This window comes from Streptomyces spinosisporus (assembly GCF_022698145.1).
Classification (GTDB): domain Bacteria; phylum Actinomycetota; class Actinomycetes; order Streptomycetales; family Streptomycetaceae; genus Streptomyces; species Streptomyces spinosisporus.
In genome coordinates this window covers 57,378-169,586 of sequence record NZ_JALDAX010000011.1, presented here as the reverse complement: position 1 = coordinate 169,586, position 112,209 = coordinate 57,378, and the positions used below count along the sequence as shown (strand labels likewise).

Genomic DNA, 112,209 nt, shown 5'->3' with positions numbered 1-112,209 from the left:
TGGAGAACGAGCTGGTGGCCATGCTCACCAGCTATCTGACGGCCCCGCCCGGGAGCAAGGAGTGAGCCCGGGCGGGAGGAGTGAAGCCGGAGGAGTGAGCCCGGGCGTGAGGGGCCGTGTGCTCACCGGTCCGCGGTGCGAAAGCCCCGCAGCCGCAGGCTGTTTCCCACGACGAAGACCGAGGAGAAGGCCATGGCCGCTCCCGCGATCATCGGGTTGAGCAGGCCTGCCGCGGCGAGCGGGAGCGCCGCTACGTTGTAGGCGAAGGCCCAGAAGAGGTTGGACCGGATCGTGCCCAGCGTCCTGCGGGCGAGCCGGATCGCGTCGGCGGCGACACGGAGGTCGCCTCGTACGAGGGTCAGATCGCCCGCCTCGATCGCCGCGTCCGTGCCCGTCCCCATCGCCAGTCCCAGGTCGGCCTGGGCCAGCGCCGCGGCGTCGTTGACGCCGTCGCCGACCATGGCGACCGAACGGCCCTCGCCCTGCAGCCGCTTGACGACGTCCACCTTGTCCTGCGGCAGCACCTCGGCGATCACCTGCTCGGGCTCGATGCCGACCTCGGCGGCCACGGCCTCGGCGGCGGCACGGTTGTCACCGGTCAGCAGGACGGGGGTCAGACCCAGCGCCCGCAGCCGGCGGACGGCCTCCGGGCTGGTCTCCTTCACCGCGTCGGCCACTTCGAGGACCGCGCGCGCCTCGCCGTCCCAGGCGACCACGATCGCCGTACGACCGGCGGACTCGGCGGCGTTCTTGGCGAGTTGGAGGTCGGACGGCAGCACCATGGCCCACTCCGTGAGGAGTTGCTCGCGGCCGACGAGAACGGCGTGTCCGTCGACGACTCCCTGGACACCGAGACCGGGGACGTTGGCGAAGTCCTCCGGAGCGGGCAGGGCGCCGATCCGGTCGGCGGCCGCGGCCGCGACGGCCTGGGCGACAGGGTGCTCGGAGGAGTGCTCCAGGGCGCCGGCCAGGCGCAGGACATCCGTCTCGTCCGTGGCCTCGGTCGTGTGCACGGCCAGCAGGGTCATCCGGCCGGTGGTCACGGTGCCGGTCTTGTCCAGGACGACGGTGTCGGCCTTGCGGGTGCTCTCCAGCACCTCGGGGCCCTTGATGAGGATGCCGAGCTGGGCACCGCGTCCGGTGCCGACCATCAGTGCGGTGGGGGTGGCGAGTCCGAGGGCGCACGGGCACGCGATGATCAGGACGGCGACGGCTGCGGTGAAGGCGGCGGTCAGTTCGGCGCCGTTGCCCAGCCAGAAGCCCAGGGTGGCGACGGCCAGCGCCAGCACGACGGGCACGAAGACCCCGGAGATCCGGTCGGCGAGCCGCTGGGCGGCGGCCTTGCCGTTCTGGGCGTCCTCCACCATCCGCGCCATACGGGCGAGTTGGGTGTCGGCGCCGACCCGGCTCGCCTCGACGATCAGCCGTCCGCCTGCGTTCAGTGTGGCGCCGGTGACCGGGTCTCCAACGGAGACCTCGACCGGGACGGACTCACCGGTGAGCATCGAGGCGTCCACGGCGGAGGATCCGTCGACGACCGTGCCATCGGTGGCGATCTTCTCGCCGGGACGGACGAGGAAGCGGTCGCCGACCTTCAACTCCGCTATGGGGACGAGCTGTTCACGACCACCGCGAAGGAGGGTGACCTCTTTGGCTCCGAGTTCCAGCAGGGCCTTGAGCGCCGCGCCCGCCTTGCGCTTGGCGCGCGCCTCGAAGTACCGGCCCGCCAGGATGAAGGCGGTCACTCCGGCGGCGGCCTCCAGGTAGATGTTCCCGGATCCGTCGCTGCGGGCGATGGTCAGCTCGAAGGGGTGCTTCATGCCGGGCATCCCGGCCGTTCCGCGGAACAGTGCCCACACGGACCACAGGAACGCGGCCGACGTACCGACCGATATCAGCGTGTCCATGGTGGCGGCGCCGTGCCGGGCGTTGGTCCAGGCGGCCCGGTGGAAGGGCCAGGCGGCGTAGGTCACCACGGGTGCCGCCAGCGTCAGGGACAACCACTGCCAGTAGTCGAACTGCAGGGCCGGCACCATCGCCATGAGGATCACCGGCACCGCGAGCACCACCGCAGTGGTCAACCGCTGTCGCAGCAACCGCAGTTCCTCGGGCTCGGGCGTCTCCTCGACGTCGCTCTCGGGTGCGGGCGGCGCGGGCTCCTGCGCGGTGTAGCCGGTGGCCTCGACGGTGGCGATCAGGTCGGCGACGGCGATTCCGTCACGGAAGGCGACCTTGGCCTTCTCGGTGGCGTAATTGACGGTGGCCTCGACGCCGTCCATGCGGTTGAGCTTCTTCTCGATGCGGGCGGCGCAGGAGGCGCAGGTCATCCCGCCGATGACGAGTTCGACCTCGGAGGCACCGGGTGCGGTGGTGATCATGTCTGCTCCTCGTATCCAAGGAGTACCCCCAGGGGGTATCCCGTCCAACGCTTCCATGTATACCCCCCACCCGTATTCAGAACAAGGGCGAACACCTCTTGACTTGATACCCCCTGGGGGTACCGTGAGGTGCATTCAGGCGCCCATCGGCAGTCGAGAGACGAGGAATGACCATGAACACCGGACTGCGGATCACCGTCTTCGCCGCGGCACTCGCCGCCACGTTCGGCACGGCCTACGGCGTCGGCAGCGGCGTCGGCGAGGTCTCGCCCGAGCCCAAGCCGGCGGCTGCGGCGCACGGCGGGCACGAGACCGGATCGCACGGCGGCCACGACGGAGGAGGCGGCGCGGCGGCGGCACCGCCCGGCGGACTCCAGATGTCCGAAGGGGGCTACACCCTCGCGCTGAAGACTCCGTCCGTCGAGACGGGCAGGAGCACGAACCTGCGGTTCACGGTCGTGAAGGACGCCACCGGCCGTCCGCTCACCACCTACCAGCGGGAGCACACCAAGGAGCTGCACCTGATCATCGCCTCGCGCGACCTGACGCAGTACCGCCACCTGCACCCGACGCGTGCCGCCGACGGCACCTGGTCCACGCCCGTGACCCTGCCCGAGGCCGGCGCCTACCGGGTCTTCGCCGACTTCACGCCGCGCGGCGGTGAGGGCCTCACCCTGGGCGCCGACCTGACCGCGTCGGGCACTTATCGTCCCGCACCCCTGCCCGCACCCGTCACCACGGTCGAGGCCGACGGATACGAGGTCAGCCTCAAGGGCCGTCCGGAACCCGCGCGGGGCAGCGAGCTGACCTTCACGGTGACCAGGAACGGCAGGCCGGTCCGTGACCTGCAGCCCTATCTCGGGGCGTACGGCCATCTCGTGGCGCTGCGCTCCGGCGACCTGGCTTATCTGCACGTGCACCCCAACGGCGAGCCCGGCGACGGAGCGACGCGACCGGGACCGCGGATCTCCTTCTCCGCCACTGCGCCCAGCACCGGCTCCTACCGGCTGTTCCTGGACTTCAAGCACGCCGGCAAGGTCCACACAGCCGCCTTCACCGTCACCACCACCGGCACCAGCACCGACGGCGCGGTGCAGCAGCCGGACGCCTCATCAACGCACACCGAGACCCCCGAGTCGTCCGAGCACACGCACTGACGGAGGCCGCAGGGGAACGACCCCGACCTCAGACCCTTCCACGCCGGGACGCAGCCATTATTGAACGCGTTCAATTCCGCGGTTAGGCTGGGCCCACCAGAGACGAGGGGGACTCGATGAAGGTAGTGCTGCCCGGGGGAACCGGGCAGGTGGGCACCCTCCTGGACCGTGCGCTGACGGCGGCCGGGCACGAGGTGGTGGTGCTCACCAGGCATCCGGAGCGGGAGCGTCAGATCCCCTGGGACGGGGCGACGCTCGGCGACTGGACCGGGGCCCTCGACGGAGCCGACGCCGTGATCAACCTGGCCGGGCGGAGCGTCTCGTGCCGCTACACCGCCGAGAACCTCCGGGCCATGATGGATTCCCGGGTCGACTCGGCGCGGATCGTCGGCAGGGCGATCGCCGCCGCCACGCGGCCTCCGCGGGTCTGGCTGCAGATGAGCACCGCCACGATCTACGCCCATCGCTTCGACGCGGCGCACGACGAGGCGACGGGCGTGATCGGCGGCTCGGAGACCGGGGTGCCGGACTACTGGGCGTACAGCGTCGAGATCGCGAGGAACTGGGAGCGCGCGCAGACCGAGGCTCCGACGCCGGCGACTCGCAAGGTGGCCCTGCGCTCGGCGATGGTCATGAGCCCGGACCGGGGTGGGGTCTTCGACGTGCTGCTGCGGATGACCCGGCTGGGGCTGGGCGGGCCGGTCGCCGGTGGTGCGCAGTACGTCTCCTGGATCCATGACGAGGACTTCGTACGCGCGGTGGAGTTCCTGATCGCGCGCGACGACCTCGAAGGACCGGTGAACCTCGCCTCGCCCGGCCCTCTCCCCCACCGGCGGTTCATGCGGACCCTGCGCTCGGCCGCGGGCGTTCCGTTCGGACTGCCCGCGACACGGTGGATGACCAAGCTGGGGGCGTTCGCGATGCGCTCGGACACGGAGCTGCTGCTCAAGAGCCGGCGGGTGGTTCCGGGCCGTCTTCACGCGGCCGGGTTCACCTTCACCCGACCCGACTGGGACGGGGCCGCCACCGACCTCGTACGAAGGTCCCGGGCAGCCGCTCGCGCGCGACGCCGGTTCCAACTCCCTTCCGCCTCGGGCAACATCACGTCCTCTTCAGGCAACATCACGACGCGAGTACGATGATCGAGTACTCGGCCCAGTCTGCTTCACCGGCGCGATGGAGTTCTCATGACGACCGGCTCACAGCCGTCCCCCCAGATCGACACCAGCAAGGCGCATCCCGCGCGGGTCTACGACTGGCTGCTCGGTGGTAAGGACAACTACCCGGTCGACGAGGCAGTGGGAGCACAACTGCCGCCCGAGGCCAGGGACGCGGCGCGGCAGAACCGGGAGTTCATGCACCGGGCGGCTGCCTGGCTCGCCGGACAGGGCATCGACCAGTTCCTGGACATCGGCACGGGAATTCCCACGGCGCCCAATCTCCATCAGATCGTGCAGCGCGTCGTGCCGACGGCGAAGGTCGTCTACGCCGACAACGACCCGATCGTGCTGCGCCACGCCGAGGCACTGCTCGTCAGCAGCCCCGAGGGTGCCACCGACTACATCCAGGCCGACGTACGGCAGCCGGACGCGATAGTCGAACATGCCCGCCACATCCTGGACTTCGACCGCCCCATCGCGCTGTCGCTGATCGCGCTGATGCACTTCATCACCGACGCCCAGGGAGCCCATGACATCGTCCGCGGCCTGGTCAACACACTGCCGAAGGGCAGTTACCTGGTGCTGTCGCACGCCGCCTCCGACCGGTTCGAGGAGCTCGTCGAGCAGGTCACCGCGGAGTACGCGAAGGGCGGTATCGAACTGGGCTTCCGCACGCGTCCGCAGGTCGAGCGCTTCTTCGACGGCCTGGACCTCGTACCGCCCGGCCTGGTGACGGCACCGGAGTGGGGGCCTCCCGGCCGGCTGCCCGAGCCCGAGGACAGCGGCATCTACGCGGGAGTGGCCCGGGTCGTCTGAACCCGCCCCGCGCAGGGCTCACCCGGCCAGGGTGGTGGCGAGTTCCCTGGTCGCGTGGACGAGTTCGCGGTCGCGCTCGGCCAGCAGCCGTGGCAGGACGCCGCGTTGGGCGCGTACGGCATGGCGGGCCGCCGATTCCCATTCGACGTAGTCGCCGTGATGGCGGCGGAGTTTGGGGTAGGCGGCGGCCGTGATCTCCCACTGGCGGGCGTCGGCGATGTTCCGCAGGAGCTGCAGGATCTGCACCCGGCAGGTCGTCTCGGGGCGCTGGGCGAGATCCCACAGGAAGGGCACCGTGACCGCGGTCGCCTGGCCGACGACGAAGCCGTACTGGCAGATGCGGTGCCGCAGCCGGTCGAGGGCGTCCAAAGCGGCGGCCTCGTCGCCCGAGGCGATGGCCGCGAGCAGATAGGGAATCGCAGCGGCTGATCCCGAGGCGTCCGCGATGTCGTGCCAGGACACGAGGCCGACATCCCGGAGAGTGGTGGCCGGCTTCTTGGGCCTCACGGGACGTGCCGCCGTGGGTCGGGGTCGTGGTGTCATCTCAGGCACCGGCCCCGGTGGGCAGCATGGCCCAGACGGTCTTGCCCTTGGGGGCGTACCGCGTCCAGCCCCAGTGCTGGGACAGGGCCTCGACGATGAACAGACCGCGGCCGCGCTCCTCCAGCGGGCCCGCGGCGTGCGCGGTGCCGGGGAAGGTGTCGCCCTGGTCGGTGACGGCGCACACCAGGTGAGCCCGACGACGGGTGAGCTTGAGCCACACCCCGGACCCGGAGCCTTCGCCCTCGTCAGGGCGCCCCGCGTGCAGCACGGCGTTGGCGGCCAGTTCGGACACGACGGTGACCGCGTCGTCGCGGCAGCTCGCCAACTCCCAGTCCTTCAGCACTCGTTCGGTGAACTCGCGCGCCTGGGCGCAGCCTGCGCGGTCGCCTGACAGACGCAGAGCGGCTGTGGGGTGCGCGAGGACGGACACGACAACTCCTGAAGTGACGTCAGGACAAGGCGCCGACGGAGGGCTCGGCGCCTTGGCTATTATCCACGTCGACCGCACGCTCGTGCAATTTCATGAGAAATTGCGCGCGCAGTTCGAGCCAGTCATGTGCAAGGAGACTGCAGTGCCATCAGTTCCGAATGGGGTACGAGCGAGTTCGCTGGGCGTCCGCTGGACCAAGAGCCGGCACAGCAACGCCGAGGGCAACTGCGTCGAGGTCGCGGCGCTGGCCGAGGGAGGAGTCGCGCTGCGCAACTCCCGTGACCCGCACGGTCCCGCGCTCATCTACACGTCGACGGAGCTGGCCGCGTTCCTGATCGGTGCGAAGGAGGGCGAGTTCGACGACCTGTTGTGAGGCGCGCGGGCCCATCGGACCGCTTGCTTTGGCCTGAGCATGCGGCGGCACCCGTCCGGATGCGATAATGCGGCCTGTTGCCCCCTGCCCACCGGGAGTCAGGATGTCCTCCGAGTCGCCGCGCGTCTCCCGTCTGGAACCGTATCTGCAACGCACGGAACCGGCGCCGACTTTGCTGAAGATGCTGGTCGGGGTGCAGCTCGCGGGCATCCGCGAGGACGCGGGGCTCGCCCAGGAACAGGCCGCCCGCGCCGTGGGGTTCAGCCCGGCGAAGCTGTCACGCATCGAGGCGGGCAAGGGGCGCAGGCCGCCGACCGAGGGCGATGTCCGCACACTCCTCGACCACTACAAGACCGAGGAATACGAGGCGTCGGTCCTGCTGCAACTGCTGCGGCGTGCCGGGGAGCCCGGTTGGTGGCAGCGGTTCGACAAACGCCTGATGCCGGAGTGGTTCGACCGGCTGGTCGGACTGCAGGAAGCGGCCAACTCCATCCGTACGTTCGAGATCCAGTACGTGCCCGGACTGCTGCAGACTCCCGCCTACGCCCGTGCCGTGGTGGAGCGCGGGCTGCCCTCGGCACCGGCCCGCGAGGTGAGCCGACGCGTCGAACTGCGCACCAGGCGCGGGGAGTTGCTGCAGCGCCCGGACGCCCCGCAACTGTGGGCGATCATCGACGAGTCGGTGCTGTTGCGTGTCCTGGGCAGCCGCGAGGTGATGCGTGAGCAACTGGACCATCTGGTCACCATGGCCCAACTGCCCCACGTGTCCCTGCAGATCGTCCCGCTGGACGTCACCAACGCCTCCGCACCGGCCATCCCCGTCACCTATCTGCGCTTCGGTGGGCTGGATCTGCCGGACATCGTCTACCTGGAGCACATCAGGAGCGCGACGTTCCTGGAGGACCGCGACGAGACGGAGCAGTACCGGGTCACGCTGGACCAACTGGCCGACGACGCCCTCAGCCCGCGCGAGTCGTTGACTCGCCTGAAGGAGACGATCGCGCAGCGGTACGGGGGCGCGTGACCCGGCCCGTCCCGGTACGACGCGGCCGAGCCGCTACGGCATGCGGCCCACGCCGCCGAACTCGATCCACTCCTGGGTGAGCTGACGCGGCGCCACCTCGTTGTCCGGGCGCCAGGTGGACACCTCCACCAGGCCCGGCTCCAGGATCTCCAGTCCGTCGAACAGCGCCGCGACGTCCTTCTCCTGACGCACCCGGCCCCAGTGCCCCTGCGTCGCCCGGTCCATGAAGCCGGTCACGAAGTCCCGTACCTCCTGGTCCTCGCTCACCAGCTGACACATCAGCAGACAACTGCCGGGCGCGAGCCGTTCGCGGACCCGTTCCACGACCGCGGGGGGCCCGTCGGTCTCGCTGTCCGGAATGCAGTGGAAGACCGAGTTGAACAACACGGCCACCGGCTCCGAGAAGTCGATCAGACGCTTGGTGTCGGGGTGGGAGAAGATCTCGTCGGTCTCGCGCATGTCCGCCTGGATGACGGCGGTGCGATCGTTCTGGTCCAGCAGGGCCCGGCCGTGCACCAGGACCATCGGGTCGTTGTCGACGTAGACCACGCGCGAGTCCGGGTCGATCTGCTGCGCCACCTGGTGCACGTTGTTCTGGGTGGGCAGGCCGGACCCGTGGTCGAGGAACTGCCTGATGCCGTATTCCTGCGCCAGCGTCCGAACCACTCGCTGGAGGAAGCGCCGGTTGTTCAGGGCCAGCGCGCGGGTGCTGGGCACCACCTTGTCCAGTTCCTCGCAGGCGGCCCGGTCCACGGCGTAGTTGTCCTTGCCGCCCAGGTAGTGGTCGTACATGCGCGCGGCTGTCGGAACCGTGGCATCGATCTTCGTGGACAGCCGCTTCCCGGACTCCATCGTCTCCCCCAGTTCAACACCGCATCGAGCGGACCGGTTCGCCAAGCAACACATCCTAGGGAAAAAGCACTGGGTGGAGCCACTCCTCTGGCAACCCCGATCAACTGATCAACTCAGGCGGCCGAGCAGCGATGTGACCACCCATTGGACGAGCGCGCCCAACGCGGCCGCCAGCGCCACCTTCCCCGCCTTCTTGCCCGCCCTGCGCGCGACTCGACGAGCCCTTCCGGATTCCTGCTCAGGTTCCCTCATGAGACCCACCATTCAGTGAACACATGGACACTGAAAAACAGGCTAGGGAGTCAGGACGGACCTGACTCCGGTCCGGATGCCACTCAACTCACCCGTGTTTGTTGGACAGTTCTCACAACCTCTTGACGGAGGTGGTTCAGACCTTTAAGTTCTCCCACACCCACCAGGTTCACAGACAAGCACTCTGTTCAGACTTGTGAACCTAGCGCTTCGGGCACGTGCTCACCCCCACCATCGAGAAAGCAGGGCACGCCATGAAACGTTCGAAAGTCATGGCCGGTGTCGGCGTCACGGCCGTCGTCGGTGTACTGGCGGTCATGAGCACCGGGAACGCCACCGCCGCCGATCCCGGCAAGGCGCCCGGCGGCAACTTCGACCTGTCGATATGGCAGCTTCAGGAGCCCGTCGGCTCTCCCGGCTCCCCCACCACGATCCCCTCCTCGCGCCTGCAGGGGGCGAACGGCTACCAGGACTCGTACTTCTACACCGACAAGCGCGACGGCGCGATGACGTTCTGGGCCCCGGAGAAGGGCGTCACCACGCCCAACTCCAACTACGCCCGCTCCGAGCTGCGGGAGATGAACCGCAGCGGCAGCGCGGCCAACTGGTCACTGAGCGGCAGCCACAAGCTGAGCGCCACCCTGCGGGTCGTGTCGGTCACGAAGAACGTGTGCGTCGGCCAGATCCACCTCGGCACCGGCGGCTCCTCCACCAAGCCGCTGGTGGAGCTCTACTACCGTTCGAGCGGCGACATCGTCCTCGGCACCGAGAACTCCCCCTCCGGCGGCCAGACGCTGCACACCGTCGGCCATGTCTCCGTCGGCAAGACGTGGACGTACACCATCGCGGTCTCCGGCGGCGACACCATCGACCTGACGGTCAACGGCAGCACCACGCACTACTCGATCCCGTCGTCGTTCTTCTCCTACAAGCAGTACTTCAAGGCCGGTTCCTACAACCAGTCGTCCTCCGACAGCACCACGAACGGCGCACGGGTCGCGTTCTACGGGCTGAACGTCTCCCACAGCAGCTGACCGCGGTCCCCGACGATCCCGGTGTCCCGCAGCCCGGCACCTCCCGGTGGGCTGCGGGACACCGGTCGTGGGTGCCGTGACCTCGTGGGTGCCGCGACCTCGTAGGCGCAATGGCCCTTGGCCGAGGCCTACTTGGCGGGTGCGAAGACGCGTTGCGCCGCCACCGCGGCCCCACCTCGCGCCCACTCCTCGAACGGCAGCGGGCGTACGACGAGATCGCAGTCCACGGCAGCGCCGAACGCGTGGTCGACGAAGCTCTGCCTGATGTGGTCGGCGAACAGGTCGTAAGAAGCCACGCCCTCACCGGAGATGATGATCCGCTCCGGGCCGATGAGGTTGGCGACGCAGGCCAACGCCAGGCCCACGGCACGTCCTGCGCCGGCGAAGACCGCCCGGACCGCGGGATCGCCGGCGTGTGCGAGACGCACCGCCTCGTCCATGGTCAACCGGGCGTTGCCGGTGGCCTGCCGGGCCTGCTCGGTGATCGCGTGGGTGGACGCGACCGCCTCCACACAGCCGGTGTTGCCGCAGGTGCAGACGCGTTCGACACCGCTCACCGGGAGATGTCCGACCTCGCCCGCCACTCCGTGCGCACCGGAGACCACACGACCGCCGATGGAGAGTCCCGCGCCGATGCCTGCGCCGACGGTGACCAGCGCGAAGGTCGACAGGCCCGCACCCGCCCCGAACCACTGCTCGGCCACGGTCAGCGCCCGTACGTCGTTCTCGATGACCGTCGGCGCCCCGGCGGCGGACTCGACGAGCTGGGCGAGCGGCACACGGCGCCAGTCGAGGAACGGTGAGTACTGGACGGTGCCCAGCCGGCTGTCCACGTCGCCCGAGATCGTGACGCCGATGCCGTGGAGGGCATCGGACTGCGCCATCCCGCCTGCCGTGCGCAGCTCGTCCACCAGCCCGGCGATCGCCAGGACCACGGTGCCCACGTCCCGTGAGTCGAGCAGGACGCGGCCGGTGGCCAGCGGACGGGCGGTCAAGTCGGCCAGTACGCCGATGAGTTCCTCGCCGGTGACCTTCACGCCGGCGAACAGGGCGCGTTCCGCGCGGACGGCGATGAGGGTCGCGGGACGTCCGCTGGCCCCCTCCGTGGCGGGACGGCCCACCTCGGTGATCCACCCGTCGGCCATCAGCGGGGTGGCCACCTTGGTGACCGCTCCCGGCGTCAGCCCGGTGCGCCGACCGATCTCGGCGCGGCTCAGCGGGCCGTGCTGGAGCAGGGTCTGGAAGACCAGAGCGGCCGCGGGGGGCTGATCGGCGAGGGTCATGGGGACGACCTTACCTTTCCTTTGGAAACTAAGACAAGCGCCCGATTCACCCTATGTCTTGGCCGGAAACTGCAGGTCACGTGCCGTTTTCTGACGGAAACCCAGCGCTCGACTCTCTAGACATCGGATATCTCCCTGCTCCGAGTATGTTGACGCTGGAAGGAAATCCCACCTACATTCGCCGCACTCCTCGTCGGTGCGGACGGGACGGTCCGGCGCCGCGAGGAGCGTGGCCCCCCACCCACGTGCCCGTTGCCTGCAGTCGCGCCCTGACGGAGTACACACATGGCTCGTCCAGCTCGACCCTCACGTCTGAGAACGCTGACCTGTGTCACCGCACTCGCGGTGGCGCTCGCCGTGCCCGCCGCCGCGCGGGCCGACGCCCCGGCCGACGCCCCCGGCGCCAAGGCGTCCGGGAACACGACCGCGCCCATGGTGGCGGCCAAGCCGTACATGGGCTACAGCACCTGGAGCCTCGAATCGACCAACTTTCCCGGCTACGGCGGGGAGAACTGGGTCACCGAGACCAACGTCCTCAAGCAGGCCGACATCCTGGCCTCCAAGCTGAAGTCCCACGGCTACGACTACGTGAACGTGGACGCCGGCTGGAACGTCGACAACGGCAAGAACGTCGGCGACGCCTACGCCCGGCCGGCCGCGGACCTCAAGAAGTTCCCGCACGGCATGAAGTACGTCGCCGACCAACTGCACCGCAAGGGCCTGAAGTTCGGCCTCTACCTCGCCGTGGGCCTCTACCAGGACTACTACAACGACGGCAAGACGCCGATATACGACGCCCCCGGCTGCACCACCAAGGACATCGTCTACCCGGACCTGCGCAAGACCAGCGGCTGGGACAACGTCTCCTACCAGCTGAACTTCGCCAGCCCCTGCACCACCAAGTACATCCAGTCCGTCGCCGACGAACTCGCCTCCTGGGGCGTGGACTTCCTCAAGATCGACGGCGTCGGCCCCGGTTCCAACCAGGGCGACGAGGCGCACAACAACGTCCCCGACATCAAGGCCTGGCACACCGCGCTGCAGAAGACCGGCCGGCCCATCCAGTTCGTCCTGTCCTGGTCGCTCAGCCACAACCAGGCCGACGTCTGGAAGGCCAACTCCAACGGCTGGCGGGTCGACACCGACGTCGAGTGCTACTGCGACACGCTGGTGACCTGGAACAACTCCGTGAAGGGGCGCTGGAACGACGTCGTGCCGTGGATCGACGACGCCGGACCCGGGCACTGGAACAACCTCGACTCCCTCGACGTCGGCTCCGGCGTGATGGACGGCATCAACAACGTCGAGCGGCAGAGCTACATGACGCTGTGGGCCATCGAGTCCGCACCGCTGTACATCGGTGACGACCTCACCAAGCTCGACCCCTACGGCCTCAAGCTGCTCACCAACGACGAGGTCATCGCCGTCGACCAGGCGGGCAACCCGGCCAGGCCGGTCAGCCAGAAGACACCCCAGCAGGTCTGGTACGCCCGTAACACGGACGGCAGTTACACCGTGGCCCTCTTCAACCTCGACAAGGGCTACTCCGATGTGACGGCCGACTTCGGCGACCTCGGCATCAGCGGCAAGGCCGCGGTCCGCGACCTGTGGAGCCACAAGAATTTCGGCTCGGTCCGTGGCCAGTTCACCGACAACCTGCCGCCGCACGGCTCCCGCCTGCTGCGGATCACCCCGCGCGACACCGGCAAGCACCCCGGCGTCCCGCTCGCGGTCCACGGCACCAAGTCGACGGCCACCAGCGTCTCGCTCGACTGGCTCCCGGTGAACTCCGGTACCAGGACCACCGGTTACGACGTCTACGCGAACGGTTCGAAGGCGGCCACCGTCACCGGTACCTCGGCCACCGTCGCCGGCCTCAAGGCCGGAACGGACTACTCGTTCACCGTCGTGGCCCATGACGCCAGGGGCCGGACGTCCGCACCCAGCAAGGCGGTCGACGTCACCACGCCGGCCGCGGGCGGACCGGTCTCCTACGAGGCCGAGGCCTCGGCGAACACCCTCGGCGGCAACGCGTCCGTCTCCGACTGCTCCGAGTGCTCGGGCGGCAAGAAGGTCGGCAACCTCGGTGGCGGCGGATCCGTGGCGATCAACCACGTCACCGCGCCCAAGGACGGCACGTACCTGATGAAGCTCGACTACACCGACGGCTCCTCCGGCCGCACGATCATCGTGACCACGGGCGACACGTCCTTCCAGGTGCCGCTGCCCGGCAGCAACGACAACAACTGGGGCAGCCCGCAGTCGATCACCGTACCCGTGCCGCTGAAGGCCGGCGAGAACACGATCGGCTTCGGCAACCCCTCGGACTACGCCTCCGACGTGGACCGGATCACTCTCTGACCGCCTCCCCGGTCCGACCGTTCCACCCGTCCGACAGCAGATCCGACACCTCGTCCGACATCTGATCCGACATCTGATCCGACACCTGAGGAGGTGCCGTGGTGGTCACATCACCGGGCAAGTTCACGACGCCGACCACACCGCCGTCCGCCGCGGTGACCACCACGGCCACCGCCTCCGGCCCAACCCTCCACGCCCGCAAGGCCCGTAGTGCCCGCACGCCGGGCCGCTCCACCCCGACCAGGTCCGCGGCGGCCCGCCGCCGCGACCTGCCGGCCGCTCTTGTGCTCATCCTGCCCGCCGTGGCCGGGTTCGCGGTCTTCTTCGCCTATCCGACCCTGCGCGGCATCTACCTCAGCTTCACCGACTTCCACGTCCTCAGCCCGCCGCAGTGGGTGGGACTGGCCAACTTCCACCAGATGTTCGGCGACGACGTCTTCTGGCACTCCCTCCTCGTCACCGTCTACTTCGTCGCCCTGTCGGTGTTCTTCGGCACCCTGATCTCCCTGGTGACGGCCGTGGTGCTGCACCGGGTGACCCGTTCCTCGCTCCTGCGCGGCGTCATCCTGCTGCCCTTCCTGATCTCCAATGTCATCGCCGCGCTGGTCTGGCAGTGGATGCTCGACCCCAGCCTCGGCATCGTCAACAGCGTCCTGAAGCACCTGACCGGGCACTCCATCCTCTTCTTCGGCAGCGGCGGTTGGGCGATCCCCTCCCTCGCCGCGATCAGCGTGTGGAAGTGGATGGGCTACTACGCCCTGCTGATCTTCGCCGGACTGCAGACCATCCCGCCCACGATCTACGAGGCCGGCCGGGTGGACGGCGCGAGCGAGATACAGATGTTCCGGCGGCTGACCGTGCCCCTGCTGCGCCCCATCCTCGTCATGGTGGTCGTCCTCACGGTGATCAACTCCTTCCAGGTGTTCGACATCGTGCAGGTCACCACCCGGGGCGGCCCGGCCAACGCCTCGAACGTGCTGCAGATGTACATCTACGACAAGGCCTTCCGGCAGTTCGACTTCGGCTACGCCGCCACCCTGTCGCTGGCCCTGTTCGCCCTGCTGATCACGGTCACCTTCACCCAGCTGCGGCTGGCCCGCGCCAACGAATCCGACCTGAACTGAAGGAGGCCGTCATGGCAGTCACCCTCGCGCCCGGCCGGGCGGCCACCGCGAAGCACCCCACCGGCAACACCTCCCGCCGTGTCCCGCTCGGCAGGGTCGCAGCCTGGATCTACCTCGGTGTCGTCGTCCTGGTCACGCTCTTCCCCTTCTACTGGATCCTGCGTACCGCGCTGTCCAACAACTACAAGCTGGCGACCAACCCGTCCTCGCCGCTGCCGGTGGGCTTCACCTGGGGCGCCTTCGAGCGGGTTCTCGGCATCGCCTCCACGGCGGACGCGCAGGCACAGGGCGGTTCGGGCGCCTCCATCGACATCGCGCTCTATCTGCGCAACTCGCTCGTCTACGCGTCCGTACAGACCGTGCTGATCGTCCTGTTCTCCGCGGCCGCCGCGTACGCCTTCTCCCGGCTCCACTGGCGCGGGCGCAATCTGGTCTTCAACATCCTCATCGCCGCGCTGATGGTGCCGAGCGTCTTCACGCTGCTGCCCAACTTCGTCCTCGTCAAAGACCTCGGGCTGTCCAACACCTTCGGTGGGCTGATCCTGCCGGGCGCCCTCTTCCAGGCCTTCACCCTGTTCTTCCTGCGGCAGTTCATGCTCGGTCTGAGCAGCGAGGTCGAGGAGGCCGCCATCATCGACGGCGCGGGTCCCTTCCGGATCTTCTTCCGGATCATCCTGCCGATGTCGTCCGCGCCGATCGCCACCGTGTCGCTGCTGATGTTCGTCAACGCGTGGAACGACTACTTCTGGCCGCTCCTGATCACCAACAGCGAGAACGTGCAGCCCCTCACGCTCGCGCTCGGCGTCTTCAAGCAGTCCTCCCCGCAGGCCGCCCCCGACTGGGCGGGCCTGATGGCCGCGGCCCTCGTCGCGGCCCTGCCGATGCTGCTGCTGTTCCTCGCCTTCGGGAAGCGCATCGTCAACTCCATCGGCTTCTCCGGTCTCAAGTGACCGCCCGTACACCGCGATTGGACGGCACAGCCATGTCCCCCAGCGACCTGGTGCTGAAGTGGCCCGCGCCCGCGGCCGCGTGGACCGAGGCCGCGCCTGTCGGCAACGGCCGGCTCGGCGCGATGGTCTTCGGCGGCTCCCATCGGTGCCGCGTCCAGATCAACGACTCGACCGTGTGGTCCGGCACGCCCGGCGGCCCGGCCGCCGCCCTCGCCGCTGTCCGCGCGTCCGGCGCGGGCCCGCAGCGGCTGGAAGAGGCCCGCTCCGCGCTCCGCGGCGGCGACCACGACCGCGCCGAGGCGTTGATGACGACCTTCGAGGGCCCCTACAGCCAGGAGTATCTGCCGTACGCCGACCTGTACTTGACGGTGACGGGCGGCGAGCGGGCCGCCTATCGCGGAAGAACCCTCAACCTCGACACGGCGGTGGCCGAGGACGGTTTCGCCCTCGGCGCCCTCGACACGGGCACGGTCCGCCGCCGCGTCTGGGCCGACGCCGTCACCGGCACCCTGTGCACCACGCTGGACACGGACGGCGGCACCGTCGACCTGTCCGTCGAACTGTCCACCCCCCTGCGCGAGGTCCACCGCTCGGCCGCGCCGAGCGGCCTCGCCCTCGGCGTCGAGATACCGGTGGACGGCGCACCCGCCCACGAGCCCCAGGTCTCCGAACCCCTGCGGTACGCCGACGGCCCCCTCGACGGCTACGAGCCGTTCGGCGCCCTCGCCCTGGCCCTGCACACCAATGGCACGGTCACCGTGCACGAGGGAAACCTGCACGTCACCGGCGCATCCCACGTCCTGATCACGCTCTCCTCGTCCACCAACGCGGCCCGGCACTGGCGCGGAGAGGACCACGCGGACCGCGCCGAGCATCTGGCAGTCGCGAGCGACATCGCCGCCCGGGCCGTCGCGCAGGGCGCCGACCGCCTGCTCGCGCACCATGTGACCGATGTGCGGGGCCTGCTCGGCGGCACCGCCCTGCGCGTCGGCCCGCGCCGCTCCGGCGTCCACGACGTCGCCCTCGACGTCCTCGGCGGGGACGACGAACTCCTCACCGCCACCGTCCTGTTCCAGTTCGGCCGCTACCTCCTGGCCACCGCCTCCCGCCCGCACGCCGGTCCCCCGGCCAACCTCCAGGGCATCTGGAACGCGGACCTGCGCCCCGCCTGGTCCTCCAACTACACAGTCAACATCAACACGCAGATGAACTACTGGGGCGCGGAGGCGGCCGGCCTGAGCGCCTGCCACGAGCCCCTGTTCGACCTGCTCGACCGGGTGGCCGCCCAAGGCGCCCAGGTGGCACGGCAGTTGTACGGCGCCCGGGGCTGGGTGGCGCACCACAACACCGACCTGTGGGGCTGGGCGCTACCGGTCGGCATGGGCCACGGCAACCCCTCCTGGGCGCTGTGGATGATGGGCGGCGCCTGGCTGTCCCAGCACCTGTGGGACCACTACGAGTTCACCCGCGACCTGGGCTTTCTGCGCGAGCGTGCCTGGCCGCTGCTCAGTGGATGCGCCGAGTTCCTGCTGGACTGGCTGGTGGACGACGGCACCGGATACCTGGACACCCTCCCGTCCACCTCTCCCGAGAACCTCTTCCTCGTCGACGGAACCCCGAGGTCGCTGACCTGGTCGGCCGCGATGGACATGGCGCTGACCCGGGCCACCTTCGAACGCACCCTCAAGGCTGCTGAGTTGCTCGGCCTCGACACGCCGCTCACCGACGAGATACGTGGCGCGCTGCCCCGCCTGCGCCCGCCCCGGATCTCGACGCAGGGCCGGTTGCAGGAGTGGTCCGAGGACCTGCCCGAGGCCGACCCGCACCACCGGCACCTGTCGCACCTCATCGCCGTACATCCACTGGGGCTCGTCGATCCGGACACCACGCCCGAACTGGCCGACGCGGCACGGAAGTCGATGGACCGCCGTGGCCCCGGTGCCATGGGGTGGTCATGGGCCTGGAAGACCGCTCTGCGGGCACGGTTGAGGGATGCGGCGACGGCACGCTCTCTGATGCTGGAAGCGAGCCGCCCGCTCGACGGGGACTGCGCGGTCGACGCCCCGGTCGACGGCTCCCGGTGGGGCGGACTGCTGCCCAACCTCTTCTCCACCCACCCGCCCTTCCAGATCGACGGCAACTACGGCTTCATGGCGGCCATCACGGAGATGGTGCTGCAGAGCCACACCGGCACCGTTCATCTGCTGCCCGCGCTGCCCGCGCAGTGGCCCGACGGCCGGGCCACGGACCTTCGCTGCCGCGGAGGGCTCGCCGTCGACTTCACCTGGGCCGACGGCGCTCCGAGCGCGGTGACCGTACGGCGGCTCGCCGGTGACGGCACCGAGCCGGTCCGCGTCCGGTACGGCACCCACGAGTGCGAGGTGCGCCTCCCGGTCGGCCATCAGGTCGAGCTGGATGCCGGTCTGCGGCCCCGAGGGGAGGCGGTCCCGTGCTGACCGAGCAGGACGTCCCCGAGCTGTTCGCCTACCGCAGCACCTACCGGGAGCCGGCCGACTTCGACACGTTCTGGAAGGACACCCTCGCGCAGGCGCGCGCGGAACGGGAGGCCTCACTGGAGCTGACGGAGGTGGCCACCGGTCTGGAGACGGTCGACGTCCATGACGCCGTCCTCCCCGGCTTCGGCGGCCACCCCGTCCGCGGCTGGCTCAGGCTTCCCCGCCACCGCGGCGGCCCACTGCCCGCCGTGGTGCAGTTCCATGGCTACGGCAGCGGTCGCGGCGCTCCCGTGGACGACCTGTTGTGGGCGTCCGCCGGGTACGCCCATCTGCTGGTGGACGCCCGCGGTCAGGGCGGCGCCTGGGCGGGTGGCGGCGGGACGCCCGACCCGGTGGGCAGCGGACCGGCGTATCCGGGCTTCCTCACCCGGGGCGTCGAGGACAAGGAGACGTATGTCTACCGCCGGGTCTTCACCGACGCCGTTCGCGCCGTCGAGGCCCTGCGCGGCCGTACCGACCTCGTGGATCCCGCGAGGGTCGGCGTCGTCGGCCCCAGCCAGGGCGGCGGCATCGCCCTCGCGGTCGCGGGGCTGATCCCCGATCTGTCCGCCGCCCACTTCCAGGCGCCGTTCCTGTGCGACATCCGGCAGGCCACCCGGCTCACCGACGCGGACCCCTACGCCGAGATCATCGGCTATCTGGGCGCCCGCCGGGACCGCGTGGAGCAGACGTTCGCCACGCTGAGCTACTTCGACGGGCTCGCCTTCGCCCGCCGTGCCACCGCCCCGGCCTGGTTCTCCGCCGGGCTGCGCGACGAGGTGTGTCCGCCGGTCACCACCATCGCCGCCTACCACGCCTACGCCGGCCCCAAGCAGCTGCGGCTGTGGGAGTTCAACGGCCACGACGCCGGCGGCCCCGAAGACCTGGCCATCGCGCTCGGCGCGTTCGCCGCGCTCCTCAAGACGTCGTCCCGTCCCCCGGTGGTGCCGTCCCCAGCACCTCCTGTGTCCCCCTGAAAGAAGGACCGATGAAAAGAATCAAGGGAGTTCGAAAGACCGTCGCGCTGGGCGCCACGCTCACGCTGGCGGCGGTGCTGTCCGCGTGCTCCAACGGCTCCTCCTCCGCCGGTGGTTCCAAGACCCTCAACTGGTGGACCTGGGACGACAAGCAGGCCGCCGCGTACAAGGTGTGCGCCACGGACTTCGAGAAGGCCAACCCCGGCGTCACCGTGAAGATCACCCAGTACAACGTGGCCGACTACTTCACCAAGCTGACCGCGGGATTCGTGGCGGGCAACGCACCCGACGCCTTCCAGAACAGCGTCCAGTACTTCCAGGCGTACGCCTCCCAGCACCAGTTGATGCCGCTCGACGACTTCATCTCCAAGGACAAGTTCGACCTGTCGCGCTTCTCGGTCGGCGTGGACGCGTGGAAGTTCACCGACGGCAAGCAGTACGCCCTGCCCCTGGACTGGGCAGCGACCGGCATCTACTACAACGAGGACGCCCTCAAGAAGGCGGGCTACACCGCGAAGGACGTCGACTCGATGACGTGGAACCCCGACGACGGCGGCACACTGGGCAGGATGATCGCCCATATGACCATCGACGACAAGGGACGCCGCGGTGACGAGAAGGGCTTCGACAAGTCCCACGTCAAGACGTACGGCTACGGCGAGGTCGCGGCCAAGGACTTCATCGGGCAGACCACCTGGAGCCCGCTGGTGGACACCACGGGCTGGCGCCTGGGTGACAAGGCGTCCTGGCCCACGGTGTTCAACTACGGCGATCCTCGGTTCGTGAAGACCATGGACTGGATCCGCTCCCTGACCGACAAGGGATTCGCGCCCAGGATCGGCCAGTTCACCGACAGCGTCAGCGACGTCGACCTGCTCTCCTCCGGCAAGGTCGCCATGGAGAGCGCCGGTTCGTGGGAGGCCGCGACGTTTGTGAAGGTCCCCGGCCTCAAGGTCGGTATCGCGCCCACCCCGTACGGTCCCGACGGCAGGACGCGGGCCGTGCTGAGCAACTCCAACGGCAACAACATCTGGGCCGGCACCAAGAACGCGGACCTGGCCTGGAAGTGGGTCTCGTACATGGGCAGCGAGGCCTGCCAGTCCAAGGCCTCGCAGACCGGCACCTTCTTCCCGTCGATCCCGGCGTCCATGGACTCCTCGGCCAAGGCGCTGGCCACGAAGGGCGTGGACCTGTCCGTCTTCACGGACATGATGAAGAACAAGGTCCTCTACCCGTCCCCGGTCTACGGCAACGGCGCCGCACTGCAGGACGCGCTGGAACCGCTGTTCCAGGCCTACTTCGCGGGACAGAAGGGCGACTCGGTGTTCACCGAGATGCAGTCCAAGAGCAAGCAGCTGCTCGCGAAGAACTGAACCCGTCACCCCGTTGAAAGGCAGGACTCTGCATGTCGGACACCACCGCGCGGATTCACACCCTGCGCGCGGCAGGCACCGCACTCGTCGTGCAGCTCACCGAGCCGGTGCCCAGAGTCCTGCACTGGGGGGCCGATCCGGGCGAGCTGTCCGCGGACGCCCTCGCGGCCCTCGCCCTGACGGCCGAGCCCGCCGTGCTCAACAACTCCATCGACATTCCGCGCCGGTTCACCGTCTGGCCCACGGAGGCGGACGGGTGGTCGGGCACACCGGCCCACGAGGGCCATCTGGCCGGCACGTTCACCGCACCGAGAATGGGTCTCGCCGATGCCTCGTACCGTCCGCGGGCCGAGGGCGGGGAGCTGGACCTGCACCTCACGGACCCCGGGGCCGGACTCGACGCCACCGTCACCTATGTGCTGGAGCCGTCCGGGGTGCTGTCCGTGCGGACCACGCTGACCCGCCGTGCGGACGCCGACCCGGCGCCGTACGACCTGGCGCAGGTCACGACGCTGCTGCCGCTGCCCCGACGGGCCGCGGAGATCCTGGACTTCACCGGCAAGTGGAGCCGGGAGCGCTCACCGCAGCGGCGGCCGGTGGGCTTCGGCACCCATGCCCGGGAGATACGGCGGGGCAAGCCCGGTCTGGACTCGCCGTATCTGATGACGGTCGGTGTGCCCGGGTTCGGTTTCCGTACCGGTGAGGTCTGGGCGGTGCATGTCGCCTGGAGCGGCGACCAGCGCTATCTGGTCGAGCAGTTGCCGGAGGGCGCGGGCACCCACGCCGCCGTCTTCGGCGGCGGCGAGCTGTTGCGGGCCGGGGAGATCCGGCTCGCTCCCGGGGAGTCGTACACCACGCCCGTGTGTCACTTCGCCTGGTCCGACCAGGGGCTCGACGGGCTTGCTGAACGCTTCCACAGCCTGGTGCGGGCCCGTCCCGTCCATCCGCGCTCCGCCCGCCCGGTGATCCTCAACAGCTGGGAGGCGGTGTACTTCGACCACGACCTGGACCGGCTGCTGCGGCTCGCCGACAAGGCGGCGGAGGTCGGCGTCGAGCGTTTCGTGCTGGACGACGGCTGGTTCCGCGGGCGCCGCTCGGACAATGCCGGGCTGGGCGACTGGACCGTCGACCCCGTGGTGTGGCCCGAGGGACTGACCCCGCTGGTGGACCATGTGCGGTCGCTCGGCATGGAGTTCGGGCTGTGGGTCGAACCGGAGATGGTGAACCTGGACTCCGATCTGGCCCGCGAGCACCCCGACTGGGTGCTGGGTCCGGCCGGCGGGGTCGGCCCGTCCGCCCGCAACCAGCACACACTCGATCTGTCCAACTCCGAGGTCTGGCAGCATCTGCTGGACTCGCTGGACGCCCTGGTGGAGAAGTACGGCATCGCCTACCTCAAGTGGGACCACAACCGGGAGCTGCACGAGAGCGTGCACACCGCGGCCGACCGGCCCGTGGCCCATGCCCAGGTGCTCGCCTTCTACCGGCTGGTCGACGCGCTCAAGGCGCGCCACCCCGGCCTCGAGATCGAGAGCTGCGCCGCCGGGGGTGGGCGGGTGGACCTGGGCGTCCTGGAGCACACCGACCGGATCTGGGCCTCGGACTGCAACGACCCCGTGGAACGCCAGGCCATCCAGCGCTGGACCGGGCAGCTGCTGCCGCCCGAGCTGATCGGCACGCATGTCGGCCCGGCCACGAGCCACACCACCGCCCGCGTCGGCTCCGACTCGCTGCGGCTGGCCACCGCCCTGTTCGGGCACGCCGGCATCGAACAGGACCTCACCCGCTGCTCCCCGGAGGAGCTCGCCCGCATCACCGCCTGGACGGCGCTCCACCGCGAGCTGCGTCCGCTGCTCCACGGCGGCCGCACGGTCCGCGCCGACCTCGCCGACGAGGCGACGCTGCTGCACGGAGTGGTCGCGCACGACGGCTCGGCCGCGCTCTACTGCTGGGCGCGGGTCGCGACCTCACCGGAGGGGCAGTACGGGCGGGTTCAACTGCCCGGGCTCGCCCCCGAGGCGACCTATCTCCTCCGTGTCCGCACCGAGCCGGGTCTACCGTCCTTCCACCAGGTGTCCGGTCCCGTCTGGCTGTCCGCCGCTCTCGACGGGGGGCTCACGCTGCCCGGCTCGGTCCTGACCGTGGCGGGGCTGCCCATGCCCAACCTCAACCCCGGTCAGGCGCTGCTGCTGGAACTGCGCAGGACCGCGGAGGCGGAAGTGTCCTGATCACCCGGTCCCGGAAGCGCAGTTGGCCCCTTCTACGCGGATCCGCTCAGCCGCAGTTCGGCCTTGACGGCCGCTTCGTCGTGGCTGAGCGGGCCGCTCCGGGTCAGTAGCCGGCCGGCCTCCTCCACGGCGAGGGCGCCCAGTTCGCGGGTGTCCAAAGCCACGGTGGACAGGGGCGGTTCGACGAGCGTGCCGAGTCGCAGGCCGTCGAAGCCGATCACGGCGAGGTCCTGGGGGACCTGCCGCCCGAGCCTGCGCGCGGCACGCAGGGCCCCGATGGCGATGATGTCGTTGAAGGTGAACACCGCGGTCACATCGGGGTGTTCGGCCAGGAGCCGCTCCAGTGCGTTCTCCCCGCCCTCGATGCTCTGGTCCGCGCGGCTCACCGTGCCGGAGTCCAGTCCGCAGGCGGACATGGCGGCGTCGAACCAGGTGTGGCGGATGCTCGGCTCGGACCGGGCCGCGTGGTCGAGCATGCCGATGTGCCGGTGTCCCGCGTCGACGAGGTGCCGGATGGCGGCGTGCACGCCGGCCTCGCCGTCGATGCGGATCGCGCTGAACCGCTCGGCGCGCTGCTCGCGGTCGATGAGCACCACGGGGAGCCCGCGGGTCAGCTTGTCGATCTCGTCCTCGGGCAGGGTCAGATACCCCACGACGGCGTCCACCTGTGAGGCGATGACCTCCAGTGTGCCGCGCTCCTCCTCCACGCGGTCGCCGGTGTCGTAGACGACGACATGCCAGCCCCGGGCGCGCGCCGCCTCCAGCGCGGCGGCGGCGACCTCGGTGAAGAACGGGTTGAGCAGATCGGGTATCACCAGACCGACACTGGTCGTGTCCTGCCGTACGAGTCCCCTGGCGAACCGGCTGGGGCGGTAGCCGAGTTCGAGGGCCGCGTCGAGGACGCGCTGCTTGGTGGAGGCTTCGATCTCGCCCTTGTCATTGAGCGCCCGCGACACGGTCTGCCGGGACACCCCGACGGCACGCGCCACATCGTCGATCGTCACCCGGCGCGGGCCGGTCCCCGACGACGCCATCATTCACCTCCGTCTGTGTGACTCCGGAGCCTTGACACTTGTCCGTACATCAGCGCAGACTCCCAATCACTTCGCTCCCGTGAGCGCTCACGTTACCGCTCACGGCCTGTTGTTCCAACCCACTCAGCACCCGCCACCAGTCGTTCTCCGGGAACGGAAGACATGAGCAACACAGCCAGGCGCACTCGCCTCGCCGCCCTCGCCGCGGCCACCGGTATCGCCGTCCTCGCCGGATGTTCCTCGTCCGACTCCTCGGACAAGGCCTCCGCGCCCTCCTGCAGCCCCGCGAAGGGGAAGGTCACCCTGCAGTACTGGAACACCGTTCCGGGCATGGACAAGGTCGTCGACCTCTGGAACAAGAAGAACCCCGACATCCAGGTCGAGACCAAGAACATCTCCAACGACCAGTACGGCATCCTCGGCAACGCTCTCAAGGCGGGCAAGGCTCCGGACCTCGCCCAGGTCGGCTACGACGAGCTGCCCAACCTGCGCACCCAGAACGCCTTCGTGGACGCCTCGGCCTGCTCGGCGGCCGGCGCGGCCAAGTCGAAGTTCGTGCCGTGGACCTGGTCGCAGACCAGCTTCGACGGCACCGGCGTGTTCGCCCTCCCGCAGGACACCGGCCCCATGGCCCTCTTCGTGCGCAGTGACCTCTTCAAGAAGTACGACATCGCCGTCCCGAAGACATGGGACGAGTACGCGGCCGCCGCGCAGAAGCTGCACAAGGCGAACCCCAAGCTCACGATCACGTTCTTCGACCCGAACAACGCCGAGTGGTTCAACGGGCTCCTGTGGCAGAACAGCGCCAAGATGTACGGCTATGCGGACGACAAGTGGCAGGTCACCGTCGAGTCGGAGCAGAGCAGGCAGGTCGCGGACTACTGGCAGAAGCTGATCTCCGACAAGCTCGTGCGCACCGACCTGGCCAACGGCTCGACGCAGATGTACGCGGCGTACCAGAAGGACCAGATCGCCAGCTACGTCGGGGCCGCGTGGGGCTACAGCATGTTCCGCGACAACCTTCCCAAGCAGGCCGGGAAGTGGAGCGTCGTGCCGATGCCGACGTGGGGCGCGAACGGCTCGTCCGGTGACTGGGGCGGTTCGACGGTCGCGTTCATGAAGGGCGGCAAGCACCTGTACGAGTCGGTGAAGTTCAACACCTGGCTGAACACCGACCCCGAGGCGCTCGCGCTGGAGAACAAGCTCGGCGGCCTCTACCCCGCGGCCAACGCCGGTCTCCAACTGCCCGCGCTGTCCAAGGGTGTTCCGTACTACAACAGTGAGAAGATCTTCGACGTCTTCGCCGCGTCGTCCAAGAAGATCGACACCAGCTTCGCCTGGGGCCCCACCCAGAAGACGGTGAACCTGGCGCTGCAGGACGCGATGGCCAAGGCGGCCGCCGGTGACGGCACGTTGGACGACGCGCTCGCCAAGGCGCAGGCGGCCGCGCTGAAGTCCATGAAGGACCAGGCCATCCCGGCCACGGCGGGCAAGTGACCGCAGCATGACGGACATCGCCACCCGCACCACCCGCACGCCTTGTGCGGTCGAGCCGCCCAGGGGTCGTCGCCGTCCGAGCGGCGGCGGCCCCCGGGCCGGTACCGTCCTCGCGTTCGTCACCCCGTTCTTCCTGCCGTTCGTGCTCTTCTATCTGGTGCCGGTCGGCTACGCCCTGTGGCAGAGCTTCCGCGTGGTGCGGCGCTCCGGCGGGCAGTACGGCACCTCGTACACGACGTTCGGCGGCTTCGAGCAGTACGTGCAGGTCTTCCAGAACACCGAGTTCTGGGCGAGCATCGGGCGCATCGGTCTGTTCGGCATCGTGCAGGTGCCGGTCATGCTGTTCGTCGCCCTGGTCATGGCGCTGCTGCTGGACACTCCGCTGCTCAGGCTCAAGGCGTTCTTCCGCATCACCGCGTTCATGCCGTACGCCGTGCCCGGAGTCATCGCCGCGATCATGTGGTCGTATCTCTACTCGCCCCAACTCAGCCCGGTCGTCGACCTGTTGGACGGCATCGGGCTCGAGCCCGACTTCCTCGGTCCGGGCGCCGTCCTGTGGTCGGCGGCGAACGTCTCCACCTGGCTGTGGACCGGCTACAACATGCTGATCATGTACTCGGCGCTGCAGTCGATCCCGCAGGAACTCTACGAGGCCGCGCGGATCGACGGTGCGAGCAACTGGACGATCGCCTGGCGGATCAAGGTCCCGATCATCGCCCCGTCGATCGTGCTGACCACGGTCTTCTCGATCATCGGCACGCTCCAGCTCTACGCCGAACCGGCCGTGCTGCGCCAGATCTCCTCGAACATCTCCAGCACGTTCACGCCCAACATGCTCGCGTACGCGGTGGCTTCCGGGAACAACTACCAGCAGGCCGCGGCGATTTCCGTGGTCATCGCCGTCATCACCTTCGTCCTGAGCTTCGGGTTCATGCGACTGACCGCCAAGAGGGCCGGACTGTGAGCACGCCATCCACGATCCGTGAAAGCCGCGTCAGCCGTACGGCCGTCATGGCGCTGATGTTCCTGCTGGCCGTGTACTTCCTGCTGCCGGTCTACTTCCTGATCGTCGCGGCGACCAAGCCGCAGGGCGATCTCGCCTCCACGAACGGCCTCGCGTTCTCGCACTTCAACCTGTTCGAGAACCTGCGCATCCTGTTCACCCGCAGCGACGGCGTCTTCGGCCGGTGGGCGGTCAACACCGTCATCTACGCGGTGCTGGGCGCGGCCGTGGGCACGCTGATCTCCGCGCTGTGCGGATACGCCCTCGCCAAGTTCCCGTTCCGCGGGCGTGAGTTCCTCTTCTCCGTCATCCTCGGCGGCGTCCTCGTACCCACCACCGCGCTGGCCCTGCCGCTGTTCCTGCTGTTCTCGGCGACCGGGCTCGTCAACACCTACCTCGCGGTCTTCCTGCCGAGCATCGTCAGCCCGTTCGGGGTCTATCTGGCGCGGATCTTCGCGAACGCCGCGGTTCCGCAGGAGCTGATCGAGTCGGCGCGGCTGGACGGCGCGGGCGAGTTCCGCACGTTCTTCTCGGTGGCGTTCAAGCTGATGACACCGGCCCTGGTGACCGTCTTCCTGTTTCAGTTCGTCGCCATCTGGAACAATTTCTTCCTGCCCATGGTGATGCTGCAGAAGGAGTCGCTGTTCCCGATCACACTCGGCCTGTACGAGTGGAACGGCCAGACCGCGCGGGCGCCGCTGCTCCAGGAGTCGGTGATCACCGGTTCGCTGGTGTCGATCGTGCCCGTGATCATCGTGTTCATCCTGCTCCAGCGGTTCTGGCGCTCGGGGCTCGCCGCCGGCTCCCTCAAGTGACGCCCGCCCCCGCACAGAAGGTGTCCGACACCATGCCCGACTCCGCCGTGTTCGTACCCCACTTCCACTGGGACCGGGAGTGGTACGAGCCGTTCCAGGTCTTCCGACACCGGCTCGTCACCGCACTCGACACCGTGCTGGAGACGGCCGAGGCGGACCCGGACTTCCGGTTCACCGTCGACGGACAGATGGCCGCGATCGAGGACTACCTGGAGATGCGCCCCGAGAACCGCGAGCGGGTGGTGGCCCTGGTCCGCGAGGGCCGGCTCGCCATCGGGCCCTGGCTGATCCTGCTCGACGAGTTCCTCTGCTCCGGCGAGACCATCGTGCGCAATCTGCAGATGGGCCGGGCGGCCGCCGAGCGGCTCGGCGGCGCGATGTCCGTCGGCTATCTCCCGGACATGTTCGGCCACATCGCACAGATGCCGCAGATCCTGGCCCGCGCGGGCGTCGAGCACACAGCGCTGTGGCGCGGTGTGCCCGGCTCGGTCGACGGCCATGCCTTCCGCTGGCGCGCGCCGGACGGATCGGAGGTGCGCGCCGAGTTCCTCTTCGACGGCTACGACAACGGCCTCGACGTCCTGCTGGTGCCCGACCGGATCGGCAGCGCGCTGGACGAGTACGCCCGGATGACGGCCCAACGGTGGGGCAAGGACCCGGTGTTGGCGATGGCGGGCACGGACCACAACGCGCCGGACCCGCGGTTGGCCGAGTGGCTCAGGCGCGCGTCGAGCAAGGAGCGGCCGATCACTCTCGCGTCGCTCGACGAGTACGTCCACCGGCACGTGCGCGACGAGACGGCCACGGTCGTCACCGGTGAGCTGCGCAGCCATGTGCGCGGCAACATCCTGCCAGGTGTGCTGTCCGTGCGGCTCGGGCTCAAGCAGCGGATGGCCGTCGCCGAGCGCACCGTCGACCACGCGGAACGCATGAACGCCCTGTGGTCCGCACGCGACGACTCACCGTTCCTCGCCCTGGCCTGGCACAAGATCATCGAGTCGACGGCCCATGACTCCGTGGTCGGTTCGGGTACCGACGAGACCTGCGACCAGGTCGCGGCACGACTCGCCGAGGCCGCGCAGACGGCCCGCGCCGTGCGCGACGCCGCGGTGGCGGAACCCGCGGCCCGGGTCCCGAGCGACGGCCATCTGGTCGCCAACCCGCTGCCGTCGGCGCGTACGGCACTGGTCGAGGTCGATGTCGTGGCGCCTGCGCACGGCTCGGACCTGGTCGCGGCGGCCGCCGACGGCTCGGCACACCCCGTACAACTGGTGTCCCAGGCCCCGACCGTGCTCAGCGACGAGCGGATGGACGCCTCGCACCTCGAACGGGTGCTGCGCCGCATCCATCGCAGAGAGCTGTTCGGGCTGCTGATCGACCACTACGAACTCACCCCGAACTCCCTGGTGTTCCATCTCGCCGAAGTGCCGACGAGTGGACCGTTCGATCTGATGGTCCTGCGCCGCGAGGTCGCCGACGCGGCAGCGGCGCATCCGGGCGAGTGGCGGGTGCGGACGCTGGCGCAGGCCCGGGCGGCCGCACTGGTACCCGTGCACGTCCCGGCCTCCGGACTGGCCGCCTTCCGGGTCGAGGCGAGCGACCGTCCCGCCGCCCCGGCCATGGGGTTCGCGCCCGCGACCGCGCGTTCACGCGCGCTGTCCAACGGACTGGTCGAGGTCGAGGTCGCCGACGACGGCACCCTGGACGTGACCGGGGAGGACGGCACCGTCCTGTACGGAGTCGGCCGCCTGGTCGACGGAGGCGACCGCGGCGACAGTTACAACTACGCTCCCCCGGCGGCGGATTCACTCGTGTCCGAGCCGGTGCACATCGCCGTCGACGTCCTCGAAAGCGGGCCGCTGCGTTCCAGGTTGCGTGTCACACGCGTCTACGAGTGGCCCGCCGCGCTCTCCGCCGACCGTGACGTGCGCGCCGACCAGGCCGTGCGGACGCCGGTGGAGATGCTGGTGGAGGTCCGCGCAGGCGAGCCCTACGTCCGTGTCTCCACCTCGTTCCTCAACCGGTGCGCGGATCACCGGCTGCGCTTCCATGTGCCGTTGCCCGAACCGGTGACCGGTTCCGCGTCGGCAGGGCAGTTCGCCGTCACAGAGCGAGGTCTCACCGCGGAGGGCGGTTGGGGCGAGTACCCGCTGCCGACCTACCCGGCGAGCACCTTCGTGTCGGCCGGTCCGGCCACGGTGCTGCTCGACCACTGCGGCGAGTACGAGGTAGTCGACGACGGCTCCGCGCTCGCCCTCACCCTGCTGCGCGCCATCGGCTCGATCAGCGTCAACATCCATCCGCTGCGTGACGAGCCGGCCGCGAGCGAGATCCCGGTGCCGGGAGCGCAGGAGTTGGGCATGCGGATCGAGCACCGGTTCGCCGTCGTGCCGTGTGCCGCCGGCTGGCAGGGCGCCGACGCCGTCGCCCTCGCCGAGGAGTTCCGCAACGACGTGCTCGTCGCCCGCGGGACCGGGCCCGCGGGCGGCCCCCTGCCCGAGGACGCCACCGGCTTCCGGGTCGACGGCCGGGGCGTCCATGTCTCCGGCATCCGCCGTGTCGACGACGACGCGCACGGCACCGGCACCGGCACCGAAGCCGGCACTGAGATGCGGCTCGTCGCGATGAGCGACACCGGCTCGACCGTTCGCGTGACCGGACCGTTCACCGAGGCCACCACGGTCGATCTGCTCGGCCGGCCGATCTCCCCGGAGCAGGTGCGGGACGGGCTCGAACTCGCCCTCGGCCCCTGGGAGATCAGGACCGTCGTGTTCAGATGACCGCCCTCCTCAGATGACCGCCCTCCTCAGATGACCGCCGTGCTCAGATGACGTTCAGCTCCCCCACCGACAACACCTGTTGCCACCAAGAAAGTTGTGACCTCTTGCCTTCCGAGCTCTCCGCACTTGTTTCGGACACCGCACCGGGGCGCGGCGCACTGCGCCCCGCGCGCTCGTGGCTGCACTCCGACGCTCCCTCCCTCTCCCTCAACGGGTCCTGGCGGTTCCGTCTGTCTCCCACGGCATCGGCGGCGGAGGACTTCGCGGCCGACGCATTCGACGACGAGGGCTGGGACAACATCCCCGTGCCCTCGCACTGGGTGCTCCAGGGCGACGGCGCCTATGGCCGGCCGATCTACACCAACGTCCAGTTCCCGTTCCCGATCGACCCGCCGTACGTCCCGGACGAGAACCCCACCGGCGACTACCGCCGCCACTTCGCCCTGCCCACCGACTGGTCGGACGCCGAGCGTATGGTGCTGCGCTTCGACGGGGTCGAGTCGCTGTTCCGGGTGTGGGTGAACGGCGTCGCGATCGGCAGCGCCAGTGGCAGCAGGCTGGCCCATGAGTTCGACGTCACCTCGGCCGTGCGCCCCGGCGACAACGTCGTCGCCGTCCGCGTGCACCAGTGGTCCGCGGCCAGTTACGTCGAGGACCAGGACCAGTGGTGGCTGCCGGGCATCTTCCGCGATGTCACCCTGCTCGCCCGGCCCGCGGGAGGCATCGAGGACGTCTGGCTGCGCACCGGCTTCGACAACGGACGCGGGCGCATCGACCCGGAGGTCGTCGCCGACGAGTCCGCCTTCCCCGTCACCCTGCGCGTCCCCGAACTCGGCGTCGAGCAGGTCTGGGCCACGCCCGCCGACGTGGCACCGGTCGAGCTCGCCGACGTCGAGCCCTGGTCGGCCGAACAGCCGCGCCTGTACGAGGCGACCGTGTCCTCGGCCGCGGAGAGCATCGCCCTGCGGGTGGGTTTCCGCACGGTCGAGATCCGCGGCGACCGGTTCCTGGTCAACGGCCGACGCGTGGTGTTCCACGGGGTCAACCGCCACGAGACCCACCCCGAGCGCGGCCGCGTCTTCGACGAGGAGCACGCCCGCGAGGACCTGGCCCTGATGAAGCGGTTCAACGTCAACGCCATCCGCACCAGCCACTATCCGCCGCATCCCCGGCTGCTCGACCTGGCCGACGAACTCGGCTTCTGGGTCGTCCTCGAATGCGACCTGGAGACACACGGCTTCGGCACGGTCGACTGGGTGGGCAATCCGAGCGACGACCCCACCTGGCGCCCCGCGCTGCTGGACCGCATCGAGCGCACGGTGGAGCGGGACAAGAACCACCCCAGCATCGTGATCTGGTCGCTCGGCAACGAGGCGGGCACCGGCAGCAACCTCGCCGCCATGTCGGCCTGGGTCCACGCCCGCGACGCCGAGCGCCCCGTGCACTACGAGGGCGACCACGCCGGCGAGTACACGGACGTCTACTCACGCATGTACTCGACGGTGCCGGAGACCGAGCAGATCGGCACCGACGGCTCAACTGCGCCCCTGCTCAACTGCACGCCCGCGCAAGGCGCCCGGCAGCGCACCAAGCCGTTCCTGCTGTGCGAGTACGCGCATGCGATGGGCAACGGACCGGGTGGGTTCGACCAGTACGAGGCGCTGGTGCACAGGCATCCGCGGCTGCACGGCGGCTTCGTCTGGGAGTGGCGCGATCACGGCATCCTGACGACGACCCCGGACGGGACCCCGTTCTACGGCTACGGCGGTGACTTCGGAGAGGTCGTGCACGACGGCAACTTCGTGATGGACGGCATGGTGTTGAGCAACGATGTGCCGACGCCGAGCCTGTACGAGTTCAAGGCGGTCGTGCAGCCGGTCGGATTCACCTTCGAGGCCGACAAGTTGGCCGTCACCAACCACCGGCATTCGGCCGACACGTCGGATCTGCGCTTCCGTTGGCGTGTCGAGCATGATGGAAGGCTCGTGGAATCCGGCGACCTGGACGTCCCCGTCGTCGCGGCGGGCGGCTCGGAGTGGGTTCCCCTGCCGCCGGTCGCGGTGGCCCCGGACGCCGAGACATGGCTCACGATCGACGCGGTGCTGGCATCGCCGACCGCTTGGGCACCCGAAGGTCATGTGATCGCAACTGCCCAGCTGGACCGGACGGTTCGCCGCCCCGCCGTGCCCGCGGCCCGAGTCCGCGGCGACTGGCGGCCGAGTGACGGAACGGTGGCCCTCGGCATCGCGGAGTTCGTCGGCGGTTCCCTCGTCCGCCTCGCCGGCCGGGCCGTCTCGGGCCCGCGGCTGGAGCTGTTCCGCGCGCCGACGGACAACGACGAGAGCGGGGCCGGCACCGTCGTGGGCAGTGACGACAGCACGGCCGGGGTGTCCAGCGCCGACCTGTGGCGAGGCGAGGGTCTCGACCGGCTGACCACGCGACGGCTGTCCGTGGAAGGTGCGGAGGACGCCCTGCGCACCGTGGACAAGGTCTCCGCGGCGAACTCCGCGCTGTCGGTGCTGGTGGAGTCCGTCTGGTCACTGGAGGACGGTGAACTGGAACTGCGGGTGGAGATCGAGCCGTCGCGCGGCTGGCGGACGGTCTGGCCACGGATCGGGGTCCGCTTCGAGCTGCCCGACGGCACGGCCCCCGTCGACGGGGCCGAGTGGTTCGGGCTGGGCCCGCTGGAGTCCTACGCCGACAGCCTGCGCGCCGCGTACACGGGCCGCTTCTCCTCCACCATCCGCGATCTCTCGGTCGACTACGCACGCCCTCAGGAGACCGGACACCGCTCACACCTGCGTCAACTATCACTGAAGTGCGGTGACTTGGAGACGCTGCGCATCGTGGCCGTGCCGGACACCCAGGGCCGCCGACCCGGCTTCACGCTGAGCCGTCACACCCCGCAGCAGATCGCACGGGCCGAGCACCCCTTCGAACTGCCCGACTCGACGACCAGTCACCTGATCATCGACGCGGCCCAGCACGGGCTCGGTTCACGGGCCTGCGGACCGGACGTATGGCCCGAGTTCGCACTGCGACCGGAGGCCCGCACGATCAGGCTCCGTATCACCGCTCCCAGGTGATCGAGGGCGGTGTCGGCCGCAAGGCGGGCGACGTCTCCATGGCGGGCGGCATTCAGCTGCCTGCCGTGGGGCGCGCCCGCCACAGGTCCCGCAGGAGCGCGATCTCGGCCATGTGGTGGATGAATTCGAGGTTCATGCCCGACAGCACGCAGATGTACGGCTCGTCGGGGTTGGAGCCGTACGGGTACTGCGAGAACCCGACCGTGTCCAGTTGCCCCTCGGTGACGGTGGCGACGCTCTCGCGCCAGCGGTCGACCGTCGCCCAGAACCGCTGCAGTGCCAGGGCGGAATCGGGGGTGAAGTCGACCAACTCGTGCGGGTCGCGCCGCCGTTCGCCGAAGGTCCACTCCCAGTCGCCCGCGAAGTTGGAGTGCAGATGCCCGAGCCGCCACGCGATCGTGGTGACCGGAGCGGCGTCCGGCTGCACCGGGCCGGTGTGGGCGAGGACCTCCTCGACCCGCTGCGTGCTCACGCTCCAGTCCTTCGCGATCTTCTCGATCGTCATGCCGCCCGCGACGTCCCGGGCGATCTCGGCGTACTCGCTCGCCGGGATGTCGGGGGCACCCTTGTCGAGCACCCACTCGCCCGGCCCGAACGCCCTGGGCGTCGTCGCCTCGCTCCGGCGCCGGATCGACCAGGATCCGGGCACCGGCTCCCACAGGTACTCCTCGTCACCGAGACCCGTGAGCCGTACCTGTGCCATCTCCCTGGCCATGTCGAACTGGTCGAGCAGAATGCCGAAACGGTCGGTCCGTTCGCCGCTGGTCTCCATGCCCACTCCCCCATCGTGGTCAACTGCCCGGCTCCGCCAGCCGGAGGCTAACGGCTCCGCCGTCTCGGGCGCGACGGATTTCCGCGACCGCGGTGCGCCTCGCGAACCCGTGACGGATGCTCAACTCCCCTCTCTCAGCTATTACTTCACATCTTGACGAAAGTGGTCCGGACCTTTAGTTTCACCGGGCGAACCCCACCGCGTGCGCGCGCTCGTCGGTTCACACGGTGACCAGCCACCCGTAGGAGTCGACATGCGCAATCCCCTCACGCGGGTCGCAAGGACCCGCAGGACGGCGATCGCCGCCGTCCTCGGCGCGATGGCCCTGGTCGTGGCGCTCCCGGCGCAGGCCGACGCCAATGTGCTGACGCTGCTGCCGCAGAACGCCGACGGCCTGGAGCAGAGCTTCTCCCCCGCCTACGACTACGACGGCGACGGCGACGGCTGCTACGCCACCGCGGCCATCGGCGCGGACGGCACCATCAACCCGGGCCTGAAGCTCGGCGGCGACGTCAACGGCCACTGCCACGACTACGCCCAGCTCGCCAACGCCAACACCTACTCGCGCGAGAAGTGCAACAACGGCTGGTGCGCCGTGATGTACGCCAGCTACTTCGAGAAGGATCAGGCCACACTCGGACCGGCGGCCATCGGCCATACGCACGACTGGGAGCACGTCGTCGTGTGGATCAACGACAACCAGGTCCAGTACGTGTCGGTGTCCCAGCACAGCGGCTACCAGGTGGCGGCCGCCTCGGCCATCCGCTTCGACGGCACCCACCCGAAGATCGTCTACCACAAGGACGGTGTGTCCACCCACGACTTCCGTTTCGCCAACTCCAACGACGACCCTCCGGAGAACGTGACCGGCGGCTGGTTCTACCCGCGGCTGGTGGGCTGGAACGGCTATCCGGCCGGCTACCGCGACAAGCTCCTGAGCGCGGACTTCGGTGCGGCCACCATCAAGATCAAGGACGGCGACTTCGAGTACGGCCTCGCCCACTCGATGCCGTCGGGCATTCCGTTCGACCCGAATGCCTGAGGCACGACACCCACTGGCTGATCAACTACCCACTGGCTGACGGCAACTGCCCACTGGCTGGTGGCAACCACCCACCGGCTGACGGCAACTACCCGATGTGGCGCAGCAGTTCGGCCACCGCGGGCGGTAGGTCCCCCTTCGGGTGAACGACCCTCATCCGCCAGGTCGGTGCGTGCGCTGTGAAGCGGCGCACCGACAGGTCGGGGAAGCGGGCGGCCAGCGAGGCGGGCAGGATGCAGACGCCGAGGCCGTGCCGCACCAGGTCGGTGGCGCCGAGGACGTCGTTCACCTCGAAGGCGGTGGTGCGTTCGACGGCGGCCGACCGCAGGGCCCGGTCGACCGAGGTGCGGATCGCCCAGCCCAGCGGGAAGTCCACCAGCGGCAGCGCGACGGCCTCGGCCGGCGTCACCGGCCCCTCCGGCAGCCGGGCCTCCGCCGGAGCGGTCACCAGGACCATCTCCTCCTGCGCGAGCGCCCTGGTGGCGAGTCCGCGGAGCCGGGCGGAGTCGAGGGCCACGACGGCCAGGTCGACGAGGCCCTCCCGCAGGTCGCGTGGAATGTCGTCCGCCGGGGCCTGCCGCAGTCTCACCGCCACGCCCGGGTGTTCCCGGTGGAAGGCGGCGAGCCCCGGGGCCAGACCGGCGTAGAGCCCCTGCATCACACCGACGGTGACCTCTCCGCTCAGCTCCTCCTGGGCCAGGGTCACCGCCGCGCGTGCCTCCTCCGCCGCCTGGAGGGCCGTACGCGCGGAGGACAGGAAGGCCCGCCCCGCCGGGGTCAGCGTCACCCGGTGCGTGGTGCGCTGGAAGAGCCTCGCCCCCAGTTCGTGCTCCAGTGCGCGTACCGTCCCGGAGACCGCGGACTGCACCACGTGCAGCCTGCGTGCCGCCGCGGTGAAGCCGCCCTCCTCGGCGACCGCGACGACGACCGCCATCTGCCGTAGCTCCATGCGTCCGCCTTCCCCGCGCTCATCGCTTGGAGAGATTACCGTTATCTACGATCATCTCGACCGAAGGGGAAGCGAGCACACCGGACACCTGTTGTGAGCGTCAGGCGGCTGTCGCGCCGCCTGATGAACCGTTCAGGGATCGGAGTGCTCAGATGTCGATGTCCTCGGCCACCCGCCGCGCGCGAGGCGACGCCGGCCAGGAGCCGGAGGCTCGCCGCTTCGGCCGCCGCTCGTACGGCGTCGGGTTCTGGACGATCGCGGCGGTGTTCGTGACGGCCATGGCGTTCTCCACGGTGCCGACGCCTCTGTATCCGCTCTACCAGGCGCACGACGGCTTCTCGACGTTCACGGTGACGGTCGTGTTCGCGGTCTACGCCGTCGGCGTCCTGGTGAGTCTGGTGCTCGCCGGGCACGTCTCGGACTGGGTCGGCCGCAAGAAGGTCCTCGCCGCGGCGCTGCTGCTGGAACTCGTCGCCGCCGCCCTGTTCCTCGCCGTGCCGTCGCTGCCGGTCCTGCTCGTCGCGCGACTCGTCACCGGGCTCGGTGTCGGCATGCTCACCGCGACCGCCACGGCCCATCTGCACGAACTGCACAGCGCGCACCGGCCGGGCGGCTCGCCGCAGCGCTTCGAGATCGTGTCGACGGCGGCGAACATCGGTGGCCTGGGCGTCGGCCCGCTGGTGGCGGGTCTGCTGGCCCAGTACCTCGGCGCACCGCTGCGTCTGCCCTACGCCGTCGTCGGCGTCGCCCTGCTGGTCGGCGTGGCCGCCGTCGCGCTCACCCCGGAGACGGTGGAGAAGCCGGCGACCAGACCCGTCTACCGGCCGCAGCGGGTGAGCGCCGACCACGGCGACCGGGCCGGCTACATCGCCGCGGTCGCCGCGGGCTTCGCGTCGCTGGCCGTCTTCGGACTCTTCACCTCCCTGGTCCCGGGCTTCGTCGGCGGCACCCTGCACCATCCGTCCCGCGCACTGGCCGGGCTCATCGTGTTCGTGGTCTTCGGCGCGGCGGCCGCGGCACAGGTGCTGACAGGCCGGCTCTCCCCGAGGGCCCGCCGCAATGCCGGACTGCTCGCCCAGGCGGTCGGGGTGGCCGTGCTCGCCGTGGGGGTGCACATCGCGAGCCTCACCGTGTTCGTCCTCGCCGGCATCGTCGCCGGCGCCGGGGCCGGGATGCTCTTCAAGTCCGCCGTGGGCTCCGTCGCCGCGATGGCGGCCCCAGCCCGGCGAGGCGAGGCGCTCGCCGGGCTGTTCCTGGTCTCCTACGTCGGCCTGGCGCTGCTGCCCGTCGGCCTCGGCGTCGCCGGCCGCTACACCTCGACGTCCGGCGCGATGACCTGGTTCGCCGTCGTGGTCCTCGCCCTGCTCGCCGGTGTGGCGCTCCTCGCGAGGCGCGCCCGGGCAAGCTGAGCGAGGCCGCCCGGGGCGCTCACGAGTCGAGCGCGTCCGCCATGTTCTGCTGCCAGTAGGTGACCGTCAGGGAGCTGTCGTAGTAGACCCCCTTGGCGGGCAGCGTGGGCACGGCGGACGCACCGCCGCTGCTGTTCGGCGTCAGGCCCTGGAACGCGACCGTCAGCCGGTGCCCCGTCTGCCCGCCCTCACCGCTGCCGTCGGCGGCCGAGAGCAGGGCGCCCGCGTAGCCCGACTCACCGGGCGCGAGGGTCACCACCGCCTGCGGCTGGGTGTCCTTCATCGCGGTCGGCGCCCACTGCATCTCGTCGAAGCGGAGCACCGGGTAGTACGTCAGGTCGCAGGTCTTCGAGCCGGTGTTCTCGACCGTGATCAGCATGTGGTTGAGCGGGCGGGAGACCGTCTGCACGGTGACCTTGGTGTTGGAGCCGTTGCACAGGGCGCGCTTGTCCGAGGCCGACGTGCCCGAGGCGCCCTTCCCGCTTCCGGAGCCGGTGCCGCTCCCGCTCTTGCCCCCGCCGCTCTGTGCGCCGCCGCCGTTGCTCCCGCCGGTCTTTCCCCCGGTGGTCTGCCCGCCGGTCGCGGAGCTCTGGTCCTGTGCCTTTCCGGTCCCGCCGGCCGAGAGGTCGGCCGTGACGGACGCCGAAGTCGTCGCCGCGCCCTCGTCCTTGGTGCCCGTTCCGTTCTGGCAGGCCGTCAGGGCGAGTGCGGTGAGCGTGACTGCTGCTGCGCTCACGAGCAACCGGGGCGTGCGGGCGGGGCGGTTGGTGGCAGAGGCGCCGTTGTTGGGGGCGGTGTTGGTGTCGGTGCTGGTGCGAGAGGCGTGCATGGCTGGATCCATCTCCTGATGACAAGGCCGGGGCCACCGCTGAGACGGTTCCCGGGATCGGCGTGCTTGGATGACCTCAGCCTGTACGGTGATCCGTTCCAGATGCCACGTCCACCGGGGGATCAGGGACGCTGGAACGCCGAAATGGGCTCTGAACTGCTGAAACAACCTGTTCCTGGAACGCCGGAACGGGACATGGGGTGGGAGGAACGGTGTCGCGGGACACTGCCGAGGCCGGGTTCGCCGGGCTGCTGCGGGAGTTGAAGGACCGGTCCGGGCTCAGCTACGGGACGCTCTCCAAGCGACTGCACATGAGTACGTCGACGCTGCACCGGTACTGCAACGGCGATGCCGTGCCCACGGACTACGCACCGGTCGAACGGCTGGCCCGCCTGTGCAAGGCGTCGCCCGAGGAACTCGTCGAGCTGCACCGGCGCTGGGTGCTGGCGGACGCGAACCGCAGCCGGAAGGGCACGACAGCGGGCGACCTCGCTGCGGCGGACGAGGCGGCTGCCGATGCCGCGAGCGCGGACGAACCGACAGCCGATGCCGCGGTCGCGGACGAACCGTCGGGCCGTCTCGCTGTCACGGACGAGCCCGCTGCCGCGCCCGGCGCTGTGGCGTCCGGCGGCCCCGCGCCCAGGAAGCCGCGCCCCACCCGGCGGGCCGTTTTCGCCGGGATCGCGGTGGTCGCCGTAGTCGGTGCGGCAGCGCTCACCGCGAACCTGCCGTCGCGGGATGCCGACGACGGCCGGGCCCGCTCCGCCGGTGCCGCCTCCGCGACGAACGACGCGGAGCGGAAGGCGAAGGGGAGCACCGGGTCGCCGTCACCGTCCCATGCGTCGCCCTCGGCGTCCTCCTCGGCCAAGAGCCGGGCGAAGGAGCCGGCCAAGGACCCGGGAGCGGCCGGGGCCTCCCCCTCCACGACCGTCGACCACCCCGCCTCCGGTACGCCGCTGACGGTGACCACCCAGCCGTACAGCTGGGAGGACCCCTGCAGTCAGCACTACTTGATCGACAAGCCGCCCGCCCAGGTGGGTCCGCCGCCCGTGGAGGAGGACGCGACCGCCTGGCTGGCGGCGGCCGGCGGGGTCTCGGCGGGAGAGCAGTACGTCACGCTCACCGTGCAGGGCTCGGGCAAGGAGACCGTCGTCCTCAACAGCCTTGCCGTCCGCTCGGCCGGCAGGAGCGCGCCTCTGCCCTGGAACGACTACGCCATGGGCGTCGGCTGCGGCGGCGGTGTGCAGACCCGTTCCTTCCGCGTCGACCTCGACTCGGCCCGCCCGGTCGCCGTACCGAAGTCGGGGCAGCGCAACTTCCCCTTCAAGGTGAGCGAGTCCGACCCGGAGGTCTTCTACATCAAGGCCGACACCTCGGCGTACGACGCGAGGTGGTATCTGGAACTGAACTGGTCCAGCGGCACCCGGCACGGAACGGTGCGGATCGACAACCACGGGCGGCCGTTCCGCACCAGCGCCAACGCCGGGCGTCCCGCCTACGAGTTCATCCCCGGCGGGAACGCCTGGACCAAGGCGCAGACGTCCTCCTGATGTCCCGGCGCCGGCCGGCGGTCACGACCTTCTATCCCTCCGAGGGCTGCGACTCGTCCTGTCCGCCGGACGCGGCGGCGGGCCGCGCACGGAACAGCAGGTTGGCGGGGACCGCCAGCAGCCACCAGTACTTGGCCAGCGTCGGCGAGAAGAACGCGACCGGGACGGACGTGGCGAAGACCAGCGCCACGACCAGGCTGCGGCGGAACACCTCGGTCAGGTTCGACGGCGTGGCGTGTGGCGCTGTCAGCCCCGGCTTGGCGATCAGGCGGAGATACATCGCGCAGTAGAGCACGACCGTCAGGAAGATCGACGCGGCGTAGAAGGCGGTTCCCGTGGTCGTGTCGCCGTACTCACTGATCAGCTTGGTCGGGAACGGCAGTGCGGCGACGATCGCGAGGAGCGCGAAGTAGCAGAAGAGCAGCCAGCGGTCGACGGTGGCGATCAGGCGGAACAGCGCGTGCTGGGCCAGCCAGAGCGCGCCGATGACGAGGAAGCTGAGCAGATAGGCGCCGATCGCCGGCACCGCCTCGCGTACGGCGTGGGCGACGTCCGAGTCGGGCAGGTCCTCCGGGACGCTGATGTCGAGTGCGAGCAGCGTGATCGCGATCGCGAACACGGCGTCGCCGAAGAACGCCAGTCGTTCCGGTCCCACGAGGACTTCACGACGGAAGGGGACGTAGAGGCGGTTGGGCATGTGTGTGGCACCTGGGATTCGTGGAGGGGAGAGTGCCATATCTATCACGCGGGTGCCGTGATGGCGTGAACGCCCTGTGAGGGAAGGGTACTTGGGATTTACTAACAATTGGTTGAACAGTTGCAACTGATAAAACTAGACTGAGTACCCATGAAGGTGAACACCGGTGCGGGTCGCGGCGAGACGCGCGACCCCAGCGACACCGCACAGCTCGCGTACGACCTGCGGCTCGCGATGGGAAGGGTGACCCGGCGGCTGCGCCAGGCCCATGCCGTGGGGGACGTCAACCTCTCCGGTGTCTCGGTGCTCTCGCGGCTCTCCAACGACGGCCCGGACACACCGACCGCGCTCGCCGAGATGGAGCGGGTCCGCCCGCAGGCGATGGCGAGCACCCTCACGCTGCTGGAGCAGCGCGGGCTGATCGGCCGTAGCCCCGACCCGGCGGACGGGCGGCGCAGCATCGTGGCGATCACCGACGAGGGGCGCACCATGCTGGCCGAGCGCCGCTCGGAGTCCGTGCACCGGCTCGGGGCGGTCCTGGAGGAGTTCACCGCGGACGAGCGGGCCGCGCTCGCGGCGGCGCTTCCGCTCCTGGACCGGCTGGCGGAACAGCTGTGAACGGGCCCTTCACCTTCGGCGCCCTGCGCTCGGCACGCGGGAAGGACACCCCCGTCGGGCCCGGCTACAAGTGGGTCGCGCTGTCGAACACCACGCTCGGCGTGCTCATCGCCACGATGGACGCCTCCATCGTGATCATCTCCCTGCCCGCGATCTTCCGCGGCATCGGCCTCGACCCGCTCGCGCCGGGCAACATCGGCTATCTGCTCTGGATGATCCTCGGCTATCTGCTGGTCTCGGCCGTCCTCGTGGTCGTCCTCGGCCGGCTCGGCGACATGTTCGGCCGGGTGCGGATCTACAACCTCGGCTTCCTGATCTTCGCGTGCGCGTCCGTCGCCCTGTCCCTGGACCCGTTCCGCGCGGGGGCGGGCGCCCTGTGGCTGATCATCTGGCGCATCGTGCAGGCCTTCGGCGGCTCGATGCTCACCGCCAACTCGGCGGCCATCCTCACCGACGCCTTCCCCACCCGGCAGCGCGGCATGGCCCTCGGCATCAACCAGATCACCGCCCTCGCCGGCCAGTTCCTCGGCCTTCTCGCGGGCGGTCTGCTCGCCGCCGTCGACTGGCGTGCGGTCTTCTGGGTCAGCGTCCCGATCAGCATCACCGGCACGATCTGGTCCTACCTCAGCCTCCGCGAGACGGCGTCGGGCCGGCCCGGCCGCGTCGACTGGATGGGCAACCTCACCTTCGCGGTCGGCGCGGGCATCCTGCTGGCGGGCATCACCTACGGCATCCAGCCCTACGGCGGCAGCGCCACCGGCTGGGCCAACCCCTGGGTCCTGACGGGCCTGATCGGCGGCGCCGCCCTCCTGCTGCTCTTCTGCTACGTCGAGACGCGCGTCGCCGAGCCCATGTTCAACCTGGCCCTGTTCAAGGTGCGCGCCTTCGCCGCGGGCAATCTGGCCGCGCTGCTGACCGCGATCGCGCGCGGTGGCCTGCAGTTCATGCTCATCATCTGGCTGCAGGGCATCTGGCTGCCCCTGCACGGCTACGACTTCGAGGACACGCCGCTGTGGGCGGGCGTCTTCATGCTGCCGCTCACCGTCGGCTTCCTGATCGCGGGGCCCGTGTCCGGCTTCCTGTCGGACCGCTTCGGCGCGCGGCTGTTCTCCACCGCCGGCCTGCTGGTGGTCGCCGCGTCCTTCCTCGGCCTGCTCGCCCTGCCGGTGAACTTCGACTACGGCCTGTTCGCGGCGCTGCTGCTGCTCAACGGGCTGGGACAGGGCATGTTCTCCGCACCGAACACGTCCTCGATCATGGGGAGTGTGCGGCCCGAGTACCGGGGCGTCGCCTCCGGCATGCGCTCGACGTTCCAGAACTCCGGCACGGCCCTGTCCATCGGGGTGTTCTTCTCCCTGATGGTCTCCGGGCTCGCGTCCTCCCTGCCCGGGACGCTGAGCAGCGGGCTGCAGGCGCACGGCGTACCGGCCGGCGCGGCCGAGCACGCCGCCTCGCTGCCGCCGGTGAGCACGCTGTTCGCCACCTTCCTCGGCAACAACCCGATCCAGCACCTCCTCGCGTCCGACGGGTCCCTCGACCATGTCTCCGCGGCCCAGCGCGCGGCCCTGACCGGCCACAGCTTCTTCCCGCAGCTGGTCTCCGGTCCCTTCCACCACGGCCTGACGATCGTCTTCAGCGTCGCGGCGGGCATGGCGCTGGTCTCCGCGGTCGCCTCCGCTCTGCGCGGCAGCCATCGTCCCGCTCCCGGAGGTCCGCACAAGGACCGGCCCGCCGCCACCGGCAAGGCCCCTACGGCGTCGCAGACCCCGCACAACTCGGCGTCGTAGGCGCGGCTCTCAGCTCAGGGGCAGCCGCATGATCGTCAGGTCGAGCCAGCGGCCGAACTTGGTGCCCACCTCCCGCACCGTGCCGGCGTGGTGGAAGCCGAACCGTTCGTGCAGCCGGATCGACCCGCTGTTCCCGGCCTCGATGCCGGCGATCATGACGTGACGGCCGGCCTCGCGGGCCGAGGCGATCAGAGCGGTCAGCAGGGCTGATCCGATGCCCAGGCCCTGCCGGTCCTCGCGTACGTAGACGGAGTCCTCGACGGTGTGGCGGTAGCCGTCGAGCTCGCGCCAGGGGCCGTAGACCGCGAACCCGGCCACCTCGCCCTCCAGTTCGGCGACGAACGCCGAACCGCGCTCCAGATGGGCGGCGAGCCAGGCTTCCCCCTGCGCCGGGGACTGGACGGTCTGCGTCCACAGGGCCGTCGAGTGCTCGACGGCGTGGTTGCGGATGGCCCGGACGGCCTCCCCGTCGCCGGAGCGGGCCGGGCGCACCGTGACCGTCCGGCGGCTCCTCTCGTATATTGGATTCATGTCCAACATAGTAGATCCGCTCGTGGGACGGATCGCCGCACGGGTGCGCACCGAACGGGAGCGCCGCCGCTGGACCCTGGCCCAGCTCGCGGACGCCTCCGGTGTCTCCCAGGCGATGATCAGCCGGATCGAACGCGGCGAGAGCAGCCCCACGGCCGTCGTGCTCGGCAAGCTGTCCGCCGCCTTCCAGCTGAGCGTCGCCTCCCTGCTCGCCCTCGCCGAGGGCACCGAGGACGACACGGACCGCAGTGCGGGAGTCAGGCGCAGGGCCGAGGCGGCCGAGTGGCGCGACCCCGGCACCGGCTACCGGCGCCGGCAGATCACCGGCCCCGGGTTCCCGGCCGAGATCGCCGAGATCGTTCTCCCCGCCGGAGCCCGCGTGCCGTACCCGGCGGCCGCCTTCGCCTTCGTACGGCAGGTGGTCTGGGTCCTCGACGGCCGGCTGACCTTCCACGACGGCGACACCGTCCATGACCTCGAGCCGGGCGACACCATCGAACTCGGCGCACCCACCGACCGTGTCTTCGCCAACACCACCGGGACCGAGTGCCGCTACGTCGTCGTCCTCACCCGCGACACCCGGCCGTGACCCGGCCGCTCCCCCGCGGCGGCACCCTCCTGCTCGCCGCTACAGCGGGCACGGCGATCGCGAACAACTACGCCGTCCAGCCCGCGCTCGGCGTCGTCGCCGCCGATCTGCGGGTCTCCACGGCCGTCATCGGCCTCGTACCGACCGCCGCCCTCGTCGGCTGCACGATCGGCTTCGCCCTCCTGCTGCCGCTCACCGACCGGGTGGCCCCCGGCCGACTGGTCCCCGCGCAGCTCGGCGCCCTGGCCGCCGCTCTGGTCGCCGCGGCCACCGCACCCGGGCCGGTCGTCCTGCTGGCCGCCTACGTCCTCGTCGGGGCGTCCGCGAGCGTCGCCGCCCAGGCCGGCACCATCGCGGGACGGCACGCCGCGCCCGGACGCCGCGGTGCCGGCGTGGCCCTGGTGGCCGCCGGCATGTCGGCCGGCATCCTGCTCAGCCGCCTCGCGGGAGGTGCGCTCACCGACGCGCTCGGCTGGCGGCGGATGCTCCTCGTCTTCGCCGCCCTCGCGCTGCTCGGCGCATGGGCCACGGCCCTGGTGCTGCCCCGGGAGCGGCCGCGCTCCGACCGCGGTTACCGGTCGGCCCTCGCCTCGCTTCCCCCGCTGCTGCGCGATGTGCCGCAGCTGCGCACCGCGGTGGTGGCAGGCGGCCTCTGGTACTTCGCCTTCACCCTGGTCTGGGTCGCCCTCGCGCTCGCTCTCGCCCGGCCGCCCCACTCGCTCGCCCCGACCGCCATCGGCCTCTACAGCCTGGCCGGACTTCTCGGCTTCGTCGCGCTGCCCCTGACCGGACGCCTCACCGACCGGTACAGCCCGCGCACCGTGATCACCGCCTCCATGGCGGCCGCCGCGATCGGCGTCGCAGCGCTGACCGCCGGACTGGGCATGCCGCCGGTCACCGCTGCCGGACTCGCGCTCTTCGACGCCGGATGCTTCGCGGCACAGGCCGCCAACCAGAGCCGGATCATCGCCCTCGACCCGCAGCGCTCCGGCAGTCTCAGCAGCGTCTATCTGGTGCTGTACTTCACGATCGGCGCCCTCGGCACCGCCCTCGCCGCTCCCCTGCTCGACGCCTTCGGCTGGCGCGGCACCGCCCTCACCGCGCTCGCCGCGCTGCTCCTCGCAGCGGCCGTCGGCGGCCGGCTCGCCCCGGGTGTCACCGCGCGCCGAGCCCCTGCAGAAACGTGTCGACGACCAGGTCGGCGGCCTGAGCCGCGGTGAGCTGAGACATCTGCTGCGAGGCCAGATGCATCAGCTGCGGCAGCAGCGAACCCGTCCATGCGGCGGGAAGGTCCGCACGCAGCAGCCCCTCTGAGACGGCACGCTCCAAGAACGCGTCCAGCTCCCCGATCAACGCGTCGCGCCGCCCACGGATCTCCTCGTCGGCCTTCAGCCGGGTGAGTTCCACGGGCCACGTGCGATTGACGCCGATGATCCCCTCGACGTAGCGGTGCAGGGCCACGGCGACGGGGGCCTCACGCAGCCTCGCGTCCTCGACGACCCGCTCGACGGCCTCGTAGCGGGCTTCGTAGATGGCTGCCAGCAGTTCCTCGCGGGAGGGGAAGCGCCGGTAGACGGTGCGCCGGTCGACACCCGCCTCGGCCGCGATGGCGGCGATGCTCGCGCCGGGGTCGTCGGCGAGCATGCGCGCCCCGGTCGTCAGAACGGCTTCCAGGTTGCGTGCTGCGTCTGCTCTCACAGCTCAACAACGGCGAGGCATGCATCGCACAGACCCGCATCCTCGCCCCGCGCAGCCGCTACGAGGAGGTTGTCGCCGCGCTCAAGGAGCTGGTGGAGTCGCTCAAGGTCGGCGACCCGAACGACCCCGACACCTTCATCGGCCCGATGGTCCGGCCGGACCAGCAGCAGCGCGTGCGGGACTACATCGAACTCGGCATCAAGGAGGGCGCCCGGCTCGTCACCGGCGGTCCGCACGTGCCCCCGGGGCTGGAGGGCGGCAACTACGTGACGCCGACCGTGTTCGCCGACGTCGACAACTCGATGCGGATCGCCCAGGAGGAGATCTTCGGCCCGGTGCTCGACGTCATCGCCTACGACGACGAGGACGACGCCGTACGGATCGCCAACGACTCCGAGTACGGGCTCTCGGGCGGGGTGTGGTCCGCCGACCGGGCCCATGCACTCGCGGTCGCCCGCCGGCTGAGGACCGGCACGGTCACGGTCAACGGTGCGCCCATCGCCTTCGACGGACCGTTCGGCGGCTACAAGGCCGGCGGGATCGGCCGCGAGTACGGCGCGGTCGGGCTCTCCCAGTACGTCGAGTACAAGACCGTCACGCTCTGACCGGGGCCGCACGAACGGGCGTTGACCATGAAGGGCCCGCGTCGTCACGGCCGCCTCACCCGATCGGTCCGCCCGGCGCGAAATCGGCCGTCGGGGCAGGCACGGTGACTGCATGAACACTGCAGAACGCAACCACAGCGAACCCCTCCGTCACTCCGAGAAGGCCGGCCCCCGCATTCCGCGAATACTCGCGGTGGGAGCCGCACTGGGCCTCGCCTGTGCGGCCCTGGCGGGAGCGGCCTCACCCGCCATGGCCGCGGCGCCCCGCCCGGACGGTCCCGCCAAGGCCACGGCCGACCACCGCCACGACGACCGCGGCGCCCACCGCGGTCACGACGACTGGGACGACGACGGCGACGACTGCGACGGTCTCATCGTCCTCCTCTGCCACGGATGACCCACCCCCGAGCTCCGCATCCCGCACATCGCCAGGTGTACGGGACTCGGAGCTCGGTCGCGTTCCCGGTGTTGCGGCGCGGCGCGGAGATCGGCGGTGCCGGGAATGCCGTCGACCGCCGTCTTGTCGTACTGGACATCGATCGGTCCCGCATCCCCTGAGTCGTGCGGGCGCCGCAGAGCGAACGGAGCGGGTGACGTGAGCGACCTGAAGGCCGGCGGTCCGCAAGGGGCCGCTCCCGTCGCGTCGCCCGAACTGCTCGAACGGAGTCGCCGGCACCGGCGGCACACCCTGGAACTGCTGACGGTGTGCGCCGTCGCGCTCGTCCCGTGGACCGTGCTGCTGGCGCTGACGCTGCCGTCCGGCTACAAGGTGCACCACTGGCGTGTCGCCTGGGTCGGGTTCGACGTCCTGCTCCTGATCGCGATGGCCGCGACCGTGCTGCTCGGCTGGCTGCGGCACCGCGCCGTGATCGTGGCGGGACTGGCGACGGCGGTGCTGCTGATCGGCGACGCGTGGTTCGACGTGTCGCTCTCCTTCGGCACCTCCGAGGTGTGGCCGGCGGCGGCGCTCGCGGTCTTCGGCGAACTGCCGCTGGCGGGCTACCTCTTGCACCGGGTGATGCGGATGATCTCGCTCGCACAGTGGCCGCACCCCGGCGGAACGCTCACCGGCGAACAGCAGGACGGGTCCCGCGACTGCTGAGCGGGCTCATGAGCCGCCCGTGTCGAGGAACTGCTCCGCCAGGCGTTTCGGGGCCTGGACGAGCCATGCCTCCGTGATCACTTCTTGGAGCTCGGCGGAGCCGATCCGGTCGAGGCGGACCAGAACCGCCGGATAGCCGTCGAAGTGCGGGGTGGTGAAGTAGACGCCGGGGTCGGAGGCCACAAGCGCCTCTTTCACACCGACGTCCGCGACCCGGACGCCGAGGATCGGCCCGTCCGGCGCGGCGTCGCCGAGCGCCTCGCGGTCCGTGCCCCGCAGCGGCCGTTCCCAGACGAACAGCTTGTCCTTGACACGCCATTGCGGCAGTTCACGCGAGATCCGTTCGCTGGTCTCGGGGAGGCCGAGTGCGAGGTTCCGGACGTCGTCCCACGTTGCCATCCGTCGACCGTAGTCCATGGGGACATCTCCCGCGATGCCGTCGCGGATGAGTTGCCTTCGCGGATCGGACGTCCTCGCGGACGAAGGGCGCACCGCTGTGCCGAGTGCCGTGGCACCGTGATTGGCTGGTGCCCGCACCGCCGCCGACGCACAGGAGGACACCACAGCCATGAGTCACGCCTACAGCTATGAGTACAAGGTCGTCTCCTTCAGGGAGTCCCTGATCGGTGACGCGCTGGACAGCGGCAAGCTGGAGAAGGTCCTCAACAAGCATGCCGAGGACGGCTGGGCACTGAAGGCGATCACCTCGGCCGACGTCAAGGGCCGCATAGGGCCCGGAGCGGTCGAGGGCCTGCTCCTCACCTTCGAGCGGCCGCGCGCCTGACACGGCGCACCGCTCATGGCACAGGGTCCGTGCGTGCCGCGCGGACCCTGCTTCATGCCGCCGGGCCCGCCGTTTCGGCGTCGAGGGCGGACGCGCGGAGGGCGGCTGCCACGCGCACGACCGGTTCGCTCGGCGGGTGCGGCAGCCGGGCCAGCAGCAGGCGCCGCTGTTCCTGGGGCCCGCCGCGGACCGGCAGGATGCATACGCCCGGCGGTGCGGCCCCGGCGAGAGAGGCGGGCACGGTGGTGAGCCCGCAACCGGCGCCGACGAGGCGGAGTTTGGCCAGCCAGTCGCGCGCGGTGTGGGCGATCTCGGGCCGCTCGTCCAGGCCCGGCCACACACCCATCAGCCGGTCCTCGCCGGAGCCGGTGCTCGCGATCCAGCGCTGTCCGCGCAGGTCGGCCACGTCGACGTAGGCGCCGCGGGCGAGGGGGTGGGTGGCGGGCACCGCGAGACACAGGGCCCGTTCGGTGAGCGTCTGCACTGCGAGCGGAGGCGATTCCGTGTCCGGCGGCCGAAAGGGCGGCACCGAGGCCAGCAGCGCCAGATCCAGGCTGCCGGCGCGCAGGGCGCGCACCAGTGCCGGAGTGGTGCCCTCCCGTGTGACGACGTCGAGGCCGGGGTCGGTGCGGCGCAGCGCGGCCAGGGCCGTGGGCACGAGGACGGCTCCGGCGCTGGGGAACCATCCCAGGCGGACCGTGCCGGCCTGTTCCGGAAGGCCGGACAGCTCGCGCGCGGTGGCCTCGATCTCGTCGAGCACGACCGTCGCCCGGCGCATCACGACGCGGCCCGCCGCGGTCAGCCGTACGCCGTCACGCCGCCGTTCCAGCAGTTGCGCGCCGGCCGCCCGCTCGATCGCGGCGATCTGCCGTGACACCGCCGACTGGGTGTAGCCCAGCGACGCCGCTGCCGCGGTGAACGTGCCCTGTTCGGCCACCGCACGCAGCACGCGCAGCGCGGTCAGCGAGACATCCGTGAAGTCCATGACGGGAACGCATACTAGTCGCGCCCGACTTTCGCCTGCCGCATGAGCTCGTACGGAAGCGGGCCGTGCCCATGCCCTTGCCCATGACTGACGGGGCCCGAGCCGGAGCGTGGGCGTTAGCGCTCGACCATCGGGAGGTCGAGGACCTCTTCGGCCGCATCGAGGCGCTGCCGCCCGGTGACAAGGACCGCAAGGTGTACGCCGACCGGGCCACGATCGAACTGGTCCGGCACTCCGTGGCCGAGGAGGAGTACCTGTACCCGGCGGTGCGGGAGCATCTGCCCGACGGCGACGCCCTGGCGGACCGGGAGATCGAGGATCACTCGACGGCCGAGCAGATCATGAAGGATCTGGAGAGCTGTGAGGCCGGTGACGCCGAATTCGACCGGCTCGTCGGGCAGTTGATGAGCGACGTCCGCGCGCACATCGCCGACGAGGAAGGAAACCTCTTTCCGCGGCTACGCACCGCCTGCACGCCCGAGGCCCTCGACGAACTGGGCGACAAGGTCCGCCGGGCCAAGAAGACGGCGCCGACCCGTCCGCACCCCTCCGCGCCGGACACCCCTCCGGCGAACAAGCTGATGGCACCGGGTGCGGGACTGGTCGACCGGATGCGTGACGCACTGAGCGGTCGCGGCATGGGGGCGTGAAAGGGCTCGCGCGTCAGGCGGTGAGTGCCTGTCCCGGCTTGAGCAGGTCCAGGAGTTGGTCCTGGTGGAGTGCGCTCACGGGCGCGAGCAGATCCGGGTGGCGCAGCAGAGCGGCCGCACGCCGGTCGGTCTCGTCGGGTGCGACAAGGCGCCGGAACCTGCCGGGATCACCGGCGTCGCGGCTGCCCTCGGCGAGGGCGTCCACCGCGAGACGGGCCAGATCCGGATCGGTCAGCAGACAGGCCGCCCAGCTGGCCACTACCTCGTCGACCCAGGTGCGCCAGGCGTGGGCGTCCGGGTCGTGGCCGAGGGTGTGGTCCGCGCCCGAGATCCAGTCCAGGCGGGCCGAGCCGCCGGGGCCCGCGATGCCGACGAGTGCCGCGTCCGCCGGGGTGGGGTAGCGCAGCCATGCCGCGACCGTGACGGCTTGGCGGGCCTGCACTTCGCACAGGGTCGCGGCCCGCGCACCGCCCGCCGAGGGGTAGGCGCAGGTCAGCCACTGGGCGGTCGCCGCGATGAGCGGGGAGAGGTCTGCGAGCACTGCGGGCCGTCCGTATTGCATGAGCGAGAACTGGAACCGTGAAAAAACGGTAGCGGCCGACTCCCTATGGCGACATGCCCGTGCCGCCACCGGTGACGTGGCATCGACCACAGCCCGTCGGGAACCCGGAGGGTCCCTGCACATCCCCACACTCCGAGGAGAGGCTCATGAGTCTCCTGCGTCTGGTCGGCCGGCCCATGCTCGCCTCCATGTTCGTCGCGGGCGGTATGGACTCGCTGCGCGCTCCCGAACAGGTCGCTCCCGCCGCGGAGCCCGTCGTCCAGCCGGTCACCGAGCGGGTGCCCCAGCTGCCCGACCGCACCGAACAGGTCGTACGGCTCAACGGCGCCGTACAGCTGGTGGCGGGTCTGCTGCTGGGCAGCGGGCGGCTGCCCCGGCCGGCGGCGCTGGCCATCGCGGCCACGCTGGTGCCGACCACCCTGGCGGGGCACCGTTTCTGGGAGGCCAAGGATCCCGACGAGCGCGCTCAGCAGCGGATCCACTTCCTGAAGAACCTGTCGATGCTCGGCGGTCTGCTGATCGCTGCCGACGACACCGCCGGTGCCCCCTCGCTGGCCTGGCGCGGCCGCCATGCCGCTCACGACCTGCGCCGGGAGGCCAACCTGGTGGGCCGGTCGGTGCGCGCCACGGCACGGCCCGCCGCGACGGTCGGCGGCATGAAGGCCAAGCTGAGCCGCTGATCGCCCCGGGCGCGCTCGGGGTTCGCCCTACTTCTCGGCGGAGGTCAGGAATTGGTCGAGGGCCGTGGTCAGTTCGGCGGGTTTCTCCACCGGCAGTTCATGTCCTGCGTCGATGATGCGGACCACCGCGTCCGGGTAGGCCTTGGCCATGCGCAGCATCTGCCGCAGCGGCAGCTGGATGTCGTGATAGCCGTGCACCATGAGGGTGGGTACGCGGATGTCGCCGACCCGGTCCAGTACGTCGAAGGCGCGCATGGCGCCGTAGAGCGGCATGACGACGTCGCGGGGCGTGTCCGCGGAGGCCTTGATGTAGGCGCGGACCTGCTCGCGGGGGAAGCCGGGCGCGAAGGCGCGCCGGATGTTGGCGGCGATGAACAGCTTGAAGGGGACGAGTGTCGAGGCGCCCATCAGCAGGCCGCGTCCGCGGCTGTAGGTCATGCGGCTGATGGAGTCGACCAGGACGAGGCGCTCCACCCGCTCGGGCTGGTCGAGCGTGATCGTCTGCGCGATCATGCCGCCCATCGAGTGGCCCACCAGCACCGCCCGTTCGACGTCGAGGTGATCGAGGAGGGCGGTCACGTCCTCGGCCAGCTCCGCGATGGTGCGCACGCCCTTTCCGCCGCTGTCGCCGTGGCCGCGCAGATCGAGGCGGATCACGCGCCTGGTCCGGGCGAAGTGCGTCATCTGGTGGTCCCAGCGGTGCCGGTTCGCCGTCCAGCCGTGGATGAACACCAGGGGCACGCCGTCGCCTTCGCGCGGGCCCTCGTCGTCATAGGTCAGCGCTGCGCCGTGGACTTCGAGCTGCGGCATCGGTACCCCCCTGGTTACATCCGGTTACTGGCGGGTAGCGTAGCGGGCGCGGGGGTTCGCGTCACCGGCCCGCGCCCACGCGAGTGCCGGCCCGGCGGGCCGCGGACTCGGCCCGTTCCACCCCACCTCCGGGAGATCCGCCGTGACCGTCACCGACCGCATCGACCGCTTCGTCATCGACCCGTTCGGCGCCGACATCCCCGCGGAGAGCGCCCGGTTGCGCGCCCTCGGCCCGATCGTCCCCGTCGACCTTCCGGGCGGCATTCCCGCCTGGGCGCCGACCGACTACGACACCCTGAAGAACCTGATCCTCGATCCCCGGGTCAGCAAGGACCCGCGCCTGCACTGGAGGTTGTGGCCGGAGGTCGGCCAACACCCCTCCTGGGGCTGGGTACTGGGCTGGGTGGGCGTGGTGAACATGCTCTCCACCTACGGCGCGGACCACGCGCGCCTGCGCAAGCTGGTGGCGCCGAGCTTCACCCGCCGGCGCACCGAGGCGATGCGCGTGCGCGTGGAGGCGATCACCGCGGAGCTGCTCGACGCGCTGGAGGCGGCCGGCGCCGACGGCCGGGTGGTCGACGTCAAGTCGGCGCTCGCGCATCCGCTGCCGCTGCGGATCATCTGCGAACTGTTCGGTGTGCCGGACGAGTTGGTGGACGACACGGCGCGGATGGTCGCGGCCATCATGGACACCTCCGACCCCAGTTCGGAACACGCCGCATCGGTGCAGCAGCAGATCGGGACGGTCCTGCCCGCGCTGATCGCCCACCGCGGCGAGCACCCCGGGGACGATCTCACCACCGAGCTGATCCGGGTCCGGGACGAGGACGGCGACCGGCTCAGCGACGAGGAACTGCTGTACACCCTGCTGCTGGTGATCGGCGCCGGGTTCGAGACGACCGTCAACCTCATCGGCAACGCGGTCGTCGCCCTGCTCCGGCACCCCGAGCAACTCGCCGCCGTACGGGCCGGGAAGATCAGCTGGGACGCGGTCGTCGACGAGACCCTGCGGCTGCATCCGTCGATCGCCGCGCTGCCGCTGCGGTTCGCCGTCAGCGACATCGAGGCCGACGGCGTCACGATCCCGGCGGGCGACGCCATCATCACGACGTACGCCGCCGCGGGAGTGGACCCCGCGCACTACGGGCCGGACGCGGACCTCTTCGACGCGGCGCGCGGGGCCGACGACCACCTGTCGTTCGGCATCGGCGTGCACCGGTGCATCGGTGCTCCGCTCGCCCGGGTGGAGGCGCTGACCGCACTGCCCGCCCTCTTCGGGCGCTTCCCCGGGATGCGCCTGGCCGTCGACGAGGACGAACTGCGGCAGGTGCCGTCGTTCATCGCGTTCGGCTGGCAGGAGGTGCCGGTGCGGCTACGGGCGTAGAACGCCGAGGGGGGCCCGACCGGTCCCCCGTTCCGGTCGTGCCCCCGCGGCTCGTCGAAACTACGTGGCGAGTGGACATGTTGTGAACCGCGTCCGTGCCCGCTGAGAAGTCCGCGGGACTCACCCGTGCACAGTTGAGTCCGGAAGGTCCTGGTTCGTCGGGTGCAGTTCGGGCTGGGCGAGTTCGCCCAGGGCCAGGTGGGCGAGCACGACCTCGTAGAGATCGCTGCCCGAGGCGAGCAGCTGGCGTTCGAGAACGGGCTCCGCGCTGCGCACATGGTCGCGCACCGTCTGCGGGTGGACACCGAGGATGTTGGCGGCGCGTTCGGCGTTGCCCCCGGCCGCGATCCAGGTGCGCAGCGTACGTCGCAGATCGCGGGCGTCGCCCTCCAGACGGCCGAGCAGGCCCTGTGCCCAGGTACGCAGTGCGGGACCGGCGAGCAGGTCGGCGAGCCGTGCCCGGGCCGTCCCGGCGGGGCCGGCCTCGGGCGCTTCCTCGGACAGACCGACCCGGGTGTTGAGCGCGAGGTGGACGACGGCGCGCGCGACGAGGTCGGAGAAGTCCGTGTGCAGCAGGGCCTCCACCCGGTCCATGCGGGCGCGGACGGTGTTGCGGCTGACGCCGAGGACCTTGGCCGCGTTCACCGCGGTGAACTCCAGGCCGAGCCTGGTGGTGGCGAGGAGTTCGGCCCTGGTGTGGTACGCCAGGGTGTCGAGCGGACGCAGGACGTTCACCGTCCAGTCGAGCAGCACCGCCGGATCCATCAGGCGCTCGGGGTGGGTGCGCTCGGCGTACACGGCCTGCTGGTCGGGCCGGAAGCGGGCGACGGCCAGCGCGCTGACGGCCTGGCCGTAGGCGGTGGCGGTGCGCACCAGGCTCTGCGGGGCGCTGCCGCCGAGGTAGGTGCCGGGCCGGCGCCCGACCAGCAGCCGCAGGTCTCCGGCGCCGGCGTCATGGGGAGCGACGACGATGACATGGGCATCGACGGCGGGGCAGCGTACGACCAGGGCCCGCTCGTCCGTCGCGGTCAGACACTCTTCCGCGATGTGGTCGCGTTCCTGGGCGCTGCTCTCGAGGACGTAGACGCAGGCGGTGTCGGTGTCGAGCAGACCGGGCCACAGGCCGGCGGCGACGCGGCGGGCCGAGACGGTGTCCTCGACCATCAGCAGTTGCAGGATGGCGAGGCGCAGATCGGAGGTCGCGCGCCGCAGCCGCCGTCCGGCCTCGCTCGACTCACGTACCCTCAGCAGGAGTTCGACGACCTGGGCGGTGTGGGTGACGATGTCGGCGGCCCGCCGGTCGAAGGGGGCGGTCCGGGAGACCGCCAGCACACCGGCCGCGGCGAGCTGCGGCTGCCGCACTCCGACGAGCCGCAGATGGCGCCCCTCGTCGTCCCAGGCGGCGGAGGCGACACGGCCGGAGACAAGGTCCGCGACGAGGTGCTCGTCCAGCGGTGTCGGCGTTCCGGCGAGGACGTGTCCGGTGTCGTCCTGCAGACAGGCCGTCCCGCCCACGATGTCGGCGAGCCAGCCCACCAGCCGGCGGATGTCGCGGCTGGTCGGCCGGAGATGGTCGAGCAGTTCCCGCGCCCACCTCGCGCTCTCGGCATCCGTCACCTGCGCACGGCCGGCCCCGTCCTTTCCGGCACCCATTTCGGCCTTCTCCTCGTCCATCACATCGACCTCGGCATATCGGTCGGGGACGTTACCTCACGTGTGCCCGGTGGTGACACGAGTACGGCGTCCGGACCGCACGGAGGAGGCGAGGTGGCGGCGAGGAGGTGGACGTCTCAGACGCGCCGGTCGGCGAAGACCCCGCCCGCGCTGAACACCTGCCGGGCGAACCGCTCGCCCATCCGCACATGGGTGGCGGCGTCCGGGTGGAGCTGGTCGGGCAGCGGCAGTTCCACGGCGTCGCCCTCCCCGTACAGGTCACGGCCGTCGAGGTAGTGCAGGTGCGGGTCCTCGGCCGCCCGCTGCGTCACTATGCGGGACAGCTCGTCCCGGATGACGCCCAGGGTCAGCTTCCCGTCGGCACGCTCCGCGGGATCACCCATGGCGTGGAACCGGAGCCTGCCGTCGCCCAGGGTGCTGAAGTCCAGGACGGTCGGGCCGGGCGTCTCCTCGTGCATGGGGCACAGGATGGGCGAGACGACCAGCAGGGGTGCCGTGGGGTGACCCTCCCGGACGGTGTCGAGGAAGCCGTGGACGGCGGAGGTGAAGGCGCGCAGCCGCATCAGATCGGTGTTGACGAGGTTGATGCCGATCTTGACGCTGATGAGGTCGGCGGGTGTGTCGCGCATCGTGCGGGCGGTGAACGGGTCGAGCAGGGCGCTGCCGCCGAGCCCGAGGTTGATCAGTTCCAGGCCGCCGAGCGAGGCGGCGAAGGCGGGCCAGGTGGTGGTGGGGCCCGCGGCGTCGGAGCCGTGGCTGATCGAACTGCCGTGATGCAGCCACACCTTGCGCCCGGACGCAGGGGCCGGCTTCACCGGGGCGTCGGTGCGCAGGGCGACCAGTTCGGTGGTCTCGTTGTGCGGCAGCCAGATCTCCACGTTCTTGGCCTCGTCGGACAGGCCGGTGAAGCGCAGCGTGCCCACGGCGCCGGATCGGACCTCGGCGGTTCCCGCGGTCATGTCGATGGTGACGGTGTCACCGCCCTTGACGCTGCCCCGGCCGGCCGGGCGGCCGTCCACGAGGAGCTCGTACACGCCGTCGGGACGGGACGGGGCGCCGACGTAGAGGCGCTTGGTGGGCACGGTGTCCAGTTCGATCGCCGTCGCGCGGGTGCGGAAGGCCAGCCGTACGCCGGAGGGCTGGGACTCGGCCATGGCCAGCTGCGGATCGGTGCACTGGGCGCGCGCCCACGCGGGGAGCCGGTGCGGGAGCAGACCGCGCTCGGTCCGCTCCACGTCGATGGCGCCGCGCAGCAGGCTCGCGGTGAGGGGCGTGGTGATCCAGTCGTACGTGGTGTGCATGGGTGTCCTCGGCCTCACGGTCAGCGGGCGGGGTCGGTGGGCCAGTTGCGCAGCAGTGCGTCGAGCGCGTCGAGGACGCGTGCCCAGCTCACCTCCGGGTCGGGGGCGCTGTGGCTGAAGCTGCCGCTCATTTCGAGGCTGACGTAGCCCTGGAAGACGCCGCCCAGCAGCCGGACGGCGTGGGTCTGCTCCGGTTCGGCCAGGTCGTAGCCGCGCAGGATCGCGCGCGTCATCTCGGAGTGCCGGACGCCCGCACTGGCGAGCGCGGTCTCGTGGTCCAGTCGCGTCCGGGCGGCGTCCGCTCGGCCGGGGTGCTGCCTGGCGTAGTCGCGGTAGGCGTTGGCGTAGGCGGCCAGGGCGTCCTTTCCGGACCGGCCGGCGAGGGCGTCGGCGACCCGCTCGGCGAGCTCTTCCAGGGCGAACAGGGCGATACGGATCTTGAGATCCTGGGAGCTCTTCACATGCGAGTACAGGCTCGCGACCTTGACGTCGAACCGCCGCGCGACCTCGGAGACGGTCACCCGGTCGAAGCCGACCTCGTCCGCCAGCTCCGCACCCGCCCGCACCACACGCTCCGTGGTCAGCCCTGCGCGCATCCGCCTCACCTCTCTCCGGCCACGACCTCGACCAGAACCCATTATGCGTTTGCCTAAACTCTTTAGGCAAATTACCTTGGGGTTATGGAACCGCTGACCGAGCGCGAGATCCGCGCGGCCTTCATCAACTGCACCAAGGGCGAGGCGAAGCGCCTGTCCGTCCCGCGCGACCTGACCGAGCAGCCGTGGGAGGACCTGGACTTCCTCGGCTGGCGCGACCCCCAGGCGCCCGGCCGCGCCTACCTCGTCACCACGGGGGACGACGGCCGGGCGAGGGCCGTCGCCCTGCGCGCCGCGAGCTCCGCCGTCGGACAGCAGCGGCGCAGCATGTGCTCGATGTGCCTGACCACCCACTCCGGCGGCGTCTCCCTGATGGTGGCGCCGAAGGCGGGGAAGGCCGGGCAGCAGGGCAACTCGGTGGGCGCCTACATCTGCAGCGATCTCGCCTGCTCCCTGTATGTGCGGGGCAAGAGGGACGCGGGAGTCGGTGCACGGCTGCACGAGACGATCACGCTGGAGGAGAAGATCCGGCGGACCGTGGCGAACGTCGCCGCGTTCGTCGCCAAGGTCGGTACGGCATAAGCTCGCCGAATGGCGAAGTACTTCGACGTGCACCCCGACAACCCCCAACCGCGTGCCATCTCCCAGATCGCCCAGAGCATCCGCGACGACGCCCTTATCGCGTACCCGACAGACTCCTGTTATGCGCTGGGCTGCCGGCTGGGCAGTCGTGACGGCATCGACCGGATCCGGTCCATCCGCCACCTGGACAGCCGGCACCACTTCACCCTCGTCTGCCAGGACTTCGCACAGCTCGGCCAGTTCGTGCGCGTCGACAACGACGTGTTCCGCGCCATCAAGGCGTCGACGCCCGGCAGTTACACCTTCATCCTGCCGGCGACGAGGGAGGTGCCGCGGATGCTGCAGCACCCCAAGAAGAAGACGGTCGGCGTGCGCATCCCCGACCACGTCGTCACCCACGCCCTGCTCACCGAGCTCGGCGAGCCGCTGCTGTCCAGCACGCTGCTCCTGCCCGACGAGGACGAGCCGATGACCCAGGGCTGGGAGATCAAGGACCGTCTCGACCATGTGCTGGACGCGGTCGTCGACTCCGGGGACTGCGGCACCGAACCGACGACGGTCATCGACTTCTCGGACGGCGAGGCCGAGATCGTACGGCGCGGGGCCGGGGACACCACGCGCTTCGAATAGGCCGTTCCGGTTGGGCGGGGGTCCTTTCCGGCGGGTCGATGGTACGTGCAACGATGTTCGCACCCGGCCCGTCGGGCCGCACAGCACGTCGGCGCCGCGCGCGCAGAGAGGCAGCCCCCATGACCTCCGTACAGGGAACAGCCGTTGACATCACCACCGCGGACGGCGTCGCCGACGCCTATCTCGCGCATCCCGATGACGGCCTCGCCCACCCCGCCGTACTGCTCTACCAGGACGCCTTCGGACTGCGTCCGCATCTGAGGTCGATGGCTGACCGGCTGGCCGGATCCGGCTACGCGGTCCTGGTGCCGAACGTCTTCTACCGGCACGGCCGCACGCCGGTCTTCGACCTCCCGGAGTTCATCGACGTGTCCGCGCGGCCGGAGATCTTCCAGAAGATCGGCCCGGTGATGCAGGCGCTCACCCCGGACCTCGCCAAGCGGGACGCGGGCGCGTACCTCCAGTGGCTGGCGGACTCGCCCCTGGCCGCCGACGGCCCGGTCGCGCTGACCGGTTATTGCATGGGTGCTCGTCTCGCGCTGCTGACGGCCGGTTCCTACCCGGACCGGGTCGCCGCCGCGGCCGGTTTCCACGGCGGCCGGCTCGCCACCGACGCACCGGACAGCCCGCACCTGGTGGCAGGCAACGTCACCGCCGAGCTCTACTTCGCCCACGCCGACGAGGACGGCTCCATGCCACCGGAGCAGCAGCAGCTCCTGGAGGACACCCTCACGAAGGCGGGTGTACGGCACCGCTGCGAGGTCTACTCCGGCGCGCACCACGGGTACACGCAGGCGGACACGGCCGAATACAACAAGGAGGCCGACGAGCGGCATTGGGCGGCTCTGCTCGACCTCCTCGACCGGACCTTCTGAACCGCACGTTTCCGGCCGGGCCTGCTCGGCCCGTCTTTTCAACGCGTCTTTCTGACGGACAAACAGGCTCCTACGCCCGCGGGTCGGACCCGCGGGCGTCGCCATTCACCTCGCTCATCGTTCAACTTATTGACATGCTCGCGCCTCAGTGTCAGTTTGAGAGCGCTCTCAAAGGTGGTCCGGACCACCTTCGAGGGCCATCCCCCCACAAGTGTTGAACCCCCCACGGAGGTGCGCGTGCACGCAAGGAAAGTCAAGTACCGGCTTCTGGTCCCGGCAGCGGCAGCAGCGCTGATCGCCGGGGCGCTGGCGCTCCACTCGCCCTCGTCCGCGGACGCCGCGGTGCCCGACACCATCCCCCTGGAACTCACCAACAACTCCGGTCGCAGCGAGCCGGTCTACGTCTACACCCTCGGCACCCAGCTGTCGTCGGGCAAACAGGGCTGGGCGGACGCCGACGGCACGTTCCACGCATGGCCCGCGGGCGGCAATCCGCCGACTCCCGCGCCCGACGCGTCGATCGCCGGGCCGGCGTCCGGGCAGTCGAAGACGATCCAGATCCCCAAGTTCTCCGGCCGCATCTACTTCTCGTACGGCAAGAAGCTCGACTTCCGGCTGGCCGAGGGCGGTCTGGTGCAGCCGGCCGTGCAGAACCCCAGCGACCCCAACCGCGACACGCTGTTCAACTGGTCCGAGTACACGCTGAACGACTCCGGCCTGTGGCTCAACAGCACCCAGGTGGACATGTTCTCCGCGCCCTACGCGGTCGGCCTGCAGCGCTCCGACGGCAGCACGGCCACCACCGGTCACCTCAAATCGGGCGGCTACAACGGCTTCTTCAACGCGCTGAAGAGCCAGGGCGGCGGCTGGGACAAGCTCATCCAGACCGGGTCCGACGGCTCGGTGCTGCGTGCGCTGGCGCCCGGGTACGGCATGGAGACCGGCGCCCTGCCGAAGACCGTGATGGACGACTACGTCAACCGCGTCTGGCAGAAGTACGCGTCGGAGACGCTGACCGTGACGCCGTTCACCGACCAGCCCGACACCAAGTACTTCGGCAAGGTCTCGGGCGACGTCATGAACTTCACGGACGGCTCGGGCTCGGTCGTCACCACCTTCCAGAAGCCCGACGCGGACAGCATCTTCGGGTGCCACAAGCTGCTCGACGCCCCCAACGACCAGGTGCGCGGGCCGATTTCGCGGACCCTGTGCGCGGCCTTCAACCGCTCCACCCTCCTGACCAACCCCAACCAGCCGGACTCCTCGGACGCGGACTTCTACAAGGACTCCGTGACCAACCAGTACGCCAAGAACATCCACGCGCAGATGGCCGACGGCAAGGCCTACGCGTTCGCCTTCGACGACGTCGGCAACCACGAGTCCCTCGTCCACGACGGCAACCCGCAGAAGGCCTCTCTGACGCTCGACCCGCTGAACTGACAGACGCCGAACCGGCAGATGCCGGCCCTCACCCCGCTCCGGTGCGGGGTGAGGGCCGTTTCATGTGGGGAATGCCGCGTGCCGGATCAGCTGGTCGTCAGGGCCGTGTCGTCGATGACGAAGCTGGTCTGCAGCGAGGAGTCCTCCGTGCCGCTGAACTTCAGGGTGGCGGTGGTGCCTGCGAGTGAGGACAGGTCGAAGGACTTCTGGGCGTAGCCCGAGGCGGCGTTGAGGTTCGAGTACGTCGCCAGTGTCCTGGACCCGGCGGTGACCGTCAGCTTGTCGTAGGCGGTGCTGCCGGTCGTCTCCGACGTGTCGATGTGCAGATAGAAGGTGAGCGTCGCCTTGCAGCCGGCCGGGACGGTCACCGACTGGGAGAGCGAGTCGGTGTGCGTGGTGCCGTAGCCGTCCAGCCAGGCGTAGTACGAACCGCCGTGCGGCGCCTGACCGTTGTCGTCGGTGATGACACCGCTGGTCGCGGTCCAGCCGGTGTTGCCCGACTCGAAGCCCTGGTTGCCGAGGAGCTGGGACGAGGTGCAGCCGCCACCGCTGGTACTGACCGTCCAGCTGAAGGAGGCGGTGCCCTTGGCGCCGGTGCTGTCGGTCACCGTGACGGTGGTGCTGTAGGTACCGGCCGTCGTCGGCGTACCGGAGATCACACCGGTGGAGCTGTTGATCGACAGACCCGCGGGCAGTCCGCTCGCGGCGTACGACAGCGAACCGCCGTTGGTGCTGCTGGCCGAGATCTGCAGGCTCACCGCCGTGCCGACGGTGGAGGACTGGCTGCCCGGGTTGGTGACCGTGACACCGTTGGCCGGCACGGTGATGTGGCTGCCGACGTTGATGCCGGCGAAGGCGTTGCCGACCCCGGCGTACTGGACGGAGTTGGTGCCGTACAGCGCGGCGGCCGCGTTGAGGGCGGCGGTGCGGGCTCCGGCGTAGTTGGTGCTGGACGTCATGTACGTCGTCAGCGCCTTGTACCAGATCTGCAGGGCCGCGGCCCGTCCGATGCCGGCGACCGCGACGCCGTCGGACGTCGGGCTGTCGTAGGTGACGCCGTTGATGGTCTTGGTGCCGCTGCCCTCGGAGAGCAGATAGAACATGTGGTTCGCCGGACCCGAGGAGTAGTGCACGTCGAGGTTGCCGACGCCCGAGTACCAACTGTCCGCGGAGCCGCCGTCCTTGCTCGGCTCGTCCATGTAACGCAGCGGCGAACCGTCGCCGTTGATGTCGATCTTCTCGCCGATGAGGTAGTCGCCGACATCACTGCTGTTGTTGGCGTAGAACTCCACACCGGTGCCGAAGATGTCGGAGGTCGCCTCGTTCAACCCACCCGATTCCCCGGTGTAGTTGAGGCCCGCGGTGTTGGAGGTGACGCCGTGGCTCATCTCGTGCCCGGCCACGTCCAGCGAGGTCAGCGCGTGGGTGTTGCCGGAGCCGTCGCCGTAGGTCATGCAGAAGCAGCTGTCGTCCCAGAAGGCGTTGACGTAGCCGCTGCTGTAGTGGACCCGGGAGTAGGCCGCGGCGCCGTCGTTCTTGATGCCGCTGCGGCCGAAGGTGTTCTTGTAGAAGTCCCAGGTCTCCTGGGCGCCGTAGGCCGCGTCCGCGCCGGCGGTCTGCGTGTTGGACCCCGAACCGGTGCCCCAGACGTCGTCGGAGTCGGTCATCAGGGTGCCGGTGCCCGAGGTGGCCCGGTTGAGGTTGTACGTTTTGTGGCCGCCGCGCGTGGTGTCGTACAGCTGGTAAGTGGAGCCGGACAGCGTGGTGTTCAGCGTGACGGCACCGCTGTACTGGGTGTTGCCGGTGCCCGTCTTGATGTCCTGGTACCGGCCGAGTTCCTTGCCGGTGGTGGCGTCGGTGACGACGTGCAGCCGGCTCGGTGTGCCGTCGTCCTGCAGCCCGCCGACCACCGTCTCCCAGGCGAGCTCCGGGGTGCCGTCGCCCGCCCAGATCACCTTGCGGGCGCTGTCGGCGGAGGGCTGCTCGGCGTCGAGGGCCCTGGCCGTCTTGAGGGCCTTGGTCCGGGCATCCGACTTGCTGAAGGTCGCGGTGGTCGAGGCGACCTTGATGGTGCGCCTGTTGTTGAAGGTCGTGCTCACCGTGCCCTTGGCCAGGGAGGCGGGCGGAGTGTGCACGACCAGGTCGCCGCCGAGGACGGGCAGACCGGCGTAGGTCCGCTCGTAACGGGTGTGCACGGTGCCGTCGTTGTCCTTGACGACGTCCTTGACGATCAGCTTCTCCTTGGCGCCGAGCCCGATCGAGCGGGCGGTCGCCGAGGTCTTCTCCTGCGCGCTCTTGAGCAGCGCGCTGTGCTGCGCCGCGGTCAGCTTCATCTCCAGGCCGCCGGTGCGCAGCGGGCTGGGATGGGATGCCGCGGGTTCGGCGTTCGCCGGCACGGACTGGATGCCGAGGGCGAGGAAGGCCGCGGTGGAGACCAGGGCTCCGACCGCGGTCCGGATGCGGGGGTTGCGTCTCACTCGTTCTCCTACTGCTGTGGCCGTGTGGGGGCGGCCATGACAGACCGGGCAGACGGGTGTACTGACCGGGACAAGCAGAGCTGTGCGAGACCGGCACAGCTTGGTGAGAACGTGGGGGGTGGGTGCGGCGGTTGAACGGAGAATGACAGCTTTGACCAGGTCATGTCAGCCGCCTGCAGGGCACTCTAGGGTTATCCCTGCATGCGGCGGCAAGACCTAGGGTCGGTGGCCCAAGCAACCCTGGATGCCTGGGACTTGAGGGCAGGTCGGATCGGGTCAGGCGGGCTTGACGGCGCGGACGACGGCGGAGTGCATGCCGTCGGCGACCGGCTGGGTCGGTGTGATCTCGATGTCCGTGAAGCCGGCGGCCTCCAGGCCCTGGCGGTACTCCGAGAAGGACAGGGCGCCGGCGATGCAGCCGACGTAGTCGCCGCGCTCGGCCCGCTGGTCGGGGGTGAGCGTGTCGTCGGCGACGATGTCGGACACGCCGAGCCTGCCGCCGGGCCTGAGCACCCGGAAGGTCTCGGCGAAGACGGCCGGCTTGTCGGTGGACAGATTGATCACGCAGTTGGAGATGACGACGTCGATCGTGTTCGCGGGCAGCGGGACGGCCTCGATGGTGCCCTTGAGGAACTCCACGTTCGTCACGCCCGCCTTCGCCGCGTTGGCGAGGGCCAGGGCGAGCATCTCCTCCGTCATGTCCAGTCCGTACGCCTTGCCGGTGGGGCCGACGCGGCGGGCGGACAGCAGGACGTCGATCCCGCCGCCCGAGCCGAGATCCAGAACGCGCTCGCCCGTGCGCAGTTCGGCGACGGCGGTGGGGTTGCCGCAGCCGAGGGAGGCCGCGAGGGCCTCCGCGGGCAGTGCCTCGCGCTCGTCCGCGGCGTACAGGGTCGAGCCGAAGTTCTCGTCGGTCTCGACCGGCTCGGGACCGCAGCAGGCGGTGCCGCCGACGGTGACCTTCATGGCTGCCGCCGCGTACCTCTGGCGGACGGTTTCCCTCAGGTCGGTGCTCTGATCGGTCATGACGCACTCCTGGATGAAGGGGCGCACTGCGCCCCAAGACGGCCTGTATTGACGTTCATCAATGCAAGCTTGCGCCTTGGATCGATGAACGTCAATATAGAGTTCATGACGAACGAAGAGCTGGTGGTGATCGGCCAGGACGGCGCCTGCTGCCCGGGGCTGTCCGCCGCGCCGCTGGACGAGGACCGGGCGGTCGAGCTGGCCAGGGTGTTCAAGGCCCTGGGCGACCCGATCCGGCTGCGGCTGATGTCGATGATCGCCTCGCGGGGAGAGGGCGGCGAGGTCTGCGTGTGCGAGCTGACCCCGGCCTTCGACCTGTCCCAGCCGACCGTCTCCCACCACCTCAAGCTCCTGAGGCAGGCCGGACTCATCGACTGCGAGCGCCGTGGGACCTGGGTCTACTACTGGGTGCTGCCGGGTGTCCTGGACCGGCTCGCGGGGTTCCTCACCACCGCGCGGACCGCGGCCGGCGCTCCACCGGAAGGGCTTCCCTCGTGAACGACCGGCCTTCGCGCCCCTCCGTGCTGTTCGTCTGCGTCCACAACGCGGGCCGGTCCCAGATGGCCGCGGCCTTCCTCGAACACCTCGTGGGCGGCCGCGTCGACGTCCGCTCCGCCGGCTCCGCCCCCGCCGCAACCGTCAACCCGGCCGTGGTCGACGCGATGCGCGAGATCGGCATCGACATCTCCGCCGGCACCCCGAAGATCCTCACCGCACAAGCCGTCCAGGCCTCCGACGTCGTGATCACCATGGGGTGCGGCGACGCCTGCCCGGTCTTCCCCGGCAAGCGGTACCTCGACTGGCAGCTCGACGACCCCGCAGGACAGGGCATCGACGCGGTACGCACGATCCGCGACGCGATCGAAGCGCTGGTGCGAGCACTGATCTCGGAGATCGCACCGGGCTGAGGAGACGGCTTGTGTGCATCGTGAGGTCGGTCCCGGCTGGGCGCCGCACCTGCGGGCCAGGGCGAGGCTCCTCGTACCAGCGGCCCCAGGCTGCTGACGAGTCATCACGTGTCCCACGGGGAACACACATGGGGAAGGCACGATCGTCGACTCCGGGGGATTCGTGATGTCTCGCAGTGCAGCGGCACCACCGCCGGGTCAGGACGACACCGTCCTGGCCCGGCTCGGCATCAAGGCCGAACTCGCCCGCAGAATGGGCGTGTTCGGGAACTTCGCGATCAGCTTCTCCGTCATCTGCATCCTGGCCGGCGGCATGAGCCTGTTCGGCTACGGCCTCGACCACGGCGGTCCCGCGGTCATGCTCGGCAGCTGGGTCGTCATCGGCTTCATGACGCTGCTCGTCGGGATGTCCCTGGCAGATGTGGTCTCCGCCTACCCCACGAGCGGCGGACCGTACTTCATGGCCGACAAGCTCGGCGGCCCCCGCTGGGGCTGGACCACCGGCTGGCTCAATCTGCTGGGCCTGCTGGGCGCGATCGCGGGGATCGACTACGGTGCGGCGACCTTCATCGGCGCCTTCGCGCAACTGCAGTGGGACGTGACGCCGACCGTCACCACCACCCTCGTCGTCTTCGGGTGCATCCTGCTGCTGCACGGTCTGCTGAACCTGCGCGGCGTGCGTCTGGTCACCGTGCTCAACTCGATCTCGGTCTGGTGGCAGTTGGCCGGCGTCGCCGTCATCGTCGGCGCCCTCGCTCTCGCCCCCGACCAGCACCGTTCGGCGCGGTTCGTCCTCACCCACTTCAACAACGACACCGGCTTCACCAGCCCGTTGTACGTCTGCCTGATCGGCGCCCTGCTCGCGGGCTACACCTTCTGCGGCTACGACGCCAGCGCCCACGTCGCCGAGGAGACGACCGAGGCGCAGACGTCCGCCCCCAGGGGCATCGTCCACGCCGTCACCGTCTCCTGGATCGCGGGCTTCGTCCTGCTCGCCGGGATGCTCGCCGCCATCCAGGACTACGACGCCACCCGGAACACCGCGACCGGCGTGCCGCCCGCGCAGATCTTCCTCGACGTCCTCGGCACCGGCGGCGCCAAGTCCCTGCTGCTGGTCGTGATCGTGGCCATGTTGTTCTGCGGCAACGCCGAGGTCGCCGCCGCGAGCCGCATGATCTACGCCTTCTCCCGCAGCCGCGCCCTCCCGGGCTGGCGGACCTGGCGGCGGGTCAGCGGCCGGACCAGGACCCCCGTACCGGCCGTATGGCTGGCGATCTGCGTCCCGTTCGTGCTCGCCCTGCCCGCCCTGTGGTCGCCCGCCGCCTACGGCGCCATCACCGCGATCAACGCGGTCGGCATGATCCCCGCTTACGGCATCCCCGTCTTCCTCGCCCTGCGCAAGGGCGATCGGTACCGACCGGGGCCGTGGAGTCTCGGACGCTGGCGACGGCCGATCGGTGTCGTCGCCGTCGCCTACGTCGTCGTCATCACGGTGGTCTTCTGTCTGCCCCAGTCGGCCCCGATCACCGCCGAGTCCTTCAACTACGCCGGTGTCACCCTCGCCCTGGCGCTGCTGCTGGCCTGGCTGACCTGGATCACCCGGGGTCGCCGCGCCTACCGGCTGACGGCGGCCGGTGGCAGCGCCAGTGACAGTCCCTCACCGGTGGTGGGGTGAGGTCAGGTAGTGCTGCCGCAGGAGTTCCTTTCCGTAGTCGTTGCCGTTCGGGGTGCGGATGACGGAGTGGACGTGCATCTGCGTCGGACCGCTGCCCTGGGTGGCGCCGTAGGCGCCGGCGAGCGGGCCCGGTGCCTGGCAGTCCACCTCGACCCACACCACGGGGCTGTGCACCCGGACGTAGAAGGCGGCGTCGTCCGCGGTGCCGCCCGACCAGGTGGCGAAGGTGTCGTCGAGATGCTTGCGGACCTCGGCCAACCGCACCTGCGCGGCGTCGGCCCTCGCCCGCCCCACGAAGGCCTCGACGATGCCGAGGAGCTTCGCCTTCTGGGCGCCGGTGAGGGCGCTGCCCTGTATGCCTTCGTACGCCTGGACCGCGTTGTCGGCGAAGGCGCCGGCCTTCATGGACTCGTTGGACTTGGTCGAGGAGGCGATGGCGACCTTCTGCTGCGCCTCGGTCAGGGAGTTGATGAAGGCGAGGCTCGCGAGGACCTCCTCGTGGCAGACGGTGACCGTCTCGCCGTCGATCTTCATGGACGTGGGTTCCGAGCCCCAGAAGCAGGGGCTCATCACGACCTGGTCGCCGAGGACGAAGTAGTTGAGGACCAGGTGGTGGCCGTCGAACTGGAAGCCCCACGGCTCGCTGTCCGACGGTGTGCCCATCACGGTCCAGTAGTAGGCGTCCTCGTTGAAGGAGTCGGTGTTGCCGATCGCCTCGCCCGCCGCCTGGTTGATCCTGCGGATCTTCTCCGTGGTCTCCAGACCGTCCGCGCTCAGCGCCGCCTTCAACAGAGCGGTGCCCAGCGCCTTCTGATCGTCGCTCAGGTCGGCGAGGGAGACGCCCTGGCGCTCGTAGGAGTCGACGTTGCTCCACAGCCGCCACTCGGTGGAGTGGACCGTGAACTGGGTCGAGGACCTCTGGGTGTCGGAGAGCCCGGCGAGGAACGCCTCGGCCGCGGAGATCACCGGGGCGGTGTCGACCTTGGTGGAGTGGATGGTGAACAGGTCGTCGATCCGCTTGCCGTCGGTCGTCAGCCCGAAGAACTCCTCGGTGATCGACTGGTTCCCGGGTCCGCCCGCACCGCCGCCCGGGCCGCCGCTGGGGACGCCGCTCGGCACGGGAGTGGCCGATGCGTCGGCCGTGCCCGTGGTGTCGTCGGCCATCGCGGCCCAGGCGCCGGCTCCGCCCATCGTGACCACCGCCGTGGCGCCGCTCGCGAAGAAGACCTTGCGCATGAAGGTGCGGCGGCTCGCGTGGGCGCTGCGGCCGGCGTCGGAGTGCGGCTCCCGGTCGGTCGGCTCTGCGGCGTCGAGCTCGGTCATCGTCGCGCTTCCCTTCGTCGTGGCGTGTCCCTGCCGGACCGCCGTGGTGTCACGACTGTCGCGGACCGAGCTGAGGCACACCTGAAGTCGGAGCCCGGACGTGGTGCGAAAACAGGCGCATCGAACCGTCGGCGCCGCCCTGAACTGGGCTTCTGTGCAGACACTTAGAGTTCGGGGGCCGGCGCCACGGACGTGTGCCCAGCGGCCGGCAGACGTACGGCGAACTCGGTGTGTCCCGGCCCGCTGCTCGTCTCGATGCGCCCGCCGTGGGCCTGGGTGATGGCCGCGGCGATGGCAAGGCCCAGGCCGGAGCCGCCGGTTGCACGGTTGCGGGAGATGTCGCCCCGGGTGAAGCGCTCGAAGACCGACGGGAGGAGGTCCGCGGGAATGCCGGGTCCGTCGTCCTGGACGCGGATCACACAGTCCGCGACCGTCGCCTCGACGACGACCGTGACCCTGGTGCCCGCCGGAGTGTGCAGACGGGCGTTGGCCAGCAGATTGGCCACCACCTGATGCAGCCGCGCCGCATCGCCGACCACCGTTGCCGGGCCGCCGTCGAGGCGCAGCGCCAGCTGCCACTCGTGATCGCTGCCCGCGGCCCGCGCATCCCATACGGCCTCGGCGACGAGGGTCGCCAGGTTCACCTCCGCCCTTTGCAGGGGCCGTCCCTCGTCGAGGCGGGCGAGCAGCAGCAGGTCCTCCACCAGTCCCGACATGCGCGCCGACTGGGCGGAGACCCGCCGCCAGGCCAGTTCGGGGTCGATCCGCTCGCTGCCGCGGTCCATCAGCTCGGCGTACCCGGCGATCGACGCGAGCGGTGTGCGCAGTTCGTGACTGGCGTCGGCCAGGAACCGACGCATGCCTTCCTCTCCCTGCTGACGTGCGGCGATCGCGTGCTCGACGTGGTCGATCAGTCGGTTGAGTGCGGCGCCGACCTGCCCGGCCTCGGTGCCGGGGTCGGTGTCCCCGGCCGGGACCCGCGTGAGTGCGCCGACCTCGCCCCGGTCCAGCGGTACGCGTGCGACCTCGACGGCGGTGGCCGCCACCCGTGCCAGCGGCCGCAGTTGACGCCGGACGACCACCGCGGACACCCCGCCGGCGACGGCGAGTCCGAGCGCGGTGATCACGGCTTCCAGCACGACGAGGTCGTCGATGATGCGCTGGACGTCGTCCATGGGCAGCCCGGCCAGCACGGGAACGCCGTCGCCCGCGAGGGCGGTGAGCCGATACGTGCCCAGGTCCGGGACGGTGCGCGTGTGCAGCGAGCCGTCCGGGGCGATCCCGGCGAGGGCGGCACGCTGGGAGGCGGAGAGGACCTTCCGGCGTCCGTCGCCGGTGACCACCTCGGCGGCGATGACCCGTCCGTCGTCGTCGAAGCGGGCGGCGAGCGTTCCGACCGGTTGTCCGCGCTCGTCGAGGAACCCCAGGTCGGTCGCGCCGCCCGTCCTGTACTGCAGACCGCCCTGGCTGCGCTCGGCCGCGTCGGTGACTCGCTGGTCCAGGTCCGCCAGCAGATGGGCGCGCTGGACGACCACCGTGGTCAGGGCCATGGCCCCGCAGACGACGACCATCGTCACGGAGATGAAGAACACCAGTCGGGCCCGCAGCGAGCGCCCCGGCCGACCGGTGCGGTCGTAGGCCTCGATCTCAGTCCTCCGCGGCCCTGATCACATAGCCGACGCCACGCACCGTGCGGATCATCGACGGCCGTCCTTTGTCGATCTTGGCGCGCAGGCTGTACACGTAGACCTCGACGAGATTGCCCTCCCCGTCGAACGAGGCGTTCCAGACGTGGTCGAGGATCTGCGCCTTGCTCAGCACCTGGTGGGGGTGGCCGAGCAGGAACCAGAGCAGGTCGAACTCCTTGGCGGTGAGCGGGACCGGGGTCCCGCCGCGGTGCACCTCCCGCGTCCGCTCGGCGGCCACGAGGTCGCCCAGCACCCGTACGGGTCCGTCGTCGTACGCCTCCTCGCCCGCCCCGGCGCGGCGCAGCAGCCCGCGCAGCCGGAGCATGACCTCCTCCAGCGAGAACGGCTTGGTCACATAGTCGTCCGCGCCCGCCGACAGGCCCGCGATCCGGTCCTCCAGCGCGTCCCGCGCGGTGAGCATGAGCACCGGCACCTTCGCGTTCTCGCCCCGCAGGCGGCGCAGCACCTCCACCCCGTCCACGTCGGGGAGCATGCCGTCGAGCACGACGACGTGCGGCGCGCAGGCCCGTGTCACCCGCAGCGCGCCCCGGCCGTCCTCCGCCGTGAACGGCCGCCACCCCGCCTCGGCGACGGCCGCCGACAACAGCTCGGTGAGCTCGGGCTCGTCATCGACGATGAGCACACGAACCCCGGCCTTACGGGCCACAGCACTTGCGGACATGGGGCGACGATGCCATGCCGAACTGTGCGGGGCCTGTGCCCCGAGTCAGAGCGCCCGGTCGGCCGCGTCCGGCAGCGGCACACCCAACTGCCCGGCACGTTCGGTCAGTTCGCGCCACAGCTTCGGGGTTACGGGGATGCCCCGCGCCCCACGCTCGTCGGCCACCAGGGCGCTGCGTTCGCCGGGGTAGAAGACGCCGTCGGCGCCGTCGGCCACCGGCAGGTCCTTGAGGGTGGCGAGGGTGGTGTCGACGTCCGTGGTGAAGGCGTCCGCGTCCCCGAAGGCGGCCGGGTCGAGGGCCATCAGCAGGGCGTTCTGGCGGTGCTTGCGCCCGGCCGGGTCGTCGGAGTGGAACGCGGAGAAGATGGGCGCGCCGACCAGCACGCTGGTGAGCAGCTCGAAGGCGAGTGACATGCCGGAACCCTTGGCGCCGCCCAGCGGGAGCGGCAGGACCGCCTTGTCCGGGTCGGTGGTCGGGGTGCCGTCCTCGGTGGCGGCCGCACCTTCGGGCAGCGGGGTGCCGCTCGCCTTCGCCTGGCGGATCCTGCCCAGGGCGATGGTGGCGGTGGCCATGTCGAGGAGCAGCGGCGCGTGGTCGCGCGCCGGTACGGCGACGGCGAGGGGGCTGGTGGCCACGGCGGCGCCCTTGACGCCGGTGTAGGCCATGTTGGGCATGCCGGCCACGAAGCCGATGCCGATCAGGCCCTGCTCGGCGATCTTCGAGACGTAGTAGCCGATGGCACCGGTGTGCACGGTGCGCCGGACGCCCACGGTGGCGGTGCCGGTCTGTCGCGCCCGCCGTACCGCTTCGTCAGCGGCCGCGCTCAGGGCGACCGGGCCGGGGGCACGGTCGGCGTCGAGGACGGCGGCGGCGGGGGTCGTCGACGCAATCGCCATTTCGGGCCGGGCGTTGGCGACGCCTTTGGCGAGCAGGTCCAGATAGGCGGGGACGCGGGCGATGCCGTGGGAGTCGACGCCGCGCTGCGCGGCCCAGACGAAGACGTCGGCGGTGGTGCGGGCGTGCTCGGCGCTGAGGCCTCCCTTCTCCAGAAGCGCGGCGGAGAAGGTGCGCAACTCCGCTGCGGGGACCAGGACTTGGGACGGGTTCTCGGACATGGTGGCGGGTTGCTCCAGGGTCAGCGGGTGACGAGGACGTCGACGACAGCGGTGGTGCCTTCGGTCACGGCCTTGAGGGCGCGCTCCAGGGCGGGCGCGAGCGCGTCCGGGGTGTCGACGGTCTCGGTGTGCAGGCCGAACGGCTCGGCGAAGGCGGCGAGCCGGGGCAGCCGGTGCAGATCGGTGCCGAGCCACTCCCCCGTCTCGGCGGCCGCCCCGTCGGGGTAGAAGCGGCGGTGGTTGAGATTCATCGACTGGTAGACACGGTTGTTGAACACCACGATCAGCAGCGGCAGTTCGTACGCCTTGGAGGCGTCGTACGACGGGATGACCGGGTTGTAGGTGAAGGCGCCGTCGCCGATGGTGAGCGCCACCGGGCGCTCGGGGGCGGCGAGTTTGACGCCGAGGGCGACCGCGATGCCCTGGCCGAGGCCGCCCTGCACATAGAAGTACGAGTCGGGCTCGGACGTCTGCAGATGGCGCTTGACGACACGGCTGTGGGTGATCGTCTCGTCGACCACGATGCCGTTCCTGCCGTCGAGCAGCCTGCGCAGACTCGCGGCGACCAGTACCGGGTCGATGCCCTCGGCGTCCGTCGCCCTGGCCTCGGCGGCCGCGACGGCGGCCTGTTCGGCGGCGTGCCGCTCTTCCTGGGCCGCGCGGCGTGCGCTCACCACGGTCTCGTCGAGTTCCTTGGCCCGCTTGGTCAGCTGGCGCAGGGTGTTGGCGACGTCGCCTTCCAAGTAGCGGTCCGCGAAGAGCACTTGGTGGACCACATGCGGGCGTTGCGGCACTTCATCGATCACCACGACCTTTGCCTCGGCGGGACGGCGGGACGGCGGGTAGAAGGGGGCACGGCAGTTCACGAGCAGGATCAGGTCGGCCTCGTCCATCCAGGGGCCGATGTCGCTGCCGGCGTGCAGCGGGTGGGTGCGCGGGAAGTTGGCGCACACCGCCGAGTCGGGCTCGACGACCGGGATGCTCCATGCCTCGGCGAAGGCCACGAGGGCCTCGAAGCCGCCCGTCTCACGCCCGGCCGTCTCCGTGACGATCACGGGGTTCACCGCCCCGCGCATCAACCGGGCGACGAGATCGACCTCTTCGGGCGAGCTGTGCGTGGAGCCGGGGGCGACCACGGGTCCGGACTCGCGGCCGTCCCACTCCTCCAGCAGGATCTCCAGCGGGATGTTCAGATACGCCGGTCCCGCGGGCGCCCGCCAGGACAGCTCCGCCGCCCGCGTGATCATCGCGGGCAGGGTGTGCACGCTCGCGGCCTCGTTGGACCACTTGGTGAACGGCCGGGCGACGCCGTGCGGGCCGCCCACGATGGACAGGTTGCGGTACCACTGACCGCCAGGGTCCGGGCCGGGCCCGTCGCCGTAGGTGGTCGACTCGGAGGAGGCGACCACCATCGGGACCCCGGCGAGCAGCGCGCCGTGCACGGCCATGGAGCCCTGCAGCAGGCCGGGGGCCGCGTGCAGGAGCACGCCCTGCGGGCGCCGCGCGAGGAGCCCGTACCCGGTGGCCATGCCGACGGCGACGGTCTCGTGCGTGAGGTCCAGATAGTCGGGGCAGGGGATTCCGTCCCGGTGGTGCCGGGCCAGGGACTCCCACACCGGGGCCCACTCGGACCCCGAGGAGCAGAAGATGTGGTCGGCGCCGACGGCGTTGAAGGCGGACACGACGGCGTCGCCGCCGTCGGTGCCCGACGTGTGCTGGGTGTCCGTCATCTCGTGTGGTTCCTCAGCCCTCGATCGGCCAGTCGAGGACCTCGGAGATACCCCGGCCCATGATCCATTCCAGCTCTTCCGGGGTGAAGTCCCAGTGCTTGGTGAACTGCTCGATCGTGTCGGTGTAGGTGATGCCGTGGCCGAGCAGCCGGGTGATGTCGGTGCCGTAGAAGCAGCGCTGCGGGCCCATCTTGTCGACCATCTCGCGCACGTACTTCTGGATGTTGTGGTTGGGGAAGGGCTGCGTGGAGTAGCCGGGCAGCGCGGAGACCTTGACGTAGATGTTGGGGTGGACGTGCAGGTCGGCGGTCTCCTGCACCCAGTAGCCGATGGCGTCGTCGACGCAGCGCGCCATGATGCCCATGTGGTCGATGATGATCTTCAGCTCGGGGTGCTTCTCGGCGATCTCGCCGAGCTCCCGCTTCCAGATGGGGGCGTGCACCATCGTCGGGATGCCCAGTTCCTCGGCGACGGGCCAGTACCAGTCGTTGGTGCCGTCGATCATCCAGTTGCGGTCGATCGGCCGGTGGAAGGTCAGGCGCGTGCCCTTGACGTGCGGGTTCTGCGCGAAGTCCTTGAGCATCGCCTTGCCCTCTTCGGGCTTGTTCTGCGGGATGCGGGCCATGATGCCGAAGCGGTCGGGGTGTGCCTCGCACGCCTCCAGGGCGTAGTCGATACGGTCGCCCTCCCAGGACGGCGGCAGGATCAGCGCGCGGTTGACGCCTGCCTCGTCCATCAGCTCCAGGGCCTCCTCGTAGGAGAAGGGGTCCTCGCGGTGTCCGTTGAGGCGGATGCGCTCCCGCGCCCCGGGGACCCAGGGGCGGTCCGGGGTCTCTTCCTTCCAGATGTGGATCTGGGTGTCGACGACGAACATGTCTCAACTCTCTTCGCAGCAGGGGGTGGTGGGATGATCGGGCGTTCTCAGGGTGGGGAACCGGTACTGAAGACGGCGTCGACGATGTGCTCGGCGATCGCCATGGAGGCGGTGGCGGCGGGCGAGGGTGCGTTGCGCACGGCGGTGATCCGGCCGGACCGGTGGATGCGGAAGTCGTCCACGAGCGTGCCGTCGCGGTCCAGTGCCTGCGCGCGCACGCCCGCGCCGCCGCGTACGACGTCGTCGGCGCCGACGGCGGGGACGTAGAGCCCGGCGTCCTTCATGAAGGCGGCCGTGGACAGGGAGCCGCGGTACTCCTTGAGGCCGGTGCGCCAGTGCCGGGCGGCCATCCGCCAGGTGCCGGGGTAGGCGGCGAGCCCGAGGAGGTCCCTCGGGGAGATGTGGGTGAGCCGGTAGCCCTCCCTCGCCAGGGCCAGGACGGCGTTGGGTCCGATCTCGACGGAGCCGTCCACGCGCGGAGTGAAGTGCACGCCGAGGAAGGGGTAACGCGGGTCGGGCACCGGGTAGACGAGGCCTCGTACGAGATGGGTCCGGTCCGGCTTGAGGAGCATGTACTCGCCCCGGAAGGGCACGATCCGCGGCTCCCGACGGTCCTGGGCGAGCCGGGCCACGGAGTCCGCGTGCAGACCCGCGCACAGGATCAACCGGTCGACCCTGACCCGGTCCTGTCCCGACGCCACCTCGATGCCGCCGGGCACGCCGGTGAGGGACGTGACGGGGAAGCCGAGCCTGATCTCGCCGCCGGAGTTCTCGATGTCCTTGGCGAACTCCCTTGCCAGCGCCGGGTAGTCGGTGATGGCGGTGCGCGGGGAGTGCAGGGCGGCGAGGCCGGCGGCGTGCGGTTCGATCTCCCCGATCTCCTCCTTGGAGACCTTCCGCAGATCGGGCACGTGGTTGTTCCGGGCTCGCTCGTAGAGGTTCTCCAACCGGCCCAGTTCGTCCGGACGTACGGCCGTCACGAGCTTGCCGATCTCCTCGTACGGCACCGAGCGTTCCTGGCAGTACTCCCGCAGCAGGGACACCCCGCGCACGCACAGGGCGGCCTTGAGGCTGCCGGGCGCGTAGTAGATACCGGCGTGCACGACACCGGAGTTGTGTCCGGTCTGGTGGACGGCGACCCGGTGCTCCTTCTCCAGCACCACGACGCGGGTACCGGGGCGGCGCAGGGCGATCTCACGGCCCGTGGCCAGGCCCACGATTCCCGCGCCGACGATGCCGATCGTCTCGTCGGCCATCGGTGTCCTCCTCTCCGCTCGCTCTGCTCTCTCCGATGCGTGCTTCAGGCGCCGTAGTTGACGGCCACCGTCTTGACGCGTGTCGAGAACCGCAGGACCTCCTCGCCCTGCTCCTTGTAGGCCGTGCCGGAGTCGTGGAACCCGCCGAAGGGCAGATGGACGTCCCAGCCGGTGGTGGTCGTGTTGACGGCGACCTGTCCGCACTCGGCCTCGTCCGCGAAGCGATGTGCGCTGCCCAGGTCGCGGGTGAAGACGGCGGCGGCGAGGCCGAAGTCCGAGTCGTTGACGGCCTCGACCGCGGAGGCGAAGTCGTCGACCGCGCGGAGCGCGAGGACGGGGCCGAAGACCTCCTCGCGCCAGACGGCGCTCTCGGGGCGCACGTCCGCGAGGACGGTCGGCTGGACGTAGCAGCCGTGGACGCGCTCGCCCTCGCTGTCCGCGCGGCCGCCGGTCAAGACGGTGGCGCCCTGTTCCACCGCCCGGTCCAGGTCGGCGAGGACGGAGTCGCGCTGCTGCGGGCTCGACAGCGGGCACAGGGTGGTCGCCGGGTCCCTGCCGGGGCCGACCGTCAGCGTCTCGACCTCGGCGACCAGGAGACGGGTGAACTCCTCGTACACCGGCCGCTCGACGATCACGCGGCTGGTCGCAGTGCAGCGCTGTCCCGCCTGGCCGAAGGAGGCCGCCACCACCGCCTTCGCGGCGGCCGGCAGATCGGCGTCGCGGAGCACCACCGAGGCGTTCTTGCCGCCCAGTTCGCCCTGGAAGCGGACGTTGCGGTCGGCGAGGCGCCGGCGGATCCGGTTTCCGACAGCATTGGAGCCCGTGAAGGTGATGCCGACGATGCGCGGGTCGTCGAGGAGGGCTTCCTCGATCTCGGCCGTACGTCCCGTGACGACGTTGAGCACGCCGGCGGGCAGCCCCGCGTCGTGCAGGGCACGCGCGAAGTGCAGACCCGACAGCGGTGTCTCGGTGGCGGGCTTGAACACGGCCGCGTTTCCGGTGGCCAGCAGCGGGGCGAGCTTGCGGGCCGGCGTGATCAGCGGGTCGTTCCAGGGGCTGATCACAAGGATCACCCCGATCGGCTCGCGCTGTGTGTGCGTACGGTGGTTCGGGCGTACGTCGTGCAGGAGCGTGCCGTACCCCTGGCGGGCCAGCCCGGCGTAGTAGTCGAGGAAGTCGGCGGCCTTGAGGGTCTCGCCGGTGGCCTCGGCGAGCGTCTTGCCGTTCTCCGAGGTGACGTCGGCGGCGATCTCCTCGATGCGCTCGCGGATCAGCCGGGCCGCGTCGGTGAGGACCCGGGCCCGCTCGAAGGGGCTGGTCCGCCTCCATACGGCGAAGCCACGTTCGGCGTGGTCGTAGGCCCGGGTGACGTCCTTGGCGGCGAGGGCGGGGACGCGGGCGATCGGGGCGCGGACGTCGGCCGGGTCGTGGACGTCGATCCACTCCCCGGTGGAGACCCACTCCCCGCCCGACAGGGTTTCCAGTGTGCGCATGGAGATCACTTCCTTGGTCGTCCGCGGTGCGGATCGTGCGGGCCGGATGCGACAACACACCATGTGGCGATGGGTCCACCAGCCCTGTCGGGGCAGGCAATGCTTGCGCCGGGTGCAGGTCGGCGGGCCGGAGATCCGTGCTGGAATCGGTCCGCCGGACCGATGGTCGAGGAGAGAACAGATGGCATTTGCAGTCGTCGCCCACTACCGCTGTGCGCCCGCTGATGCGGCGACGGCGCGGGATGCGTTGCTCAAGGCCCGTGCCGGCTCGCGCGGCGAGCCGGCGAACCTTGCGTACGAGGTGCACGAGGTGGTGGGCGAGCCCGGCGGGTTTGTGCTCTACGAGCAGTACGTGGATGAGGGTGGGTTCGAGGCGCACAAGGCGGCCCCGCACTTTCAGGAGCTCGTCGTGGGGGTGGTGTGGCCGTTGCTGATCGAGCGGACGGTTACTTTCGCCGAGGTGCTTTAGCGTCTGCCCGGTTTGTGTTTGTTCTTGAGCGCGGGTTGTGTGTGGCTTGTCGCGCAGTTCCCCGCGCCCCTTTGGGGCGCTTCAGAACTCGTTGCCCCAGCAGTAGCGGGCGATTGTTTCCACGAGGACCAGCTTGTTGCGTTGGGCCTCGGCGGTGAGCAAAGGGCGGTTCGCCGAGTCCGCGAAGCCTCGGGACGGGGATACGGCGCCGTCCTCGAGGTCCTTGAACTCGGCTACCGCGTCGATGCGTTGCATGACCGTGTCGATGTCCTCAAGGGACGGCACGGTGGCGTCGACCACGCCCAGGCAGAAGTCGCGGTCCTCCGGGAGTGCCTGGATCAGGGCGAGTTCGGCCGGGGTGCCCTGGTCGAAGGGGAGAATCCAGCGGTCGGCGGGTATCGCGGCGTACAGCTGCTCGGCGCGGGACCGGTCGAGTGCCGCGGGGGCGGACCAACCGGGGGCCATGCCGATGCGTACGCCCTCGGGTCGCTCGTCCAGCCGTGCCGCGAGTCCGTCGACGGCGAGTGCGTCCTCGAAGGACAGGGCGCCGGGGTCGGCCGGGTCGGTGGCCAACTGGCTTGTGAGCAGTGGGTTGTTGAGCTGGATCAGGCGTACGCCTCTGGAGACCAGCAGCTCGATCTCGGCCCGGATGATCTCCGCGAGGGCCTCGCCCAGTTCACGGGCCGACGTGATGCCCGAGCCGGGCTCGAAGGTCGTCGCGGCGAGGTAGGCCGGTGAGGGCAGCGAGGCCTTGGGCGCTATCACGGTCAGGTCGGCGAGGCGGGCGGCCTGGTCCGCGAGCAGGGGGCCGCCGGCCTTGGGGAGGGACTCGGCTACCCAGCGCACCAGGCCGTCGGGATCCGTCTGGTCCGTACGGCGGAATCCCGAGACTCCGTCGAGGACCGCGCTGCGGAAGTCCTCGCGGGGGAAGTCACCGTCGGTGACGACGGTGGAGCGCAGCTTGCGCTGGTAGGCGACGGCTTCCCGGACCGCCTGAGTCACCGAGTCGGGGTCGTCGGTGGACAGGCCCACGGGGCGCACCAGGCTGCCGTGGTGGTCGATGCGGTAGTTGAAGGTGTCGGCCATGGCTCACACGTCCTTTCCGGCGGGCTGCCCCGCGACGCCCCAGGCCGCGAACTCCAGCTCGTAGCCGAGGGATTGGAGGACGTCGTCGGCGATCTGCTGATCCTCGTCCGCGGTGCCGCCGGCGATGCCGAGGCCACCGATGATCTCGCCGTCCTTCTTGATGGTGACGCTGCCGTCGGTGGCCATGATCGGCAGGGCGGCGCCCGGGAGTTGGGAGAGCTGGCCGAAGAAGACGGGCTGGCTCTCCTGCCACTTCTTCAGCATCTTCCCGGGCCGTTGCATGATCGCGGCGGTGTAGGCCTTGGCGCGGGCGATGTCCGGGGTGAGCGGGCGGGCGCCGTCGGCGCGACGGATGGCGATCGGGAAGCCACCGGCGTCCACGACGGCCACACTCACCGCCTTCCCCACGGTCCGGGCGCGCTCGTGGGCAGCGGCGACGATCTTCTCGGCGGCGTCCAGGGTCAGGGTGCTCATGCGGCGTCCTTGTCGGCGGTGAGGGTGCGGCGCAGACGGGCGACGGCCGCGTTGTACTTCTCGGGCGTCTCCCAGTACATGGAGTGCGGGGCGCCCTGGACGATCTCCAGACGGGAGCCGGGCAGCAGTTCGTGGGCGCGGGTGACGGTCTTCACGCCGATCACCGCGTCCTGCTCGCCGGCCAGGAAGGCGACCTTGACGCCGGAGGCCCGGATCTCGTCCAGGGTCGGGCCGTTGGTGTCGAGATTGCGCAGGTCCTGCATGGTGGCGGCGTTGAAGGTGCCCATCTGCCGGAAGAGGAAGGTGAGGTCGGCCCGCTCCTGCTGGAACTGCCGGGTGAGCAGGCGGTCGAGGACCGGCAGCTTGACGGCCTCGGCGCGGTCGGCGGCGGCCAGTTCCCTGAGTTCGGGGTGGCTGATGCCGCCGAGGGAGTGGCCGAGGACGACCGCGCCGACCCGCTCGGGGCGCATCAGCGCGGCACGCAGGGCGGCGACGGAGCCGATGGACTGGCCGACCAGCATGGTGTCGGTCAGGTCCTCCCGGTCGAGGACGGCGGCGACGTCGCCGGGGAAGTCCTGGGCGTCGAACCCGTCCTGCCCCGCGTGTGCGGGTGCGGGCGTGCCGGACCTGCCGAAGCCGCGCAGGTCCATGGTGATGACGGTGAACTCCTCGCGCAGGGCGGCCACTTGCTGCCACCAGGCGGCATGGTGGCCACCGCTGCCGTGCACGAACAGGATCGCCGGGCCGCTGCCGTGGCGCTCGTAGTAGATGGCGGTGCCGTCGGAGTCGGCGATGGGCATGAGTGTGAACTCCCGTAGAGCCAGGGTCAGTTGGGGCGGCGGCCGTGGTAAACGAGCTCGATCATGGTGTGGTCGGGGTCGTGGATGTAGCAGAACTTCGACTGGTTCTCGGGGCGTTCGATCGGCCGGGTGTGTCGGATGCCCAGCTCCTTGAGGTGGCCGAGGAACTCGTCCCAGTCGTCGACCTCGACGGCGAAGTGGTAGGGCGCCATGCGCTCCATCTCCTCCACCGGAGTGAAGTGCAGGTCGAAGTTGCCCCGGGTCATCAGCACCACACGGGTGTTGGACTTGGGCATGATCCGCTTCATCCCGAAGACCTTGGTGTACCACTCGGCGGTCCGGTCGGGGTCGGTGGTGGGAAAGTTGACGTGGTGGATGTAGCGGGGTTCCTTGCTCATCTTCAGGTCCCTTCGAGGTGTACGGGGTTGGACAGCACGCCGATGCCGCTGATCTCGACGTCCACGGTGTCCCCGGGCGCGATCCGGCAGGTGGACTCGGCGCCCATCCACAGCACGTCGCCCGGGTGCACGGTGAGGTGCCTGGTCATCTCGACGACGTGGTCGAAGGGATCGAACACCATGTCCCCGGTGGGGAAGTGGGCCCGGACCTCGCCGTTGACCCGCAGGGTGGTCCGCTGGGCCAGGGCATCGACGTCGGTCTCGATCCAGGGCCCCATCGGCTTGAACGTGTCGCTGTTCTTGCTGCGCCAGAAGCTGCGGTCCTGGTGCTGCCAGGTGCGGGCGCTGACGTCGTTGCCGATGGTCCAGCCGAACACCGACGTGCGGGCTTCCTCGTATGTCGCGCGGCGCAGCCTGCGGCCGATGACGGCGACGAGTTCGGGCTCCGCCTCGAACCGGCCCTCGACGTCGGCCGGCTTGACGATCGGCGACCCGTGCCCGGTGAGCGCGTTGTTGGCGCGGTAGCCGACTTCGGGGCGGTCGGGGGTCCGGGCCCCCGCGTGGGCGATGTGGCGGGGGTAGTTCATGCCGACCGCGTAGAAGACGAGGGGCACAACGGGCGGTAGCCACACGGCAGTTGCGCGCGGTACCGCGCCGATGACGCTCGGTTCGCCGTCGATGGGCGACTCGGACAGCAGCTCGATGTCCGACTCCCCCACCCGGCCCCACACCGCCCGGCCCTCGACCGAGATGCGCGCGTACCTCATGGCGCCAGCAGATGGGAGACGCGCTTGGTGACGAGATAGGAGTCCAGGGCCTCTGGCCCGCCCTCCCGGCCGTGGCCGCTCTCCTTCACACCGCCGGACGGTGCTTCGTGGACCGAGCCGCCGCAGTGGTTGATGGAGAGGATCCCGGCCTCCAGCTCCGCGGCGAGCCGTTCGGCGGTGGCGGCGGAACGGGTGAAGCCGTAGGCGGCGAGGCCGTAGGGCAGCTCGTTCGCGGTGCGCAGGGCCTCGTCGAGTTCGGTGAACGGCACGATCGGCGCAAGCGGGCCGAAGGGTTCCTCGTGCAGGAGGGCGGCGTCCGCCGGTACGTCGGTCAGGACGGTCGGAGCGAAGAAGTACCCTGCGCGGTCGAGGCGTTCACCGCCGGTGAGCACCTTGGCTCCCCGCTGTGTGGCGTCGGCGGTCAGTCGCTGCATGGCGACGAGTCGGCGCTCGTTGGCCAGCGGCCCCATCGTCGTGCCCGGGGCCAGGCCGTCGCCGACGACGACGGACTCGGCGGCCTTCACGAACTCCGCGGTGAAGTCCTCGACGAGGCTTTCGTGGACCAGGAACCGGCTCGGCGAGGTGCACACCTGGCCGGCGTTGACGAACTTGGCCCGGGCCGCGCGGCGGGCTGCCGTCCCCGCATCGGCGTCCGCGCACACGATCACCGGCGCGTGCCCACCCAGTTCCATCAGCGTCGGCTTCATGACCTCGCCCGCGGCGGCGGCCAGCAGCTTGCCGACGGGGACCGAGCCCGTGAAGGCGACCAGACGGGTGACCGGGGAGGCGATGAGACGGGCGGAGACCTCGGCCGGTTCGCCGAAGACGAGGTTGAGGACACCGGCCGGCAGTCCCGCGTCCGCGAAGCACGCGACGAGCGCCGCGGCGGTGGCGGGGGTCTCCTCCGACGCCTTGATGACGATGGAGCAGCCGGCCGTCAACGCGGAGGAGATCTTGCGCATGGGTCCGCCGGCCGGGAAGTTCCACGGCACGAACGCGGCGACGGGGCCCACCGGTTCACGGCGTACGGAGAGCACGGTGCCGGGGGCGGACGGGATGATGCGGCCGTAGGCGCGGCGGGCGTCCTCGATGTGCCAGCGCAGGGTGTCGGCGACGCGGCGGGCCTCGCCGGTGGCCTCGGCGAGGGGCTTGCCCTGCTCCCTGGTCATGATCCGGCCCACCTCGGCGGCGCGCTCGGTGAGCAGGTCGGCGGCGGTGTGCAGGATCCGGCTCCGCTCGGCGATCGAGGTGCCGCGCCAGACGCGGAAGCCGCGGTCGGCGGCTTCGAGGGCGCGGTCGAGGTCGGCGATGGTGGCCAGGGGCACGTCGCCGATCGCCTCCTCGGTGGCCGGGTTGACGATCGGGGCGGTGCGTCCGCTGCCGCCCTCGCACCACTCGCCCGCTATGTACATGCGGACGGCGGGGTGGCCGTGGTCGGTGGTCATGGGTGGGTGCCCTCTCAGGGTCAGGACTGGGCGGGGGCTTCCTGCTGGTCGCGGTTGGTGCGCAGGGCCCAGATGTGGTGCGGCGGGGTGGTCTCGTGGACGCGGGTCTCATAGCTGTCGTCGACCCGGTCCATGTCGGCGGCGTACTCGACGCGGCCGCCGCAGGGGGCGTGCAGGAAGCGGAAGACATTGGAGCCGATGGTGTGGCGGCCGAGTCTGCGGGTCTCGCGCCAGCCGTGGTCGATCATGTGGTTGCCGCCCTCGACGACGTCGTCGAAGCCGGGGACCTCGTAGGCGATGTGGTTGATCCCGGCTTTGTCGGGGCGGTGGCACAGCAGCATGGTGTGCTGGTCCTCGTCGCCCGGGGCCTGCATGAACACGCCCATCGGCTCGACGACATCGGTGGGCCGGAAGCCGAGGAGGTCCGTGTAGAAGGCGACCGCCTCGTCCTTGCCGGACTTGGGGATGTTCAGGGCCACATGGCACATGCGCAGCGGGCGGACACGCTCGATGGGCCCCAGTGCGGTGTTCCAGCGGTTGACGTGGCCGAGCGCGTTCGCCGGGCGCGGTGTGACGGGGGCCGGGCGCGGGCGGGCGAGGGCCAGGCCGACGCCGAAGCCGGTTGCGTCGACGGTGTGGTGGACGCCGTCGGCGCTCGGGCGGACCTCGCGGTGCTCGGTCACGCCGGCCACCAGCCGCTGAAGTTCCCCGGGGGTGTCGACGCCCCACACCACTTCGCGCAGGGTGGGTCCGGACTCCACCGGGGGCGGGAGCAACAGGCCGGGGAGGGTGTCCAGATGAAGGGTCTGTCCGGTGAGCGTTTCGAAGACGGCGTGCTCGTCGGTCCGTTCCACCAGGAACAGACCGAAGTCGTCGAAGAAACGGACGCATTCGTCGAGGTCGTCGATCGAGTAGGTGACCGACTCGATCCTCTGGATTCCCATGGATTCCTCTTTTCGCGGGTCGCCTGTGAGCGTAGATATCCGCAGACGGCGGCCTCAATGGAGCGTGCTCGACGAAATACGCAATCGTTTCTTGCAGCCGATGTCCCGCTGCCGGTGCCGTGCGCCCGAGGTCCTGCGGCTAATGCCCGATCGCGGGGATGGGGTTGCGTGAGAACCAGTCGGTGAGGAAGTCGAGGAAGACGCTGATCTTGCGCGGGGTGTTCTGTCCGGGACCGTAGATCGCGAACAACGGCCGGTCGGGGACCGTCAGTTCGGGCAGCAGCACCTGGAGTGCTCCCGAGACGAGGTCGTCGTAGGCCGGGCGCTGGGGCAGCAGGGCGATGCCGCGCCCGTGGACGGCCGCTTTCTGCAGCGCGAGATAGGAGTTGGACGAGAACGCGATGTTGCGGATCTTGTGCAGGGTGGAGGCGTGTCCGTGGCCCAGGCGCCACACCGGGTCGTTCACATGCACCAGGCAGTCGTGGTGGGCGAGCCCGTTGGGCTCCGTGAGCGGCCCTTCGCGGTCCAGGTACTCCTTCGAGGCGCACAGGACGAAGGGCAGCGAGGCGATCTTCTTCAGTCGGACGCTGGAGTCCCTCAGATCACGGGTGTGGAAGGCGATGTCGAATCCGCTGTCCAGGAAATCGTAGGTACGGTCGGACATTCCGCCGAGTTCAAAACGGACCTGTATTTTCGGATGGGCCACGGAAAAGGCGGCGATGGCGTCACCGAGATCGAGGCTGCCTATCCATTTCGGGCAGATGATGCTGAGCGTCCCCTCGGCCCGGTCGTGGAGATGTGCGATACCGGCGTCCTCGGCCTCGATCTCGTCCAGGATGCGCGCGGCGAACTCCGCGTACCTCCGGCCGGGTTGGGTGAGGCTGACCGAGCGTGCCGTGCGGTTGACCAGGCGCACGCCCACCTGCCGCTCCAGCTCGGCGACGTGCCGCGACACCAGGGAGCCGGACGAGCCCAGCCGCTTGGCCGCGCCGCTGAAGCTGCCGACCTGGGCGACGGTGACGAAGCTGTGCATGAGGAGCAAGCGATCCATGTTTTCCGCCATGTCCTTGACTCGGGCAGTACCGGGGTGCCTCGCTCACGTTGCTCTTGGCGACCAAGACAAAGGGATTGTTGGCAATTTTGTCAACCTTCCGTGCCGATACGTCCGTAACCGCGGACGTCCGGAAAGGGGGGCTCCTTGTCGGGCTGCAGATCCACCTGGAAGGTGTTGAGGCACATGCCGAGCATCGTGAAATTGCCGAGCGCGCCGATGGTGTCGACCAGCCCCTTCGGGCCGAAGTGTGCCAGCGCCCGGGCGAAGGTCTCGTCGCGGACGAAGTGCTCCTGGAGGACCTCGCGGCAGAACTGGTAGAAGGCCTGGTCGGCCTCGTCGTCGAAGACCGCCTCGCGCTTCTCGGCGATGGCCTTGACCGCGGCCTCGGGAATGCCGGCCTCGATCGCCTGGTGCACATGGGCGTTCCAGGAGTACTGCGCGTCCCAGTTCCTGGCGGCCATCAGCAGCGACAGCTCCCGCAGATGCCGGGGCAGGCTGCAGTCGAAACGGGCGAACGCTCCCAGTGACTCGGCGCGTTCGCACATCTCGGGGCTGTGCAGCCAGACCCGGAACGGGCCGCGGACCGCGCCGCGCCGACCCGCGATCCGGGCGGCCAACTCCTGCTGGCGCGCGTCCATTTCCTCTTCACTGAGAACGGGGAGCCTCATCGGGCCGATACCTGCCTGTCTTCTGCGGGGCGACTGCGGGGGCGGTGACGGAGCGATCGCGGGCACGGACCGGAAGCCGTGCGACGCCAGGCGACCGTACATCCGGAACAGCGCAGGTCAGCCCCCCTCGGAATGCAAGGTAAAGCTGCACGCCGGTGGGCACCGATTCAGGTGCGCGCGACCTAACGTCGATCGTCGGTCGACATATCACCGTGCAGTGGAGAGGAACCTCCGGATGACCACGATCATCAAGGCCGCGCAGGTGCCGCCGATGGACCGAGGGGGCGCCGTCGTCACGACGCCCCTGATCACGACTCCGTCCGCGCACGGCGAGAACAGGATCACCAGCGGCATGAGCGTCTATCCGGTCGGCTCCGGCGCGCCGCTGCACTCGCACAACTGCGACGAGCACGTGACGGTCCTCGAAGGGCAGGCGGAGGTGGTGGTCGACGGCGAGGTGACGAAGCTGGAGCAGTTCGACACGACGTACGTCCCGTCACCGATTCCGCATCTGTTCCGCAACATCGGCGACGTCCCGCTGCGCATCCTCTGGGTCTATTCCTCGGGTCATGTGACGCGCACGTTCACCGAGACGGGGGTGACGGTGGAGCATCTGTCGGCCGAGGACCAGATGGGCAAGGACTGACATCCGGGGGCTGACATCCTGTCACCACACCGGCATTCGATCGTCTCACCGGCATCCGGCCGTCACACGGACTCGCGGACCACGATCCGGCCCGGCACCGGGGCCAGGCCCTCGGTGTCGATGTCGAGTACGGCGCGGGCGGCGATCCGGCCGAGGATTTCGGCGTCGATGTGCACGGTGGTCAGGGCGGGCGTGGACAGGGAGCCGTACTCGGTCTCGTCGAAGCCGATCACGGCCACGTCCTCGGGCACGCGACGCCCGAGGTCGCGCAGAGCCGTGATGCTGCGCAGCGCGATGTCGTCGTCGAACGCCGCCAGGGCGGTCACGTCCGGGTGCTCCGCCAGGAACGCCTCGACGGCCATTGCCCCCGCCTGTCGCGGCCGGGGCACGACGAACTGCTCCAGGGGCGGAAGCCCCATACGCCGGGCGGCTTCCTGGGCGAACCCCGACCGGGTGTCGGTCAGCGGGAAGTCGTGGTCCGGCAGGGCGAGGGCGATACGGGTGTGGCCGTGGTCCGCCAGGTGCCGGATCTGGAGTGCGGCGTTGGCCGCGAAGCCGCTCTCCCAGTCCTCCTCCACGGGTTCGTGTCCGCGCATGTACACCTCGCCGAGCCGCAGGACGGCGCGGGGCGCGATGGTGTCGAGGACGTGCTGTGTCGCTTCCGGGTTCGCGTGACCGTGCCGTACCAGCAAGATGTGCTCGTGCTCGGCGAGTTCCTCGTCCAGGCCGCGGACGTAGCTGCGGGAGAAGTTGCCCTCCATGCCCCAGTCGACGTTGAGCACCACGACGCGGGAGGAGCCCTCGCGCAGGGCCCTGGCGATCCCGTGCGGGACGTACCCCAGGTCCTGGGCGGCCTCCAGGACCCGCTCCCGGGTCGCGACGGAGATCGTCTGCCGTGGGTCGTCGTTCAGTACGAAGCTCACGGTGGCTCGTGACACCCCGGACGCCTTGGCCACGTCGCTCAACGTCACCCGACCAGAACGGCCCATCCCGGATCCTCTCGGCACACCAGCTCTAGAACGATTAAGTTCAGGCTAGCCCAAGGATCCGGGGGCCGTCTGCCGTCGGATCTCGCGGTCGCTCCGCACACTGATCTTGCGCGGGGCGGAGGCTTCCCGGCCGTCCGTCTCAGCGTTTGCCGGGGAACGGGCGGGAGTTGACCGTGCCCCGCACACGGGTCTGGGTGTGCCGTTCGACCGCCGGATTCGGTGACCCTCCGTCCGGCTCGCCCCAGACGATCTCCACCCGGTCCCCCACCGCGGCGGCCGGGTCGACGGTGCCGAGGGAGATCCAGCCGCGGACATTCGCGGAGTACACGGTGAGCATGGCCGCGCCGACGAGTTCGCCGTCCTTCTCCACCCGGTCGAACTGGCAGGACGTGTAGAAGGCCGCGGGCATCTCCAGGTACTTGAAGCGCCTGTCGCCCTTCTCGTACATGCTCGCGAAGATCTTCGCCACGTCGTCCCGGTCCCACAGCACCCATGCCTTGCGGCGATGCGGCTCGTCCTTGATCCGCTCCAGCGCCTCGCCTCCGACGAAGTCGTGGTCGAACTTCACGATGTGGCCGTAGCCCAGGTCATAGGGGGTCAGGTAGTAGTCCTCGATCCGGTCCGCGACATAGCTGCCGCCGAGGGCGAGATTGCCCTCGAAGGACCGTGCGGGCATCCACTCCCTGAACGGCTTCATGTCCTCGCCGGTGTACGTCGCCGGAAGGGTGTTGGCGATCCAGCCGGACTCGGTGGCGACCGAGGCGTACGCGCGACCTCCGATCAGCCGCAGGCCGAACTCGGCGCCGGCCTCGGTGATCAGCTCGCGCACCGGCTCCAACTCGGCGTACGGGCCGGTGAATTCGTAGCCCGGGAAGCCGGACATCCGGTGGTTGAGGGCGGTGACCTCGTAGGGGCCGACCTTGAAGCGGCCCATGTGGAAGAACGGGATGTCGGGCATGGGGCCGCCGTTGACCTTCTCGAAGATCGCCGCGGCGTGCGGGCCCTGCAGTTGAAGCCTGAACAGGTCCCGTCCCTCCGGGTTGTTGACGGTGCGTTCGTCACGGCGGACGGTGACGTCCCAGTCGCCGGTGGTGGCGTTGAACTGGACCCAGTTGAGGGCGGGCGGGCGGCCGACGATGCGGACGTCGTGGTCGCCGACGCAGAACAGAATGCAGTCGCCGATCATGTAACCGTCCGGCCTGACCGCGATGAGCTGCTTGGCGCTGTCCGGGCCGAAGCCCGCGAAGCTGTTCGCACCGAGGTGCTGGAGCAGGCGGTAGGTGTCCGGACCCTGCACCACGAGATCGGTCATGTGGTGCGACAGATCCATGAGCGCCGCGCTGGTGCGCCAAGCCTCCTGCTCGTCCCGCCAGTTGGTGAACTCGGCCTTGATGGGAAACGGGTACGCCCCGGAGCGTCCCTGCCGGAGCAGGGCGAGCGCTCCGCCGGCGTTGTTGATCTCTTCTTCAAGACTGGACATGGCAGTCCTCCCCTGTCGCCGCGGCCCGGCTGCACCGCCGGGCGGGGGCGTCAGGCTATATCAGTCACCTGTAAAGTTTGAAGATGCCTGAAACAATGCCGTCGTCGGACAACAGTGGAGAATGGGTCCCCTTGCGAACGGAGGGTGTCGATGACGTCGGCGGCGGGCGGGGCCGGTCCCCAGTGGCAGGACGGATTTCCGCATGTGCTCTGGCGGGCCCAGCAGGCGGTGCACCGGCACACGCAGTCCGCCATCGACGGTCTGGGCGTCACGCTGACCCAGCTCGGACTGGCGGTTCACCTGGACGAGCTCGGTCTCATGTCGGCCTCGGACCTCGCGCGGATCTTCCGCCTCACCCCGCAGAGCGTCACCACGGCCCTCGCCCAACTGGAGCGCCTCGGCTGGGTACGGCGCCTGCCGCACCCCGTGCACAAGCGCGTCGTCCTCCACGAACTCACCGAAACCGGCCTCGCCGGCGTCGCGGACGGCCGCACACGCATCGCCCACGCCGACAGCGCACTCAGCGAGATCCTCGGCGAGGAGCGGGCAGCCGCCATCGAGACCCTACGAAGACTGACCGTCGCCCTGGAGGGCGAAACCCCCTCACAACCTTCCCCCTGGCCGGTGCCCCGCAGCACACCGTGACCACACACCCGGGAGTCCGCTCATGGGGGCGCCGCCACCGCGCGCTCTGCGGCAACCGGGGCCGATGCCCTCCGAACCAGCACGCCGGCAACCCTCAACCACCGCGGCCCGCCCACACCATGGCACCCCATACGGCACACAGCCACGGCCAGGAACCCCTGGGCAGGCGCTGCCGCTGGGCCACCGACAGCCGCAACGCGAGGGACCCGGATCCAGCGCGCCACGACTCCTCCACCGCCGCAGTCCGTCCGCGCCCCCGAACCAGACACGGCGCACAAGCGGGACGAAAACCCTTGATCAGCGCCCCCACCGACAGCCGCGGCACGAAAGGTCCCGTTCGGGCCCGCCGAAACCCCACCGCCCCCGCAGACCGCCTACGCCCCACACCCGGCACAGAGCCCAATGACGGACGGCAACCCCGGCACGCACGGCCGCTGCCCCACCGCCAGCCACAACGCGACAGTCCCGAATCCACCGCACCCAACCCCACCCACCCAAAGAAGCCGCCCCGCCCCAGCGGGCGCACTCCCCCTCTACACACCCGCAGCCGCAACGGCATGCTCCCTGAACCACCGCGTCAAGAACTCGAGGAACACGGTGATCTTGCGCGGGGTCGGCTGTCCCGGGCCGTAGACGGCGTAGAGCGGTCGTTCTGGGGCGGGATGTGCGGGGAGCAGGGTCTGCAGGGTGCCGGACAGGAGGTCGTCGTGGGCCGACCGCTCGGGGAGGAGGGCGATGCCGCGTCCGAGCAGGGCGGCCTTGCGCAGGGCGAGGTAGGAGTTCGAGGAGTACGCCACGTTGCGGATCTTGTGCAGGGTGGACGTGGCCCCGTGCCCCAGCCGCCACACGGGCTCGTTGACGTGCACGAGGCAGTCGTGGGACGCGAGATCGTTGGGGTGGGCCGGCGCCCCGTGCCGGTCGACGTACTCCTTCGACGCGCACAGCACGAAGGGCAGTGACGTGATCTTCCGCAGGCGGACGCCGGAGTCGCGCAAATCGCGGGTGTGCAGGGCGATGTCGAATCCGCTGTCCAGGAAATCGTAGGTGCGGTCGGACAGACCGCCCAGTTCGAAGCGCACGCAGATCTTGGGATGCTCCGCGGAGAACGCGGCGATGGCGTCGCCGAGGTCCAGGCTCCCGATCCACTTGGGCGAGACCACCCCCAGGCTCCCTTCCGCGCGGTCGTTCAACTGGGCGATGCTCGCGTCCTCGGCCTCGATCTCCTTGAGGATGCGGGCCGCGAACTCGGCGTAGCGCACCCCCGGTTCAGTGAGGCTGACCGAGCGGGCCGTGCGGTTCACCAGCCGCACCCCCACCTGCCGCTCCAACTCGGCGACATGGCGCGAGACGAGTGATCCCGAGGAGTTGAGCGTCCTGGCGGCCCGGCTGAAGCTGCCGAGCTGCGCGACGGTCACAAAACTGCGCATGAGGAGCAGGCGGTCCATGAGCTCCCCCTCCTCCCGTCGGCCGTTGCACGCACACGCGCCCTACTTAATCGTTCTAGCGAACGTAACAGACCAGATCGCCGCTGTCTTGCGTCGCGCGCAACAAAAGCGTGCGGGACCCGTACCTCCTCAATCCCGGAGACCGCCTGTTAGCTTCCGCTAGAACGATTAAGTCCACTCACGGTGCCGTCGGCGACCTCGCTAGATCGATTTAGTACCGTCAGTGTTCTTGAAAGGAGCCGCATGACAACCCCCAGCCTCCAGGACGGCATCGACAAGGCGGGCTCACCCGTCGACCTGCTGTGGAAACCCGGTGCCGAACCATGGACCCCCGAGGTCGTCGAGCGCGAGTTCGTCGGATGGCGGCAGGAGCAGGCGGCATGGCACGACGGCGTCGCGCTGCTCAACCTCTCGCACCACATGTACGACATGTGGATCGAGGGCCCGGACGCCACCCGCGTACTGGCCGACCACGGCGTCAACAACTTCGAGAAGTTCGCGGTGGGGCAGGCCAAGCAGTATGTGCCGGTCACCCGGCACGGCCACATCGTGACCGACGGCATCCTCGCCCGCGAGGGCGAGAACGCCTACCTCCTCAGCGGCATCCCGGCGGCACAGCACTGGGTGCAGTACCACGCGGAGAAGGGCGGCTACGACGTCTCCTGCATCACCGATCCCTCCTCCGCCTTCCGTCCCGGCGGCAAGGACCCGAAGCTCTTCCGCTATCAGATCCAGGGGCCCAGGGTTCTGGACCTGGTCGAGAGCGTCTTCGGCGGACCGCTGCCCGAGACCAAGTTCTTCCACTCCACGCCGGTCACCCTCGACGGCCGCGCCTTCCGCGCCCTGCGTCACGGGATGGCGGGCCAGGCCGGATACGAGTTCATCGGCCCCTGGGAGCACGCCGCCCACGTCCACGAGGCGTTCCTCAAGGCCGGTGAACCGCTCGGGCTGGTCCAGGTCGGTGCCCTCGCCTACACCACACCGAGCGTGGAGAGCGGCTGGATACCCTCGCCGGTCCCCGGCATCTACTCCGACCCCGAACTGCTCGACTACCGACGATACTTGCCGCTCTTCGGCATCGAGGGCCAGCGCCCGCTGAACGGCAGTCACTTCTCGCCGGACATCGAGGATTACTACGTCTCGCCGTACGAACTCGGCTACGGGAAGATGATCCACTTCGGCCATGACTTCCTTGGCCGGGACGCCCTGTTGAAGGCGAGGGACGAGGAACTGCGCAAGAAGGTCACCCTCGTGTTCGACGCCGACGACGTACGCCGGGTGGTGGGAGACGGACGGGACCCCGGGTTCGTGCTGAGCTACGCCCGGCACCGGGTCGAGACCGGACACGGTGACGGCGACGGCGAACTGGTCGGTGTGACCATGCAGATCGCATCGATCGACCCGGTCGGCACCGTGCTGGCGCAGGCGCTGATCGCCCCCTCGCACGCCGCGCCCGGCACCAAGGTCAGCGTGGCGTGGGGCGAGCACCCTGGTGGCGGCACCGACCCCGACGCCGACCTCGGCTTCCCGCGCATCCGCGCCACCGTGCAGCCCAGCCCCTTCGACCAGCACGCGCGCACCCAGTACCGCCGCAACGCCTGACCGGCCCGGTCCGCGCGGCCGGCCACCCGGCCGCGCCCGTCGGCTCGAGACCACTCGCCGGCGCACCGACCGACCGATTCCGCGGCCCGGCACCGCCCGGCACGCACCCACGCGGTCGAGAGAACCCCTCCCCTCCCGCCCCGAGCGCCGATCGCTGATCTCTGATCGCTGATCTTTGGCCGTTGATCTCTGATCGCCGGTCCCTGACCGCGTCCGGCGGTGCCTCACGCCCGCGCACTTTCCACCAGGAGCACGAGGAGCCCTAGGAGCACCATGAATTCCTTCAACACGGCCTCGGCGGCGGTGAGTACATCGCTGCTGGAGGACTTCTCGCTGGAGATGACCGGCAAGGACGTGTCCAAACTGGAGGAGGCGCGCGATGCGATCCCCCGGGGCACGCGTGTCAACGTCACCTTCCTCGGCAACGAGGACCTGGAGATGCGACTGGCCGCCGCCCGGGCCGTGAAGCAGCTCGGCTTCGTGCCCGTGCCGCACTTCTCGGCCCGACGGCTGGGCTCCAAGGCCGACTTCGAGGGCTTCCTGGCCGGTCTTCGCACCGACGGAACCTGCGACAACGTATTCGCCGTCGGCGGCGACCCGACGCGCCCGGAGGGTCCGTACGAGGACTCGCTCTCCCTGATCGACACGGGCCTGCTGCCGGAGTACGGCGTACGGCACGTCGGCATCAGCGGTTACCCGGAGGGGCATCCCGCCATCGCCGCGGACGTGTTGTGGTCGGCGCTGCGGGACAAGAGCGCGGCGCTGGCCGCGCAGGGCCTGGAAGGCAGCGTCATCACGCAGTTCGGCTTCGACGTGGATCCCGTGCTGGCCTGGATCGAGCGGGTGCGCGGGATGGGCATCGTCCTCCCGGTCCGCATCGGCGTCCCCGGCCCCGCCGGGGTGCGGCGTCTGATGTCCTACGCGGCCCGGTTCGGCGTCGGCACCAGCGCGGCCATCGCCAAGAAGTACGGGCTGTCGCTGACGAATCTCATGGGCACCGCCGGCCCGGACCGGTTTCTGCGGGCGCTGGCCGAGGGGTACGAACCCGCGCGGCACGGCGAGGTGAAGGTCCACTTCTACACGTTCGGCGGGCTGCGGGCCACGGCCGAATGGGTCGCCCGGTTCAGGAAGGAGCTGCAGGCATGACACTTACTCAGCACGTGCCGGCCTCGGCGGCTCGCCCGGCCGGGAAGACCAACAGGCCCGGCCACCAAGCCTCATTGATCGTCCAGGGCGCCGACGCCACAGGCATCGTCGCCGCGCTGACCACCGTCCTCAGCGGTCACAGCGCCAACATCGTCTCCCTGGACCAGTACTCCGACAATCCGCAGGGCGGCGCCTTCTTCCAGCGCACCGTCTTCACCATGGACGCCCTGCAGGCGGCGCTTCCCGACCTCAGGGCCGAGCTCGACGAACACCTCGTCAAGAAGTTCGGGCTCGCCTACACGCTGCGCGACCTGTCCGTACCGAAGCGGGTCGCGATCTTCGCGAGCAAGTCCGACCACTGTCTGCTCGACCTGCTCTGGCGGCACCGTCAGGAGCAACTCCCGGTCGACATCGCGATGGTGATCTCCAATCACCCCGATGTCGCCGAGGAGGTACGGTCGTTCGGCATCCCCTTCTTCCATGTCCCCTCGATGGGGCCGGACAAGTCGGCTGCCGAGGCCGAGCATCTGCGGCTGCTCAAGGACAACGTCGACTTCGTGGTGCTCGCCCGCTATATGCAGATCCTGTCCGGCGACTTCATCGAGCAGGCCGGAGTGCCGATCATCAACATCCATCACTCCTTCCTGCCGGCCTTCATCGGCGCCGGGCCGTACGCCAAGGCGAAGGAGCGGGGCGTGAAGCTGGTCGGGGCCACCGCCCACTACGTCACCGAGGACCTGGACGAGGGGCCGATCATCGAGCAGGACGTGGTCCGCGTCAGCCACGCCGACACGGCCACGGACCTCGCCCGCCGCGGCGCCGACGTCGAACGGGCCGTCCTCTCGCGCGCCGTGCTCTGGCATGCCGAGGACCGGGTCGTGCGCAACGGCAACCACACCATCGTCTTCGCCTAGCAACGCCCCCGTTCCGACAAGCAGACCGCCCGGCGCGGGAACACCGTCCTCTCGGCCGGGCGAATCGTTCACCAGCTAAAGGCGGTTCGCCATCATGACAGGCACGTTCGTCGGCGTGACACGCACCATCGACGGCTCGTCGATCGCCCGGCGCATCAGGGCAGAGGTCGCCGAGCGGGTCGCCGAAGCGGCGGCCGTGAGACGCGTGCCCGGCCTCGCCACCCTCCTCGTCGGTGACGATCCGGCGAGCGCGGTCTACGTCGCCGCGAAGCGCCGGGCCGTCCGCGAGGCCGGCATGCGGGACGTCCACCGGCATCTGCCCGAGCATTCCACTGAGTACGAAGTCGCCTCGGTCATCGACGAGTTGGCAGGCCGTTCGGACGTCTCCGGCATTCTTCTGCAGCTGCCCCTGCCGCCGCAGCTGGATGCCGCGGCGCTGATCGACCGCATCCCGGTCACCAAGGACGTCGACGGTCTCACCACCGCCAGCCTCGGCCGCCTGGCCCGCGGAGAGCGCGGGCTGCGTCCCTGTACGCCCAGCGGAGTGATCGAACTCCTCGACGCGGAGGGCATCGAACTGAAGGGCGCGTGCGTCGCCGTGGTCGGGTGGGGCGAGTTGGTGGGCCGCCCGCTCACCCACCTGCTGCTGCGCCGCGGCGCCACCGTCTCGGTCGCGCACGAGTTCACCGCGGACCTCGCGGCCGTCACCCGCCCTGCCGACATCGTGGTGGTGGCAACGGGCGTACGTGGCCTCGTCGGTCCCGAGCACGTCAGGCCCGGCGCGACCGTCATCGACGTCGGCATCCACCGCACACCCCACGGACTGGCGGGCGACGTCCGGGCTGCCGAACTGGACGGCATCGCCGGACGCATCACGCCCGTACCCGGCGGAGTCGGTCCGATGACCATCGCCATGCTGCTGGTCAACACGCTGCGCGCCGCCGAGTGGGGCGCCGAGGCGGCGCCCGTGCCGGTGTGCTGAGGCGTGCACCGGGTCGCGCCGGTGCACGCCTCCGCCGACGGGACGGCCGAGCACCGCGACTCGCCGCGCATGCCCAACCACCCCACAGCGACTACCGATTGCTCAACTCGCCTCCCCTGCCGCCACCCCGGCGGCCCCGGCGGCCCCGGCTGACTGGACCGCCGGCTCCGGTGCCTGGGTGGTGTCGTGGACCGGACGGGTGCGCAGGCCGATCATGACGAGGGCGATCACAGCGGCCACCAGCATGCCGATGCCCCCGACGAGGGCGCAGGTGTGCAGGGCGTCCGTGAAGCTCGCACCGTAGGCGGACAGCGCCCGGCCGGTGGCTTCCGGGGACTTGAGGTGCAGGAACGCGCCGGCCTGGATGCCGACGTGGGAGACCAGCCCGCTCACCTCGCCCTGGTCGGCCGGGCTCAGACCGGACTGGGCGAGATGGCCGGGCAGCGTGTCCAGGGTGCGGTTGGTGAGGATCACGCCGAAGACCGCGGGACCCAGCGCGCTGCCGATCTGGCGCAGTGCGCTGTTGGCGGCGCCCGCCGTGTCGGCGAGCCGGCGCGGCAGGCTGTTCATGGCGATGGTGGTGATCGGCGCCATGGCGAGCGCGATGCCGATGCCCAGCACCGCGATGACGAGCGCGGCCTCCCCGGTGCCGGTGGAGGCGTGGAAGAGGTTGACGCACAGCGCCCCGATGCCGCCGACCACGAGGCCGGTGACCAGGAGCAGTCCGGGCGAGGTGCGGTTCATCAGACGGCCCACGAGGGGACCGAGCACGACCGTGAAGCCGTTGATGGCGACGAGTCGTACACCGATGTCCCAGGTGGAGGCGTGATGGACGAGTCCGAAGTACTCGCTCAGGGCGAAGACCAGGCCGACCTGGGCGAAGAGCGTCAGGGCCATCACGAGCGCGGCGCCCGAGAAGGCCGACGACCCGAACAGCCGCATGTCCAGCATCGGGCAGGGCGACCGGAGTTCGACGGCGACGAAGGCGAGCAGACCGACCGCGGCCACCACGAAGGCGATCACGACCTCGGCGGAGCCCCATCCGGCGCTGCCGCCCTCGATCACGCCGTACACCAGGCCTGTGATGGCGACGACGGCGAGGATCTGGCCGGGGATGTCGAGATGGCGTTCACGCTGTGAGCGGGACTCGGTGAGCAGGACGGCCCCGGCCACCGCGGTGAGCACGCCGACGACGAGGGCCGGCAGGAAGATCCACCGCCAGCTCGCATGCTCCACGATCACGCCGTTGAACAGCGGACCGAGCGTCAGTCCGAGGCCCAGGGAGGCCGTCCACAGGGCGATGACACTGGCGCGCTTGCGGTGGTCCGGACACACATGGCTGATCAGGGCCAGGGTGGAGGGAAGCAGGGCGGCCGTACCGACTCCGGTGAGTGCCTGGCCCACGCAGACCTGCACGACGCTGTCGGCGGTCAGGCAGACCAGGCAGCCGAGGCCGAACAGGACGAGACCGGCGAGCCAGGTCTTCTTGCGCCCGTACAGTTCACCGATCATGCCGCAGGTCAGCAGGAGGGCGGCGGTCGGCAGAATGAAGGCGTCGGTGATCCACTGGAGGCCGACGGTCGAGGCGTCGAGCGCCTGCTGCATGACCGGCAGCGCGACGGAGACGCCGACGACCGGCAGATAGGAGACGAACACCCCCAGGCAGGCCAGCACGATGGTGGCGGTGGTGTGCCGGGATGCGGCTCCTGGTTGTGCGGACGGGGACGAGGCAGATGTGATGGCCGGCATGGCTCCTCGAGACATGGAGTAGTGGGTGAACAGCTGGAGCGGTGGTCGACGGGCCGGGGATCCGGGTCGACCGCCGCCGTTGCGCCGTGCCACCCGGCAGGGGTGGACGACGGCGACGGCTCTTGGCCGTTGGTGACGTGTGTCGTCGTGGGTGGTGCCGTTGAAGGGCGGCCCGCGTTATCGGACGGCGACGTGCATCAGGTCCGAGCCGAGGAGCATCCGGCCGCCGTAGTCGGCGTCACGTGCGCTGTCGCGCAGCAGGCGGCGCCAGGTGGCGTCGCTGACGGCGGTCCGCTGTCCGGGGCCGAGATGGGTGGCGATCAGGGTGCGTACGTCCGACTGGGCGGCGATACGGCCGAGTTCGGCGACGTCGGTGTGGCCGGCCATGATGTGGTCGACCAGGGCCTGCGGCAGTCCGAGGCCGGTCAGCCCTTCGGGGTACAGGGCCTCGTGCACCAGGACGTCCGCGCCGCGGGCGAGCGTCACCAGGTTCGGTGTGGGCGTGGTGTCGCCGGAGAAGACCACGCTGCCGTGGTCGGTGTCGAACCGGTAGGCGTAGGCGGGGAACACCGCGCCGTGCGGGACCAGGACGGCGGTGACCTTCACGTCGTCGTTCTCCATGACGGTGAAGGGCCGCATGGCCGGCGCGGTGTTCGTCGCGGACGCGCCGACGGTGCCGGGGGGCAGGACGTCGTGGACGTTCAGCAGGGTGGCGGGGTCGGTGCCCGTGTGCTCGGCCATGAAGAAGGTGGGCGACGACGCGTAGGCCTGTCCGGCGAGGCGGGTCATCGCGACCGTGCCCGGGAGGGGCCCGGGCGCGCCGGTGACCGTGGAGGCGATGCCGGCGGGCCCGGGGCCGTGGACCTCGACGGGGGTGTGGAAGCCCTGGGCTCCCGCGGCACCGGCCGCCAGCATGGGGAAGGCGTAGTAGTCGGCGATGTGGTCGGCGTGCAGATGGGTGAGGAAGATGCCGGCCAGCGAGGGCATCGAGAGCCCGGCGCGGAGGTACTGGGTCACTGCTCCTCGTCCGCAGTCGACCACGTACGTACGTCCGTTGACGACGAGTGCGGAGGAGATGCCGTAGCGGGTCGCGAGCGGTGGGGGTCCGCCGTTCGTGCCCAGGAGCGTCACCGACAGGGCCTTGCCGGTGCCCTGCGGACCCGTGGTTGCGGAGTTCCCAGCAGCCGTGGTCCGTTCGGTGGCGTGAGCCCGGTCGGTGCCGAGCAGGGGAACGGCGACCGCGGTGGCCGAGGCCGCCACGGTGCCGAGCAGCCTTCTGCGGGACGGATACGGGTCCGGGGCATCGCTCGTCGGCTCACACATGGCGGCAACTCCTTGGCGCGGCTCGAATGGTGCGCTGCCACAGTCGTCACCGGGCGCGACACGGTCTACGCCCCGGCGCGCAGCATGAGGTTGCGCGCAGCGAAACGTGTTCGCCCCCGCACCGTCGAGTCGCCTGCCGCCATGCGGTCCGGCACGGGCCGTGCCGGACCGGATCAGGGATCCGGGTGGACACCCGGATCAGCGATTCAGGTGGACACCCGACTCAGGGATTCAGGTGGACGCCTGCCCGCTGTCCTTCTGGGCGCCCCAGCCGTGCCACCGCTCGACCTCGATCCAGGCGCTGACCCGGGGGCGTACCCGGTCGGGATAGGGGTTGCCGATGTAGTGGGTCGCGATGCGGTCGATGTCGGTCATGTCCTTGTCGTCGTACAGTTCGACGACCTTGCCGATGAGCGTGACGTGCGTGTACCAGTCGTCGCCGTCGAGGACGGTGAGCGTCACGCGGGGGTCGTTGCGCAGGTGCTTCAGGCGGACCCGGCCCTCGTCCAGGCTGATCAGGACGCGGCCGTCGTCCCACACGTACCAGGTGGGAGTGGATACGGGTGCGCCGTCGGAGCGCAGTGTGGCCATGATCGCCGGATTGGGCCGGCTGAGCATTTCCTGTGCCTCGGGCGGAAGCGGCGGCTTGGACATGAACGGGACCTCCTGGTCGGTGTGTTGCGAAGCAATCCTGCCAAGCGAGGGGCAGGTCTCGCTCAGCGGGACAGCCTCTTACGCAGTTCGGGCTTCGAGGCCTTCGTCCATACGGCGGGCAGGTCCCGTTCGTCCTCGGCGGCCACTGCCTGCTGCCCGCCGTACAGCAGGCCCCAGGTGAAACCGGGCTCGGCGGCGGCCTGCGCCGCGACGGCCAGCTTCCGCAGGGCGTCCCGGGCCACGACGGTGTCCTGGTGCTCCCCGAGCACCTTCTGCACAGACTTCACCCGCCTGCCGAGCCGTTTCGCGGGCTTGCCGAGCACCGCGCGCGCCGGTTCGGTGGCGTAGCGGGTCTTCTTGGCCGCCTTGCGGGCCTCGTGGAGGGCCACGTCGCGTTCCTTGCCGGGCGGGAGCTCCAGCGCGCGGGCCATCCGGGCGGCGAGGCGGTCGTACTCCTTGAGGATGGCCTTGACCATGACCTTCTTCGGCTTGCGGGCGGCCTTGGGGCGCAGTGGCGGCCGGGCCGTGAGGGTGGCCAGGGAGTCCAGCAGGGCCAGATAGCGGGGTGAGTTCAGAGCCTCCAGGCTGCGCCGGTGCGCCTCGTCGGCGCGGGCGACGTTCCAGGCCCGCAACCGGGCGGTGACGGGTCCGAGGACCAGCTCCGTGGGCAAAGCCTCGACCCGTGCGCCGATCTCCTCCATGAGCACTTCCTGGTCACGCTCCGCACCCAGCTCGCCGCCCAGCCATTTGAGGTCCGCGCGGATCGGGTCGGTCACCTCACGGTCCAGCACCGAGCGGTACGAACGCAGGGTGCTGCGCAGCCGTCGGCAGGCGACGCGCATCTTGTGCACCGAGTCCGGGCGGTCGCGGCGTACGGCGGGATCGAGGTTCACCAGGGAGCGCACCTGACTGTCCAGGTAGGCGAGCACCTCGGCGCCCGCCGTGCCGGACTCGACCGTCTCCGCGCGCGGGTCCGGCACGCGCGGTGCGCCGAGTCCCGTCGTCTCCAGGGCCCGCGCCAGCTTGGAGGGACCGGCCGCCCGGTCGATGCCGTTCCTGGTCAGCGTCTTCTCCACCGCGTCCAGCAGGGACGGGTCGGTGCCCTCGGCGAGCTCGACCTCTATTTCGGTCCAGGCGGCCAGCGTGGGGGTTCCGCCCAGGGACTGCGCCCGAACGGCGTCGACGGTCAGCTCGGCCAGGACCGTGCCGCCGGAGTCGACGAGCTGCCGGGTGCTGCGTGTGGACCGGATGCGCACGACGGGCGTCAGCTCCGCACCACGGGTGCGTGAGAGCACCAGCTCGCGCAGGTCGTCCGGGAGGTTCTCCGAGAGCGGGGCCTGCACCTCCTCGCGGCTGTCCCCCGACAGGGGCAGCTTCAGGTGCCAGCCGGCGTCGGTTCCGCCCGTCCTGCGGCGCAGCGTGGCGGACGCCGCGGCCAGGCGCAGGTCCTCGGTGTCGTGGTACACGGCGTCGAGCTCGTGGGTCCCCTTCTCCACGACCGACGTGATGCCGCCCACGCCCGTGAGGTCCGGGAGCCACGAGGCGTCATCGGCCGACGGAGCGTCGTACTTGCGCTCTGTCTCACGCTTGGACTGAGTCATACACGTCGCGTACACGCCTCAGCCTGACTCAAACACGCGCGAGGCTCCGCCCGCCGGTCCGGGGGACACCGGTGTCCGACCACAGTTCGCCGGCTTTAATTGAGAATTGTTCAGTTACCGGCGGTAATGCCTTGCCTTCACGCCACACCTACCCGTAGACAATGCTCCACGATCTGCCGTGACTCTGGGGGGAGTTGGCTATGCAAGGCACGGTTGACGGGTTTCGTTATGGCGCGGTGACGCCGGTGGCCGCCTATCTGACGGCCTGCCTGGGAGGGGCGCTGGGACTGCGCTGCATCGTCCGGTCCCTGCTCAACGAACAGTCGTGGAAGGCCGGTTGGCTGGCGATGGGGGCCGCGGCCATCGGCAGCGGCATCTGGACGATGCACTTCATCGCCATGCTGGGTTTCCAGGTGGCGGAGACCGGAATCCGCTACGACAAGGGACTCACCCTGTTGAGTCTGGCCGTCGCGATTCTGGTGGTCGGCATCGGCGTGTTCATCGTCGGCTATCGCGGCGCAGGCAAGGTCACTCTGGCCGTCGCCGGTGCGATCACCGGTATCGGCGTGGCCGCCATGCACTACCTCGGCATGGCGGCGGTGCAGGTCAACGGAAACATCGAACTCAGCACCGTCACCGTCGTCCTGTCCGTCGTCATCGCGATCGTCGCCGCGACCGCCGCGCTGTGGGCGGCGGTCAGCATCCGGGGCTTCCTGCCGAGTCTCGGCGCCAGTCTGGTCATGGGCGTGGCGGTGTCCGGCATGCACTACACGGCCATGGCCGGCGTCAGCGTCCATGTGCACGGCTCGGGCAACGGAGCCTGGTCCGGCGACTCGCCCGGTTCGCTGCTGTTCCCCATGCTCGTGGGACCGGCCGTGTTCCTGCTGCTGGCCGGAGTGGTGGTGATGTTCGACCCGCTGCTGGTGCTGGGCGAGGGCGAATGGAACTCGTCGGGCTCCAAGTCCCCTGGCGGGCAACGGACTTCGGCCGCCGAAGAGGTCCAGGAGCCCGCGCCGCAGCACAGCAACGCGTTCCTCGGCGGACCGGTGAGCCCCGCGCGCCCCCGGCCGGAACAGGCCTACCCGCGGCAGGACCCGTACGGACCCGCGGCGCAGTCGTCCACGCCGCAGTGGGCTCCGCCGCCCACCAGCCAGGACTGGTGACCGGCGGCCCCCTTCTCAGCGCCCACTTGATCGTTGTTACGGTTCACCGGTGTCTGACTCTTCACGCGATACCGCCGAAGGCGCCGGCTGGGGCGCAGCCGAGCGCGGCGCCTACAAGCAACTCATGCCGCACCAGGTCGAGAAGGTCTCCTGGCTCAACCCCAAGACACTGTGGGCGGCGCGGAACGGCGTGTTGGCCTCCTGGTTCGGGGACCCCACCGGCCGCACCCGCAGCCGATGGGTGGCCCAGCGCGAGGCCGCCGGAGCGCCCGCCGACAAGGTGATCCGACGGACGGAACAGGACCGGTTCTCCTTCATGGTCATCGGCGACACCGGCGAGGGCGACGACCCTCAATACGCCGTCGTGCCGGGCTTTCTGAAGGTCGGTCAGGACACGGACTTCGCCGTCGTCGCGAGCGACGTGATCTACCCGGTGGGCAGCGCGGACGACTACGGCACCAACTTCTTCCGCCCGTACCGGGACTACCGCGCGCCGATCTACGCGATACCCGGCAACCACGACTGGTACGAGGGCCTCGGCGCCTTCATGCGCGTCTTCTGCGACGACGCCCCGCCGCTCCCCCCGGAGACGGCGCCGCGCCCTGTGTCCCGGGCCTGGATACGCAACCTCCTGTGGCACCGCCCGCGTGCCACGGACGGTCAACATCTGGACGAGGCACGGCAGTTGCGGTCGGCTCCGGCCCAACAGGCCGTCCAGCCCGGCCCGTACTGGGCCGTCGACGCCGGACCGCTGCGGATCATAGGCATCGACACCGGTCTGCTCGGCACGATCGACGCCGAACAGGGTGCCTGGCTGCGCGAGGTGTCCAAGGGACCGCGCCCGAAGATCCTGATCACCGGCTCGCCCCTGTACGTCGACGGGGAACACCGCCCGTGCACCATCGAGGGCGGCCACGGCACCGTCGACGACATCGTCCGCGACCCCGAGCACCACTATGTGGCGGCGATAGGCGGCGACATCCACAACTACCAGCGCTACCCGGTCCAGGTGGAAGGCCGCACCATCCAGTACGTCGTCGCGGGCGGCGGCGGGGCGTTCATGCACGCCACCCACACCATCCCCCGCGTCGACATCGCGAACGTCACCGAGAAGGACTTCCGCTGCTATCCGCTGCGCGGCGACTCCCTCGCCTTCTACAGCGGGCTCTACGGCCGCCGGCTGCGCCTGCGGCGTCTGTTCGCCCTGTCCGAGAACGAGGCGATGGCCGTGATCGCCGAGCGGCTCGGCATCCCGTCCACCCGCACCCCGGGCGGACCGGTGCGCGTCACCCGCCGCGCCCGCATCGTCGCCACCCTGCTCGGCGCCGGCGGCCGACCCGACCGCACCTCGCGCTTCCGCCTCCCGGTCCGCAAGATCTACACGCAGCTGTTCTCGCCGAGTTCGGCGACCTACAGCCCGCCCTTCTTCAAGTGCTTCCTGCGGCTGGACGTCACCCCGGAGACCGTCCGGCTGCGCTGCTTCGCGGCCACCGGCAACCGCGCCCAGGAGATCGACCCGCCGGTCGAGGACGAGGTGATCATCCCTCTGGGCTGAGCCGCCGCTGCTCAGGGGAACACCACCGGGCACGGCGCCGTTGGCACCTCCGTACGCCGTGGAACGATCACTGACGGAGGGGCCCATGCCGCCGACCTCACGCCCGCTGCGCAAGCTGGGCTTCCTCACCATCGGGTTGTTCGACGAGGCCGATCCGCGCCGGGGGCACGAGTCGACGCTGGAGATCATCGAGCTGGGCGAGCGGCTCGGCTTCGACAGCGCGTGGCTGCGCCACCGCCATCTCCAGTACGGCATCTCCTCCCCCGTCGCCGTCATGGCGGCGGCGACGCAGCGCACCCGCCGCATCGAACTCGGCACGGCCGTCATCCCCCTCGGCTGGGAGAACCCGCTGCGGCTCGCCGAGGACCTGGCCACGGTGGACGTCCTGTCCGGCGGACGCGTCAACCCGGGAGTCAGCGTGGGCCCGCCGATGCACTACGAGCAGGTCAAGGAGGCGCTGTACCCGGACACCGCCGACGCGGAGGACTTCTCCTACGAGCGGGTGCGGCGCCTGCTGGCCTTCGTCCGCGGCGAGAGCGCCACCGGCTTCAGCGGCGTCGAGGGATTCGAGACGTTCTCCGACCACGTGCAGCCGCACTCCCCCGGTCTGGGACGCCGGATGTGGTACGGCGGCGGCAGCCTCGGCTCGGCGCGCTGGGCGGGCGAGCAGGGCATGAACTTCCTGGTCAGCAGCGTCGTCAAGGCAGAGGGGGCCGAGGGGCCGGACTTCGACTTCGCGCAGATCCAGCTCTCGCACATCCGCGCCTTCCGCGCCCACCACCCCGACGGCGACAGCGCCCGGGTCTCCCAGGGCCTGGTCGTCATCCCCACCGACTCCGCAACCCCCGAACAGCGCGCCAGGTACGAGGAGTACGCGGCCGCGCGCACCCCCCGTACGGCATCACCGCAGGGCCCGGCCCGTCTGCTGTTCGCGCCGGACATCGTCGGCACCTCCGAGGAGATCGCCGAACGCCTGCGCGCCCACGCCGCGTTCCGCGAGGTGGACGAGGTGGCGTTCGCGCTGCCGTTCACCTTCGAGCACGAGGACTACGTACAGATCCTCACCGACATGGCCACGAAGCTCGGTCCCGCACTGGGCTGGCGGCCCTCCGACTGAGGTCACCAGCGCCCGGGTTCGGTCCCGACGAGCGGCTCCGAGGGCCTGCCGTCCACGCCGACCGGAACGTCGCCGCTCAGCATCACCCGGTGCATGATCCGCGGAAAGTCCAGGTGGGCGTTGTCGCTGGGCGCGAGATGGATCGTGGCGCGGTTGTCCCAGAAGGCCACGCTGCCCGGCTCCCAGCGGAAGCGCACCGTGTACTCGGGCCTGACCGTCTGCTCCAGCAGCATGTCGAGCAGGGCGCGGCTCTCCGGTCGGGAGACGCCGGTGATCTGCTCCAGGTAGTAGCCGTTGACGAACAGCACCCGCTCCCCCGTCTCCGGGTGGACCCGGACCAGCGGGTGCAACGAGGCGACCTGGTGGTCCAGCAGATGGCGCACTTCGGCGTCGTGAACTGGCTGCTCGGGCTGGTCGGGATCGCGCCGGTGCCGTGGCTGACCTCGGAGCACGCGGCCCTCGCCACCGTCGTCATCGTCTATGTGTGGCAGCAGTTCGGCTTCTCGTTCCTGCTGTTCATCGGCGGCCTCAACAACATTCCCAAGGAAGTCCACGAGGCCGCCTCCCTGGACGGCGCGACCGGCCTGCGCAAACACCTGCATGTGACGCTTCCCCTGCTGTCGCCGACGCTGCTGGTCGCGACCGTCGTCGGCGTCATCAACGCCCTCCAGGTCTTCGAGCAGCCCTACGTCCTCACCGACGGCGGCCCCGGCGACTCCACGCGCACCGTCGTGATGGTCATCTACGAGACGGCGTTCGAGCAGCTGCGCTTCGGCGAGGCGTCCGCGGTGGGAGTCCTGCTGTTCGTGCTGATCATGGCGGTCACCGCCCTGCAGTTCCGGCTCAGCCGGCGTTTCGTCCACTACCAGTGAGCCGGGTGAGTCCCATGAGCCAAGCAACCCCGACCCTCAGCCGTGCCCGGTACTCGTTCGGGCCGTGGGCGCGGATCACCGGCCTCGCCGTGTGCGCGCTGCTGACCCTCGGCCCGGTCATCTACACGATCTCGACCTCGCTGCGCACGCCGGCCGAGTCCTTCGACCTGCCGCCGCAGATCATCCCGAGCCATCCGACCACGGCGGCCTATCACGGGGTCTTCGACCAGATCGACGTATGGCTGCTCGCGCTGAACTCCACCCTGGTGACCGCACTGGTCGCGGTCGGCCAGATGATCACCGCGGGCCTTGCCGGGTACGCCTTCGCGCGTCTCGAATTCCGGTTCAAGAAGCCCCTGTTCGGGCTGGTGCTGGCCACCATGATGGTGCCGCTGCAGGTCACCATCGTGCCGGTGTTCCTGGTGCTGAAGTCGATGGGCCTGACCGACACCCTGCTCGGCCTGATCATCCCGGCCTTCCCGACCGCGTTCGGCACCTTCCTGATGCGCCAGTACTTCCTGGGCATGCCCAAGGACCTCGGCGAGGCGGCCATGCTGGACGGTGCCGGGCCGTGGCGGATCTTCCGGTCGGTGTACGCGCCGCTGGCCGCGCCCGGTCTTGCGATCGTCGGGGTCCTGGCCTTCAACTACCACTGGAACGAGTTCTTCCGGCCGCTGATCCTGGAGACCTCCGGGCAGAACTACACATTGCCGCTGGGCCTGGTCTCGCTCCAGGGCAATCTCGGCACGGGCTCCATCTCCGTCGTTCTCGCCGGAGTCGTGCTGTCCATGATCCCCGCCGTCGCCGTGTTCGTCGTCGGTCAGCGCCCTCTGCGTGAGGGCATCACGTCCGCAGGAGTCAACCGTTGAGCCTCGACCCCAACGCCCCGCGCTTCAGGGTCCGTCCGACCGCCGGCTGGACCAACGACCCGAACGGGCCGTTCCGTTGGCGGGACCGCTACCACGTCTTCTATCAGCACAACCCGGACGCGCCGGTGCACGCGAACATCCACTGGGGCCATGCCTCCAGCCCCGACCTCGCGCACTGGGAGCACCACCCGATCGCGCTCGCCCCCACAGCCGGCGGCCCCGACGAGGCGGGCTGCTGGTCGGGCTGCGTGGTCGACGACGACGGCGTGCCGACCGCCGTGTACACGGGCGTCGACCGTCATCACAACGGCATCGGCTCCATCTGTCTGGCACGGGCGGTGGTGCCCGACGACGAGACGCTCACCGACTGGAAGCCGCTGCCCGCCCCGGTGGTGTCCGCTCCGCCCGCGGACCTGGACGTGGTCATGTTCCGCGACCCGTTCGTGTTCACGGCCGGCGGGCGGCGCCGGGCCCTGGTCGGCGCGGGGCACGCGGACGGCACGCCGTCGGTCCTGCTGTACGACTGCGACGACCTGACGGACTGGCGGTTCGCCGGGGTTCTCCTCGACGGCAACGACCCCGTCGCGGTCGAGGCGTTCGGCGACAAGGCGGTCGGCTGGGAGTGTCCGCAGATGTTCTCGACCGCGGGCGACGAGTGGGTGCTGTTGCTGTCCCTCTGGGACGGAGACCCCCGCTCGACGGGCTACCTGACAGGCCGTCTCACGCCTTGTGACGACGGCGAGTTGCACTTCGACACACGCACCGGCGGCCGACTCGACCACGGCCGGGACTTCTACGCGCCCGCCGTGCTCCAGGAAGCGGACCGGGCCCTGATGTGGGGCTGGTCCTGGGAGGCGTGCGAGCAGGACGAGATCGACCGCGCGGGGTGGGCGGGGGTACTCACCGCACCCAGGGTGGTCGGCCTCCACCCGGACGGCACCCTGCGCATCGCACCGGCACCGGAGCTCGAACTGCTGCGTGCGGCAGCCCCGTTCGTCTCCGGCCCGGACCGCCGCGTACCGCTCCCGCCGTCGTACGACCTCACCGTCACCGCACACGGCCCCACCACCGTCAGCCTGCTGCGCTCCGCCACGGGTGCGGAGCTGACCCTGCGGCTGGACCCGGACGAGGGCACCGTCACGCTCGATCGCAGCGCCTGGCCGCGGACGCGCCCCGACGGGTCGGCGCCGGTCGTGGTCCACTCAACCGGCAGGCAGATACGGGTACTTGCCGACGGTTCTCTGCTGGAGGTGTTCGTCGACGACCGCGCGACCCTCACCGAGCGCGTCCACCGGGGCGCCGAGGACGTGGCCGAACTCGTCGTGAGCGGGGCGGTGTCCGCCGTCACCGGGTGGGAGCCGGTCCCACGGACGCTCGACTGATCACCGGACACGCGACGCGCCGAGTCGTGGCGGGAGGGGTGCGGCCGGTTTCGATGGAGTCGAGGAGGAGCCGGGCGGCGGCCTCGCCCATGGCGCGGTGGGGCAGGGCGACCGTGGTGAGCGCGGGGGTGAGGAACTCGGCCATGTGCTCCTGGTCGTCGTAGCCCACCACCGACAACTCGGCGGGTACGTCGATGCCGAGCCGGGTCGCGGCGTGCAGGACGCCCGCCGCGACCCGGTCGTTGTAGCAGAACAGGCCGGTCGGGCGGCGGTCGGCGGGGGTGTTGCCGAGGACGCGCAGCGCGCCCTCGTGTCCGCCGGAGATCTCGCCGCCGGTGCGCGGGACCCACTCCTTGGGGACCGTGATCCCCTCGGCGCGCAAAGCGTCCCGGAAGCCGCGCAGCCGCTCGACCGAGGCGATGTCGTCCTGGCCGCCGATCATGGCCACCCTCCGGTGGCCCTGCTCCAGCAGCAGCCGGGCCGCGGTCCTGCCGCCGGCCCGCTCGGCGGGGATCACGGCGGGCAGGGAGTCGTCCTCGGGCAGGCAGTTGGCGAGCACGGAGTGGGTGCGGTGCAGCCCCTCGGGGACCCGGACGCGCCGCAGCGACATGGCGGCGTAGATGATGCCGTCCACGCGGCGGTCGAGGAGTTCGGCGACGGCCGCGTCCTCCTTCGCCGCATCGCCGCCGGAGTCGACGGTGAGCACGAGGTGGTCGTTGTCCCAGGCCGTCTCCATGGCGCCGCGCAGCAGCCGGCCCGCGAAGGGCGTGGAGGCGATCTCGTCGGTGACCAGCCCGATCACGGCCGTACGACGGCGGCGCAGCCCGCGGGCGACGGGGTCGGGGCGGTAACCGAGCTGTTCGGCGGCCCGGCGGATGCGTTCCTGGGTGGCAGGCGAGAGGTTGCCCTCGGCGCGGCCGTTGAACACGAAGGAGACAGCGGTGTGCGAGACACCGGCGAGCCGTGCGACATCGCGTGACGTGGGACGCCCCGCGTTCGCCGGCCGCGTCTCCTCGGTGCTGCCCATGCCGTCCGTCGCCCTCATTCCCCACCCGCCCGGTTGATCACTGCTCACCCTATCCGTGAGGCTGGGGGCACGGCACAGTCGAGGAAAGGTCCCACGGTGATCAGCATCCCGGCACACCAGCTCAACGACGGCACGACGCTCCCCTCCCTCGGCCTGGGCACCTGGCCCATGGGGGACGAGGAGGCGGAGAGCGCCGTGTCCGAGGCCCTGCAGGCGGGCTACCGTCTGGTCGACACGGCCACCAACTACCGCAACGAGTCCGGCGTGGGCCGGGGTGTCGCCCGCAGCGGTGTCCCCCGCGAGGAGATCGTGCTGACGACGAAGCTCCCGGGCCGGCACCACGGCTACGAGGAGACCCTCGCCTCCTTCGAGGAGTCCCGCCGCCGGCTCGGTGTGGAGTACGTCGACCTGTATCTGATCCACTGGCCGCTCCCCCGCGTCGACAAGTACGTCGACTCCTGGCGGGCCATGATCAAGCTGCGGGAGGACGGCCTGGTCCGCTCCATCGGCGTCTCCAACTTCACCGCCGAGCACATCGAGCGGCTGGAGAAGGAGACCGGGGTGCTGCCGTCCGTCAACCAGATCGAGCTGCACCCCCTGTTCCCGCAGCCCGAGCTGCGCGCCTTCCACACCGCCAAGGGCATCCTCACGGAGAGCTGGAGCCCCCTCGGGCGCGGCAGCAGCCTGCTGAAGGACCCCGCCCTCGTCGCCGTCGCCGAGTCCCTCGGCGTCACACCCGGGCAGGTCGTCCTGCGCTGGCACACCCAGCTGGGCGCGGTCCCCATCCCCAAGTCCTCCGATCCCGAGCGCCAACGGCAGAACCTCGACGTCTTCGGCTTCGAACTGGACCCCTCCCAGCTCGACGCGGTCGCCGACCGGTCCCACCGGCGCATCGGCGGGGACCCGGAGGTGCACGAGGAGTTCTGAGACGCCGGGTGGGTGCTCGGCCGCCCACGGCACGGGGTTCACGGAAGGAGCCGGAGGTGGCCGAGCGGAACAGGCTGCGGGACTACCACCGCAAGCGCGACTTCGGACGGACCGGCGAACCGCGGGGGCAGGCGTCCGACGGGGGCGCCGAGCCCCGGTTCGTCGTGCAGATCCATGACGCCGGCACCCTGCACTTCGACTTCCGGCTGCAGGTCGGCGACGTACTGAAGTCGTGGTTTGTGCCCAAGGGCCCCTCCGACGACCCGCACGACAAACGGCTCGCCCTTCCCACGGAGGACCATCCGCTGGAGTACGAGGAGTTCGAGGGTGTGATTCCCGAGGGCGAGTACGGCGGTGGCACGGTGATCGTGTGGGACCACGGCGTCTACGAGCCGCTGAGCCACGACCGCAAGGGGCGCTCCGTCGGCTTCGAGGAGTCCCTGGAACACGGGCACGCACGCTTCCGGCTCAGGGGCTCGAAGCTGCACGGCGAGTACTCCCTGACCCGCTTCCGCGGTGAGCAGGACAAGGGCAGGGAGGCCTGGCTGCTGTTCAGGGCCGGCGGCGCGAGGCCGGACGGTCACGGCACCCCGGACTCGCGCCGGGCCCGCTCGGTGACCAGCGGCCGTACCCTCGCCCAGGTGGCCGCGGACGCCGGGGAACAGTGAGCCTGCGCTCCCCGGCGTGAAGCCGTCACTTCTGCTGTGCGCGCAGGGCGGAGAGGGCCCGGTCGGCGTGGGTGTTCATGCGCAGTTCGCTGCTGACGATCTCGAGGACCGTGCGGTCCTGGGCGATCACGAAGGTGACCCGCTTGGTCGGCGCGAGGCTGAATCCGCGCTTCACGCCGAACCGTTCGCGGATCGTGCCGTCGGTGTCGGACAGCAGCGGCATGCCGAGGTTGTGGCGGCCGGTGAACTCCTGCTGCTTGTCCACGGTGTCGCCGCTGATGCCCACGGGCCGGGCGCCGACGGCCGCGAACTCGGCGGCCAGGTCCCGGAAGTGGCAGGCCTCCGCGGTGCATCCGGAGCTCAGCGCGGCGGGGTAGAAGAAGAGCACGACCGGCCCGTCGGCCAGCAGCTCGGACAGCTTGCGCGGGGTGCCGGTCTCGTCCGGCAGCTCGAAGTCGTCGAGCCTGTCGCCGACGTTCACCTGACGGCTCATGCCCGCCCCTCCCCGTTCTTCGCGACGCTGCGGGCCCACAGGACCAGGGGCAGCTGCAACGGCAGCCGTCCCATGGCCGCGGCCTTCTGGCGCGCGGGCCGGTCGCGCCAGTCGACGGCCATCTTGACGTTGGCGGGGAACACGCCGACGAAGAAGGCGGCCGTGGCGAGAGCGGCGACCTTGCGCGTGCGCGGCAGCGCGACCCCGGCGGCGAGGGCGAGTTCGACGGCGCCGCTCGCGTAGGTCCATGTCCTGGGGTCGCCCGGCAGCGCGCCCGGGATGATCGCGTCGTACTGACGTGGCTGGGCGAAGTGGGTGACGCCCGCGGCGGCCAGCAGGCCGGCGAGCAGCAGGGGCGAGCGTTCGGACCGTGACACGGTTCCTCCTCCGATGACCTGGCGAGCGATGTTACCGGAGGGTAGAGAGGGGGGTGACGCCGGTGTCCGCACCGGTTCGGGTCCGGCGGTTGTGGGTGCCCGGTGTGTAGCCGAGCGATCGCCGGAAGACGTCGATGAAGGCGCTGGCGGAGGCCCAGCCGCACCGGTGGGCGACGGTGGTGACGGGGATGTCGCCGGCCAGCATGCGCAGGGCGTGGTAGAGGCGGGATTGGGTGCGCCACTGCGGGAAGGTCATGCCGAACTCGCTGCGGAAGAGGCGGCTGAGGGTGCGTTCTGCGGCCCCGGTCGCGGCGCCGAGGGCGGCGAGGGTGCGCTGCTCGGCCGGTTCGGCGTGAACCATCGCGCAGACGGCGGCGAGGCGCGGGTCCGTGGGGGTGGGCAGGCGCAACGGCTGCTGGGGCGAGACGCGCAGTCGGTCACGCAGCACGGCGAGCAGTCGGCGGCGTTCGGGGGTGTGGTCGTCGGGGTCGTGGGTGTAGGCGATGATCAGTTCGCGCAGCAGGGGGCTGACGGCGAGGACGGCGGGGGCGCCGAGACCGAGCGGGTTGTCGGCGGCGGGCAGGCCCACGAGGTGCAGTTCCAGATGGCCGTGGGCGCGGTGGGCGTGCACGGTACCCGCGGGGACCCAGATGGCGCGGGTGCCCGGCGCGAACCAGGTGCCCGCGTCGGTGGTCACTTCCAGCACTCCGGAGCCGGCGTAGACGATCTGGTGCTCGTCGTGCCGGTGTGCGTCGATGCCTTCGCCGGCGGCCAGGCTTCTGGCCGAGGTGGGCGCCTTCGGCGTGTGGCGGATGTTCGACACAACCAGGCAGATTACCGGAAGCGGGCCATACGTCCGGCCGCGACGATCGCAGAGTGTCCTCTTCTTGCAACCGTCCCATCACCCTGTTGTCCCTCGGGCACGTCTGTGTCGACGTGTACCAGGGGGCGGTGGCCGCGCTCGTGCCGTACTTCGTCTCGGAGCGCGCCTACACCTACGCCGCCGCCTCGGGCATCGTCCTGGCCGCGTCCCTGCTGTCCTCGGTCGTGCAGCCGGTGTTCGGGGTGCTCACCGACCGGTGGCCGATGCCGTGGCTGCTGCCGCTGAGCGCACTGACCGGGGGCGCCGGTGTGGCCCTGAGCGGCGTGGTGGGCTCGTACGCGCTGACGCTCGTGGCGGTCGCGGTGTCCGGCATCGGCATCGCCGCCTACCACCCCGAGGCGGCCCGGGCGGCCCGAGCCGCTGCGGGCGGCAGCAACACGGCCATGGGCTGGTTCTCGCTGGGCGGCAACATCGGCTTCGCGCTCGCGCCGCCGCTCGTGGCGGCCGTCGTCGCCACGGGAGGCCTCGGCGCCTCTCCCCTGCTGGGCGTCCCGGCCGTGGTGGGGGCGGTCCTCTGCGGGGCCGCGGTGCGTTCGCCGCAACGCCGCTCCGCCGTCGCCCGCGCGGCGGTGGCCACCGGCGTCGACGACTGGGCGTCGTTCCTGCGGCTGTCGGGTGCGATCGTGTGCCGCTCGGTCGTCTTCGTCGGCCTGAGCGCCTTCGTCTCGCTCTACGTCCGGCAGCGCACCGGCGGGGGCGAGGCGGCGGGCACGGCAGCGCTGTTCGTGCTGTACGCGGGCGGTGCGCTGGGCACGCTGGCCGGTGGCCGGCTCGCCGACCGGTACGGGCGGCTCGCGGTGGTCCGCCGGTCGTACGCGCTGAGCGTGGTGGCCGTCGCCGGCGTCGTGCTCGTACCCGGCCCGGCGGTCTATCCGTTCGTCGCGCTCACCTCGGCGGGCCTGTACGTCCCCTTCGCCCTCCACATCACCCTCGGTCAGGACTTCCTGCCGCGGCGGCCGGGCACCGCGAGCGGGGTCACCCTGGGCCTCGCGGTGAGTGCGGGCGGGCTCGCGGCCCCCGTCCTCGGCTCCCTGGCCGACGCCACCTCCCTGCGGACCGCCCTGCTCCCCCTGATCGCGCTGCCCGTCGTGGGCCGGCTCCTGCTGTGCGGCCTGCGCGAGCCCGCTCCCGCGGTCGAAAGGCCGCCCGCGCAACGGCACCCGCGCACGACATCGGCGTGAGGCGGCGTGG

General features: G+C 70.4%; 103 protein-coding genes and 3 pseudogenes (1 of these 106 cut by a window edge). 56 read left to right on the top strand and 50 right to left on the bottom strand.

Annotated features, from left to right (window positions below; translation table 11 throughout):
- Positions 1-65, top strand: partial view of a TetR/AcrR family transcriptional regulator gene (locus MQN93_RS27195; RefSeq protein ID WP_242711625.1) — the 3' end only. The gene continues 571 nt to the left of window position 1, outside the view; the window shows 65 of its 636 coding nt (coding positions 572-636); the start codon falls outside the window, past its left edge; the stop codon is at positions 63-65.
- Between the two features lie 57 nt (positions 66-122).
- Here the strand turns inward: MQN93_RS27195 and MQN93_RS27190 are convergent, their stop codons facing one another.
- On the bottom strand, positions 123-2,378 hold the full coding sequence (locus tag MQN93_RS27190) for a heavy metal translocating P-type ATPase (RefSeq protein ID WP_242711624.1): 2,256 nt from the start codon (positions 2,376-2,378) through the stop codon (positions 123-125).
- Between the two features lie 173 nt (positions 2,379-2,551).
- Between MQN93_RS27190 and MQN93_RS27185 the strand changes: the two genes are divergently transcribed.
- The 3 genes from MQN93_RS27185 (at position 2,552) to MQN93_RS27175 (ending at position 5,511) form a co-directional block, all read left to right on the top strand.
- Complete coding sequence (locus tag MQN93_RS27185; protein ID WP_242711623.1) at positions 2,552-3,535, top strand: DUF8832 domain-containing protein; 984 nt, start codon at positions 2,552-2,554, stop codon at positions 3,533-3,535.
- Between the two features lie 116 nt (positions 3,536-3,651).
- Positions 3,652-4,677, top strand: coding sequence for a TIGR01777 family oxidoreductase (locus MQN93_RS27180; RefSeq protein ID WP_242711622.1), 1,026 nt, complete (start codon positions 3,652-3,654; stop codon positions 4,675-4,677).
- Positions 4,678-4,722: 45 nt separating this feature from the next.
- Entirely contained in the window at positions 4,723-5,511 is a 789-nt protein-coding gene (locus MQN93_RS27175; protein WP_016432996.1) for an SAM-dependent methyltransferase, read from the top strand.
- A gap of 18 nt (positions 5,512-5,529) precedes the next feature.
- Here MQN93_RS27175 and MQN93_RS27170 read toward each other — a convergent pair whose 3' ends face one another.
- Together MQN93_RS27170 and MQN93_RS27165 are read right to left on the bottom strand one after the other, a co-directional pair.
- Positions 5,530-5,973 carry a hypothetical protein gene (locus MQN93_RS27170; protein ID WP_308404415.1) on the bottom strand — a complete coding sequence of 148 codons (444 nt, stop codon included), beginning with the start codon at positions 5,971-5,973 and terminating at the stop codon, positions 5,530-5,532.
- An 82-nt stretch (positions 5,974-6,055) separates the two neighbouring features.
- A complete protein-coding gene (locus MQN93_RS27165; RefSeq protein WP_242711620.1) occupies positions 6,056-6,484 on the bottom strand; it encodes an ATP-binding protein in 429 nt (142 codons plus the stop codon).
- A gap of 142 nt (positions 6,485-6,626) precedes the next feature.
- Here MQN93_RS27165 and MQN93_RS27160 point away from each other — a divergent pair, with 142 nt between their 5' ends.
- Complete coding sequence (locus MQN93_RS27160) at positions 6,627-6,857, top strand: DUF397 domain-containing protein (RefSeq protein ID WP_037781320.1); 231 nt, start codon at positions 6,627-6,629, stop codon at positions 6,855-6,857.
- Between the two features lie 103 nt (positions 6,858-6,960).
- Entirely contained in the window at positions 6,961-7,881 is a 921-nt protein-coding gene (locus MQN93_RS27155) for a helix-turn-helix domain-containing protein (protein WP_242711619.1), read from the top strand.
- A gap of 33 nt (positions 7,882-7,914) precedes the next feature.
- Here MQN93_RS27155 and MQN93_RS27150 read toward each other — a convergent pair whose 3' ends face one another.
- A complete protein-coding gene (locus MQN93_RS27150; protein ID WP_242711618.1) occupies positions 7,915-8,733 on the bottom strand; it encodes an SAM-dependent methyltransferase in 819 nt (272 codons plus the stop codon).
- 506 nt (positions 8,734-9,239) lie between these two features.
- Here MQN93_RS27150 and MQN93_RS27145 point away from each other — a divergent pair.
- Entirely contained in the window at positions 9,240-10,019 is a 780-nt protein-coding gene (locus tag MQN93_RS27145) for a polysaccharide lyase family 7 protein (RefSeq protein WP_016433002.1), read from the top strand.
- Between the two features lie 128 nt (positions 10,020-10,147).
- On the opposite strand, the gene MQN93_RS27140 is transcribed toward MQN93_RS27145, so the two are convergent.
- Complete coding sequence (locus MQN93_RS27140; protein WP_242711617.1) at positions 10,148-11,302, bottom strand: ROK family transcriptional regulator; 1,155 nt, start codon at positions 11,300-11,302, stop codon at positions 10,148-10,150.
- A gap of 285 nt (positions 11,303-11,587) precedes the next feature.
- Here MQN93_RS27140 and MQN93_RS27135 point away from each other — a divergent pair, with 285 nt between their 5' ends.
- The 7 genes from MQN93_RS27135 (at position 11,588) to MQN93_RS27105 (ending at position 22,810) form a co-directional block, all read left to right on the top strand.
- On the top strand, positions 11,588-13,663 hold the full coding sequence (locus MQN93_RS27135; RefSeq protein WP_242711616.1) for a fibronectin type III domain-containing protein: 2,076 nt from the start codon (positions 11,588-11,590) through the stop codon (positions 13,661-13,663).
- A 98-nt stretch (positions 13,664-13,761) separates the two neighbouring features.
- Positions 13,762-14,787 (top strand): carbohydrate ABC transporter permease, encoded by a 1,026-nt coding sequence (locus tag MQN93_RS27130; protein WP_242711615.1) that lies wholly within the window; start codon positions 13,762-13,764, stop codon positions 14,785-14,787.
- 11 nt (positions 14,788-14,798) lie between these two features.
- Complete coding sequence (locus tag MQN93_RS27125) at positions 14,799-15,737, top strand: carbohydrate ABC transporter permease (protein ID WP_242711614.1); 939 nt, start codon at positions 14,799-14,801, stop codon at positions 15,735-15,737.
- A gap of 32 nt (positions 15,738-15,769) precedes the next feature.
- Complete coding sequence (locus tag MQN93_RS27120) at positions 15,770-18,193, top strand: glycosyl hydrolase family 95 catalytic domain-containing protein (RefSeq protein ID WP_242711613.1); 2,424 nt, start codon at positions 15,770-15,772, stop codon at positions 18,191-18,193.
- Positions 18,187-19,209, top strand: a complete 1,023-nt coding sequence (locus MQN93_RS27115) for an acetylxylan esterase (protein ID WP_242711612.1) — start codon at positions 18,187-18,189, stop codon at positions 19,207-19,209. The genes MQN93_RS27120 and MQN93_RS27115 overlap by 7 nt, the downstream gene beginning before the upstream one ends.
- 11 nt (positions 19,210-19,220) lie before the next feature.
- Positions 19,221-20,582, top strand: a complete 1,362-nt coding sequence (locus MQN93_RS27110) for an ABC transporter substrate-binding protein (RefSeq protein WP_016433009.1) — start codon at positions 19,221-19,223, stop codon at positions 20,580-20,582.
- 32 nt (positions 20,583-20,614) lie between these two features.
- Positions 20,615-22,810: an alpha-galactosidase gene (locus tag MQN93_RS27105; RefSeq protein WP_242711611.1), complete on the top strand. Its 2,196-nt coding sequence runs from the start codon at positions 20,615-20,617 to the stop codon at positions 22,808-22,810.
- Positions 22,811-22,842: 32 nt separating this feature from the next.
- Here the strand turns inward: MQN93_RS27105 and MQN93_RS27100 are convergent, their stop codons facing one another.
- Positions 22,843-23,844 (bottom strand): LacI family DNA-binding transcriptional regulator, encoded by a 1,002-nt coding sequence (locus tag MQN93_RS27100; protein ID WP_372504468.1) that lies wholly within the window; start codon positions 23,842-23,844, stop codon positions 22,843-22,845.
- Between the two features lie 162 nt (positions 23,845-24,006).
- Here MQN93_RS27100 and MQN93_RS27095 point away from each other — a divergent pair, with 162 nt between their 5' ends.
- The 5 genes from MQN93_RS27095 to MQN93_RS27070 are packed head-to-tail and all read left to right on the top strand — an operon-like array spanning position 24,007 to position 33,025.
- Entirely contained in the window at positions 24,007-25,341 is a 1,335-nt protein-coding gene (locus MQN93_RS27095) for an ABC transporter substrate-binding protein (RefSeq protein WP_242711609.1), read from the top strand.
- 7 nt (positions 25,342-25,348) lie between these two features.
- On the top strand, positions 25,349-26,305 hold the full coding sequence (locus tag MQN93_RS27090; RefSeq protein ID WP_242711608.1) for a carbohydrate ABC transporter permease: 957 nt from the start codon (positions 25,349-25,351) through the stop codon (positions 26,303-26,305).
- Between the two features lie 47 nt (positions 26,306-26,352).
- Positions 26,353-27,159 carry a carbohydrate ABC transporter permease gene (locus tag MQN93_RS27085; RefSeq protein WP_016433014.1) on the top strand — a complete coding sequence of 269 codons (807 nt, stop codon included), beginning with the start codon at positions 26,353-26,355 and terminating at the stop codon, positions 27,157-27,159.
- Positions 27,160-27,191: 32 nt separating this feature from the next.
- Complete coding sequence (locus tag MQN93_RS43995; RefSeq protein ID WP_278191216.1) at positions 27,192-29,939, top strand: glycoside hydrolase family 38 N-terminal domain-containing protein; 2,748 nt, start codon at positions 27,192-27,194, stop codon at positions 29,937-29,939.
- A gap of 47 nt (positions 29,940-29,986) precedes the next feature.
- A complete protein-coding gene (locus MQN93_RS27070; protein WP_242711607.1) occupies positions 29,987-33,025 on the top strand; it encodes a glycoside hydrolase family 2 TIM barrel-domain containing protein in 3,039 nt (1,012 codons plus the stop codon).
- Positions 33,026-33,077: 52 nt separating this feature from the next.
- On the opposite strand, the gene MQN93_RS27065 is transcribed toward MQN93_RS27070, so the two are convergent.
- The gene (locus tag MQN93_RS27065; protein WP_242711606.1) at positions 33,078-33,797 is read right to left on the bottom strand and encodes a DinB family protein; all 720 of its coding nucleotides are present in this window, start codon (positions 33,795-33,797) and stop codon (positions 33,078-33,080) included.
- Positions 33,798-34,050: 253 nt separating this feature from the next.
- On the opposite strand from MQN93_RS27065, the gene MQN93_RS27060 reads away from it, so the two are divergent.
- Positions 34,051-34,839 (top strand): NPP1 family protein, encoded by a 789-nt coding sequence (locus MQN93_RS27060; protein ID WP_242711605.1) that lies wholly within the window; start codon positions 34,051-34,053, stop codon positions 34,837-34,839.
- 88 nt (positions 34,840-34,927) lie between these two features.
- Here MQN93_RS27060 and MQN93_RS27055 read toward each other — a convergent pair whose 3' ends face one another.
- Positions 34,928-35,788, bottom strand: coding sequence for a LysR family transcriptional regulator (locus MQN93_RS27055; RefSeq protein ID WP_016433019.1), 861 nt, complete (start codon positions 35,786-35,788; stop codon positions 34,928-34,930).
- 152 nt (positions 35,789-35,940) lie between these two features.
- Between MQN93_RS27055 and MQN93_RS27050 the strand changes: the two genes are divergently transcribed.
- Complete coding sequence (locus MQN93_RS27050; protein ID WP_016433020.1) at positions 35,941-37,197, top strand: MFS transporter; 1,257 nt, start codon at positions 35,941-35,943, stop codon at positions 37,195-37,197.
- A 19-nt stretch (positions 37,198-37,216) separates the two neighbouring features.
- On the opposite strand, the gene MQN93_RS27045 is transcribed toward MQN93_RS27050, so the two are convergent.
- A complete protein-coding gene (locus MQN93_RS27045) occupies positions 37,217-38,026 on the bottom strand; it encodes a DUF4232 domain-containing protein (RefSeq protein ID WP_242711604.1) in 810 nt (269 codons plus the stop codon).
- Between the two features lie 212 nt (positions 38,027-38,238).
- Here MQN93_RS27045 and MQN93_RS27040 point away from each other — a divergent pair, with 212 nt between their 5' ends.
- Positions 38,239-39,576 carry a transcriptional regulator gene (locus MQN93_RS27040; protein WP_242711603.1) on the top strand — a complete coding sequence of 446 codons (1,338 nt, stop codon included), beginning with the start codon at positions 38,239-38,241 and terminating at the stop codon, positions 39,574-39,576.
- A gap of 31 nt (positions 39,577-39,607) precedes the next feature.
- Here the strand turns inward: MQN93_RS27040 and MQN93_RS27035 are convergent, their stop codons facing one another.
- Entirely contained in the window at positions 39,608-40,273 is a 666-nt protein-coding gene (locus tag MQN93_RS27035) for a TMEM175 family protein (RefSeq protein ID WP_016433023.1), read from the bottom strand.
- A 150-nt stretch (positions 40,274-40,423) separates the two neighbouring features.
- Between MQN93_RS27035 and MQN93_RS27030 the strand changes: the two genes are divergently transcribed.
- Together MQN93_RS27030 and MQN93_RS27025 are read left to right on the top strand one after the other, a co-directional pair.
- Positions 40,424-40,891: a MarR family winged helix-turn-helix transcriptional regulator gene (locus MQN93_RS27030; RefSeq protein WP_016433024.1), complete on the top strand. Its 468-nt coding sequence runs from the start codon at positions 40,424-40,426 to the stop codon at positions 40,889-40,891.
- A gap of 116 nt (positions 40,892-41,007) precedes the next feature.
- Positions 41,008-42,678: an MFS transporter gene (locus tag MQN93_RS27025; protein ID WP_242711728.1), complete on the top strand. Its 1,671-nt coding sequence runs from the start codon at positions 41,008-41,010 to the stop codon at positions 42,676-42,678.
- Positions 42,679-42,687: 9 nt separating this feature from the next.
- Here the strand turns inward: MQN93_RS27025 and MQN93_RS27020 are convergent, their stop codons facing one another.
- A complete protein-coding gene (locus MQN93_RS27020; RefSeq protein ID WP_242711602.1) occupies positions 42,688-43,209 on the bottom strand; it encodes a GNAT family N-acetyltransferase in 522 nt (173 codons plus the stop codon).
- Here MQN93_RS27020 and MQN93_RS27015 point away from each other — a divergent pair.
- Positions 43,208-43,798: a helix-turn-helix domain-containing protein gene (locus tag MQN93_RS27015; RefSeq protein WP_016433027.1), complete on the top strand. Its 591-nt coding sequence runs from the start codon at positions 43,208-43,210 to the stop codon at positions 43,796-43,798. The genes MQN93_RS27020 and MQN93_RS27015 overlap by 2 nt on opposite strands.
- On the top strand, positions 43,795-45,018 hold the full coding sequence (locus MQN93_RS27010) for an MFS transporter (RefSeq protein ID WP_242711601.1): 1,224 nt from the start codon (positions 43,795-43,797) through the stop codon (positions 45,016-45,018). The genes MQN93_RS27015 and MQN93_RS27010 overlap by 4 nt, the downstream gene beginning before the upstream one ends.
- Here the strand turns inward: MQN93_RS27010 and MQN93_RS27005 are convergent.
- A complete protein-coding gene (locus MQN93_RS27005) occupies positions 44,954-45,442 on the bottom strand; it encodes a TetR/AcrR family transcriptional regulator (protein WP_242711727.1) in 489 nt (162 codons plus the stop codon). The two genes, MQN93_RS27010 and MQN93_RS27005, sit on opposite strands and share 65 nt — an antisense overlap.
- A gap of 38 nt (positions 45,443-45,480) precedes the next feature.
- Between MQN93_RS27005 and MQN93_RS27000 the strand changes: the two are divergent.
- The 3 genes and pseudogenes from MQN93_RS27000 to MQN93_RS26990 all read left to right on the top strand — a co-directional run.
- Positions 45,481-46,101 (top strand): annotated as a pseudogene (locus tag MQN93_RS27000) (aldehyde dehydrogenase family protein); the annotation flags it as partial.
- 112 nt (positions 46,102-46,213) lie between these two features.
- Positions 46,214-46,498, top strand: coding sequence for a hypothetical protein (locus tag MQN93_RS26995; protein WP_242711600.1), 285 nt, complete (start codon positions 46,214-46,216; stop codon positions 46,496-46,498).
- Positions 46,499-46,696: 198 nt separating this feature from the next.
- Positions 46,697-47,203, top strand: a complete 507-nt coding sequence (locus MQN93_RS26990) for a hypothetical protein (protein WP_242711599.1) — start codon at positions 46,697-46,699, stop codon at positions 47,201-47,203.
- Between the two features lie 6 nt (positions 47,204-47,209).
- On the opposite strand, the gene MQN93_RS26985 is transcribed toward MQN93_RS26990, so the two are convergent.
- The gene (locus MQN93_RS26985; RefSeq protein WP_037781332.1) at positions 47,210-47,602 is read right to left on the bottom strand and encodes an MmcQ/YjbR family DNA-binding protein; all 393 of its coding nucleotides are present in this window, start codon (positions 47,600-47,602) and stop codon (positions 47,210-47,212) included.
- A 169-nt stretch (positions 47,603-47,771) separates the two neighbouring features.
- On the opposite strand from MQN93_RS26985, the gene MQN93_RS26980 reads away from it, so the two are divergent.
- Positions 47,772-47,987 (top strand): DUF4177 domain-containing protein, encoded by a 216-nt coding sequence (locus MQN93_RS26980; protein WP_016433035.1) that lies wholly within the window; start codon positions 47,772-47,774, stop codon positions 47,985-47,987.
- A gap of 52 nt (positions 47,988-48,039) precedes the next feature.
- On the opposite strand, the gene MQN93_RS26975 is transcribed toward MQN93_RS26980, so the two are convergent.
- Positions 48,040-48,972 carry a LysR family transcriptional regulator gene (locus MQN93_RS26975; RefSeq protein WP_242711598.1) on the bottom strand — a complete coding sequence of 311 codons (933 nt, stop codon included), beginning with the start codon at positions 48,970-48,972 and terminating at the stop codon, positions 48,040-48,042.
- An 83-nt stretch (positions 48,973-49,055) separates the two neighbouring features.
- On the opposite strand from MQN93_RS26975, the gene MQN93_RS26970 reads away from it, so the two are divergent.
- Positions 49,056-49,622, top strand: coding sequence for a hemerythrin domain-containing protein (locus tag MQN93_RS26970; RefSeq protein WP_242711597.1), 567 nt, complete (start codon positions 49,056-49,058; stop codon positions 49,620-49,622).
- 13 nt (positions 49,623-49,635) lie between these two features.
- Here the strand turns inward: MQN93_RS26970 and MQN93_RS26965 are convergent, their stop codons facing one another.
- Positions 49,636-50,163: a hypothetical protein gene (locus MQN93_RS26965; RefSeq protein ID WP_242711726.1), complete on the bottom strand. Its 528-nt coding sequence runs from the start codon at positions 50,161-50,163 to the stop codon at positions 49,636-49,638.
- Between the two features lie 167 nt (positions 50,164-50,330).
- Between MQN93_RS26965 and MQN93_RS26960 the strand changes: the two genes are divergently transcribed.
- The gene (locus tag MQN93_RS26960; protein WP_016433039.1) at positions 50,331-50,864 is read left to right on the top strand and encodes a DoxX family protein; all 534 of its coding nucleotides are present in this window, start codon (positions 50,331-50,333) and stop codon (positions 50,862-50,864) included.
- 27 nt (positions 50,865-50,891) lie between these two features.
- Here MQN93_RS26960 and MQN93_RS26955 read toward each other — a convergent pair whose 3' ends face one another.
- Entirely contained in the window at positions 50,892-51,674 is a 783-nt protein-coding gene (locus MQN93_RS26955; RefSeq protein ID WP_242711596.1) for an alpha/beta fold hydrolase, read from the bottom strand.
- A gap of 142 nt (positions 51,675-51,816) precedes the next feature.
- Between MQN93_RS26955 and MQN93_RS26950 the strand changes: the two genes are divergently transcribed.
- Positions 51,817-53,058, top strand: a complete 1,242-nt coding sequence (locus MQN93_RS26950; protein WP_242711595.1) for a cytochrome P450 family protein — start codon at positions 51,817-51,819, stop codon at positions 53,056-53,058.
- A 120-nt stretch (positions 53,059-53,178) separates the two neighbouring features.
- On the opposite strand, the gene MQN93_RS26945 is transcribed toward MQN93_RS26950, so the two are convergent.
- The 3 genes from MQN93_RS26945 to MQN93_RS26935 form a co-directional block, all read right to left on the bottom strand.
- Complete coding sequence (locus tag MQN93_RS26945; RefSeq protein WP_242711725.1) at positions 53,179-54,711, bottom strand: helix-turn-helix domain-containing protein; 1,533 nt, start codon at positions 54,709-54,711, stop codon at positions 53,179-53,181.
- A 137-nt stretch (positions 54,712-54,848) separates the two neighbouring features.
- A complete protein-coding gene (locus MQN93_RS26940) occupies positions 54,849-56,033 on the bottom strand; it encodes a GDSL-type esterase/lipase family protein (protein WP_242711594.1) in 1,185 nt (394 codons plus the stop codon).
- 20 nt (positions 56,034-56,053) lie between these two features.
- Positions 56,054-56,629, bottom strand: coding sequence for a TetR/AcrR family transcriptional regulator (locus MQN93_RS26935; RefSeq protein WP_242711593.1), 576 nt, complete (start codon positions 56,627-56,629; stop codon positions 56,054-56,056).
- Positions 56,630-56,713: 84 nt separating this feature from the next.
- On the opposite strand from MQN93_RS26935, the gene MQN93_RS26930 reads away from it, so the two are divergent.
- The 4 genes from MQN93_RS26930 to MQN93_RS26915 all read left to right on the top strand — a co-directional run bounded on the left by MQN93_RS26930 (position 56,714) and on the right by MQN93_RS26915 (position 60,156).
- Entirely contained in the window at positions 56,714-57,211 is a 498-nt protein-coding gene (locus MQN93_RS26930; protein WP_016433045.1) for an FBP domain-containing protein, read from the top strand.
- A gap of 9 nt (positions 57,212-57,220) precedes the next feature.
- The gene (locus tag MQN93_RS26925) at positions 57,221-57,841 is read left to right on the top strand and encodes an L-threonylcarbamoyladenylate synthase (RefSeq protein ID WP_242711592.1); all 621 of its coding nucleotides are present in this window, start codon (positions 57,221-57,223) and stop codon (positions 57,839-57,841) included.
- 119 nt (positions 57,842-57,960) lie between these two features.
- Positions 57,961-58,716, top strand: a complete 756-nt coding sequence (locus tag MQN93_RS26920) for a dienelactone hydrolase family protein (protein WP_242711591.1) — start codon at positions 57,961-57,963, stop codon at positions 58,714-58,716.
- A gap of 237 nt (positions 58,717-58,953) precedes the next feature.
- Complete coding sequence (locus MQN93_RS26915; RefSeq protein ID WP_242711590.1) at positions 58,954-60,156, top strand: glycoside hydrolase family 64 protein; 1,203 nt, start codon at positions 58,954-58,956, stop codon at positions 60,154-60,156.
- A gap of 86 nt (positions 60,157-60,242) precedes the next feature.
- Here MQN93_RS26915 and MQN93_RS26910 read toward each other — a convergent pair whose 3' ends face one another.
- Both MQN93_RS26910 and arsM read right to left on the bottom strand, forming a co-directional pair.
- The gene (locus MQN93_RS26910; RefSeq protein ID WP_242711589.1) at positions 60,243-62,633 is read right to left on the bottom strand and encodes a M4 family metallopeptidase; all 2,391 of its coding nucleotides are present in this window, start codon (positions 62,631-62,633) and stop codon (positions 60,243-60,245) included.
- A gap of 276 nt (positions 62,634-62,909) precedes the next feature.
- Complete coding sequence (gene arsM / locus MQN93_RS26905) at positions 62,910-63,659, bottom strand: arsenite methyltransferase (RefSeq protein WP_242711588.1); 750 nt, start codon at positions 63,657-63,659, stop codon at positions 62,910-62,912.
- A gap of 105 nt (positions 63,660-63,764) precedes the next feature.
- Here arsM and MQN93_RS26900 point away from each other — a divergent pair, with 105 nt between their 5' ends.
- The 3 genes from MQN93_RS26900 to MQN93_RS26890 all read left to right on the top strand — a co-directional run bounded on the left by MQN93_RS26900 (position 63,765) and on the right by MQN93_RS26890 (position 66,242).
- Positions 63,765-64,157 carry an ArsR/SmtB family transcription factor gene (locus tag MQN93_RS26900; RefSeq protein ID WP_037781336.1) on the top strand — a complete coding sequence of 131 codons (393 nt, stop codon included), beginning with the start codon at positions 63,765-63,767 and terminating at the stop codon, positions 64,155-64,157.
- A complete protein-coding gene (locus tag MQN93_RS26895; RefSeq protein WP_242711587.1) occupies positions 64,154-64,567 on the top strand; it encodes an arsenate reductase ArsC in 414 nt (137 codons plus the stop codon). The genes MQN93_RS26900 and MQN93_RS26895 overlap by 4 nt, the downstream gene beginning before the upstream one ends.
- Positions 64,568-64,733: 166 nt before the next feature.
- Complete coding sequence (locus tag MQN93_RS26890) at positions 64,734-66,242, top strand: amino acid permease (RefSeq protein WP_242711586.1); 1,509 nt, start codon at positions 64,734-64,736, stop codon at positions 66,240-66,242.
- Here MQN93_RS26890 and MQN93_RS26885 read toward each other — a convergent pair.
- From MQN93_RS26885 to MQN93_RS26850, 8 genes are all read right to left on the bottom strand, one after another.
- A complete protein-coding gene (locus MQN93_RS26885) occupies positions 66,225-67,565 on the bottom strand; it encodes a DUF3500 domain-containing protein (protein WP_242711585.1) in 1,341 nt (446 codons plus the stop codon). The two genes, MQN93_RS26890 and MQN93_RS26885, sit on opposite strands and share 18 nt — an antisense overlap.
- Positions 67,566-67,729: 164 nt before the next feature.
- Positions 67,730-69,136 (bottom strand): sensor histidine kinase, encoded by a 1,407-nt coding sequence (locus MQN93_RS26880; protein ID WP_242711724.1) that lies wholly within the window; start codon positions 69,134-69,136, stop codon positions 67,730-67,732.
- Between the two features lie 76 nt (positions 69,137-69,212).
- Positions 69,213-69,935 carry a response regulator transcription factor gene (locus MQN93_RS26875; RefSeq protein ID WP_242711584.1) on the bottom strand — a complete coding sequence of 241 codons (723 nt, stop codon included), beginning with the start codon at positions 69,933-69,935 and terminating at the stop codon, positions 69,213-69,215.
- 45 nt (positions 69,936-69,980) lie between these two features.
- A complete protein-coding gene (locus MQN93_RS26870) occupies positions 69,981-71,051 on the bottom strand; it encodes an Ldh family oxidoreductase (RefSeq protein WP_242711583.1) in 1,071 nt (356 codons plus the stop codon).
- 20 nt (positions 71,052-71,071) lie between these two features.
- On the bottom strand, positions 71,072-72,781 hold the full coding sequence (locus MQN93_RS26865) for a thiamine pyrophosphate-dependent enzyme (RefSeq protein ID WP_242711582.1): 1,710 nt from the start codon (positions 72,779-72,781) through the stop codon (positions 71,072-71,074).
- A 13-nt stretch (positions 72,782-72,794) separates the two neighbouring features.
- Positions 72,795-73,655 carry an amidohydrolase family protein gene (locus MQN93_RS26860; RefSeq protein ID WP_016433059.1) on the bottom strand — a complete coding sequence of 287 codons (861 nt, stop codon included), beginning with the start codon at positions 73,653-73,655 and terminating at the stop codon, positions 72,795-72,797.
- Between the two features lie 47 nt (positions 73,656-73,702).
- Positions 73,703-74,911: an L-2-hydroxyglutarate dehydrogenase gene (gene lhgD / locus MQN93_RS26855; protein WP_242711581.1), complete on the bottom strand. Its 1,209-nt coding sequence runs from the start codon at positions 74,909-74,911 to the stop codon at positions 73,703-73,705.
- 44 nt (positions 74,912-74,955) lie between these two features.
- On the bottom strand, positions 74,956-76,404 hold the full coding sequence (locus tag MQN93_RS26850) for an aldehyde dehydrogenase family protein (RefSeq protein ID WP_242711580.1): 1,449 nt from the start codon (positions 76,402-76,404) through the stop codon (positions 74,956-74,958).
- A 181-nt stretch (positions 76,405-76,585) separates the two neighbouring features.
- On the opposite strand from MQN93_RS26850, the gene MQN93_RS26845 reads away from it, so the two are divergent.
- Positions 76,586-76,873 carry a putative quinol monooxygenase gene (locus MQN93_RS26845; protein WP_242711579.1) on the top strand — a complete coding sequence of 96 codons (288 nt, stop codon included), beginning with the start codon at positions 76,586-76,588 and terminating at the stop codon, positions 76,871-76,873.
- A gap of 81 nt (positions 76,874-76,954) precedes the next feature.
- Here MQN93_RS26845 and MQN93_RS26840 read toward each other — a convergent pair whose 3' ends face one another.
- From MQN93_RS26840 to MQN93_RS26800, 9 genes are all read right to left on the bottom strand, one after another.
- Positions 76,955-77,959, bottom strand: a complete 1,005-nt coding sequence (locus tag MQN93_RS26840) for a uroporphyrinogen decarboxylase/cobalamine-independent methonine synthase family protein (RefSeq protein ID WP_242711578.1) — start codon at positions 77,957-77,959, stop codon at positions 76,955-76,957.
- A 3-nt stretch (positions 77,960-77,962) separates the two neighbouring features.
- The gene (locus MQN93_RS26835; RefSeq protein ID WP_242711577.1) at positions 77,963-78,433 is read right to left on the bottom strand and encodes a GlcG/HbpS family heme-binding protein; all 471 of its coding nucleotides are present in this window, start codon (positions 78,431-78,433) and stop codon (positions 77,963-77,965) included.
- Positions 78,430-79,233 carry an alpha/beta fold hydrolase gene (locus MQN93_RS26830; protein WP_242711576.1) on the bottom strand — a complete coding sequence of 268 codons (804 nt, stop codon included), beginning with the start codon at positions 79,231-79,233 and terminating at the stop codon, positions 78,430-78,432. Before MQN93_RS26830 ends, MQN93_RS26835 begins: the two co-directional genes overlap by 4 nt.
- A 26-nt stretch (positions 79,234-79,259) precedes the next feature.
- Entirely contained in the window at positions 79,260-79,631 is a 372-nt protein-coding gene (locus MQN93_RS26825; protein WP_016433066.1) for a VOC family protein, read from the bottom strand.
- A gap of 2 nt (positions 79,632-79,633) precedes the next feature.
- A complete protein-coding gene (locus tag MQN93_RS26820; protein ID WP_242711575.1) occupies positions 79,634-80,398 on the bottom strand; it encodes a fumarylacetoacetate hydrolase family protein in 765 nt (254 codons plus the stop codon).
- Complete coding sequence (locus MQN93_RS26815) at positions 80,395-81,843, bottom strand: NAD-dependent succinate-semialdehyde dehydrogenase (protein WP_242711574.1); 1,449 nt, start codon at positions 81,841-81,843, stop codon at positions 80,395-80,397. The genes MQN93_RS26820 and MQN93_RS26815 overlap by 4 nt, the downstream gene beginning before the upstream one ends.
- Before the next feature lie 20 nt (positions 81,844-81,863).
- Positions 81,864-82,787: a VOC family protein gene (locus MQN93_RS26810; protein WP_242711573.1), complete on the bottom strand. Its 924-nt coding sequence runs from the start codon at positions 82,785-82,787 to the stop codon at positions 81,864-81,866.
- 139 nt (positions 82,788-82,926) lie between these two features.
- Positions 82,927-83,838: a LysR family transcriptional regulator gene (locus tag MQN93_RS26805; protein WP_037781343.1), complete on the bottom strand. Its 912-nt coding sequence runs from the start codon at positions 83,836-83,838 to the stop codon at positions 82,927-82,929.
- 92 nt (positions 83,839-83,930) lie between these two features.
- Positions 83,931-84,479 (bottom strand): carboxymuconolactone decarboxylase family protein, encoded by a 549-nt coding sequence (locus tag MQN93_RS26800; RefSeq protein WP_242711572.1) that lies wholly within the window; start codon positions 84,477-84,479, stop codon positions 83,931-83,933.
- Between the two features lie 265 nt (positions 84,480-84,744).
- On the opposite strand from MQN93_RS26800, the gene MQN93_RS26795 reads away from it, so the two are divergent.
- On the top strand, positions 84,745-85,155 hold the full coding sequence (locus tag MQN93_RS26795; RefSeq protein WP_016433072.1) for a cupin domain-containing protein: 411 nt from the start codon (positions 84,745-84,747) through the stop codon (positions 85,153-85,155).
- Positions 85,156-85,217: 62 nt separating this feature from the next.
- On the opposite strand, the gene MQN93_RS26790 is transcribed toward MQN93_RS26795, so the two are convergent.
- Both MQN93_RS26790 and MQN93_RS26785 read right to left on the bottom strand, forming a co-directional pair.
- Positions 85,218-86,144 carry a LacI family DNA-binding transcriptional regulator gene (locus tag MQN93_RS26790; protein WP_278191214.1) on the bottom strand — a complete coding sequence of 309 codons (927 nt, stop codon included), beginning with the start codon at positions 86,142-86,144 and terminating at the stop codon, positions 85,218-85,220.
- Between the two features lie 139 nt (positions 86,145-86,283).
- Positions 86,284-87,624 carry an aminomethyl transferase family protein gene (locus MQN93_RS26785; protein ID WP_242711570.1) on the bottom strand — a complete coding sequence of 447 codons (1,341 nt, stop codon included), beginning with the start codon at positions 87,622-87,624 and terminating at the stop codon, positions 86,284-86,286.
- A 150-nt stretch (positions 87,625-87,774) separates the two neighbouring features.
- Here MQN93_RS26785 and MQN93_RS26780 point away from each other — a divergent pair, with 150 nt between their 5' ends.
- A complete protein-coding gene (locus MQN93_RS26780; protein WP_242711569.1) occupies positions 87,775-88,269 on the top strand; it encodes a MarR family winged helix-turn-helix transcriptional regulator in 495 nt (164 codons plus the stop codon).
- A gap of 533 nt (positions 88,270-88,802) precedes the next feature.
- Here MQN93_RS26780 and MQN93_RS26775 read toward each other — a convergent pair.
- A complete protein-coding gene (locus MQN93_RS26775) occupies positions 88,803-89,714 on the bottom strand; it encodes a LysR family transcriptional regulator (protein WP_242711568.1) in 912 nt (303 codons plus the stop codon).
- A 243-nt stretch (positions 89,715-89,957) separates the two neighbouring features.
- Between MQN93_RS26775 and MQN93_RS26770 the strand changes: the two genes are divergently transcribed.
- The 4 genes from MQN93_RS26770 (at position 89,958) to MQN93_RS26755 (ending at position 94,358) form a co-directional block, all read left to right on the top strand.
- Positions 89,958-91,316 carry an aminomethyl transferase family protein gene (locus MQN93_RS26770; RefSeq protein WP_242711567.1) on the top strand — a complete coding sequence of 453 codons (1,359 nt, stop codon included), beginning with the start codon at positions 89,958-89,960 and terminating at the stop codon, positions 91,314-91,316.
- Between the two features lie 273 nt (positions 91,317-91,589).
- A complete protein-coding gene (locus MQN93_RS26765) occupies positions 91,590-92,462 on the top strand; it encodes a methylenetetrahydrofolate reductase (protein ID WP_016433078.1) in 873 nt (290 codons plus the stop codon).
- Positions 92,459-93,376, top strand: coding sequence for a formyltetrahydrofolate deformylase (gene purU, locus MQN93_RS26760; protein ID WP_242711566.1), 918 nt, complete (start codon positions 92,459-92,461; stop codon positions 93,374-93,376). Before MQN93_RS26765 ends, purU begins: the two co-directional genes overlap by 4 nt.
- Before the next feature lie 94 nt (positions 93,377-93,470).
- Complete coding sequence (locus MQN93_RS26755; RefSeq protein WP_242711565.1) at positions 93,471-94,358, top strand: bifunctional 5,10-methylenetetrahydrofolate dehydrogenase/5,10-methenyltetrahydrofolate cyclohydrolase; 888 nt, start codon at positions 93,471-93,473, stop codon at positions 94,356-94,358.
- A 102-nt stretch (positions 94,359-94,460) separates the two neighbouring features.
- On the opposite strand, the gene MQN93_RS26750 is transcribed toward MQN93_RS26755, so the two are convergent.
- From MQN93_RS26750 to MQN93_RS26735, 4 genes are all read right to left on the bottom strand, one after another.
- Positions 94,461-96,107 (bottom strand): MFS transporter, encoded by a 1,647-nt coding sequence (locus MQN93_RS26750; RefSeq protein WP_242711564.1) that lies wholly within the window; start codon positions 96,105-96,107, stop codon positions 94,461-94,463.
- 177 nt (positions 96,108-96,284) lie between these two features.
- Positions 96,285-97,430: an MBL fold metallo-hydrolase gene (locus MQN93_RS26745; RefSeq protein WP_242711563.1), complete on the bottom strand. Its 1,146-nt coding sequence runs from the start codon at positions 97,428-97,430 to the stop codon at positions 96,285-96,287.
- A gap of 231 nt (positions 97,431-97,661) precedes the next feature.
- Positions 97,662-98,084 (bottom strand): PPOX class F420-dependent oxidoreductase, encoded by a 423-nt coding sequence (locus tag MQN93_RS26740; protein ID WP_016433083.1) that lies wholly within the window; start codon positions 98,082-98,084, stop codon positions 97,662-97,664.
- A gap of 62 nt (positions 98,085-98,146) precedes the next feature.
- Positions 98,147-99,685: a CYTH and CHAD domain-containing protein gene (locus tag MQN93_RS26735; protein ID WP_242711562.1), complete on the bottom strand. Its 1,539-nt coding sequence runs from the start codon at positions 99,683-99,685 to the stop codon at positions 98,147-98,149.
- Between the two features lie 200 nt (positions 99,686-99,885).
- Here MQN93_RS26735 and MQN93_RS26730 point away from each other — a divergent pair, with 200 nt between their 5' ends.
- The 3 genes from MQN93_RS26730 to MQN93_RS26720 all read left to right on the top strand — a co-directional run bounded on the left by MQN93_RS26730 (position 99,886) and on the right by MQN93_RS26720 (position 103,520).
- Positions 99,886-100,848 (top strand): MHYT domain-containing protein, encoded by a 963-nt coding sequence (locus MQN93_RS26730; RefSeq protein WP_242711561.1) that lies wholly within the window; start codon positions 99,886-99,888, stop codon positions 100,846-100,848.
- A 49-nt stretch (positions 100,849-100,897) separates the two neighbouring features.
- Positions 100,898-102,403: a metallophosphoesterase family protein gene (locus tag MQN93_RS26725; protein ID WP_242711560.1), complete on the top strand. Its 1,506-nt coding sequence runs from the start codon at positions 100,898-100,900 to the stop codon at positions 102,401-102,403.
- A gap of 85 nt (positions 102,404-102,488) precedes the next feature.
- Positions 102,489-103,520, top strand: coding sequence for an LLM class flavin-dependent oxidoreductase (locus tag MQN93_RS26720; protein ID WP_016433087.1), 1,032 nt, complete (start codon positions 102,489-102,491; stop codon positions 103,518-103,520).
- Between the two features lie 2 nt (positions 103,521-103,522).
- Here the strand turns inward: MQN93_RS26720 and MQN93_RS26715 are convergent.
- A pseudogene (locus tag MQN93_RS26715) lies at positions 103,523-103,921 on the bottom strand (TauD/TfdA dioxygenase family protein); the annotation flags it as partial.
- Here MQN93_RS26715 and MQN93_RS26710 point away from each other — a divergent pair.
- The 3 genes and pseudogenes from MQN93_RS26710 to MQN93_RS26700 form a co-directional block, all read left to right on the top strand.
- Positions 103,904-104,392: pseudogene (locus tag MQN93_RS26710) on the top strand (carbohydrate ABC transporter permease); the annotation flags it as partial. The pseudogenes MQN93_RS26715 and MQN93_RS26710 sit on opposite strands and share 18 nt — an antisense overlap.
- Before the next feature lie 14 nt (positions 104,393-104,406).
- Positions 104,407-105,261, top strand: coding sequence for a carbohydrate ABC transporter permease (locus tag MQN93_RS26705; RefSeq protein ID WP_242711559.1), 855 nt, complete (start codon positions 104,407-104,409; stop codon positions 105,259-105,261).
- Positions 105,258-106,643 carry a glycoside hydrolase family 32 protein gene (locus MQN93_RS26700; RefSeq protein ID WP_242711558.1) on the top strand — a complete coding sequence of 462 codons (1,386 nt, stop codon included), beginning with the start codon at positions 105,258-105,260 and terminating at the stop codon, positions 106,641-106,643. The genes MQN93_RS26705 and MQN93_RS26700 overlap by 4 nt, the downstream gene beginning before the upstream one ends.
- On the opposite strand, the gene MQN93_RS26695 is transcribed toward MQN93_RS26700, so the two are convergent.
- Complete coding sequence (locus MQN93_RS26695; RefSeq protein ID WP_242711557.1) at positions 106,606-107,670, bottom strand: LacI family DNA-binding transcriptional regulator; 1,065 nt, start codon at positions 107,668-107,670, stop codon at positions 106,606-106,608. The two genes, MQN93_RS26700 and MQN93_RS26695, sit on opposite strands and share 38 nt — an antisense overlap.
- 96 nt (positions 107,671-107,766) lie before the next feature.
- Here MQN93_RS26695 and MQN93_RS26690 point away from each other — a divergent pair, with 96 nt between their 5' ends.
- Both MQN93_RS26690 and MQN93_RS26685 read left to right on the top strand, forming a co-directional pair.
- The gene (locus tag MQN93_RS26690; RefSeq protein ID WP_242711556.1) at positions 107,767-108,597 is read left to right on the top strand and encodes an aldo/keto reductase; all 831 of its coding nucleotides are present in this window, start codon (positions 107,767-107,769) and stop codon (positions 108,595-108,597) included.
- Between the two features lie 56 nt (positions 108,598-108,653).
- Positions 108,654-109,265 carry a DNA polymerase ligase N-terminal domain-containing protein gene (locus MQN93_RS26685; protein WP_242711555.1) on the top strand — a complete coding sequence of 204 codons (612 nt, stop codon included), beginning with the start codon at positions 108,654-108,656 and terminating at the stop codon, positions 109,263-109,265.
- 25 nt (positions 109,266-109,290) lie between these two features.
- Here MQN93_RS26685 and MQN93_RS26680 read toward each other — a convergent pair whose 3' ends face one another.
- Genes MQN93_RS26680 through MQN93_RS26670 form a run of 3 tightly spaced genes read right to left on the bottom strand, consistent with a single transcriptional unit; the run spans position 109,291 to position 110,958 of the window.
- Positions 109,291-109,758, bottom strand: coding sequence for a peroxiredoxin (locus tag MQN93_RS26680; protein WP_016433097.1), 468 nt, complete (start codon positions 109,756-109,758; stop codon positions 109,291-109,293).
- Complete coding sequence (locus MQN93_RS26675; protein ID WP_016433098.1) at positions 109,755-110,135, bottom strand: DoxX family protein; 381 nt, start codon at positions 110,133-110,135, stop codon at positions 109,755-109,757. Before MQN93_RS26675 ends, MQN93_RS26680 begins: the two co-directional genes overlap by 4 nt.
- Before the next feature lie 31 nt (positions 110,136-110,166).
- Entirely contained in the window at positions 110,167-110,958 is a 792-nt protein-coding gene (locus MQN93_RS26670; protein WP_242711554.1) for an AraC family transcriptional regulator, read from the bottom strand.
- 53 nt (positions 110,959-111,011) lie between these two features.
- On the opposite strand from MQN93_RS26670, the gene MQN93_RS26665 reads away from it, so the two are divergent.
- Positions 111,012-112,199, top strand: coding sequence for an MFS transporter (locus MQN93_RS26665; protein ID WP_242711553.1), 1,188 nt, complete (start codon positions 111,012-111,014; stop codon positions 112,197-112,199).
- The last annotated feature ends 10 nt before the right edge of the window (positions 112,200-112,209 follow it).

What these genes read in the sequence shown, in the direction of transcription:
- MQN93_RS26955 (WP_242711596.1), bottom strand. Translation starts at nt 51,674, where the DNA reads ATGCCGCAGCTCGAAGTCCACGGCGCAGCGCTGACCTATGACGACGAG.
- MQN93_RS26750 (WP_242711564.1), bottom strand. Translation starts at nt 96,107, where the DNA reads ATGCCGGCCATCACATCTGCCTCGTCCCCGTCCGCACAACCAGGAGCC.
- MQN93_RS27085 (WP_016433014.1), top strand. Translation starts at nt 26,353, where the DNA reads ATGGCGCTGATGTTCCTGCTGGCCGTGTACTTCCTGCTGCCGGTCTAC.
- MQN93_RS27120 (WP_242711613.1), top strand. Translation starts at nt 15,770, where the DNA reads ATGTCCCCCAGCGACCTGGTGCTGAAGTGGCCCGCGCCCGCGGCCGCG.
- MQN93_RS26940 (WP_242711594.1), bottom strand. Translation starts at nt 56,033, where the DNA reads ATGCACACCACGTACGACTGGATCACCACGCCCCTCACCGCGAGCCTG.
- MQN93_RS26865 (WP_242711582.1), bottom strand. Translation starts at nt 72,781, where the DNA reads ATGACGGACACCCAGCACACGTCGGGCACCGACGGCGGCGACGCCGTC.
- MQN93_RS26850 (WP_242711580.1), bottom strand. Translation starts at nt 76,404, where the DNA reads ATGCGCACACTGGAAACCCTGTCGGGCGGGGAGTGGGTCTCCACCGGG.
- MQN93_RS26875 (WP_242711584.1), bottom strand. Translation starts at nt 69,935, where the DNA reads ATGTCCGCAAGTGCTGTGGCCCGTAAGGCCGGGGTTCGTGTGCTCATC.
- MQN93_RS27105 (WP_242711611.1), top strand. Translation starts at nt 20,615, where the DNA reads ATGTCGGACACCACCGCGCGGATTCACACCCTGCGCGCGGCAGGCACC.
- MQN93_RS27145 (WP_016433002.1), top strand. Translation starts at nt 9,240, where the DNA reads ATGAAACGTTCGAAAGTCATGGCCGGTGTCGGCGTCACGGCCGTCGTC.
- MQN93_RS43995 (WP_278191216.1), top strand. Translation starts at nt 27,192, where the DNA reads ATGCCCGACTCCGCCGTGTTCGTACCCCACTTCCACTGGGACCGGGAG.
- MQN93_RS26985 (WP_037781332.1), bottom strand. Translation starts at nt 47,602, where the DNA reads ATGGCAACGTGGGACGACGTCCGGAACCTCGCACTCGGCCTCCCCGAG.
- MQN93_RS26810 (WP_242711573.1), bottom strand. Translation starts at nt 82,787, where the DNA reads ATGGGAATCCAGAGGATCGAGTCGGTCACCTACTCGATCGACGACCTC.
- MQN93_RS26790 (WP_278191214.1), bottom strand. Translation starts at nt 86,144, where the DNA reads ATGGGCCGTTCTGGTCGGGTGACGTTGAGCGACGTGGCCAAGGCGTCC.
- MQN93_RS26740 (WP_016433083.1), bottom strand. Translation starts at nt 98,084, where the DNA reads ATGTCCAAGCCGCCGCTTCCGCCCGAGGCACAGGAAATGCTCAGCCGG.
- MQN93_RS26900 (WP_037781336.1), top strand. Translation starts at nt 63,765, where the DNA reads ATGACGAACGAAGAGCTGGTGGTGATCGGCCAGGACGGCGCCTGCTGC.
- MQN93_RS26890 (WP_242711586.1), top strand. Translation starts at nt 64,734, where the DNA reads ATGTCTCGCAGTGCAGCGGCACCACCGCCGGGTCAGGACGACACCGTC.
- MQN93_RS27015 (WP_016433027.1), top strand. Translation starts at nt 43,208, where the DNA reads ATGTCCAACATAGTAGATCCGCTCGTGGGACGGATCGCCGCACGGGTG.
- MQN93_RS26820 (WP_242711575.1), bottom strand. Translation starts at nt 80,398, where the DNA reads ATGAGGTACGCGCGCATCTCGGTCGAGGGCCGGGCGGTGTGGGGCCGG.
- MQN93_RS27055 (WP_016433019.1), bottom strand. Translation starts at nt 35,788, where the DNA reads ATGGAGCTACGGCAGATGGCGGTCGTCGTCGCGGTCGCCGAGGAGGGC.
- MQN93_RS26825 (WP_016433066.1), bottom strand. Translation starts at nt 79,631, where the DNA reads ATGAGCAAGGAACCCCGCTACATCCACCACGTCAACTTTCCCACCACC.
- MQN93_RS27045 (WP_242711604.1), bottom strand. Translation starts at nt 38,026, where the DNA reads ATGCACGCCTCTCGCACCAGCACCGACACCAACACCGCCCCCAACAAC.
- MQN93_RS26925 (WP_242711592.1), top strand. Translation starts at nt 57,221, where the DNA reads ATGGCGAAGTACTTCGACGTGCACCCCGACAACCCCCAACCGCGTGCC.
- lhgD (WP_242711581.1), bottom strand. Translation starts at nt 74,911, where the DNA reads ATGGCCGACGAGACGATCGGCATCGTCGGCGCGGGAATCGTGGGCCTG.
- MQN93_RS27180 (WP_242711622.1), top strand. Translation starts at nt 3,652, where the DNA reads ATGAAGGTAGTGCTGCCCGGGGGAACCGGGCAGGTGGGCACCCTCCTG.
- MQN93_RS26995 (WP_242711600.1), top strand. Translation starts at nt 46,214, where the DNA reads ATGAACACTGCAGAACGCAACCACAGCGAACCCCTCCGTCACTCCGAG.
- MQN93_RS26930 (WP_016433045.1), top strand. Translation starts at nt 56,714, where the DNA reads ATGGAACCGCTGACCGAGCGCGAGATCCGCGCGGCCTTCATCAACTGC.
- MQN93_RS27070 (WP_242711607.1), top strand. Translation starts at nt 29,987, where the DNA reads ATGACGTTCAGCTCCCCCACCGACAACACCTGTTGCCACCAAGAAAGT.
- MQN93_RS27175 (WP_016432996.1), top strand. Translation starts at nt 4,723, where the DNA reads ATGACGACCGGCTCACAGCCGTCCCCCCAGATCGACACCAGCAAGGCG.
- MQN93_RS26920 (WP_242711591.1), top strand. Translation starts at nt 57,961, where the DNA reads ATGACCTCCGTACAGGGAACAGCCGTTGACATCACCACCGCGGACGGC.
- MQN93_RS27110 (WP_016433009.1), top strand. Translation starts at nt 19,221, where the DNA reads ATGAAAAGAATCAAGGGAGTTCGAAAGACCGTCGCGCTGGGCGCCACG.
- MQN93_RS27030 (WP_016433024.1), top strand. Translation starts at nt 40,424, where the DNA reads ATGAAGGTGAACACCGGTGCGGGTCGCGGCGAGACGCGCGACCCCAGC.
- MQN93_RS26975 (WP_242711598.1), bottom strand. Translation starts at nt 48,972, where the DNA reads ATGGACTTCACGGATGTCTCGCTGACCGCGCTGCGCGTGCTGCGTGCG.
- MQN93_RS26815 (WP_242711574.1), bottom strand. Translation starts at nt 81,843, where the DNA reads ATGACCACCGACCACGGCCACCCCGCCGTCCGCATGTACATAGCGGGC.
- MQN93_RS27140 (WP_242711617.1), bottom strand. Translation starts at nt 11,302, where the DNA reads ATGACCCTCGCCGATCAGCCCCCCGCGGCCGCTCTGGTCTTCCAGACC.
- MQN93_RS26835 (WP_242711577.1), bottom strand. Translation starts at nt 78,433, where the DNA reads ATGAGCACCCTGACCCTGGACGCCGCCGAGAAGATCGTCGCCGCTGCC.
- MQN93_RS26830 (WP_242711576.1), bottom strand. Translation starts at nt 79,233, where the DNA reads ATGCCCATCGCCGACTCCGACGGCACCGCCATCTACTACGAGCGCCAC.
- MQN93_RS26745 (WP_242711563.1), bottom strand. Translation starts at nt 97,430, where the DNA reads ATGTGTGAGCCGACGAGCGATGCCCCGGACCCGTATCCGTCCCGCAGA.
- MQN93_RS26775 (WP_242711568.1), bottom strand. Translation starts at nt 89,714, where the DNA reads ATGGACCGCCTGCTCCTCATGCGCAGTTTTGTGACCGTCGCGCAGCTC.
- MQN93_RS26870 (WP_242711583.1), bottom strand. Translation starts at nt 71,051, where the DNA reads ATGTCCGAGAACCCGTCCCAAGTCCTGGTCCCCGCAGCGGAGTTGCGC.
- MQN93_RS27125 (WP_242711614.1), top strand. Translation starts at nt 14,799, where the DNA reads ATGGCAGTCACCCTCGCGCCCGGCCGGGCGGCCACCGCGAAGCACCCC.
- MQN93_RS26840 (WP_242711578.1), bottom strand. Translation starts at nt 77,959, where the DNA reads ATGGCCGACACCTTCAACTACCGCATCGACCACCACGGCAGCCTGGTG.
- MQN93_RS27135 (WP_242711616.1), top strand. Translation starts at nt 11,588, where the DNA reads ATGGCTCGTCCAGCTCGACCCTCACGTCTGAGAACGCTGACCTGTGTC.
- MQN93_RS26980 (WP_016433035.1), top strand. Translation starts at nt 47,772, where the DNA reads ATGAGTCACGCCTACAGCTATGAGTACAAGGTCGTCTCCTTCAGGGAG.
- MQN93_RS27150 (WP_242711618.1), bottom strand. Translation starts at nt 8,733, where the DNA reads ATGGAGTCCGGGAAGCGGCTGTCCACGAAGATCGATGCCACGGTTCCG.
- MQN93_RS26860 (WP_016433059.1), bottom strand. Translation starts at nt 73,655, where the DNA reads ATGTTCGTCGTCGACACCCAGATCCACATCTGGAAGGAAGAGACCCCG.
- MQN93_RS27065 (WP_242711606.1), bottom strand. Translation starts at nt 33,797, where the DNA reads ATGGAGACCAGCGGCGAACGGACCGACCGTTTCGGCATTCTGCTCGAC.
- MQN93_RS26935 (WP_242711593.1), bottom strand. Translation starts at nt 56,629, where the DNA reads ATGCGCGCAGGGCTGACCACGGAGCGTGTGGTGCGGGCGGGTGCGGAG.
- MQN93_RS26720 (WP_016433087.1), top strand. Translation starts at nt 102,489, where the DNA reads ATGCCGCCGACCTCACGCCCGCTGCGCAAGCTGGGCTTCCTCACCATC.
- MQN93_RS26695 (WP_242711557.1), bottom strand. Translation starts at nt 107,670, where the DNA reads ATGGGCAGCACCGAGGAGACGCGGCCGGCGAACGCGGGGCGTCCCACG.
- MQN93_RS26765 (WP_016433078.1), top strand. Translation starts at nt 91,590, where the DNA reads ATGAATTCCTTCAACACGGCCTCGGCGGCGGTGAGTACATCGCTGCTG.
- MQN93_RS27050 (WP_016433020.1), top strand. Translation starts at nt 35,941, where the DNA reads ATGTCGATGTCCTCGGCCACCCGCCGCGCGCGAGGCGACGCCGGCCAG.
- MQN93_RS27090 (WP_242711608.1), top strand. Translation starts at nt 25,349, where the DNA reads ATGACGGACATCGCCACCCGCACCACCCGCACGCCTTGTGCGGTCGAG.
- MQN93_RS26845 (WP_242711579.1), top strand. Translation starts at nt 76,586, where the DNA reads ATGGCATTTGCAGTCGTCGCCCACTACCGCTGTGCGCCCGCTGATGCG.
- MQN93_RS26945 (WP_242711725.1), bottom strand. Translation starts at nt 54,711, where the DNA reads ATGGGTGCCGGAAAGGACGGGGCCGGCCGTGCGCAGGTGACGGATGCC.
- MQN93_RS27020 (WP_242711602.1), bottom strand. Translation starts at nt 43,209, where the DNA reads ATGAATCCAATATACGAGAGGAGCCGCCGGACGGTCACGGTGCGCCCG.
- MQN93_RS26880 (WP_242711724.1), bottom strand. Translation starts at nt 69,136, where the DNA reads ATGGTCGTCGTCTGCGGGGCCATGGCCCTGACCACGGTGGTCGTCCAG.
- MQN93_RS26805 (WP_037781343.1), bottom strand. Translation starts at nt 83,838, where the DNA reads ATGGATCGCTTGCTCCTCATGCACAGCTTCGTCACCGTCGCCCAGGTC.
- MQN93_RS27155 (WP_242711619.1), top strand. Translation starts at nt 6,961, where the DNA reads ATGTCCTCCGAGTCGCCGCGCGTCTCCCGTCTGGAACCGTATCTGCAA.
- purU (WP_242711566.1), top strand. Translation starts at nt 92,459, where the DNA reads ATGACACTTACTCAGCACGTGCCGGCCTCGGCGGCTCGCCCGGCCGGG.
- MQN93_RS26785 (WP_242711570.1), bottom strand. Translation starts at nt 87,624, where the DNA reads ATGTCCAGTCTTGAAGAAGAGATCAACAACGCCGGCGGAGCGCTCGCC.
- MQN93_RS27185 (WP_242711623.1), top strand. Translation starts at nt 2,552, where the DNA reads ATGAACACCGGACTGCGGATCACCGTCTTCGCCGCGGCACTCGCCGCC.
- MQN93_RS26680 (WP_016433097.1), bottom strand. Translation starts at nt 109,758, where the DNA reads ATGAGCCGTCAGGTGAACGTCGGCGACAGGCTCGACGACTTCGAGCTG.
- MQN93_RS27095 (WP_242711609.1), top strand. Translation starts at nt 24,007, where the DNA reads ATGAGCAACACAGCCAGGCGCACTCGCCTCGCCGCCCTCGCCGCGGCC.
- MQN93_RS27035 (WP_016433023.1), bottom strand. Translation starts at nt 40,273, where the DNA reads ATGCCCAACCGCCTCTACGTCCCCTTCCGTCGTGAAGTCCTCGTGGGA.
- MQN93_RS27060 (WP_242711605.1), top strand. Translation starts at nt 34,051, where the DNA reads ATGCGCAATCCCCTCACGCGGGTCGCAAGGACCCGCAGGACGGCGATC.
- MQN93_RS26770 (WP_242711567.1), top strand. Translation starts at nt 89,958, where the DNA reads ATGACAACCCCCAGCCTCCAGGACGGCATCGACAAGGCGGGCTCACCC.
- MQN93_RS26780 (WP_242711569.1), top strand. Translation starts at nt 87,775, where the DNA reads ATGACGTCGGCGGCGGGCGGGGCCGGTCCCCAGTGGCAGGACGGATTT.
- MQN93_RS26970 (WP_242711597.1), top strand. Translation starts at nt 49,056, where the DNA reads ATGACTGACGGGGCCCGAGCCGGAGCGTGGGCGTTAGCGCTCGACCAT.
- MQN93_RS26795 (WP_016433072.1), top strand. Translation starts at nt 84,745, where the DNA reads ATGACCACGATCATCAAGGCCGCGCAGGTGCCGCCGATGGACCGAGGG.
- MQN93_RS26730 (WP_242711561.1), top strand. Translation starts at nt 99,886, where the DNA reads ATGCAAGGCACGGTTGACGGGTTTCGTTATGGCGCGGTGACGCCGGTG.
- MQN93_RS27190 (WP_242711624.1), bottom strand. Translation starts at nt 2,378, where the DNA reads ATGATCACCACCGCACCCGGTGCCTCCGAGGTCGAACTCGTCATCGGC.
- MQN93_RS26755 (WP_242711565.1), top strand. Translation starts at nt 93,471, where the DNA reads ATGACAGGCACGTTCGTCGGCGTGACACGCACCATCGACGGCTCGTCG.
- MQN93_RS26800 (WP_242711572.1), bottom strand. Translation starts at nt 84,479, where the DNA reads ATGGACGCGCGCCAGCAGGAGTTGGCCGCCCGGATCGCGGGTCGGCGC.
- MQN93_RS27005 (WP_242711727.1), bottom strand. Translation starts at nt 45,442, where the DNA reads ATGCTCGCCGACGACCCCGGCGCGAGCATCGCCGCCATCGCGGCCGAG.
- MQN93_RS26885 (WP_242711585.1), bottom strand. Translation starts at nt 67,565, where the DNA reads ATGACCGAGCTCGACGCCGCAGAGCCGACCGACCGGGAGCCGCACTCC.
- MQN93_RS26735 (WP_242711562.1), bottom strand. Translation starts at nt 99,685, where the DNA reads ATGACTCAGTCCAAGCGTGAGACAGAGCGCAAGTACGACGCTCCGTCG.
- MQN93_RS26705 (WP_242711559.1), top strand. Translation starts at nt 104,407, where the DNA reads ATGAGCCAAGCAACCCCGACCCTCAGCCGTGCCCGGTACTCGTTCGGG.
- MQN93_RS26960 (WP_016433039.1), top strand. Translation starts at nt 50,331, where the DNA reads ATGAGTCTCCTGCGTCTGGTCGGCCGGCCCATGCTCGCCTCCATGTTC.
- arsM (WP_242711588.1), bottom strand. Translation starts at nt 63,659, where the DNA reads ATGACCGATCAGAGCACCGACCTGAGGGAAACCGTCCGCCAGAGGTAC.
- MQN93_RS27100 (WP_372504468.1), bottom strand. Translation starts at nt 23,844, where the DNA reads ATGGCGTCGTCGGGGACCGGCCCGCGCCGGGTGACGATCGACGATGTG.
- MQN93_RS27025 (WP_242711728.1), top strand. Translation starts at nt 41,008, where the DNA reads ATGGACGCCTCCATCGTGATCATCTCCCTGCCCGCGATCTTCCGCGGC.